The 114,175-nt window shown below is 70.7% G+C and carries 95 protein-coding genes, 3 rRNA genes, 2 pseudogenes and 2 riboswitches (2 of these 102 running past the window's edge); of the genes and pseudogenes, 57 read left to right on the top strand and 43 right to left on the bottom strand.

The window, feature by feature from the left end; translation table 11 throughout:
- Nucleotides 1-43, top strand: partial view of a hypothetical protein gene (locus tag STRVI_RS26575; protein WP_014058722.1) — the 3' end only. Its footprint begins 6,074 nt before the window's first position; the window shows 43 of its 6,117 coding nt (coding positions 6,075-6,117); its start codon lies off the left edge, out of view; its stop codon occupies nt 41-43.
- A 10-nt stretch (nt 44-53) separates the two neighbouring features.
- Here the strand turns inward: STRVI_RS26575 and STRVI_RS50985 are convergent, their stop codons facing one another.
- The 6 genes from STRVI_RS50985 to STRVI_RS26545 form a co-directional block, all read right to left on the bottom strand.
- Nucleotides 54-9,713: an Ig-like domain repeat protein gene (locus STRVI_RS50985; protein ID WP_014058721.1), complete on the bottom strand. Its 9,660-nt coding sequence runs from the start codon at nt 9,711-9,713 to the stop codon at nt 54-56.
- Between the two features lie 243 nt (nt 9,714-9,956).
- Nucleotides 9,957-11,423 (bottom strand): aldehyde dehydrogenase family protein, encoded by a 1,467-nt coding sequence (locus STRVI_RS26565; protein ID WP_014058720.1) that lies wholly within the window; start codon nt 11,421-11,423, stop codon nt 9,957-9,959.
- The gene (locus STRVI_RS26560; RefSeq protein ID WP_014058719.1) at nt 11,420-12,577 is read right to left on the bottom strand and encodes an aromatic ring-hydroxylating oxygenase subunit alpha; all 1,158 of its coding nucleotides are present in this window, start codon (nt 12,575-12,577) and stop codon (nt 11,420-11,422) included. The genes STRVI_RS26565 and STRVI_RS26560 overlap by 4 nt, the downstream gene beginning before the upstream one ends.
- 193 nt (nt 12,578-12,770) lie before the next feature.
- Nucleotides 12,771-15,269 (bottom strand): GcvT family protein, encoded by a 2,499-nt coding sequence (locus STRVI_RS26555; protein WP_014058717.1) that lies wholly within the window; start codon nt 15,267-15,269, stop codon nt 12,771-12,773.
- On the bottom strand, nt 15,266-16,351 hold the full coding sequence (locus STRVI_RS26550; protein ID WP_014058716.1) for an S-(hydroxymethyl)mycothiol dehydrogenase: 1,086 nt from the start codon (nt 16,349-16,351) through the stop codon (nt 15,266-15,268). Before STRVI_RS26550 ends, STRVI_RS26555 begins: the two co-directional genes overlap by 4 nt.
- 324 nt (nt 16,352-16,675) lie before the next feature.
- Nucleotides 16,676-17,473 carry an IclR family transcriptional regulator gene (locus tag STRVI_RS26545; protein ID WP_014058715.1) on the bottom strand — a complete coding sequence of 266 codons (798 nt, stop codon included), beginning with the start codon at nt 17,471-17,473 and terminating at the stop codon, nt 16,676-16,678.
- Between the two features lie 151 nt (nt 17,474-17,624).
- On the opposite strand from STRVI_RS26545, the gene STRVI_RS26540 reads away from it, so the two are divergent.
- Nucleotides 17,625-17,987 carry a bifunctional 3-phenylpropionate/cinnamic acid dioxygenase ferredoxin subunit gene (locus STRVI_RS26540; protein WP_014058714.1) on the top strand — a complete coding sequence of 121 codons (363 nt, stop codon included), beginning with the start codon at nt 17,625-17,627 and terminating at the stop codon, nt 17,985-17,987.
- Nucleotides 17,984-19,186, top strand: a complete 1,203-nt coding sequence (locus STRVI_RS26535) for an NAD(P)/FAD-dependent oxidoreductase (protein ID WP_014058713.1) — start codon at nt 17,984-17,986, stop codon at nt 19,184-19,186. Before STRVI_RS26540 ends, STRVI_RS26535 begins: the two co-directional genes overlap by 4 nt.
- On the opposite strand, the gene STRVI_RS26530 is transcribed toward STRVI_RS26535, so the two are convergent.
- The gene (locus STRVI_RS26530) at nt 19,134-19,553 is read right to left on the bottom strand and encodes a hypothetical protein (RefSeq protein WP_014058712.1); all 420 of its coding nucleotides are present in this window, start codon (nt 19,551-19,553) and stop codon (nt 19,134-19,136) included. The two genes, STRVI_RS26535 and STRVI_RS26530, sit on opposite strands and share 53 nt — an antisense overlap.
- A gap of 363 nt (nt 19,554-19,916) precedes the next feature.
- Here STRVI_RS26530 and STRVI_RS26525 point away from each other — a divergent pair, with 363 nt between their 5' ends.
- The 4 genes from STRVI_RS26525 to STRVI_RS26510 are packed head-to-tail and all read left to right on the top strand — an operon-like array spanning nt 19,917 to nt 24,021.
- Nucleotides 19,917-22,610 (top strand): nitrate- and nitrite sensing domain-containing protein, encoded by a 2,694-nt coding sequence (locus tag STRVI_RS26525; protein ID WP_014058711.1) that lies wholly within the window; start codon nt 19,917-19,919, stop codon nt 22,608-22,610.
- A complete protein-coding gene (locus tag STRVI_RS26520; protein ID WP_014058710.1) occupies nt 22,607-23,035 on the top strand; it encodes a roadblock/LC7 domain-containing protein in 429 nt (142 codons plus the stop codon). The genes STRVI_RS26525 and STRVI_RS26520 overlap by 4 nt, the downstream gene beginning before the upstream one ends.
- Nucleotides 23,036-23,051: 16 nt before the next feature.
- Nucleotides 23,052-23,447: a DUF742 domain-containing protein gene (locus STRVI_RS26515; protein ID WP_014058709.1), complete on the top strand. Its 396-nt coding sequence runs from the start codon at nt 23,052-23,054 to the stop codon at nt 23,445-23,447.
- Nucleotides 23,428-24,021 carry a GTP-binding protein gene (locus tag STRVI_RS26510; protein ID WP_014058708.1) on the top strand — a complete coding sequence of 198 codons (594 nt, stop codon included), beginning with the start codon at nt 23,428-23,430 and terminating at the stop codon, nt 24,019-24,021. Before STRVI_RS26515 ends, STRVI_RS26510 begins: the two co-directional genes overlap by 20 nt.
- A gap of 73 nt (nt 24,022-24,094) precedes the next feature.
- Here the strand turns inward: STRVI_RS26510 and glpK are convergent, their stop codons facing one another.
- The 4 genes from glpK to STRVI_RS26490 form a co-directional block, all read right to left on the bottom strand.
- Complete coding sequence (gene glpK / locus STRVI_RS26505) at nt 24,095-25,627, bottom strand: glycerol kinase GlpK (protein ID WP_014058707.1); 1,533 nt, start codon at nt 25,625-25,627, stop codon at nt 24,095-24,097.
- A gap of 14 nt (nt 25,628-25,641) precedes the next feature.
- Nucleotides 25,642-26,406: an MIP/aquaporin family protein gene (locus STRVI_RS26500; RefSeq protein WP_014058706.1), complete on the bottom strand. Its 765-nt coding sequence runs from the start codon at nt 26,404-26,406 to the stop codon at nt 25,642-25,644.
- 246 nt (nt 26,407-26,652) lie between these two features.
- Nucleotides 26,653-27,843, bottom strand: coding sequence for a lipid-transfer protein (locus STRVI_RS26495; RefSeq protein WP_014058705.1), 1,191 nt, complete (start codon nt 27,841-27,843; stop codon nt 26,653-26,655).
- A complete protein-coding gene (locus STRVI_RS26490; protein WP_014058704.1) occupies nt 27,840-28,289 on the bottom strand; it encodes a Zn-ribbon domain-containing OB-fold protein in 450 nt (149 codons plus the stop codon). Before STRVI_RS26490 ends, STRVI_RS26495 begins: the two co-directional genes overlap by 4 nt.
- Nucleotides 28,290-28,416: 127 nt before the next feature.
- On the opposite strand from STRVI_RS26490, the gene STRVI_RS26485 reads away from it, so the two are divergent.
- From STRVI_RS26485 to STRVI_RS26470, 4 genes are all read left to right on the top strand, one after another.
- Nucleotides 28,417-29,541: an ABC transporter ATP-binding protein gene (locus STRVI_RS26485; protein WP_014058703.1), complete on the top strand. Its 1,125-nt coding sequence runs from the start codon at nt 28,417-28,419 to the stop codon at nt 29,539-29,541.
- A gap of 91 nt (nt 29,542-29,632) precedes the next feature.
- Entirely contained in the window at nt 29,633-30,814 is a 1,182-nt protein-coding gene (locus tag STRVI_RS26480) for an ABC transporter substrate-binding protein (protein WP_014058702.1), read from the top strand.
- A gap of 1 nt (nt 30,815) precedes the next feature.
- Nucleotides 30,816-31,661 (top strand): ABC transporter permease, encoded by an 846-nt coding sequence (locus STRVI_RS26475; RefSeq protein WP_014058701.1) that lies wholly within the window; start codon nt 30,816-30,818, stop codon nt 31,659-31,661.
- 29 nt (nt 31,662-31,690) lie between these two features.
- Nucleotides 31,691-32,503: an ABC transporter permease gene (locus STRVI_RS26470; RefSeq protein WP_014058700.1), complete on the top strand. Its 813-nt coding sequence runs from the start codon at nt 31,691-31,693 to the stop codon at nt 32,501-32,503.
- A gap of 3 nt (nt 32,504-32,506) precedes the next feature.
- Here the strand turns inward: STRVI_RS26470 and STRVI_RS26465 are convergent, their stop codons facing one another.
- Nucleotides 32,507-33,307, bottom strand: a complete 801-nt coding sequence (locus STRVI_RS26465) for a M15 family metallopeptidase (protein ID WP_043239829.1) — start codon at nt 33,305-33,307, stop codon at nt 32,507-32,509.
- Between the two features lie 120 nt (nt 33,308-33,427).
- Here STRVI_RS26465 and STRVI_RS26460 point away from each other — a divergent pair, with 120 nt between their 5' ends.
- Nucleotides 33,428-33,673: a hypothetical protein gene (locus STRVI_RS26460; RefSeq protein WP_014058698.1), complete on the top strand. Its 246-nt coding sequence runs from the start codon at nt 33,428-33,430 to the stop codon at nt 33,671-33,673.
- Nucleotides 33,660-35,252 (top strand): serine hydrolase domain-containing protein, encoded by a 1,593-nt coding sequence (locus STRVI_RS26455; RefSeq protein ID WP_014058697.1) that lies wholly within the window; start codon nt 33,660-33,662, stop codon nt 35,250-35,252. The genes STRVI_RS26460 and STRVI_RS26455 overlap by 14 nt, the downstream gene beginning before the upstream one ends.
- 39 nt (nt 35,253-35,291) lie before the next feature.
- On the opposite strand, the gene STRVI_RS26450 is transcribed toward STRVI_RS26455, so the two are convergent.
- Complete coding sequence (locus STRVI_RS26450) at nt 35,292-37,730, bottom strand: glycoside hydrolase family 31 protein (RefSeq protein ID WP_014058696.1); 2,439 nt, start codon at nt 37,728-37,730, stop codon at nt 35,292-35,294.
- 209 nt (nt 37,731-37,939) lie between these two features.
- On the opposite strand from STRVI_RS26450, the gene STRVI_RS26445 reads away from it, so the two are divergent.
- The 3 genes from STRVI_RS26445 to STRVI_RS26435 all read left to right on the top strand — a co-directional run bounded on the left by STRVI_RS26445 (nt 37,940) and on the right by STRVI_RS26435 (nt 42,289).
- Nucleotides 37,940-39,961, top strand: coding sequence for an acetoacetate--CoA ligase (locus STRVI_RS26445; RefSeq protein WP_014058695.1), 2,022 nt, complete (start codon nt 37,940-37,942; stop codon nt 39,959-39,961).
- An 850-nt stretch (nt 39,962-40,811) separates the two neighbouring features.
- Nucleotides 40,812-40,979: a hypothetical protein gene (locus STRVI_RS52915; RefSeq protein ID WP_167543223.1), complete on the top strand. Its 168-nt coding sequence runs from the start codon at nt 40,812-40,814 to the stop codon at nt 40,977-40,979.
- Nucleotides 40,980-41,272: 293 nt separating this feature from the next.
- Nucleotides 41,273-42,289, top strand: coding sequence for a hypothetical protein (locus tag STRVI_RS26435; RefSeq protein WP_014058694.1), 1,017 nt, complete (start codon nt 41,273-41,275; stop codon nt 42,287-42,289).
- Nucleotides 42,290-42,363: 74 nt separating this feature from the next.
- Here STRVI_RS26435 and ptsP read toward each other — a convergent pair whose 3' ends face one another.
- Nucleotides 42,364-44,034, bottom strand: a complete 1,671-nt coding sequence (gene ptsP / locus STRVI_RS26430; protein WP_014058693.1) for a phosphoenolpyruvate--protein phosphotransferase — start codon at nt 44,032-44,034, stop codon at nt 42,364-42,366.
- A gap of 107 nt (nt 44,035-44,141) precedes the next feature.
- Nucleotides 44,142-44,588, bottom strand: a complete 447-nt coding sequence (locus STRVI_RS26425; RefSeq protein ID WP_014058692.1) for a PTS sugar transporter subunit IIA — start codon at nt 44,586-44,588, stop codon at nt 44,142-44,144.
- A 562-nt stretch (nt 44,589-45,150) separates the two neighbouring features.
- Between STRVI_RS26425 and STRVI_RS26420 the strand changes: the two genes are divergently transcribed.
- The 13 genes from STRVI_RS26420 to STRVI_RS54825 all read left to right on the top strand — a co-directional run bounded on the left by STRVI_RS26420 (nt 45,151) and on the right by STRVI_RS54825 (nt 61,881).
- A 16S ribosomal RNA gene (locus STRVI_RS26420) occupies nt 45,151-46,678 on the top strand.
- 288 nt (nt 46,679-46,966) lie between these two features.
- Nucleotides 46,967-50,085 (top strand): 23S ribosomal RNA (locus STRVI_RS26415).
- Between the two features lie 94 nt (nt 50,086-50,179).
- Nucleotides 50,180-50,296 (top strand): 5S ribosomal RNA (gene rrf / locus STRVI_RS26410).
- Together the 16S, 23S and 5S rRNA genes form the textbook arrangement of a ribosomal RNA operon.
- Nucleotides 50,297-50,443: 147 nt before the next feature.
- Complete coding sequence (locus STRVI_RS26405) at nt 50,444-51,052, top strand: CDP-alcohol phosphatidyltransferase family protein (RefSeq protein WP_014058691.1); 609 nt, start codon at nt 50,444-50,446, stop codon at nt 51,050-51,052.
- A 113-nt stretch (nt 51,053-51,165) separates the two neighbouring features.
- Nucleotides 51,166-53,661 carry a mannose-1-phosphate guanyltransferase gene (locus STRVI_RS26400; protein ID WP_014058690.1) on the top strand — a complete coding sequence of 832 codons (2,496 nt, stop codon included), beginning with the start codon at nt 51,166-51,168 and terminating at the stop codon, nt 53,659-53,661.
- A 117-nt stretch (nt 53,662-53,778) separates the two neighbouring features.
- A complete protein-coding gene (locus STRVI_RS26395) occupies nt 53,779-54,705 on the top strand; it encodes a DUF881 domain-containing protein (RefSeq protein WP_043236581.1) in 927 nt (308 codons plus the stop codon).
- The gene (locus tag STRVI_RS26390; RefSeq protein WP_014058688.1) at nt 54,702-55,034 is read left to right on the top strand and encodes a small basic family protein; all 333 of its coding nucleotides are present in this window, start codon (nt 54,702-54,704) and stop codon (nt 55,032-55,034) included. Before STRVI_RS26395 ends, STRVI_RS26390 begins: the two co-directional genes overlap by 4 nt.
- A gap of 458 nt (nt 55,035-55,492) precedes the next feature.
- Nucleotides 55,493-56,416, top strand: a complete 924-nt coding sequence (locus STRVI_RS26385; RefSeq protein ID WP_435532626.1) for a DUF881 domain-containing protein — start codon at nt 55,493-55,495, stop codon at nt 56,414-56,416.
- Nucleotides 56,417-56,546: 130 nt separating this feature from the next.
- Entirely contained in the window at nt 56,547-57,374 is an 828-nt protein-coding gene (locus STRVI_RS55640) for an FHA domain-containing protein (RefSeq protein ID WP_435532591.1), read from the top strand.
- 17 nt (nt 57,375-57,391) lie between these two features.
- Nucleotides 57,392-58,144, top strand: a complete 753-nt coding sequence (ftsR, locus tag STRVI_RS26375; RefSeq protein ID WP_014058685.1) for a transcriptional regulator FtsR — start codon at nt 57,392-57,394, stop codon at nt 58,142-58,144.
- Between the two features lie 52 nt (nt 58,145-58,196).
- The gene (locus tag STRVI_RS26370) at nt 58,197-58,670 is read left to right on the top strand and encodes a bifunctional nuclease family protein (protein WP_014058684.1); all 474 of its coding nucleotides are present in this window, start codon (nt 58,197-58,199) and stop codon (nt 58,668-58,670) included.
- Nucleotides 58,671-58,837: 167 nt separating this feature from the next.
- Nucleotides 58,838-59,464, top strand: a complete 627-nt coding sequence (locus tag STRVI_RS26365) for a MerR family transcriptional regulator (protein ID WP_014058683.1) — start codon at nt 58,838-58,840, stop codon at nt 59,462-59,464.
- 140 nt (nt 59,465-59,604) lie between these two features.
- Nucleotides 59,605-61,881 carry a DNA polymerase IV gene (locus STRVI_RS54825; RefSeq protein ID WP_014058682.1) on the top strand — a complete coding sequence of 759 codons (2,277 nt, stop codon included), beginning with the start codon at nt 59,605-59,607 and terminating at the stop codon, nt 61,879-61,881.
- Here STRVI_RS54825 and STRVI_RS26355 read toward each other — a convergent pair.
- Nucleotides 61,857-62,186 (bottom strand): PRC-barrel domain-containing protein, encoded by a 330-nt coding sequence (locus STRVI_RS26355; protein WP_216345389.1) that lies wholly within the window; start codon nt 62,184-62,186, stop codon nt 61,857-61,859. The genes STRVI_RS54825 and STRVI_RS26355 overlap by 25 nt on opposite strands.
- Before the next feature lie 112 nt (nt 62,187-62,298).
- Nucleotides 62,299-62,396, top strand: a riboswitch (glycine riboswitch).
- 1 nt (nt 62,397) lies between these two features.
- Nucleotides 62,398-62,522: riboswitch (glycine riboswitch) on the top strand.
- Between the two features lie 65 nt (nt 62,523-62,587).
- Here STRVI_RS26355 and gcvP point away from each other — a divergent pair.
- Nucleotides 62,588-65,503, top strand: coding sequence for an aminomethyl-transferring glycine dehydrogenase (gene gcvP / locus STRVI_RS26350; RefSeq protein ID WP_014058680.1), 2,916 nt, complete (start codon nt 62,588-62,590; stop codon nt 65,501-65,503).
- 126 nt (nt 65,504-65,629) lie between these two features.
- Here the strand turns inward: gcvP and STRVI_RS26345 are convergent, their stop codons facing one another.
- The gene (locus tag STRVI_RS26345) at nt 65,630-65,836 is read right to left on the bottom strand and encodes a DUF5999 family protein (RefSeq protein ID WP_043236576.1); all 207 of its coding nucleotides are present in this window, start codon (nt 65,834-65,836) and stop codon (nt 65,630-65,632) included.
- A 264-nt stretch (nt 65,837-66,100) separates the two neighbouring features.
- Nucleotides 66,101-66,688, bottom strand: coding sequence for a hypothetical protein (locus tag STRVI_RS26340; protein WP_014058678.1), 588 nt, complete (start codon nt 66,686-66,688; stop codon nt 66,101-66,103).
- Between the two features lie 446 nt (nt 66,689-67,134).
- Here STRVI_RS26340 and STRVI_RS26335 point away from each other — a divergent pair, with 446 nt between their 5' ends.
- Both STRVI_RS26335 and STRVI_RS26330 read left to right on the top strand, forming a co-directional pair.
- Entirely contained in the window at nt 67,135-68,637 is a 1,503-nt protein-coding gene (locus STRVI_RS26335; protein ID WP_014058677.1) for a hypothetical protein, read from the top strand.
- Between the two features lie 148 nt (nt 68,638-68,785).
- Nucleotides 68,786-69,526, top strand: a complete 741-nt coding sequence (locus tag STRVI_RS26330; protein ID WP_078505814.1) for a CPBP family intramembrane glutamic endopeptidase — start codon at nt 68,786-68,788, stop codon at nt 69,524-69,526.
- Nucleotides 69,527-69,553: 27 nt separating this feature from the next.
- Here the strand turns inward: STRVI_RS26330 and STRVI_RS26325 are convergent, their stop codons facing one another.
- Nucleotides 69,554-70,378, bottom strand: coding sequence for a PhzF family phenazine biosynthesis protein (locus STRVI_RS26325; RefSeq protein WP_014058675.1), 825 nt, complete (start codon nt 70,376-70,378; stop codon nt 69,554-69,556).
- A 242-nt stretch (nt 70,379-70,620) separates the two neighbouring features.
- Between STRVI_RS26325 and STRVI_RS26320 the strand changes: the two genes are divergently transcribed.
- A complete protein-coding gene (locus STRVI_RS26320) occupies nt 70,621-71,277 on the top strand; it encodes a PadR family transcriptional regulator (RefSeq protein WP_014058674.1) in 657 nt (218 codons plus the stop codon).
- 71 nt (nt 71,278-71,348) lie between these two features.
- Here STRVI_RS26320 and STRVI_RS26315 read toward each other — a convergent pair whose 3' ends face one another.
- Complete coding sequence (locus tag STRVI_RS26315) at nt 71,349-71,777, bottom strand: type II toxin-antitoxin system Rv0910 family toxin (RefSeq protein WP_014058673.1); 429 nt, start codon at nt 71,775-71,777, stop codon at nt 71,349-71,351.
- Between the two features lie 225 nt (nt 71,778-72,002).
- Here STRVI_RS26315 and STRVI_RS26310 point away from each other — a divergent pair, with 225 nt between their 5' ends.
- Both STRVI_RS26310 and STRVI_RS26305 read left to right on the top strand, forming a co-directional pair.
- Nucleotides 72,003-72,530 carry a Clp protease N-terminal domain-containing protein gene (locus STRVI_RS26310; RefSeq protein ID WP_014058672.1) on the top strand — a complete coding sequence of 176 codons (528 nt, stop codon included), beginning with the start codon at nt 72,003-72,005 and terminating at the stop codon, nt 72,528-72,530.
- A 31-nt stretch (nt 72,531-72,561) separates the two neighbouring features.
- Complete coding sequence (locus tag STRVI_RS26305) at nt 72,562-73,551, top strand: EamA family transporter (protein ID WP_014058671.1); 990 nt, start codon at nt 72,562-72,564, stop codon at nt 73,549-73,551.
- Nucleotides 73,552-73,629: 78 nt separating this feature from the next.
- Here STRVI_RS26305 and STRVI_RS26300 read toward each other — a convergent pair whose 3' ends face one another.
- Nucleotides 73,630-74,331: a pyridoxamine 5'-phosphate oxidase family protein gene (locus STRVI_RS26300; protein ID WP_014058670.1), complete on the bottom strand. Its 702-nt coding sequence runs from the start codon at nt 74,329-74,331 to the stop codon at nt 73,630-73,632.
- A gap of 27 nt (nt 74,332-74,358) precedes the next feature.
- On the opposite strand from STRVI_RS26300, the gene STRVI_RS26295 reads away from it, so the two are divergent.
- Nucleotides 74,359-75,696 carry an aminotransferase class I/II-fold pyridoxal phosphate-dependent enzyme gene (locus STRVI_RS26295; protein ID WP_014058669.1) on the top strand — a complete coding sequence of 446 codons (1,338 nt, stop codon included), beginning with the start codon at nt 74,359-74,361 and terminating at the stop codon, nt 75,694-75,696.
- Between the two features lie 137 nt (nt 75,697-75,833).
- Here STRVI_RS26295 and STRVI_RS26290 read toward each other — a convergent pair whose 3' ends face one another.
- Nucleotides 75,834-76,784 (bottom strand): DMT family transporter, encoded by a 951-nt coding sequence (locus STRVI_RS26290; protein WP_014058668.1) that lies wholly within the window; start codon nt 76,782-76,784, stop codon nt 75,834-75,836.
- A gap of 73 nt (nt 76,785-76,857) precedes the next feature.
- On the opposite strand from STRVI_RS26290, the gene STRVI_RS26285 reads away from it, so the two are divergent.
- A complete protein-coding gene (locus STRVI_RS26285; protein ID WP_014058667.1) occupies nt 76,858-77,766 on the top strand; it encodes a LysR family transcriptional regulator in 909 nt (302 codons plus the stop codon).
- Between the two features lie 49 nt (nt 77,767-77,815).
- On the opposite strand, the gene STRVI_RS26280 is transcribed toward STRVI_RS26285, so the two are convergent.
- The gene (locus tag STRVI_RS26280; protein ID WP_014058666.1) at nt 77,816-78,283 is read right to left on the bottom strand and encodes a pyridoxamine 5'-phosphate oxidase family protein; all 468 of its coding nucleotides are present in this window, start codon (nt 78,281-78,283) and stop codon (nt 77,816-77,818) included.
- 57 nt (nt 78,284-78,340) lie between these two features.
- On the opposite strand from STRVI_RS26280, the gene STRVI_RS26275 reads away from it, so the two are divergent.
- Nucleotides 78,341-79,045 carry a cysteine hydrolase family protein gene (locus tag STRVI_RS26275; RefSeq protein ID WP_014058665.1) on the top strand — a complete coding sequence of 235 codons (705 nt, stop codon included), beginning with the start codon at nt 78,341-78,343 and terminating at the stop codon, nt 79,043-79,045.
- Here STRVI_RS26275 and STRVI_RS26270 read toward each other — a convergent pair.
- Nucleotides 79,011-79,541, bottom strand: coding sequence for a Rieske (2Fe-2S) protein (locus STRVI_RS26270; RefSeq protein ID WP_014058664.1), 531 nt, complete (start codon nt 79,539-79,541; stop codon nt 79,011-79,013). The genes STRVI_RS26275 and STRVI_RS26270 overlap by 35 nt on opposite strands.
- Before the next feature lie 141 nt (nt 79,542-79,682).
- On the opposite strand from STRVI_RS26270, the gene STRVI_RS26265 reads away from it, so the two are divergent.
- Entirely contained in the window at nt 79,683-81,302 is a 1,620-nt protein-coding gene (locus STRVI_RS26265; protein WP_014058663.1) for an ATP-binding cassette domain-containing protein, read from the top strand.
- 57 nt (nt 81,303-81,359) lie between these two features.
- Here the strand turns inward: STRVI_RS26265 and STRVI_RS26260 are convergent, their stop codons facing one another.
- The 6 genes from STRVI_RS26260 to STRVI_RS26240 form a co-directional block, all read right to left on the bottom strand.
- Complete coding sequence (locus STRVI_RS26260; RefSeq protein ID WP_050993757.1) at nt 81,360-82,574, bottom strand: PP2C family protein-serine/threonine phosphatase; 1,215 nt, start codon at nt 82,572-82,574, stop codon at nt 81,360-81,362.
- Between the two features lie 45 nt (nt 82,575-82,619).
- Nucleotides 82,620-82,928, bottom strand: a complete 309-nt coding sequence (locus STRVI_RS53675) for a hypothetical protein (protein WP_208949170.1) — start codon at nt 82,926-82,928, stop codon at nt 82,620-82,622.
- 11 nt (nt 82,929-82,939) lie between these two features.
- The gene (locus STRVI_RS53670) at nt 82,940-83,188 is read right to left on the bottom strand and encodes a hypothetical protein (protein WP_014058660.1); all 249 of its coding nucleotides are present in this window, start codon (nt 83,186-83,188) and stop codon (nt 82,940-82,942) included.
- 22 nt (nt 83,189-83,210) lie between these two features.
- The gene (locus STRVI_RS26250; RefSeq protein WP_014058659.1) at nt 83,211-84,479 is read right to left on the bottom strand and encodes a YbfB/YjiJ family MFS transporter; all 1,269 of its coding nucleotides are present in this window, start codon (nt 84,477-84,479) and stop codon (nt 83,211-83,213) included.
- A gap of 88 nt (nt 84,480-84,567) precedes the next feature.
- On the bottom strand, nt 84,568-84,948 hold the full coding sequence (locus tag STRVI_RS26245) for a nuclear transport factor 2 family protein (RefSeq protein ID WP_014058658.1): 381 nt from the start codon (nt 84,946-84,948) through the stop codon (nt 84,568-84,570).
- Nucleotides 84,949-85,072: 124 nt separating this feature from the next.
- A complete protein-coding gene (locus STRVI_RS26240) occupies nt 85,073-85,786 on the bottom strand; it encodes an SDR family NAD(P)-dependent oxidoreductase (RefSeq protein ID WP_014058657.1) in 714 nt (237 codons plus the stop codon).
- A 292-nt stretch (nt 85,787-86,078) separates the two neighbouring features.
- Between STRVI_RS26240 and STRVI_RS26235 the strand changes: the two genes are divergently transcribed.
- Nucleotides 86,079-87,002, top strand: coding sequence for a LysR family transcriptional regulator (locus STRVI_RS26235; protein ID WP_043236573.1), 924 nt, complete (start codon nt 86,079-86,081; stop codon nt 87,000-87,002).
- A 139-nt stretch (nt 87,003-87,141) separates the two neighbouring features.
- Here the strand turns inward: STRVI_RS26235 and STRVI_RS26230 are convergent, their stop codons facing one another.
- The 4 genes from STRVI_RS26230 to STRVI_RS26215 all read right to left on the bottom strand — a co-directional run bounded on the left by STRVI_RS26230 (nt 87,142) and on the right by STRVI_RS26215 (nt 90,359).
- Entirely contained in the window at nt 87,142-87,924 is a 783-nt protein-coding gene (locus tag STRVI_RS26230) for a DUF899 family protein (protein ID WP_014058655.1), read from the bottom strand.
- A gap of 142 nt (nt 87,925-88,066) precedes the next feature.
- Nucleotides 88,067-88,615 (bottom strand): YciI family protein, encoded by a 549-nt coding sequence (locus tag STRVI_RS26225; RefSeq protein ID WP_014058654.1) that lies wholly within the window; start codon nt 88,613-88,615, stop codon nt 88,067-88,069.
- A 152-nt stretch (nt 88,616-88,767) separates the two neighbouring features.
- Nucleotides 88,768-89,943, bottom strand: coding sequence for an RNA polymerase sigma factor (locus STRVI_RS26220; RefSeq protein WP_014058653.1), 1,176 nt, complete (start codon nt 89,941-89,943; stop codon nt 88,768-88,770).
- Nucleotides 89,940-90,359 (bottom strand): YciI family protein, encoded by a 420-nt coding sequence (locus STRVI_RS26215; RefSeq protein ID WP_014058652.1) that lies wholly within the window; start codon nt 90,357-90,359, stop codon nt 89,940-89,942. The genes STRVI_RS26220 and STRVI_RS26215 overlap by 4 nt, the downstream gene beginning before the upstream one ends.
- A 150-nt stretch (nt 90,360-90,509) precedes the next feature.
- Between STRVI_RS26215 and STRVI_RS26210 the strand changes: the two genes are divergently transcribed.
- Nucleotides 90,510-90,809, top strand: a complete 300-nt coding sequence (locus STRVI_RS26210) for an Lrp/AsnC family transcriptional regulator (protein ID WP_251982739.1) — start codon at nt 90,510-90,512, stop codon at nt 90,807-90,809.
- A gap of 34 nt (nt 90,810-90,843) precedes the next feature.
- Here the strand turns inward: STRVI_RS26210 and STRVI_RS26205 are convergent, their stop codons facing one another.
- Nucleotides 90,844-93,243, bottom strand: a complete 2,400-nt coding sequence (locus STRVI_RS26205) for a SpoIIE family protein phosphatase (protein WP_014058651.1) — start codon at nt 93,241-93,243, stop codon at nt 90,844-90,846.
- A 309-nt stretch (nt 93,244-93,552) separates the two neighbouring features.
- Here STRVI_RS26205 and STRVI_RS26200 point away from each other — a divergent pair, with 309 nt between their 5' ends.
- The gene (locus tag STRVI_RS26200; RefSeq protein WP_014058650.1) at nt 93,553-94,686 is read left to right on the top strand and encodes an FAD-dependent oxidoreductase; all 1,134 of its coding nucleotides are present in this window, start codon (nt 93,553-93,555) and stop codon (nt 94,684-94,686) included.
- Between the two features lie 43 nt (nt 94,687-94,729).
- Here the strand turns inward: STRVI_RS26200 and STRVI_RS26195 are convergent, their stop codons facing one another.
- The 4 genes from STRVI_RS26195 to STRVI_RS26180 form a co-directional block, all read right to left on the bottom strand.
- Nucleotides 94,730-95,113: a VOC family protein gene (locus tag STRVI_RS26195; RefSeq protein WP_014058649.1), complete on the bottom strand. Its 384-nt coding sequence runs from the start codon at nt 95,111-95,113 to the stop codon at nt 94,730-94,732.
- Between the two features lie 87 nt (nt 95,114-95,200).
- A complete protein-coding gene (locus STRVI_RS26190) occupies nt 95,201-96,100 on the bottom strand; it encodes a geranyl diphosphate 2-C-methyltransferase (protein ID WP_014058648.1) in 900 nt (299 codons plus the stop codon).
- Between the two features lie 17 nt (nt 96,101-96,117).
- A complete protein-coding gene (locus STRVI_RS26185; protein WP_014058647.1) occupies nt 96,118-97,416 on the bottom strand; it encodes a family 2 encapsulin nanocompartment cargo protein terpene cyclase in 1,299 nt (432 codons plus the stop codon).
- A gap of 100 nt (nt 97,417-97,516) precedes the next feature.
- On the bottom strand, nt 97,517-98,929 hold the full coding sequence (locus tag STRVI_RS26180; RefSeq protein WP_014058646.1) for a family 2B encapsulin nanocompartment shell protein: 1,413 nt from the start codon (nt 98,927-98,929) through the stop codon (nt 97,517-97,519).
- Between the two features lie 536 nt (nt 98,930-99,465).
- Between STRVI_RS26180 and STRVI_RS26175 the strand changes: the two genes are divergently transcribed.
- The 9 genes from STRVI_RS26175 (at nt 99,466) to STRVI_RS26135 (ending at nt 107,576) form a co-directional block, all read left to right on the top strand.
- A complete protein-coding gene (locus tag STRVI_RS26175; RefSeq protein ID WP_251982939.1) occupies nt 99,466-99,912 on the top strand; it encodes an Lrp/AsnC family transcriptional regulator in 447 nt (148 codons plus the stop codon).
- 132 nt (nt 99,913-100,044) lie between these two features.
- Entirely contained in the window at nt 100,045-100,746 is a 702-nt protein-coding gene (locus STRVI_RS26170) for a hypothetical protein (RefSeq protein ID WP_014058644.1), read from the top strand.
- Between the two features lie 340 nt (nt 100,747-101,086).
- The gene (locus tag STRVI_RS52910) at nt 101,087-101,245 is read left to right on the top strand and encodes a hypothetical protein (protein WP_014058643.1); all 159 of its coding nucleotides are present in this window, start codon (nt 101,087-101,089) and stop codon (nt 101,243-101,245) included.
- A gap of 232 nt (nt 101,246-101,477) precedes the next feature.
- Entirely contained in the window at nt 101,478-102,773 is a 1,296-nt protein-coding gene (locus tag STRVI_RS26160; RefSeq protein WP_014058642.1) for a flavin-containing monooxygenase, read from the top strand.
- Between the two features lie 10 nt (nt 102,774-102,783).
- Entirely contained in the window at nt 102,784-103,263 is a 480-nt protein-coding gene (locus STRVI_RS26155) for a RidA family protein (protein ID WP_014058641.1), read from the top strand.
- Entirely contained in the window at nt 103,260-103,934 is a 675-nt protein-coding gene (locus STRVI_RS26150) for a DUF1028 domain-containing protein (RefSeq protein ID WP_014058640.1), read from the top strand. The genes STRVI_RS26155 and STRVI_RS26150 overlap by 4 nt, the downstream gene beginning before the upstream one ends.
- Nucleotides 103,934-105,118 (top strand): M20 family metallopeptidase, encoded by a 1,185-nt coding sequence (locus STRVI_RS26145; protein WP_014058639.1) that lies wholly within the window; start codon nt 103,934-103,936, stop codon nt 105,116-105,118. Before STRVI_RS26150 ends, STRVI_RS26145 begins: the two co-directional genes overlap by 1 nt.
- Before the next feature lie 99 nt (nt 105,119-105,217).
- On the top strand, nt 105,218-106,585 hold the full coding sequence (locus tag STRVI_RS26140; protein WP_014058638.1) for an MFS transporter: 1,368 nt from the start codon (nt 105,218-105,220) through the stop codon (nt 106,583-106,585).
- A gap of 64 nt (nt 106,586-106,649) precedes the next feature.
- On the top strand, nt 106,650-107,576 hold the full coding sequence (locus tag STRVI_RS26135; protein ID WP_014058637.1) for a LysR family transcriptional regulator: 927 nt from the start codon (nt 106,650-106,652) through the stop codon (nt 107,574-107,576).
- A 42-nt stretch (nt 107,577-107,618) separates the two neighbouring features.
- Here the strand turns inward: STRVI_RS26135 and STRVI_RS26130 are convergent, their stop codons facing one another.
- Complete coding sequence (locus STRVI_RS26130; protein WP_014058636.1) at nt 107,619-108,530, bottom strand: universal stress protein; 912 nt, start codon at nt 108,528-108,530, stop codon at nt 107,619-107,621.
- Between the two features lie 256 nt (nt 108,531-108,786).
- Nucleotides 108,787-109,130, bottom strand: a pseudogene (locus STRVI_RS26125) (ACT domain-containing protein).
- 71 nt (nt 109,131-109,201) lie between these two features.
- Between STRVI_RS26125 and STRVI_RS26120 the strand changes: the two are divergent.
- The 3 genes and pseudogenes from STRVI_RS26120 to STRVI_RS54820 form a co-directional block, all read left to right on the top strand.
- A complete protein-coding gene (locus STRVI_RS26120; protein WP_014058635.1) occupies nt 109,202-109,765 on the top strand; it encodes a dihydrofolate reductase family protein in 564 nt (187 codons plus the stop codon).
- A 105-nt stretch (nt 109,766-109,870) separates the two neighbouring features.
- A complete protein-coding gene (locus tag STRVI_RS26115; RefSeq protein WP_014058634.1) occupies nt 109,871-110,224 on the top strand; it encodes a VOC family protein in 354 nt (117 codons plus the stop codon).
- Between the two features lie 229 nt (nt 110,225-110,453).
- Nucleotides 110,454-110,666, top strand: a pseudogene (locus STRVI_RS54820) (DUF6355 family natural product biosynthesis protein); the annotation flags it as partial.
- A 210-nt stretch (nt 110,667-110,876) separates the two neighbouring features.
- Here STRVI_RS54820 and STRVI_RS26110 read toward each other — a convergent pair.
- Entirely contained in the window at nt 110,877-111,572 is a 696-nt protein-coding gene (locus STRVI_RS26110) for an alpha/beta hydrolase (protein WP_014058633.1), read from the bottom strand.
- A gap of 75 nt (nt 111,573-111,647) precedes the next feature.
- Between STRVI_RS26110 and STRVI_RS26105 the strand changes: the two genes are divergently transcribed.
- Entirely contained in the window at nt 111,648-112,298 is a 651-nt protein-coding gene (locus STRVI_RS26105; protein ID WP_014058632.1) for a TetR/AcrR family transcriptional regulator, read from the top strand.
- Between the two features lie 133 nt (nt 112,299-112,431).
- Here STRVI_RS26105 and STRVI_RS26100 read toward each other — a convergent pair whose 3' ends face one another.
- Nucleotides 112,432-112,827 carry a hypothetical protein gene (locus STRVI_RS26100; RefSeq protein ID WP_014058631.1) on the bottom strand — a complete coding sequence of 132 codons (396 nt, stop codon included), beginning with the start codon at nt 112,825-112,827 and terminating at the stop codon, nt 112,432-112,434.
- A gap of 254 nt (nt 112,828-113,081) precedes the next feature.
- On the opposite strand from STRVI_RS26100, the gene STRVI_RS26095 reads away from it, so the two are divergent.
- Together STRVI_RS26095 and STRVI_RS26090 are read left to right on the top strand one after the other, a co-directional pair.
- Nucleotides 113,082-114,074 carry a helix-turn-helix domain-containing protein gene (locus STRVI_RS26095; protein ID WP_014058630.1) on the top strand — a complete coding sequence of 331 codons (993 nt, stop codon included), beginning with the start codon at nt 113,082-113,084 and terminating at the stop codon, nt 114,072-114,074.
- 84 nt (nt 114,075-114,158) lie between these two features.
- A protein-coding gene (locus STRVI_RS26090; protein WP_043236567.1) for a DUF2089 domain-containing protein crosses the window boundary here: on the top strand, nt 114,159-114,175 show its start. The gene runs 349 nt beyond the window's last position; 17 of the gene's 366 nt are visible here — the first part of the coding sequence; the start codon lies at nt 114,159-114,161; its stop codon lies off the right edge, out of view.

The raw sequence follows: 114,175 nt of genomic DNA, 5'->3' as shown, positions 1-114,175 counted from the left end.
AGCGGGCGGGGATGCGCCCGTCGAGGCGGCGGACCGGCCGTGAGCCCCGCGGGCTACCCCTGACCGGTGACCACCGTCTGTGTGGTGGTCGCCGAGGAGGTCGCGTAGTTGACGTCGCCGTTGTAGTTGGCGGTGACGGTGTGCGTCCCCTTCTGCAGCGGGTTGAACGTCGCGGAGGCGGTGCCGTTCACCAGTGTCACCACTTGGGGGGTGCGCTCGGTGATGGCCAGGGTGACGGTCCCGGTGGGCGTCCCCGTGCCGGGGGCGACGGGGGACACGGTCGCGGTGACGGTCACCGGATCGCTCACCGTCGAGGGGTTCGGGGAGGAGACCACGGATGTCGTGGTGGCCGTCTTGTTGACAGTCTGGGTGTCGGTGCCGCTGGAGGTGGCGAAGTTGTCGTTCCCGTTGTAGGTGGCCGTGATGGTGAACGGGCTCCCGGTGGTGGTCGTGTAGGTGTGGGTGACGGTCGCGATACCGCTGAGCAGGATTCCCACGGCGGTGTTGGTGCCGTCACCGAAGGAGAAGGTGACGGCCCCGGCCGGGGTACCGGTCGCGGACGAGACCGTCGCCTTGATGGTCACCGGCTGACCCACCACCGAGGGGTCGGGGATCGATGTCACCGTGGTGGCGGTCGCGATCTTGGTGCCGATGGTCTGGGTGTCGGAGCCGCTGGAGGCGCTGAAGTTGGTATCCCCGTTGTAGGTGGCCGTGATGGGGAAGGGGCTGCCGGTCTTGGTGGTGTAGGTGTGGGTGACGGTCGCGACGCCGCCGGAGAGGGTCGCGGTGCTGTTGTTCGTACCGTCGCCGAACGAGAAGGTGACGGTGCCGGTCGGGGTTCCGACGCCCGGGGAGACGGATACCACGGTGGCGGTGAGGGTCACGGACTGCCCGGTCGCCGAGGGGTCCGGGGCGGAGACCACGGCCGTGGTGGTGGCCGCCCGGCCCACGGTCTGGGTGTCGGTGCCGGTGGACGTCGTGTAGTTGGCGTCCCCGTTGTAGGTGGCGGTGACCGTGAAGGGGCTGCCGGTCCGGGTGGTGTAGGCATGGCTGGTGGTGGCCGTGCCACCGGACAGGGGCGCGGTGACGGTCGGGGTGCCGTCGCCGAAGGAGAAGGTGACCGTCCCGGTCGGGATTCCGGCGCCGGGCAGAAGGGACGCCACCGTGGCGGTGAGCGTGACAGCCTGGCCCGTGACACTGGGGTCGGGCGAGGAGGCGACCGTCGTGGTGGTGGCCGCCCTGTTGACCGTCTGGGTGTCGGTGCCGGTGGACGTCGTATAGCCGGTGTCCCCGTTGTAGGTGGCGGTGACGGCATAGGGGCTGCCCGAGGTCCCCGCGTAGACGTGGGTCACGGTGGCCACACCCCCGGCGACCGGCACCGTGGCGGCCGGTGTGCCGTCGCCGTAGGTGAAGGTGACGGTGCCGGTCGGGGTTCCGGCGCCGGGCCCGACCGCGGTGACGGTGGCGGTGAGGGTCACGGTCTGGCCGGCGACGGTGGGGTCGGGCGAGGAGGTGACGGTCGTGGTGGTGGCCGCCCGGCCCACGGTCTGGGTGTCGGTGCCGGTGGAGGCGGTGTAGCCGGTGTCGCCGTTGTAGGTGGCGCTGACGGCGTAGGGACTGCCGACGGCGCTGGTGTACGCGTGGGTGGCGGTGGCCGTGCCACCGGACAGGGTCGCGATGATGGCCGGTGTGCCGTCGCCGGGGTTGAAGGTGACGGTGCCGGTGGGTGTCCCGGTGCCCGGGGCGAGCGCGGAGACCGTCGCGGTGAGGGTGACGGTCTGCCCGGTGACGCTGGGATCGGGGGAGGAGGTCACCGCCGTCGTGGTGGCCGCCCTGTTGACCATCTGGACATTGGTGCCGGTGGAGGCGGTGAAGTCGGCATCCCCGTTGTAGGTGGCCGTGACCGTGTACGGGCCGCCGGCGGCACCCGTGAAGGAGTGGTTGACGGACGCGAGGCCGTCGGAGAGCGGAGCGGTGACGGTCGGTGTGCCGTCGCCGAAGGAGAAGGTGACCGTCCCGGTCGGCACCCCCGCCCCCGGGATGATCGGCACCACCGTCGCCGTGAGGGTGACGGGCTGACCGCTGACCGTGGGGTTCGGCGAGGAGACCAGCGCCGTGGCGGTGGCCGCCTGGTGCACGGTCTGGGTGTCGGTGCCGGTGGACGAGGTGTAGCTGGTGTCACCGGCGTAGGTCGCGGTCACCGTGAAGCCGTCGGCGCTCGCATAGGCGTGGTTGATCGTGGCCACCCCGCCGGTCAGCGACGCCGACGCGACCGGAGAGCCGTCGCCGAAGTCGAAGATGACGGTGCCGGTGGGCACGCCCGCGCCCGGGGCGACGGGAGCCACGGCCGCCGTGAGGGCCACCGGTTGGCCGACCACGGAGGGATCCGGTGCGGAGGCCACCGCCGTGGTCGTCGCCGCCGGGGTGACCGTATGGGTGTCCGTGCCCGCGGAGGTGCTGAAGTTGACGTCCCCGCTGTAGCCGGCGGTGACCGTGTACGGGCTGCCCGCCGCGGTCGAGTAGGCGTGGACGACGGTCGCCACGCCGCCGGACAGCGACGCCGTGGCGGGCGCCGAGCCGTCGCCGAAGTCGAAGGTGACGGTGCCGGTGGGCACTCCGGCGCCGGGCGGGGTCGGTGCCACGGTCGCGGTGAAGGTCACCGGCAGGCCCGTCACCGAGGGGTCCGGGGAAGAGGTCACGGTGGTCGATGTGGTGGCGGCGCTCACCAGCACCGTATGTGTCCCGGTGGCGGTGGACGGGGCGAAGTCGGGGTCTCCGCTGTAGGCGGCGGTGACCGTGAAGGGGCTGCCGACCGAGGTGGCGTAGGCATGGGTGGCGGTCGCCAACCCGCCGGTGACCGGTGCGGTGACGGTCGGCGTGCCGTCGCCGAAGTCGAAGGTGACGGTGCCGGTGGGGGAGCCCGCCCCCGGAGCCACGGCCGAGACCCTGGCGGTGAGGGTGACCACTTCACCCGCCACGGACGGGTCCGGAGAGGTGACCACGGCGGTGGCGGTGTCCGCCTGACCGACCGTCTGGGTGTCCGTGCCGGTGGAGGCGGTGAAGTCCGCGTCGCCGCTGTAGGCGGCGGTGATGGTGCAGGGGCTTCCGGAGGTGCCGGTGTAGGTGTGGGTGATGCTCGCCGACCCCGCGGTGAGCGGTGCGGTGACCGGCGGGGTGCCGTCGCCGGGATCGAAGATGACGCTCCCGGTGGGGATTCCGCTTCCGGGCGCGGCCGGTGCGACGGTGGCGCCGATGGTCACCTGCTGACCCGGCACCGACGGGTCGGGGGCCGAGGTCACCGTGGTGTCGGTCGCGGCCGGGGCGACGCTCTGGGTGGCGGTGCCGCTGGACGCGGCGAAGTCGGCGTCGCCGCTGTAGTCCGCCGTGATGGTGTACGGACTGTTGAGGGCGGTGGGATAGCCATGGCTGATGGTGGCCGTCCCGCCGGTGACCGGTGCGGTGACGGTCGGCGTGCCGTCACCGAAGTCGAAGGTGACGGTCCCGGTGGGGGTTCCGGCCCCCGGGGCGATGGCCGAGAGGGTCGCGGTGACGGTCACCGGCTGGCCCGTGACCGACGGATTCGGTGACGAATCGACGGTCGTGGTCGACGACGCCTGCTCGACGAAGTGCGTTTCCGCGTCCACGGAGCCGATGAAGTGGTCGTCCCCGCCGTAGGCGGCGATGACCGTGTACGGGCCGCCCGCCGCGGTCGCGTACGTGTGCACGGCGGTCGCCACACCGTCCGACACCGGGACGTCGACCCGCGCGGTTCCGTCGCCGAAGTCGTAGGTCACCGTGCCCGTGGGCGAGCCCTCGCCCGGGGCGACCGGCACCACCCGCGCCTGGAACGTCACCGGCTGGCCCGTGAACGACGGCTCCGGCAGGCCGCTGACGGTGGTGGTGGTCGCGGCGAGGCCGACGTTCTGGGAGTCGGTGCGGCTGGAGGCGGTGAAGTCGGCGTCGCCGCTGTAGGTGGCCGTGATGGTGAACGGGCTGCCGGAGGCCTCGGTGTAGGCGTGGGTGACGGTCGCCACGCCTCCGGTCAGGGAGGCGGTGACGGGGGCCGTGCCGTCGCCGGGGTCGACGAGGACGGTGCCGGTGGGGGTTCCGGCTCCCGGGGCGACGGCGGAGACGGCCGCGGTGATGGTCACCGGCTCGCCCGTCACCGATGGATCGGGGGAGGACACCACATCGGTGTGGGTGTCGGCCGGGGCGACGGTGTGGGTGACGGTGCCGCTGGAGGCGGTGAAGTCGCCGTCGCTGCTGTAGTCCGCCGTGATGGTGTACGGGCTGCCCGAGGTGTCGGCCCAGGTGTGCGTGGCCGACGCCACCCCGGCCGTGGCCGGTGCGGTGACGATCGGTGTGCCGTCGCCGAAGTCGAAGGTGACGGTGCCGGTGGGGGTTCCGGCTCCCGGGGCGACGACCGAGAGGGTCGCGGTGACGGTCACCGGCTGGCCCGTCACCGACGGATCCGGTGTCGAGGTCACCGCCATCGCGGTCGGGGCCCGGCCGACGGAGTGGGCGACGGTGTCACCGGAGGCCGTGAAGTCGGGATCGCCGCCGTAGGCGGCGGTGACGGGGTACGGGCTGCCCGCCGCACTCGTATAGGCGTACACGGCCGTCGCCAGGCCGTTGACGACCGGGACCGCGGCCGGGGCGCTGCCGTCACCGAAGTCGAAGGTCACCGTTCCGGTCGGCGAGCCCCCGCCCGGTGCCACCGGCGCCACGGTCGCCGTGAAGGTGACCGGCCGGCCCACGACGGAGGGCTGCGGCGCGGAGCTCATCGTGGTGGTCGTCGCGGCCTGCAGGACCGTATGGGTCTCGGTGTTCACCGAGGACCTGAAGCCGTCGCTGCCGTCATACGTCGTGGTGATCGTGTACGGGCTGCCGAGGCTGCTCGGGTACGCGTGCGCGAGGATGGCGGCCCCTCCGGCCAGCGGCACGGTGACCGGTGCCGTGCCGTCGCCGAAGTCGAAGGTGACCGTGCCGGTCGGCACCCCGGCCCCCGGTGGCAGTGGTGCGACCGTCGCGGTGACCGTGATCTGCTCGCCCACCACCGACGGGTCGGGATCGGCGGTCACCGTGGTGGTGGTCGAGGCCGGCTGCACGGGGTGGACGTCGGTGCCGGTGGAGGAGGCGAAGCCGCCGTCGTCGTCGTACGTGGCGGTGATGGTGTACGGGCTGCCGGACGTCCCCGTGTAGGCATGGGTGACTGTCGCCACTCCGGCCACGCTGGTGGCGGTGACCGTCGGAGTGCCGTCGCCGAAGTCGAAGACGACCGTGCCGTCGGGTGTGCCCGACCCCGGGGCGAGGACCGTGACATTGGCGGTGACGGTCACCGGCTGGCCCGACTGGGACGGGTCCGGCGAGGAGAAGACGGCGGTGGAGGTGGCCGCCGGGGCCACGGTCCGGGTGCCGGTGTCCGTGGATCCGGTGAAGCTCGCGTCCCCGCTGTAGGTGGCGGTGACGTCGAACGGGCTGCCCGCGGTGGAGGGGTAGGCGTGGACGGCGATGGCCGTCCCGTCGGTCATGGGCGCCCTGACCGACGGGCTGCCGTCGCCGAAGTCGAACGTCACCGTGCCGGTCGGGGTACCCGCACCCGCCTGGCCCGGGGTGACGGTCGCGGTGAAGGTGACCGGCTGGCCAGTCACGGAGGGGTCCGGAGCGGAGCTCATCGCCGTGGACGACGAGGACGGGGTGACCGTCTGGGTGTCGAGCCCGGTCGACCCGGTGAAGTCGCCGTCGCCGCTGTATTCGGCGCTGATCGTGTAGGGGCTTCCCGCGGTGGAGGTGTAGACATGGCTGGTCGTCGCCGTGTCGCCGGTGAGCGGGACGGTGACGGCCGGGCTGTCGTCGCCGAAGTGGAACGTCACCGTCCCGGTGGCGGTGCCCGCGGCGGGCGGGAGGACCGCGACCGTCGCGGAGACGGTGACCGACTCGCCCGCGACGGACGGGTCCGGAGCGGAGCTCACCGTCGTCGAGGTGGCGGACACGCTCATCTCCACCTGGTGGACGGCGGTGCCGGTGGAGGCGGCGAAGTTGGCGTCCCCGCTGTAGGTGGCGGTGACCGTGTACGGGCTGCCCACGGTGGAGGTGAAGGCGTGTGACGTCGTGGCCACACCGCCCGCCACCTGCGCGGTGGCGGGCGCGCTGCCGTCGCCGAAGTCGAAGGTGATGGTGCCGGTCGGCGCGCCCGCGCCCGGCGGCACCGGCGCCACCCGCGCGATCAGCGTCACGCTCTGGCCCACCGCCGACGGACTCGGCGACGAGTTCACGACGGTGGTGGTCGAGGCCGGTGCGACGGCGTGCTCGAGGGTGTTCTCGGACGGGGCGAAGTCGGTGTCGCCGCCGTACTCGGCCGAGACGGTGTAGGGGCTGCCGGCCGTGCTGGTGTAGGCGTGGATGACCGACGCGGAGCCGGCCACCAGCTCGGCGGTGACCGGCGGGGTGCCGTCGCCGAAGTCGATGGTGACCGGCCCGGTCGGGGTGCCCGCGCCGGGCCCGGTGGGGGCCACGGTGACCGTGACCAGCTCGCCCGTGACGGTGGGGTCGGGCGTGGCGGTGATCGTGGTGCTGGTCGCGGCCGGGTCGACGGGGTGGAGGCCGGTGCCTACGGATGGCACGAAGTTGGCGTCGCCGTCGTAGCTGACGGTGACCGTGTACGGGCTGCCGGCCGCGGTGGTGTAGGCGTGATCGGTGGTCGCCGTACCGCCGGTGAGGGGGAGGACGACGGGCGCGGTGCCGTCGCCGAAGTCGAAGGCGACCGTGCCGGTCGGGGTGCCGGAGGCGGGTGGGGCGGCCGAGACGGTCGCGGTGAAGGTCACCGGCTCGCCGGTCACCGAGGGGGACGGCGAGTCGGTCACCACCGTGGTCGATACGGCCTGGACGACCTGATGGGTGCCCGCCGCCGAGGACGGTTGGAAGTTCTGGTCGCCGCTGTAGGTGGCGGCGACCGTGTACGGCGTCGCCGTCTCCGGGTTGGTGTGGACGACCGTGGCCGTGCCGCCGGTGACGGGCGCCGTGACGGGTGGGGTGTTGTCGCTGAACTCGAACGTCACCGTGCCCGTCGGCGAACCGGCCGCCGGAGTCCCGGGGGTGATCTTCGCGACGAACGTCGTCGCCTGGCCCACGGTGGAGGGGGCGGGCACCGAGGCGATGGCGGTGGCGGTGGCGGCCGGTTCGACGGTCTGGGTGTCGGTGCCGCTGGAGGCGGTGAAGTCGATGTCGCCGTTGTAGGTGGCGGTGGCCGTGTACGGGCTGCCGGCGGTGTCGGTGTAGGCGTAGGTGGCGGTGGCCGTGGCGCCGATGAGGGTCGCGGTGATGGGCGGGGTGCCGTCCCCGGGGGCGAAGGTGACCGTGCCGGTGGGGGCGCCCGCGCCGGGCGGAACGGCCGTGACCGTGGCGGTGAAGGTCACCGGATCGCCCACCGTCGAGGGGTCGGGCGCGGTGGTCACGGCCGTCGCGGTGGCGGCCGGCTGGACGGTCTGCGAGTCGGTGCCGAGAGACGTCCGGAAGTCCGCGTCCCCGCTGTAGGTGGCGGAGATGGGGTACGGACTGCCCGCGGCGGAGGTGTAGGTGTGCGTGGCCGTCGCCTGGCCCCCGGACACGGGCGCGGTGACGGGTGGGGTGCCGTCGCCGAAGTCGAGGGTGACGGTGCCCGTCGGTGTTCCCGCCCCCGGGGAGATCGCCGTGACCGTGGCGGTGACGGTGGCCGGCTCGCCCGCCGCCGAGGGGTCGGGGGCGGAGGCCACGGCGGTCGTGGTCGAGGCCTGCCCCACCGACTGACGGTCGGTCGCCGTGGAGGGCGAGAAGTTGCTGTCGCCGCTGTAGGCGGCGGTGATGCTGTACGGGCTGCCGGTGGCGCCGGTGTAGGTGTGGGTGGCGGTCACCGTGCCGCCGGTGAGGGGTGGCGTCACGGGTGGGGTGCCGTCGCCGAAGTCGAGGGTGACGGTGCCCGTCGGTGTTCCCGCTCCCGGGGAGATCGCCGTGACCGTGGCGGTGACGGTGACCGGCTCGCCCACCGCCGAGGGGTCCGGCGCGGAGGTCACGGAGGTGGCCGTCCCGGCCTGCTCGACGGTATGGCTGTCGGTTCCCACGGAGGAGGTGAAGTTCGTGTCGCCGTTGTAGGTGGCGGTGACCGCGTACGGGCTCCCGGCGACGTCCGGGTAGGCATGGGCCACCGTCGCCGCCCCGTTCGCCAGCGGGAGGGTGACGGTCTGGGTGCCGTCGCCGAAGTCGAACGTCACCGTCCCGGTCGGCGCACCGGCCCCCGGCGGCGCGGGGGCCACCTGGGCCACGAAGGTGACGGACTGTCCGGGCACGGACGGATCGGGGGTGGAGACCACCGTGGTGGTGGTCGCCGCCGCCTCGACGGTCTGGGTGTCCGTCCCGGCGGAGGGCGTGAAGTACGGATCGCCGCTGTACTCGGCGGTGACGGCGTACTGAGTGACCGACGGCGCGGCGTAGACATGGCTGACGGTGGCCGTGCCACCGGTGAGGGACACGTTCACACTCGGGCTGCCGTCGCCGAAGTCGACGGTGACGGTGCCGGTGGGGGTGCCCGCCGTGGGCGGGATGCCCGTCACCACGGCGGTGAGGGTCACCGGCTGGCCGACGATGGAGGGATCGGGCACGGAGGTGACCGCCGTCGTGGTCGACGCCGTGTAGGTGAAGCCGCCCGGCACCGTCACACTGCCCCCGGCGGTGGTGACGGTGATGTCGGCGGGGCCGGGGACGCCCGGGGGCGTCACCACGGCGAGCAGGGTGTCGGAGTACGACTCGAAGGACGCCGCGGGGACTCCGCCGATGGTGACGCCGGTGACAAAGGTGAGCCCGGTGCCCGTCAGGACGATGGTCTCGCCGCCCGCGACCGACCCGGTGGACGGGCTGACATCGGTGACGACCGGCACGGGCGCGTAGGTGTAGAGCAGCCGGTTGCTCACTCCGCCCACGCTGATGACGTACAGCGAGACGGTGCCGGGCCCCGAGGCCGGGGGAGCGGTCACGAGCAGATGCTGGTCGGAGACGGCCGTGGGGGAGGCGATGGCAGTGCCGAAACGCACCAGCCGCGCGGTGCTCAGATTGACGCCGGTGAGCTCGACGATATTGCCCCCGCCGATCGGGCCGGCGATGGGCAGGAGCCCGGTCAGGGTGGGCCAGGCGACGTAGTAGAAGTAGCCGATGGGGGCCGTACCGCCCGGAGTGGTGACCTTGACCGGGACCGCTCCGGTCCCCGAGGGGGTCACCGCGATGATGGTCTGGTCGTCGAGAACGGAGAAGGTCGCCGCCCGGCGGGAGCCGAAGAACACGGCGGTGGCGCCCGAGAAGTGGCTGCCGATGATGGTCACCAAGGTCCCGCCGCTGTAGGGGCCCTGGTCGGGAAAGATCCCGGAGAACTGGTTAAAGATTTCGAACGTGCCCAGGGAACGGGCGATTTCGATGCCGGGCCACTCACCCGGCCCCACCCCGGTAAGTGCCGGGGCGTCCGGGCCGCCGGGGAGGGTGTCCAGCAGGGTGCCGCGGTGGAAGGCCGCCAGCGCGTCGAGGCCGTCGAGCGCGGTGTGCACCACCAGGCGGTCGGGCATGCACCGCGCCGGGAGCGGGATCGGTGCGCTGAGCGTCGGGACGAGCCTGCGGGACTCAGGGTCGACCACGGCGATGCAGTTCTCACCGGGATCGGTGACAAGGATGAGTCCATGCGGGCGACAGGGCATGACGGCTCCGATCTGGCAAGGCGTCTTCCACTCCACCGGAAAGGATGGGCAGCCCACCGGAATCGGACGGATTCAGTAACCCATTCCGGTGGGGTGCGGGCAATGTCCTTGACCGGAGCTCACCCGAATGGCGCAGCGCGGCCCTCGCCGTGCCGCCGCCTCGCCGTGCCGCCGCCTCGTCGTGCCGCCGCCTCGTCGTGCAGCCGTCTCGCCGTGCCGCCCCGGGCCCGGGCGGATGCCCCGTCAGGCGAACCAGCCCTGCGGACGCGGCCGCGTATTGCGCCAGATGTGCTTGGCCTCCCGGTACTCCGCGAGCCCGCAGGGCCCCAACTCCCGTCCGCTCCCCGACTGTTTGAACCCGCCCCACTCCGCCTGCGGCAGATAGGGGTGGTAGTCGTTGATCCATACGGTGCCCAGCCGCAGCAGGGAGGCCACCCGCTGCGCCCGCCCCTCGTCGCCGGACCATACGGCCCCGGCGAGCCCGTACACGGTGTCGTTGGCCAGCCGTACCGCCTCGTCCTCGCCGACGAAACGTTCCACCGTGAGCACCGGCCCGAAGGACTCGTCGGCCAGTACCGACATACCGTTGTGGCAGCGGTCGAGGACGGTCGGCAGAAAGTAGTAGCCGTCGGCCAGGGCCGGATCGTCGGGGCGGCCGCCGCCGCAGCGCAGCCGGGCGCCCTCCGCGAGCCCCGTCGCCACATACGCCTCGACCTTGGCCCGGTGCGCGGCGGAGATCAGCGGGCCGGTCTGGGCCCGCTCGTCGAACGGCCCGCCCAGCCGGATCCCGCGGGCGCGGCGCACGACCTCCTCGACGAAGGCGTCGTGCACGGGGTCCTCCACCAACAGCCGGGCCCCGGCCGAGCAGACCTGCCCGGAGTGGAGGAAGACCGCGGTGAGCGCGTAGTCCACGGCGGTTTCGAAGTCCGCGTCGGCGAAGACGATATTGGGGTTCTTGCCGCCCAGTTCCAGCGAGGTCCGCTTGACCGTGCCCGAGGCGGCGGCCATGATCCGGCGCCCGGTGCGCAGGCCCCCGGTGAAGGACACCATGTCCACATCGGGGTTGTCGGTGAGCGGGGCCCCGGCCTCGGCGCCCGGGCCGAGCACCAGATTGGCCACCCCGCCCGGCAGCCCGGCCTCCGCCAGCAGCCGCATCAGGGCGATCGCCGTGCTGGGGGTCAGCTCACTGGGCTTCAGTACGAAGGTGTTGCCCGCGGCGAGCGCGGGGGCGACCTTCCACGAGGTCTGCAGCAGCGGATAGTTCCACGGGGTGATCAGCGCGCAGACCCCGACCGGTTCATAGACCACCCGGCTGACGGTGTGCTCGGTGCCGGTGTCCACGACCCGGTCCGCCTCGGTGCGCACGAGCTCTCCGTAGTAGCGGAAGCACGCCACCACACCGTCGATGTCCAGCTCGCTCTCGGCCAGTCGCTTCCCGGTGTCCAGCGATTCAGCCCGGGCGAGCCCGGCCTTGTCGCGCTCCACCAGACCGGCGACGCGCAGCAGCAGATCGCCGCGCGCCCCGACCGGGGTTCGGGGCCAGGGCCCCTGGTCGAACGCCTGCCGGGCGGCGGCCACCGCCTCGGCCGCGTCCTTGCCGCCGCCCTCGTCGACGACCGCCACCAGCGATCCGTCGGCGGGGCAGCGGATCTCACGGGTGCGTTCGTCGATCGCTTCGGTCCACTGGCCACCGATGAAGAGGTCCGTCACGGGCATTCCTCCGCGTCGGGGGTCGGGACATGGTCGGTCACCCATCGATGAAAGGCGCCGATGTGGTGTTCGCTGGGGACGAGTACCCCGCCGTCGCGGTAGGCGCGGGAGTCCATGGCGGGCTGGGTGCGCTCACAGGCGTCGAAGTCCTGGGCGTTGACCCGGTGGAACAGCTCCACCGACTTCGACAGATCCCGCTCGGACGCCACCACCTCGGGTGCGTAGAGCCAGTCGCATTCGACCAGTGTGCGATCGGGGGCGAGCGGAAACATCCGGTGCATGATCACGTGGTCGGGGACCAGGTTGAGGAAGACCTGCGGCCGTACCGTGATCGCGTAGTAGCGGCGGTCCTGTTCCTCGGCGATCCCTGCGATGCGGCGGAACCCTTCGCTGCCGTCCACCGTGAACCCCTGGGCCTCCTCGGCGAACTCGGCGCCGTGCCCGACGAAATACTGCGCCGCGAGGCCGTCGGCGAACTCCGGCAGCACCTCGGTGAGTTCGGGATGGATCGTCGCGCAGTGGTAGCACTCCATGAAGTTCTCGACGATCAGCTTCCAGTTGGCCCGGACGTCATAGGAGATCCGGCGGCCCAGCGCCAGCCCCGCCACGCCGTAGCGCTCCACGGATGCCGCGTCGCCGAGCCGGTCGGCCACCGCCCCGACGACCGTCTCCTCGAACGATGGTGGATCCTCGGCCAGGCAGACCCAGACATAGCCGAGCCATTCGCGAAGCCGCACCGGCACCAGTCCGCGCTCGACCCGGTCGATATCGGGCATCTTCTGAAGGTTGGGGGCGGCGGTGAGCCTGCCGTCCAGATCGTAGGTCCAGGCGTGGTACGGGCACTGCAGCGAGCGCCGCACCGTCCCGGACTCCTCGGTGCACAGCCGGGCGCCGCGGTGACGGCAGATGTTGAGGAACGCCCGCAGCTCACCCTGTCGGTTGCGGGTGATCAGCACGCTCTCCCGGCCGACCTGCACGGTGCGGAACGCACCCGGCCGGTCCACATCGGCCCCGCGCACCGCGCAGAACCACATGGCCTCGAACAGGTGCTCCTGCTCCCGCCGGAAGATCCCGGGAGCGGTGTACCAGTGGCCGGGGAGAGTGGCGAGCAGACTGGGGGTCGTGGCGGCGGGGGACTCGGGAGCCACAGTCATGGGGTTCTCCTCAGGCGGGCGCGGCGAACAGCCGTCGGGGGGCGAAGAGTTCGAGGGGGTGGGCGGCGGCACGGCCCATGCCGCCGGGGCCCGGGACGATCACAGCGTGAGTGGGGGCCATCAGGGGTCCTCCAAGCGGTCGATTCCCGCGCTCGCGGACGCTCGCGGCACGCGCTCTCGGCACGCGCTCGCGTCAGCGGCGGATACGCTCCATGCGCGGGTCGAAGAGGGGCTCGGCGGCGACGGTCGCGGGGACCTTCTCGCCGAAGTACTCGATGTGGACCGCGGTGCCCGGCACGGCGGCCGCGGCGGGCAGCCAGGCGTAGGCCACGGTCCGCCCGATGGTGTAGCCGTAGGACGCGCTGGTCACATAGCCGGCCGGGACGCCATCGGCGTACACCGGCTCCTTGCCCATGACGACCGCGGCCGGGTCGTCCAGAGTGAGACAGGTCAGCTTGCGCGCCGCCGTCCGCTCGCCGCGGCCCTTAAGCGCCGCACGCCCGATGAAGTCGCCCTTGTCCATCCGGACGGCGAAGCCGACTCCGGCCTCGTAGGGATCGTGCTCGGTGGTCATGTCATGGCCCCAGGCGCGATAGCCCTTCTCCAGCCGCAGGCTGTTGAAGGCCGAGCGCCCGGCGGCGATCACCCCGTGGCGCCGGCCCGCCTCCCACAGGGTGTCCCACAGCCGCAGCCCCATGTCGGCGGTGGTGTACAGCTCCCAGCCGAGCTCGCCGACGTAGGACAGCCGCATCGCGGTCACCGGGACATGGCCGATATACGTCTGCCGGGCCTTGAAGTAGCCGAACGCCTCATGCGAGAAGTCGTCGCGGGTCAGCGGCTGGACCAGATCCCGGGCCAGCGGGCCCCAGACGCCGATGCAGCAGGTGCCCGGCGTGATGTCGGCGATATGGACTCCCCCAGTCTTCGACCGGGAGGTGCCCCCTTCCGGCGCGTGGCGCAGCAGCCAGTCCAGGTCCAGTCCGCCGTTGGCGCCGACCTGGAAGTGGCGCTCCGACAGCCGGGCGACGGTGAGGTCGCTGCGGATGCCTCCGGCCTCGTCCAGCAGCAGGGTATAGGTGACCGCACCGGGCTTCTTCGCCAGTTGATTGGTCGTCATGCGCTGCAGGAAGTCCAGCGCACCGGGCCCGGTGACCGTCAGCCGCTTGAGCGGGGTCATGTCGTACAGCGCGACCCGCTCCCGGGTGACCCTGGCCTCGGCGGCGGCGATGGGCGACCAGTAGCGGGCCGACCAGGCGTCGCGCGGGGGCAGGTCGATCGACTCGGCGAGCGGGGCGTTCGCCTCGTACCAGTGCGGCCGCTCCCAGCCCGCGGCCTCCAGGAAGTACCCGCCCAGCTCCCGCTGCCGGACGTGGAAGGGGCTGACCCGCAGCGGACGGGGCTGCTCCATCGGCTGCAGCGGATGGATGACGTCATAGACCTCGACGAAGTTCCGGGCCCCGCGCTCGGCGACATAGGCGGGGGAGGCTTGCGCGTCCTCGAAGCGGTACAGATCGCATTCATGGACGTCCATGCCCGGCCGCCCGTCCGTCATCCACTCGGCCACGGCCCGGGCGACGCCCGCGGAGTGGGTCACCCACACCGCCTCGGCCAGCCAGAAGCCGCGCAGCTCGCGGGACTCGCCGATGACCGGCATACCGTCGGGGGTGAAGGAGAAGACGCCGTTGAAGCCCTCCTCGACCCGGCTCGCCGCGAGCGCGGGGAGCAGTCCGACGCTGTCCTGCCAGCTCGGGGCGAAGTCCTCGGCGGTGAACGGCAGCGAGGACGGCATCACCGGGGCCTCGTCGTACGCGGGCAGCCGCGCCGGGTCGACGGGGAGCGGGCGGTGGGCGTAGCTGCCGATGCCGATGCGGTCGGTGTGCTCGCGGAAGTAGAGGTCGCGGTCCTGGAAGCGCAGGATCGGCCGGCTCGCCTCCGTACGCGGGTCGTTGACCCCCGCGAGCTCGGGCAGCGGCCCGGTCCTGGCGTACTGGTGGGCCAGTGGCTGCAGAGGGACGGGGACCCCCGCCATCGCGCCGATCAGCGGGCCCCAGAACCCGGCGGCGGAGACCACGATGTCGGCGGGGAAGGTGCCCCGGTCGGTGACGACGGCGGTGACCCGGCCGTCCGCCCGCTCGATGCCGGTGACGGTGTGCCGGTCCAGGAAGCGGGCGCCGTGCGCGGTGGCCCGCTCCATCTGGGCGCGGGCGGCGAGCAGCGCCCGGGCCAGCCCGTCGTCCGGGGTGTGAAAACCGCCCAGGATCCGGTCCGGGTCCAGCAGCGGCCACAGTTCGGCGCATCGGGCCGGGCCGAGCAGTTCGCCCCGTACGCCCCAGGAGGCCGCCAGCCCGGCCTTGCGGTGCAGCTCGGCCCAGCGCTCCTCGCTGGTGGCGATCTCCAGACCGCCCACCGGGTTGAAGCAGGACAGCCCGTCGACCTCGAGGGAGGAGAACTTCTCGACGGTGTAGACGGCGAAGTCGGTCAGGGTCTTGGAGGGGCTGGTCCGGAAGACCAGGCCGGGGGCGTGCGAGGTCGAGCCGCCGGGGGCGAGCAGCGGGCCCTGCTCCACGACGGTGACATCCCGCCAGCCGCGGGCGGTCAGCTCATCGGCGAGGGAACAGCCGACGATCCCGGCACCGACGATGACGACGCGCTTGTCCGGGCCGTATGCCTGGGCGTGAATGTCGGTAGTCACAGGACCACCACCGACCGCAGCACCTCGCCGCGCTGCATCTTGGCGAACGCGGTCTCGACCTCGTCCAGCGTGATCGTCTCGCTGACGAACGCGTCCAGATCCAGCTTGCGGCTGAGGTGGAGGTCGACCAGGACCGGGAAGTCGCGGCTTGGCAGGCAGTCGCCGTACCAGGACGACTTGAGCGCACCGCCCCTCGAGAACAGATCGATCAGCGGCAGATCGATGCGCATCTCCGGATCCGGCACCCCGACCTGCACCAGCACCCCGGCCAGGTCGCGCATGTAGAAGCCCTGGGAGTAGGTCTCGGGTCGGCCCACCGCGTCGATGACCACATTGGCGCCGAAGCCCCCGGTCAGCTCGCGCACCGCCTCGACCGGGTCCGTACCACGCGAGTTGACGGTGTCGGTGGCGCCGAAGCGGGTGGCCGCGTCCAGCTTGGCGTCGTCGATGTCCACGGCGATCACCCGGCGCGCGCCGGACAGCGAGGCCCCGGCGATCGCGGCGTTGCCGACGCCGCCGCAGCCGATGACCGCGACCGTATCGCCGTTGGACACCCCGCCGGTGTGCACGGCCGCGCCGTAGCCGGCCATCACCCCACAGCCGATCAGGCCCGCCGCCTCGGGGCGGGCCGAGGGGTCGATCTTCACCGCCTGCCCCGCCGCGACCAGCGTCTTCTCGGCGAACGCGCCGATGCCCAGCGCCGGGTTGAGCGGGGTGCCGTCGGTCAGGGTCATCGGCTGGGCGGCATTGCGGCTGTCGAAGCAGTACCACGGGCGGCCCCGGCGGCAGGAGCGGCAGCCGCCGCACGGCGCCCGCCAGGCCAGGACCACATAGTCACCGGGTGCGAGTCCGGTGACGCCGGGGCCCACGGCCTCGACCATTCCGGCCGCCTCGTGCCCGAGCAGATACGGAAATTCGTCACCGATCGCGCCGTCCCGGTAGTGCAGGTCGGTGTGGCACACGCCGCACGCCTGGACTCCCACCAGCACCTCACCGGGGCCGGGTTCGGGCACGAGAACGGGCAGCACCTCCACGGGGGCGCCCTTTTTGACCGCGACGACGGCGCGGGCTTCTTGTGGCATGGCTCACTCCTCTGTTCTCCTGCGATCGCAGGGACCGGTGCACGGGAGCTGGCATGACTGCCTCGATGGAGGGTGAGGCCGAGGCCGTTTCAACGGTCGTCGGTTACCACCCAGTTGCGTATAGCGCGGCATGTTGCGCGATGAGAGACATCCTGAAAGTCGCCGCCCCGTGCGGTCAAGGGGTTCGCGAAAACCGCCTGTAAACCGGCGCTGACTGGGGGTTTCGCGTCGGTCACACGCTCCTCGGCGCCCCTGGCCACAGACGCGACGAGGGGGCCGGAGTCGTCCGGCCCCCTCGTCGGGTGGGTGGGGTGATGTGGCGGCTCAGCCGGGGAAGCCCATCCGCCGGGACAGCTCCTCGGCGGTCTTCACGGCGTACTCGGCCAGATCGGGCAGCCGGCTCTGCGCCATCCGGTATGCCGGGCCCGAGACGCCGATCGCCCCGATGAGCGCGCCGTCGTGGCCGCGCACCGGAGCCGCCACCGCGTTCAGCCCGATCTCCAACTCCTCGCATGAATAGGCGTAGCCGCGCTCGGCCGCCGTCTCGAGCTGCTGCCGCAGCTCGGCGGAGGTGGTGATGGTGTGCTCGGTGAACCGCGGCAGCTTTCGCGTCACCAGCCGCTCCCGGCGTTCGCCCGACAGATGTGCGAGCAGCACCTTGCCGCTCGCGGTCGCGTGCAGCGCGGTGCGCCGCCCCAGCCAGTTGAAGGCGGTCACCGCCGCGGCGCCGCGCGCCTGCATGATGTTGACCGCCGCGTCCCCGTCCAGGACGGCGATATTGGCCGTCTCACCGGTCTCGTCGGCCAGTGCCCGGCACACCGGGGCGCCCTCCTGCGAGATGTCCAGGCGGATGGCGGCGGCGCCGGCGAGTCTGAGCACCCCGGCGCCCAGGTAGTACTTCCCCCGGTCGCGTTCCTGCCCGACGAGTCCGCGGTTCTCCAGAACGCCGAGCAGCCGGAAGGCGGTCGACTTGTGGACCCCCAGCTCGTCGGCGATCTCGGTCACTCCGGCCTCGCCGAGCCTGGCAAGGATCTCCAGGACGCTCACCGCCCTGTCCACCGACTGCACTGCCCCGGAGGCCCCCCGCTTTTCCTCGGCCCGATCCTCGGTCGTGTTCGTCATGGTTCTGATCTCACCATCCGGTGGCTCTGCGTGGGGCCCCTCGGTCCGGGGAACTCTTGACGGCTGCCTTCCCGATCTGGATTCTGTTGCGCATCGCGCTTTTCAGTGCACTATCCACAACGCATGATACCGATCAACGTGAGGGGGGCCAATGATTCCCGTCTGCCGTATCGAGGACTTGCCGGAGGGTGAGTCGCTGCGTGTCGAGGCCGGCGACGCCACCGCGACGATCGCGGTGTTCCACACCGACGGAGCGTTCTACGCCATCGATGACACCTGCAGCCACCAGGACGCCTCCCTCTCCGAAGGGTGGCTGGAAGGCTGCTACGTCGAATGCCCGCTGCACGCCGCGCTGTTCGATCTGCGGTCCGGCGAGCCGACCTGTCTGCCCGCCCGCAAGCCCGTACGGACCCACGCTGTCACGGTCGTGGACGGAATGCTGTATGTCCACCCCGCGGTGCGCACCGTTACCGGCGAGCCCGTGCACGCGGCACCGGAAGAAGCCGTGGCATGACGACGCTCACCACGGTCACGGTGGTCGGGGCCTCGCTCGCGGGACTGCACGCGGCGCGGGGCCTGCGCTCCCTGGGATACGACGGGCGGCTGGTCGTCGTCGGGGAGGAGCGCCACCGCCCCTACGACCGCCCGCCGCTGTCCAAGGAGTTCCTGACCGGGGACGGCGACCCGGACGAGGGACCGGGCCGCCTCGCCCTGACCGATCCCGAGGAGGAGGCCGAACTCGACGCCGAATGGCTGCTCGGCGCCCGGGCCGAGGCACTGGACACCGCCGCCGGGGAGATCCGCCTCACCGGCGGCCGCACCCTGCGCACCGACGGCGTCGTCATCGCCACCGGGGCCACGCCCAGAACGCTGCCCCTTCCGCGGCTGGACGGGGTGCACACCCTGCGCACCCTCGACGACGCGACCCGGCTCCGCGCCGCGCTGCGCGCGGGTGCCGCACGGGTGGTGGTGATCGGCGCGGGCTTCATCGGCGCCGAAGTGGCCTCCTCCTGTGCCGCCCTCGGGCTCGATGTCACCGTCGTGGAGGCCGCGCCGCTGCCGCTGGTGCCCCAACTGGGCGAGGAGATGGCCCGGGTGTGCGCCGGGCTGCACGCGCGGGGCGGGGCCACCCTGCTGTGCGGCACCGGCGTCGAGGGCTTGCGCGGCAGCGGCCGGGTCACCGGTGTGGAGCTCACCGACGGGCGGGTGCTGCCCGCCGATGTGGTGGTCGTCGGCGTCGGGGTGCGTCCCGTCACCGGGTGGCTGGAAGGCTCCGGTCTGGCCCTGGACGACGGGGTGCGGTGCGATACGGGCTGTGTCACCGCGCTGCCCAATGTCGTGGCCGTCGGCGACGTGGCCCGGCTGGCCCAGCCGGGCACCGCGCGCACCGTCCGGGCCGAGCACTGGACCAGCGGAATGCTGCAGGGCGCCGTCGCCGCCCGCAATCTGCTCGCCGGGTCCACCGTCGAACCCTTCGAGGCGCTGCCCTACTTCTGGTCCGACCAGTACGGCGCCCGTATCCAGTACGCCGGGCGGCGCGCACCCGGTGACACCGTCCGGATCGCCGAGGGGGACCCGGCCGACGGCGGCGGCTTCCTCGCCGTCTACGAACGTGGCGGGATCTCCACCGCCGCCCTCGGCGTCGACCGGCCCCGGCCCTTTATGCGGCTGCGCCGCGAGCTGGCCCGCGCTCCGCAGCCGGCCGGGAGGTGACCGGCTCCGCCTCACCGGCCCGGCGGCGCTGCCGGCGCATCTCCCGGGCCGTGCTGCTGGGCCGGGACACCACTCCGTACCGCTGGCGCCAGACCTGCCGGGTCACCCATACGTCCAGCACGCCCCAGGTCGCCACCACCGTGCTCGCCACCGTGGCGAGCACGGTGGGGAAGGCGGACCATGAGCCCGCCAGGGTGCACAGGAGCGCGACCATCGTCTGAACCAGCGTCACGGCGATGATGATGACCGCCCGCACCGCCGCGGCGCGGACCGGATCGGGCAGCCGCCGCCTGCGCGCCGGCTCCTCGGTCCACAACGGCCGGGCCCCGAGTGCCGGGATGTCGCGATCCTTGTCCATCGCGTCCATGACGCTCCCACCCCTTTCCAAGGCTGCCCCGGTGCGGCCGAGTCAGATAGCGGGACTTGGGTTGTATGCCCCCCTAGTGTGCTCCTTTGGATCACGAATGGCACCGACCGGAGGTTCCCCGGGGGAGGGGAAAACCAGCCAACCGCGGCCGAATGGCCGCATGCGGTGCCCGGGAGAAGAGCCCCGAGCGCGGGGGGTAAGTCGGGGAATCGCCCGACAACTCCTGATCACGCAGTGTAAGGAGTTCCCTGCATCAAGTGGACATGCCTTCGATATGTCCAACTGGCAGTAGTAGGCTCGCGCCGCTCGTTGTCGGAACTCGGAACACCGCCCCCGGAATTCGGGGTTGACGTTAGGGAGGCCATGCGCTTTCGCGGTAAGTCCATCCGCAGGAAGATCGTGGCGCTGTTGCTGGTGCCGCTCGTGTCGCTGACGGCGATATGGGCCTTCGCCACGGTGATCACCGGTCGCGAGGCGATCCAACTGCTGGACGCGGCCGACATCATCGACAAGGCGGGCCGGCCGGCCGAGGACGCGGTGCACGCCGTCCAGAAGGAACGCCGGCAGACGCTCATCCTGCTGGCCGATCCGCGGCAGTCGGATGCCCTGCCCGTGCTCCACTCCCTGCAGCGCAAAACCGACCAGGCCGTCGACAAGCTACGGGCCGCCGAGTCGGACGGCACTGTGAACGGCAAGATGAACGACGACTCCGAGGAACAGCTCGACAACATCCTCAAGGCCGCCGACGGGCTGGACAGCCTGCGCCGCAAGGTCGAGGACGACGGCATTTCCTCGACCCAGGCATATGAGTATTACAACAAGCTCGTCGACCTCTGCTATACCTTCCGCAGCTCCCTCCACGCGGTGCCCGACACCGACCTCGACAAACAGGGCCGCGCGCTGGTCGCCATGATCCGCGCCCGGGAGGCGCTCTCCCGCGAGGACGCGCTGTATGTCTCGGCGCTGACGGCGCGCAAGATGACGATGGCGGACCTCCAGGCGATGTCCGACCTCATCGCCGAGCGCACCCTGCTCTACGAGATCAACCTGCCGATCCTCCCCGACTCCGAGCAGAAGGTCTTCGCCGACTACCGGCGCACCAACGCCGCTCCCGCCGCCCTCCGCGTGGCCGAGGGCAAGGTCCTCTCCTCGATGGACCCCGCCACGGCCATCAGGGCGCTGGACCAGGAGCACTGGGAGGCCGCGGCCCACCCGGTCCTCAGCGACTACGACCGGCTGGGCGACGAGGCCACCGACCGGCTCAAGAAGCGCATCGACCCGGTGGCCAGCAGCGTGTTGCTCAAGGCGGGGATCGCCGGCGTCCTCGGCCTGATCGCGCTCATCGTCTCCATCTTCGTCTCGTTCCGGATCGGCCGCAGCCTGGTCCGCGATCTGTCCCGGCTGCGCAGGGACGCCCAGGAGGTCTCCAGCGTCCGGCTGCCGAGCGTGATGCGCCGCCTCGGCGCGGGCGAGCAGATCGACGTGGAGACCGAGGCGCCCCGGCTGGACTACGGCCCCGATGAGATGGGCCAGGTGGGCCTGGCCCTCAACACCCTCCAGCGGGCCGCCGTCGAGGCCGCGGTCAAGCAGGCCGAGCTCCGCCAGGGCGTCTCCGAGGTCTTCGTCAATCTCGCCCGCCGCAGCCAGGTGCTGCTGCACCGTCAGCTCACCCTCCTCGACACCATGGAGCGGCGCACCGAGGACACCGACGAGCTCGCCGACCTTTTCCGCCTGGACCATATGACCACCCGTATGCGGCGGCACGCCGAGGGCCTGGTCATCCTCTCCGGGGCCGCCCCCTCCCGGCAGTGGCGCAAGCCGATCCAGTTGATGGACGTCGTGCGCGCCGCCGTCGCCGAGGTGGAGGACTACGAGCGGATCGAGATCCGCCGGCTGCCCCGGATCGCGGCCGTCGGCCCGGCCGTCGGCGACCTCACCCACCTGATCGCCGAACTCCTGGAGAACGCGACCGTCTTCTCGCCGCCGCACACCGCCGTCCAGGTGCACGGCGAACGGGTCGCCAAGGGCTTCACCCTGGAGATCCACGACCGGGGCCTCGGCATGACGCCGGACGCGCTGCTGGAGGCCAACCTCCGGCTCGCCGAGACCCCCGAGTTCCAGCTCTCCGACACCGACCGGCTCGGACTGTTCGTGGTCAGCCGGCTCGCCCAGCGGCAGGGGGCGCGGGTCTCGCTGCAGCCCTCCCCGTACGGCGGCACCACGGCCATCGTGCTCATCCCCGCCAACCTGCTCACCGACGAGGGCGGGCGGGGGGAGACCGACGACCGCGACAGCGACGACCGGGACACCGGTGGTCGCTTCGCCGAGACAGCGCGGCGGGGCGTGGGCGACGTCCGGCTCGGGCCCGTGGATGAGGCCGCGCGGGCCTCGCAGCTCGCGTCCCTGGTCTCATCCCTCGCACATGAGGGTCAGGAGGGCGCCGACGAGGACGAGGAAGTGGGCGGGATCTTCCGGGCCCGCGGCCTGAAGGCGCGTCAGTCCGCACGCACCGGGCCCGCCCCGTCCACCGTGGAGCAGCATCAGCAGACTCCGGACGGCCCGGACCCGGCACCGGGCGGCGGCCCCGCGCCGCTGCCCCGCCGTGTCCCGCCGGTACTGGTCGCCGACCACGGCCGACCGGTCGAGGGCACGTCCGGCGGACGGCAGACCCGTTCGCAGGGCCCGGGACAGCCGTCCTGGGCCGACCGCTCCGAACGCCAGGGCCAGGACCAGGCCCAGGGCCAGAGCCCGCGGCGTACGGGGCCGGAGCGCAAAGGCCCGGAGCAGAGCCCGGTGCCCACCCAGCGGGCGGCCTCCGGCCTCCCCAAGCGGGTACGGCAGGCCAGCCTGGCCCCGCAGTTGAAGAACGACCCCGCACCCCCGGACGAGGCGGACCGGACCGCTGCCGAGATCGATCCCGAGCGCGAAGCCGAGCAGGCGAGGGCCACCATGGCCTCGCTCCAACGGGGTTGGCAGCGCGGTCGGCGGCAGTCGGCCACCGGATCCGGCGGTGCGGACGTAAGCCCTGGAACGACACATGAGGGGGACGGTCGATGACCGCATCGAACGCCGCAGCATCCAACGGCTCGCCGAACGGATCGGGCGAACTCAACTGGCTGCTCGATGAACTGGTCGGCAGAGTGGGCAGCATCCGCAAGGCGCTGGTGCTCTCCGGGGACGGGCTCGCCACCGGCGGCTCACGCGATCTGTCCCGGGAGGACGGTGAGCATCTGGCCGCCGTGGCCTCCGGCTTCCACAGCCTGGCCAAGGGCGTCGGCCGCCACTTCGACGTCGGCCGGGTCCGTCAGACCATCGTCGAACTCGACGACGCCTTCCTGTTCGTCACCGCGGCGGGCGACGGTAGCTGTCTTGCCGTCCTCGCCGACGCCGACTCCGATGTGGGCCAGGTAGCATACGAGATGACGCTGCTGGTCAAGCGGGTCGGCGTGCATCTGGGCTCGGCTCCGCGCTCCAGCGGGTGATGGAGGCCGGGGGAAGATGAGCGGAGACCCGGAAGGCGTCGCCCGGTGGTTCGACGACGCGGCGGGACCGGTGGTCAGACCTTATGCGATGACGCGGGGACGAACCCGCAGCGCCGCGGAGGAGAAGCTGGATCTGATCGCGGTCGTCGTCGCCGACAGCGCGAACCACCGGACCGTCGCCGACCAGATGTTGTCCCCGGAGCACATCGACATCGTCGAGCTGAGCCGGGACAGTCCGCAGTCCGTCGCCGAACTGGCGGCGGAGCTCGACCTTCCGATCGGCGTGATCCGTGTGCTCATCGGCGATCTGCTCCACGCCGCACTCGTCCGAGTGTCGCGGCCCGTACCTCCGGCGGAACTGCCGGACGAGAGGATTCTGCGCGAGGTGATCAATGGGCTACGGGCACTCTGACCTGGTCCGCCCGCATATCGTCGAACCGGTCACGCTGAAGATACTGGTGGCGGGCGGCTTCGGGGTGGGCAAGACGACCCTGGTGGGGGCGGTCAGCGAGATCAGGCCGCTGCGCACCGAGGAACTGCTCACCGAGGCGGGCCGCCCGGTCGACGACATCGCGGGGGTGGAGTCCAAGACGACCACCACCGTCGCCATGGACTTCGGGCGCATCACGCTCCGCGAGGACCTGGTGCTGTATCTCTTCGGCACACCGGGACAGGACCGCTTCTGGTTCCTGTGGGACGAGCTGGCCAACGGCGCGCTGGGCGCGGTGGTGCTGGCCGACACCCGCCGTCTCGAGGACTGCTTCGCCGCCATCGACTACTTCGAGCGGCGGGACATCGCCTTCACCGTGGCGGTCAACTGCTTCCAGGACGCCGACCGCTATCCGGAGGACTCGGTGCGCGACGCGCTGGACCTCGACCCGGGCATCCCGGTCGTCCTGTGCGACGCCCGGGAGCGCGAGTCGGTCAAGCATGTGCTGATCTCGGTCGTCGAGCACGCGATGCTGGCCACCGCACCCCGGGCCTGACCGCGCGGCACGGCCCGTACCCCGCCGTCCGGGGTACGGGCCGCCGTTCGCGAGCGATGGCACCGTACGCGGCTCAGGAGCCCTCGGCCCGCTGCTCTTCCTTGTGCCACCCGAAGCTGCGCTCCACCGCCATGCGCCAGTTGCCGTACTCGCGCGTCCTCTCCTCCTCGGACATCCCCGGGGTCCACTCGGTGTCCCGCTTCCAGTGGGCCCGCAGCTCGTCGAGGTCCTGCCAGGCGCCGGTGGCCAGCCCCGCCGCGTACGCCGCGCCCAGGCAGGTGGTCTCGGCGACCACCGGGCGGATCACCGGGACGCCCAGCACATCGGCCTGATGCTGCATCAGCAGACTGTTGGCCGTCATTCCGCCGTCGACCTTGAGCGAGCTGATCCGCACCCCGGAGTCCTGGTACATCGCGTCGACCACCTCGCGCGTCTGCCAGCTGGTCGCCTCCAGGACGGCACGGGCCAGATGCCCCTTGGTGACATAGCGGGTGAGGCCGGTGATCACGCCACGGGCGTCCGAGCGCCAGTACGGGGCGAACAGACCCGAGAAGGCCGGGACGATGTAGGCCCCGCCGTTGTCGTCCACGCTCGCGGCGAGCGGCTCGATCTCGTCGGCGGAGCGGATGATGCCGAGCTGATCGCGGAACCACTGCACCAGCGCGCCGGTGATCGCGATCGATCCCTCCAGGCAGTAGACGGGCCGCTCACCGCCGAGTTGGTAGCCCATCGTGGTCAGCAGCCCGCTCTTGGACGGCACCGGGCGGTCACCGGTGTTCAACAGCAGGAAGCTGCCGGTGCCATACGTGTTCTTGGCCTCGCCGACGCCGTAGCAGGTCTGGCCGAAGACGGCGGCCTGCTGATCGCCGAGCGCGGAGGCCACCGGCACACCGGCCAGTTGCCCGACCGCCGCGCCGTACACCTCGGCGGAGGAGCGGATCTCCGGGAGCATCGCCTCGGGCAGGCCCATGGCGGCCAGGATCGAGGTGTCCCACTGGAGGGTCCGCAGATCCATCAGCAGTGTGCGTCCGGCGTTGGTCACATCGGTGACGTGCACTCCGCCGTCGGTGCCGCCGGTGAGGTTCCAGATCAGCCAGGAGTCGATGGTGCCGAAGGCGATCTCGCCCAGCTCGGCACGGTGGCGCAGCCCGGGGACGTGTTCCAGCAGCCAGGCGGCCTTGGGCCCGGAGAAGTAGCTGGCGAGCGGCAGTCCGGTGGTGTCCCGGAAACGGTCCTGTCCCACCTCGCCGCCGAGTTCGTCGCACAGGCCGGAGGTGCGGGTGTCCTGCCAGACGATCGCGTTGTGCACCGGCTTGCCGGTGCGGCGGTCCCACAGGACCGTCGTCTCGCGCTGGTTGGTGATGCCCAGCGCGGTGAGCTGGTCGGCCCGCAGCCCCGCCTTGGCCCGCGCACCGGCCACCACGGCCTGCACCTTGGCCCAGATCTCGGTGGCGTCGTGCTCGACCCAGCCGGGTTTGGGAAAGATCTGACGGTGCTCGCGCTGGTCGACGGCGACGATGGCGCCGTCGTGGTCGAAGATGATGCAGCGGCTGGAGGTGGTGCCCTGGTCGATCGCGGCGACGTAGGTGTCCGTCGGCTGCGGCATGGCGTCTCCTTCGGTCAGAAGGCTGCGTTGAAGACGAGACCCGCCAGCACGGCCCCGATCAGCGGGCCCACCACCGGCACCCAGGCATAACCCCAGTCCGAGGTCCCCTTGTTGGGGATGGGCAGCAGGGCGTGGGCGAGGCGTGGCCCGAGGTCGCGCGCCGGGTTGATGGCGTAGCCGGTGGGCCCGCCCAGGGAGAGGCCGATGCCGACCACCAGGAACGCGACGAGCAGGACGGAGATGCCCGAGCCGAGGACCACGGTGCCGCCGCCGTCGGCGACCGGGCCGATCCCGATGCCGTCGACCTTGCCGAACGCGAGCAGCGGCAGCACCAGCGCGGCCGTCGCGATGATCTCGGTGACGAGGTTGGCCACCGGATTCCGGATCTCCGGAACGGTGGCGAAGACCCCGAGCGTGGGCAGGGCGTTCTTCTCGTCCGCGTTGGCGGCGAACTGCGCGTAGTACAGCGCCCAGGCCAGCACCGCGCCGATCACGGCGCCGATGAGCTGCCCGAGGATGTAGAGCGGCACCTTGTCCCAGTCGCCGGTGTCCACGGCGACGCCCACGGTCACCGCCGGATTCAGATGAGCTCCGGACAGCGGGGCGGCGGTGTACGCACCGGCCATGACGCCGAAGCCCCAGCCAAAGGCGATGACGATCCACCCCGAGTCCTTGGCCTTGGAGTGGTTCAGCGTGACGGCGGCGCACACGCCCGCCCCGAAGAGAATCAGTATCGCGGTGCCGATGACCTCACCGGTGAAGATGTCCCCATTGCTCATGTCGGCTCCTAGGACCTCGCCCGGGGCGGGTGGCCCCGGTCCTCCGTGCTGGGTCGTTTCGAGCGTGCGGGTGCATCGGAATCGCCCATGGGGGGTGAACGTCAAGAGAGCCTGCGCGCGGCGACGCCGACTGACACCGCAGCAGTGTTCACCGGTGGTCAGGGGGCGTCAAGGTGATGGACGGCAACGGTGTTCGTGACAACCGTAAGGACGTCGGCCTGGCACCGCCGCACGCTCGGGCACCTCTCAGCGGACCGCGACGACCGACGAGCCGTGCCCGAACAGCCCCTGGTTCACGGTGATTCCGGCGCTCGCCGCCGCCACCTGCCGCTCGCCCGCCTGGCCCCGCAACTGCTGGGTCAGCTCGCATACTTGCGCGATGGCCTGCGCCGGAACCGCCTCCCCGAAGGACGCCAGCCCCCCGCTCGGATTGACCGGGATCCGCCCGCCCAGTGCCGTCGCCCCCTCGCGCAGCAGCTTCGCGCCCTCCCCGGGACCGCACAGCCCGAGGTCCTCGTACCACTCCAGCTCCAGGGCGGTGGACAGGTCGTACACCTCGGCCAGCGACAGATCCTCCGGCCCCAGCCCCGCCTCCTCGTACGCCGCCCGGGCGATGGAGGGCCGGAACAAATCGGAGGCGGGGGAGCCCGGCGGGGCCGAGTCGGTGGCGATGTCCGGCAGATCCAGCGCGGTGCGCGGATGGCTGGGCGAGATCGACGAGACCGCACGGATCCGCACCGGGCGGCTCATCCCGAGCCGTCGCGCCGTCTCCATGCTGCCGAGCACCAGCGCCGCCGCCCCGTCGGAGGTCGCGCAGATGTCCAGCAGCCGCAGCGGATCGGCGACCACCGGGGACGCGGCGACCTCCTCGGCGGTGACGGGGGAGCGGTAGCGGGCGTACGGATTGGCGGCGCCGGCGGCCGCGTTCTTCACCTTCACCCGCGCGAAGTCCTCCGCCGTATCGCCGTACATCGCCATCCGGCGGCGGGCCCAGAGCGCGAAATAGGCGGGGTTGGTGGCGCCCAGCACCCGGAAGCGCAGCCAGTCCGGATCGTCCGGCCGCTCACCGCCCGCCGGGGCGAAGAAGCCCTTCGGCGCCGCGTCGGAGCCCACCACCAAAACCGTGTCCGCCATGCCGGACAGGATCTGGGCGCGGGCGGTGTCGATGGCCCGCGCGCCGGACGCACAGGCCGCGTACACGCTGGTGACCCGGGCGCCCTGCCAGCCCAGCGCCCGGGCGAAGGTCGCGCCCGCGACCTGCCCGGGATAGCCGCAGCGCACGGTGTTGGCACCCACCACGGACTGGATCGCGGACCACTCGAGCCCGGCGTCCGCGAGCGCGGCCCGCGCCGCCTTCGTGCCGTACTCCACGAAGCTGCGGCCCCACTTCCCCCACGGGTGCATCCCGGCGCCGAGCACCGCCACCTCACCGGTCATGACGCCTCCCCGGAGACGGGCCGCCAGTGCCAGGTGGTCAGGGTGCGCCCGCCCTCCTCGCCCAGCACCCCGGGCACCACCTCGACCTCCATCCCGACGGCCAGATCGGCCACGGTCACCCCGGGGGCGCCCTGCCCCAGCACCACCATCCGCTCGGCGGCCAGTTCCACGGCGATCAGTGTGTACGGCCGCCATTCGCCCTCGGGGCCGGACGGGTAGGGGGCGGGCGGCCGGTAGCGGCCGTCGGTGTAGGACCACACCCGGCCGCGCCGGGACAGCGGCACCTCCGCCAGCTCGGTGCCCGCGCAGCCCGGGGCGCGGCAGAAGACGTCCTCCCGCGGGAAATACACCGCCCCGCAGCCCCGGCAACACGTTCCCAGCAGCCGGAACTCCCCGCCCTCGGAGCTGAACCACCCGTCGACCACGGGCACACGCGTGGGGGACACGGCCCCTCCCGATACCTGGTAACTGACGATGTGTCAGAAGTGTGGCAGGGGGACCGCAGCGCGCGTAACCCCGGTACAGTGACCGCGATCACGGTCCTGATCAGCCGAAGGGCGAGGGGAACGGTCGGTGGCGGAGACGCAGACGCAGACGCAGGCCCGGGCCACGACGCGGACCGGCACGGCCGTCCGGCTCGAGGCCGTCACCAAGGACTTCGGGACGGTGCGCGCGGTGGACGCCGTCGACCTGACCGTCCATGAGGGCGAGTTCTTCACCCTGCTCGGCCCCTCCGGCTCGGGGAAGACCACTCTGCTGCGCCTGGTCGCGGGGTTCGAACAGCCCACCGGCGGCCGTATCGAACTCGCCGGAGACGACGTCACCGCGACCCCGCCCAACCGCCGCGATGTGCACACCGTCTTCCAGGACTACGCGCTCTTCCCGCAGATGAGCGTCGAGCAGAACGTGGCCTACGCCCTGACCGTGCGCGGCGTCCGCAAGGCCGAGCGGCTCGCCCGCGCCCGCGAGGCGCTGACCACCGTACGGCTGGACGGCTTCGCCTCCCGCCGCTCCGCCGAGCTCTCCGGCGGCCAGCGCCAGCGCGTGGCCCTCGCCCGCGCCCTCGTCGACCGGCCCGCCGTGCTGCTGCTCGACGAACCGCTCGGCGCGCTCGACCTGGCGCTCCGGCAGGAGATGCAGACCGAGCTGAAGGAGCTGCAGCGCACCACCGGCATCACCTTCCTCCTGGTCACCCATGACCAGGACGAGGCGCTGACCATGAGCGACCGCATCGCCGTGGTCCGCGACGGCCGCATCGAACAGACCGGTCCGCCGGTCGAGGTGTACGAACGCCCCGCCACCGCCTTCGTCGCGGGCTTCGTCGGCACCACCAATCTGCTGCGCGGCGAGGCCGCGGTCCGCGTGGTGGGCCGCCCCGGTACCTACTCCATCCGGCCCGAGCGGATCCTGCTCACCGACCCCGCCGAACCCTCCGCCCGGCAGTCCGCCGCAGCGTCCCCCCAGCCGTCCGCCGAAGCCTGCGCCGCAGCGTCCGCCGACGGCCGGCGGACCGTCACGGGGCGCATCACCGATATCGTGCACGCCGGGGCGCACACCCGCTTCACCATCGTGCTTCCGCACGGCGACCGGCTCACCGTGCTCCGCCAGAACCTCACCGGACTCCCCGATTCCGCCCGCCCGGACGGCGAGATCGGGCTCTCCTGGGACGAACGGGACGCCTTCCCCGTACCGAGTTGACCTTGTCATTGCCGACGGCCCCCTGGCGGGGGCATACCGCCCGCCCGATACTGGCCGAGCCTCAAGTGCCAAGCGGGACGAGGAGGACCAGATGCGGAAACGGAAGATGTCTGCGTGGAGGTCCGCGGCCGCCATCTGCGCGCTGCTGCTGACCGCCGCCGGATGCGGTTCCGGAAACGACGACGACAAGGGCGGCCACGCACCCGACAAGCTCGGTAAGGGCGAAGGCAAGGTCAACATCATCGCCTGGGCCGGCTACGCCGAGGACGGCTCCAGCGACCCCAAGGTCGACTGGGTCCACCCGTTCGAGAAGAAGACCGGCTGCCAGGTGAACACCAAGACGGCCGGCACCTCCGACGAGATGGTCTCGCTGATGAAGACCGGGCAGTACGACACGGTCTCCGCCTCCGGCGACGCCACTCTCCGCCTCATCGCCTCCGGCGACGCGGCCCCCGTCAACACCAAGCTGGTCCCGAACTACAAGGACATCTTCCCGGCCCTCAAACAGCAGCCGTTCAACTCCAAGGACGGCCGGATGTACGGCATTCCGCACGGCCGGGGCGCCAACCTCCTCATGTACCGCACCGACAAGGTCACCTCCGCGCCCGACTCCTGGCGCGCCGTCTTCGACGACGCCGCGCGGTACGACGGCCATGTCACCGCCTACGACTCGCCCATCTACATCGCCGACGCCGCGCTCTATCTGATGCGCGCCAAGCCCTCGCTCGGCATCAAGAACCCCTACGCGCTCGATCAGAAGCAACTCGACGCCGCCGTCGCCCTGCTGAAGAAGCAGCACCAGGCGGTGGGGGAGTACTGGAGCGACTACCAGAAGGAGATCACCGCCTTCAAGGGCGGCGACAGCGTCATCGGCACCACCTGGCAGGTCATCGCCAACCTCACCAAGGCCGAGAAGGCCCCGGTCAAGGCGGTGCTCCCGAAGGAGGGCGCCACCGGCTGGTCCGACACCTGGATGGTCTCCGCCAAGGCCGAGCACCCCAACTGCGCCTACAAGTGGCTCGACTGGATCGTCTCGCCCAAGGTCAACGCCCAGGTCGCCGAGTACTTCGGCGAGGCTCCGTCCAACCGTAAGGCGTGCGCCGAGACCGCCGCCCCCGACCACTGCGCGATCTTCCACGCGGAGGACGAGAAGTACTTCCAGCGCGTCCACTTCTGGACCACGCCCATCAAACAGTGCCTTGACGGCCGTAAGGACGCCGACTGCACCGACTACGCCCAGTGGACCAGGGCCTGGACGGAGGTCAAGGGCTGAGATGCCCGCCGCGCCCACCCCAGGCTCGCGGCTGCGGCTGACCGCGCTCCTCGCCCCGCCCCTGCTCTGGCTGACCCTGGCCTATCTGGGCTCGCTCGCCATCCTGCTGCTGTCGGCCTTCTGGGCCACCGACTCCTTCACCTCCGATGTCGTCCACACCTGGAACACCGACAACTTCCATGAGCTGCTGACCACCCCCGTCTACCGCACCATCGCCCTGCGCACCCTGTCCATCGCGGCCGCCGTCACCGTCGTCGACGCGCTCCTCGCCCTGCCCATGGCCTTCTTCATGGCGCGGGTGGCGGGCCGACGCTGGCGGCGGCCGCTGCTGGTCGCCGTCCTCACCCCGCTGTGGGCCGGCTATCTGGTCAAGGCGTACGCCTGGCGAGTCATGCTCGGCGAGAACGGCGTGGTGGGCGCCGCCCTTGCCCCGTTCGGGCTGCACGGGCCCGGCTACGGCACCACCGCCGTCGTCATCGTGCTCGCCTACCTCTGGCTGCCCTACATGATCCTGCCGGTGTACGCGGCCCTCGAACGGCTCCCCGAGCGGATGCTGGAAGCCTCCGCCGACCTCGGCGCCGGCGCCTGGCGCACCCTGCGCTCCGTCGTCCTGCCCGCCGTACGCCCCGCCGTGCTCGCCGGATCGGTCTTCACCTTCTCGCTCAGCCTGGGCGATTACCTCACCGTGCAGATCGTCGGCGGCAAGACCCAGTTGCTGGGCAACGTCATCGCCTCGCAGGTCACGCTGGACCTGCCGATGGCCGCCGCGCTCTCCGCCGTACCCGTGGTCCTCATCGTCTGCTATCTGGCCGCCGTACGCCGCGCGGGTGCCCTCGACTCGCTTTAGTCGCTCCAGTCGCTCCAGGAGGTGGACCCATGCGCATCTCGCGCACCGCCCGCGTGGCCCTCGGCTGTCTCACCGCGGCCGGCCTCGCGATCGTCTACGTCCCGCTGCTGCTGGTACTGCTCAACTCCGTCAACACCGACCGCTCCTTCGGCTGGCCGCCCAGCGGCCTCACCGGCCGCTGGTGGCGGGCCGCCCTGCACAGCGAGGGCGCCCGCCAGGCCCTGCTCACCTCGCTCAAGGCCGGTTTCGCCGCCACCGCGATCGCCCTGGTGCTCGGCACCCTGGCCGCGTACGCCGTCCACCGCCACCGCTTCTTCGGACGGCGGACCGTGTCCTTCCTGCTCGTCCTGCCGATCGCACTGCCCGGCATCGTCAGCGGCATCGCCCTCAACGCCGCCTTCCGCACCGTCCTCGACCCGATCGGCATCGGCTTCGGCCTGTTCACGGTGGTTGTCGGGCACGCCACCTTCTGCGTCGTCATCGTCTTCAACAACATCGGCGCCCGGCTGCGCCGTATCGCGCCCTCCCTGGCCGAGGCGTCCGCGGACCTCGGGGCGCGCCCCTGGCAGACCTTCCGGTACGTCACCTTCCCCGCCATGCGCTCGGCGCTCTTCGCGGGCGGGCTGCTGGCCTTCGCGCTCTCCTTCGACGAGATCGTCGTCACGACGTTCACCGCCGGGCCCGGTACCCGCACCCTGCCCATCTGGATCTACGAGAACCTGGCCCGCCCCCACCAGGCCCCCGTCGTCAACGTCGTCGCCGCGCTCCTCATCCTGGCGTCCGTGGTACCCGTGTACATCGCCCAGCGGCTGTCCTCGGACACCGCGGGGGGACGGCTGTGAGGCTCAGCCGGTCAGCGAGCGCCGCGAGACCGGAAAGTCGAAGTAGGTGTCCGGGAACAGCTCCGGCTTGTATGTGTAGTGCCACCACTCCTCGGCCAGATTGACGAAACCGAGCTTCTCCAACGTCCCCTTGAGCAGCAGCCGGTTGGCCCGCTGCGCGCCCTTGATCCGCGGATCGAGCGTGTGCGAGAGCGTGTCGAAACAGTCGTATCCGGTCCCCATGTCCACCGAGTTGTCCGGGAAGCGGTCCTTCTTGGCCGCGTAGCACGGCATCAGCTTCTCGCCCGGCACATAGGGCCGGGTGGGCAGCGCGGGCAGCCGCACGATCGTCAGATCCATGGTGCTGCCCCGGCTGTGCCCCGACTTCTCCGCGATATAGCCGTCCTCGAACAGCCGGGTCTTGTCGACCTCCGGATAGAACTCGCCCTTCATCCGCTGATCGCTCAGGTCCTTGGCCCACTCGACGAAGTCGTTCACCGCACGCTGCGGCCGATAGCAGTCGTACACCTTCAACGTATAGCCACGCCGCAGGAGTTGCCGCTGCGCCCGGTGCAGTCCCTCGGCGGCCGGGCGGGTCAGGAGGCACATCGGCCGGCGGTAGCCATCCACCGGATCGCCGGTGAAGTTGTGCGGCGTGAAGTAGCGGATCTCCTGCAGGATCGTCGGATCGACGTCACCGAGGGCCACAAACTCCTTAGGAGCCTTTGGCTCCGGCTTCCCCTGCGCCGGAGCGGACGGAGCGACGGCCAGCAGAGCGGCAACGGGCAGAGCGAGCGCACGCAGCGCGACGGCGAGTCTTGGCATGCCCATCACTTATCCCGCCCTCCAGAGCCGGAAACAAGCCACCGCCCGCAACTCCCCGCCCTGTCACAGGCATGAGCAACTCGGGTTGACTAACCTCATTAGTCAACTACAGTTGCTTGCATGCCCGCCGCCAAGAATCCCCTGCCTCAAGAGCCCGCTGACAGCCTGGCGGCTGTTGTGGCGTTGCGGCGTCTTGCCGATCAACTGGAGGACGCCGCCGTCGAGCAGGCCATGCGAGCGGGCTGGAGCTGGCCGCAGGTCTCCGAGGCACTCGGTGTCACCCGCCAAGCCGTTCACAAGAAGCACGCCAAGCGGCTGATCGCCGCCGGAGTCAGGCTGAGGAGGCGCGGCGATGAGCGCGTTTGACAAGTACCTGCACGCGGTCATCGTGCGGGCGACGCACGAAGTCCACGAGGACGGGTCGGCGACGATCGACGCGCACCATCTCCTGTTGTCGCTCGCCGCAGATCAGGGGTCCACCGCACAGCGGGTCCTGGCCTCGGCCGGGTTCGATCACGCTGCTGTCCGCGAGGCACTGGACCGAGAGTTCGAGCACAGCCTGAGCATGATTGGTGTGTCTCCGGGCGCCTATGACCTCCCCAGGCCGAGTCACGTTCCCCGGCAGCCCAAGTTGGGGGCGTCCGCCAGACTCGCACTGGAGCGGAGCTTCGCCTCCGCCCGCAAGAAGGATCTGGGGTCAGCGCATCTGCTGCTCGGGATCCTGCAGGCTCACATCGGTACCGTGCCGCGCGCTCTCGCCTTGGCCGGTATCGACCAGGCCGAACTGGCGGACCGCGTACGGCAGACGCTCAGCGCCCGACCGGACGCCGAATCAGCCAAGGCCGCCGGCGCCCTATCCGAGTCCGCGCCGGACTCAAGAGCCGAGGGCTACGAGGCGATTCAGCGATTACTTCAGCAAGCCGTGACTCAAGGCGGCCTTCCCGGCATTCTTGCTGAGGTCCACGACGGCGACCGGCAGTGGTTCGCGACCGCGGGAGTGGCCGACACCCGAACCGGCCGCGAGCGCTCACAGCAGGACCGGTTCCGTATCGGCAGCATCAGCAAGACGTTCGTGGCCACCGTCGTGCTGCAGTTGGCGGCCGAAGGCAGGCTGAGCCTGGATGACACCGCCGAACAGTGGCTGCCCAGCGTGGTCCACGGTCACCACCACGACGGCTCCGGCGTGAACATCCGGATGCTGCTCAACCACACCAGCGGGATCTTCAACTACACCGATGATCAGGAAGCGCTGAACCGTTCCGAGACACACACCCCCGAGTCACTGGTGCGGATCGCCGTAGCCCATCCGCCCACCTTCACACCGAGTTCGGGCTGGGCGTACTCCAACACCAACTACGTCCTCGCAGGCATGATCGTCGAACGGGCCACCGGCCGCGCGCTTGCCGAGGAGATCACAGAACGGATCTCCCGCCCACTCGGCCTGACGGGCACCTACCTGCCGCACGGCAGCGACCCGACGATCCACGGGCCACACTCCCGGCACTACACAAAGCTGTTCCAGACCGACCCCGGCGCGCCGGTCCACGACGCGACCGAGCTCGATCCATCCATGTTCTGGGCAGCCGGCGGCATGATCTCCACCGCCGGGGACCTCAACCGGTTCTTCGGCGCCCTGCTGGGGGGCCGGATACTGCCACCGGACCAGCAACACGACATGTTCACCACCGTGCCCACCCGCGACTGGATCTCCGACGCCGCCTACGGCCTCGGCGTTTCCTCAGTGCGACTGCCCTGCGGGGAAACGGTCTGGGGCATGGGGGGTGCGCTCTTCGGATCGTGGTCCTACAGCTATGGCGCTCGCGGTGGCGCACAGATGGTCACTGCCAACGTCAACGGCGACTGGGCCAATGGCGGTTGGGACGACCCCATCGGTATCTTCACCGATCTGCTCCAGGCGAAGTTCTGCGGCCGGAGCGGTACCTGAACACCGGCCGCAGCAAGGCGACCCGCGACGCGGGCCCCCTCAACTCGTGCGACGCGGCGGCTTGCTCTCCTCCAGCGGTGCCTCGCCCCGTATCCGCACCGGATATCCCACCTCGCCACCGCCCTCCCGCTCTACCGTCAGCGCACCGTCCCGCAGCCGGGTGGCGAACCGCAGCAGTTCCGGCTTCTCCCAGCCGTCGCCCGTCTCCACGGCCAGCGTGCCCGCCCCCGAGCCCTTACGGCCCTGGCACGGTGTCCATACCTCCAGCTCCACCCCGCCGTCCGGCCCCGTCACCGGAACCACCGAACCGGCCCGGGCCAGTACCGGGATGCCCGACAGCGGGGCGTCCAGCACCACCTTGCCCGGGCCGTCGTACGCCCGGCCGGTCACCGTGTCGTACCAGCGGCCGCGCGGCAGTCGCACCGGCCGCCGGCGGGTGCCCTCCTCCAGGACCGGCGCCACCAGCAGCGCGTCGCCCAGCAGAAAGGCGTCCTCGCAGTCGCGCAGCGCGCGGTCCTTGGGCGTCCGCCACCATACGGGGCGGACATACGGGGCGCCGGTGCGGGCAGCCAGCTGCGCCAGTGTCGTGAAGTAGGGCATGAGCCGCTGCCGTTCGCGCAGCGCCGCCGCCGCGTGCTCCAGCACCTCCGAGCCGAACTCCCACGGCTCCCGCCGCCCCGCCGAGATCGCCGAATGAGTGCGGAACAGCGGCAGATACGCGCCCAGTTGGAACCAGCGCAGATACAGCTCCGGGGACGGAAAGCCGGTGAAGCCGCCGATGTCGGGCCCCGAATACGGCACCCCGGACAGGCCGAGCCCGATCACCAGCGACAGCGAGGCCCGCAGCCCCGCCCAGCCCGTGGCCACATCGCCGGACCAGCTCCCCCCGTACCGCTGCAGCCCCGCCCACCCCGAGCGCGAGAAGAGAAACGGCCGTTCGTCGGGGCGCAGTTCGCACAGCCCCTCGTAGCCGGCCCGCGCCATCGCCAGCGCGTAGACGTTGTGCGCCTCGCGGTGGTCGCCGCCCCGGCCCTCCAGGGCGTGCCGGGCCGAGCGCGGCAGGGTGGTCTCCCCGAAGGCGGCGAACGACACCGGCTCGTTCATGTCGTGCCACACCCCGGAGAAGCCCTGCGCCAGCCGCTCCGCGTACAGCCCGCCCCACCACTTGCGCACCCGCGGATCGGTGAAGTCGGGGAACACCGATTCGCCCGGCCACACCACTCCGCGCACCTCATGGCCCCGGGTGTCGCGCACGAAGACGTTCTCCGCCGCCCCGCTCGCGTACACCGCGTCGCCCGGCTCCGCCTTCACCGCGGGGTCGACGATCGACACCAGCCGCACCCCGTCCTCGAGCAGCTCGGCGGCGAGCCCCGGCAGATCGGGAAAGTGCGCCCCGTCCACCGTGAACACCCGGTGGTCGGCGTAGTGGTCGATGTCCAGATGCAGCGCGGACAGCGGCAGATCCCGCTCCCGGTAGCCCGCCACCACCCGCCGGACCTCCGCCGCGTCGCCGAACCCCCAGCGCGCGTGGTGATGGCCGAGGGCCCACTGCGGCGGGACGGCCGGGGCGCCCGTCAGCGCCGCCCAGCCGTGCAGCACCCGCGCCGGGGTGCCCACGATCACCCAGTAGCGCAGCGGGCCGCCGTCCATCCGCGTCCGGCAACTGCCGGGCCGGTCGTGGCCCGAGCCGGCGCCCTCCTCGCCCTCCCGCAGGGTGACCGAGCCGTCCCAGGAGTTGTCGTGGAACACCAGATGGGTGCCCGCGTCGGCCACCACCAGTTGCACCGGCATGGTCAGATACAGCGGATCGTCCCCCGGCTCGAAGCTGCCGCCCGGATCGGTGTTCCACAGCCGGTACACCCCGTCCCGCAGCCGCGGCCCCGACGCCCGTCCGCCGAGCCCGAAGAACCGTGCGTCCGCCGCCACTTCGGACCGCTGCATCCAGCGCGCGCCCTCCCCGCCCACCCCCGCTCCCGGCTCCGCGGGCCCGGGCGCCCCGGCCGGTTCCCACCAGCGCGGCGGCAGATCCCGCCGCAGCACCACCCCGCCCGGGGTGCGCACCTCCACCCTGCCGGTCCGCGACACCATCACCGTGACCCGCTCGGAGACCACCCGCCAGCCGCCGCCGGTGTCCGGCTCCAGCTCCGCCCGCTCGTCCGCCTCCGGACAGGGCCCGTCCAGCGCGTACGACGGCTCCGGCTCGGCCCCGTCCCAGCCGCAGAACACCGCGCCACCCGTGGTCACCCGCACCCGCAGCGAGGACCTGGCGAACCGCACCACCCCGCCCCCCGGCTCCGGATCGGCCCCCTCCACCTCACCCGGCACCCGGGCCAGCTCGGTGCCCCGGCGGGGCAGCCCCACCGCGTCGGAACGCCGACGCCGCCAGGCCGAGCGCAGTGACCGCAGCCCCTGCGCCGTGCAGATCACCTTCACCGACCGCACCAGCTTTTCCGACCGCACCAGGTCACGCGCATCCATACTGATCAGCCTGCCATTGCCGACGCCCGGCAGAGATATGGTTCAACTGCCGTTCACCTGTGGTCCTCCCACATGATCCCGCCCTGTGATGTGGAGTGGCGCCCCTGGTGTGGGAGTCGATCACATGGCATCGTCCTGACCGGACGCATACGAGGCGGATGCACCACCCACGGACACATCCGACGCGGACAGCCCGGGAGCCGACACCCATGACCACCGCAGCGCACTCCGACCATCGGCCACAGCCCCTGTGGCAGCCCGGCGCGGACCGGATCGACCGGTCCCGGCTGACCGCCTTCCACGCCTGGGCGGCCGAGCGTCACGGCGCGCCCGCGCCCACCGAGGACGACCCGGCCGCGAGCTACGCCGCGCTGCACCGCTGGTCGGTGGGGGAGCTGGAGACCTTCTGGCAGGCGGTCGCCGAATGGTTCGAGGTGCGCTTCACCACCCCGTACGAACGGGTGCTCGCCGACGCCACCATGCCCGGCGCCCGCTGGTTCCCCGGCGCCACCCTCAACTACGCCGAGCACGCCCTGCGCGCCGCCGAGGACCCCGCCCGCGCCGACGAGCCCGCACTGCTCCACGTCGACGAGACCAATGACCCGCGCCCGGTGAGCTGGGCCGAACTGCGCGGCCAGGTCGGCGCCGTCGCCGCCGAGCTGCGCCGCCTCGGCGTCCGCCCCGGCGACCGGGTCAGCGGCTATGTCCCCAACATCCCCCAGGCCACCGTCGCGCTCCTGGCCACCGCCGCCGTCGGCGCCGTATGGACCTCCTGCGCCCCCGACTTCGGCGCCCGCAGCGTCCTGGACCGCTTCCAGCAGGTCGAACCGGTGGTGCTCTTCACCATCGACGGCTACCGCTACGGCGGAAAGACCCACGACCGCACCAAGACCGTGGCCGAGCTCCGCGCCGAGCTGCCCACCCTGCGCGCCGTCGTCCACATCCCGCTGCTGGGCACCCCCGCCCCCGAGGGCGCGCTCGTCTGGGACGACGTCGTCCGCGAGCCGGCGGAGCCGGTCTTCGAGCCGCTGCCCTTCGACCACCCCCTGTGGGTGCTCTACTCCTCCGGCACCACCGGCCTGCCCAAGGCGATCGTCCAGTCCCAGGGCGGCATCCTGCTCGAACACCTCAAGCAACTCGGCCTCCACTGCGACCTCGGCCCCGGCGACCGCTTCTTCTGGTACACCTCCACCGGCTGGATGATGTGGAACTTCCTGGTGTCCGGGCTGCTGGTCGGCGCCACCGTGGTCCTCTACGACGGCAGCCCCGGCCATCCGGACACCGCCGCCCAGTGGCGCGTCGCCGAGCGCACCGGGACCACGCTCTACGGCACCTCCGCCGCGTACGTCATGGCCTGCCGCAAGGCCGATGTCCACCCGGGCCGCGACTTCGACCTCTCCCGCATCAAATGCGTCGCCACCACCGGCTCCCCACTGCCGCCCGACGGCTTCCGGTGGATCCACGACGAGGTGGCCGAGGACATGTGGATCGCCTCCGTCAGCGGCGGCACCGATGTGTGCAGCTGCTTCGCGGGCGCCGTGCCCACCCTCCCCGTCTACATCGGCGAACTGCAGGCCCCCGGCCTCGGCACCGACCTCCAGGCCTGGGACCCACAGGGCGAACCGGTGGTCGACGAGGTCGGCGAGCTCATCGTCGCCCGCCCCATGCCGTCGATGCCGGTCCGCTTCTGGAACGACCCCGACGGCAGCCGCTACCGCGACAGCTACTTCGAGATGTTCCCCGGCGCGTGGCGCCACGGCGACTGGATCACCCTGACCTCGCGCGGCACCGTGGTCATCCACGGCCGCTCGGACTCCACCCTCAACCGGCAGGGCGTCCGAATGGGCTCCGCCGACATCTACGAGGCGGTCGAACGGCTCCCGGAGATCCGCGAATCCCTCGTCATCGGCGTCGAACAACCCGACGGCGGCTACTGGATGCCACTCTTCGTCCACCTCGTCCCCGGCGCCACGCTGGACGAGGAACTCCTGAGCCGCATCAAGACCACCATCCGCACCCAGCTCTCCCCACGCCACGTCCCGGACGAGATCATCGAGGTCCCCGGCGTCCCGCACACCCTGACCGGCAAACGCATCGAGGTCCCGGTCAAGCGCCTCCTCCAGGGCACCTCCCTGGACAAGGCGGTCAACCCGGGCTCGGTGGACGACGTGGAGCTCCTGCGGTACTACGAACGCCTGGCGGAGGAGAAGCGCGGCTCGGCTGGAGCTTGAGAGGAAGGTCGCCCGGGGCGGACCCGCACCCCAGCTCCCCCGGACCCTCAGCCCCCTCCGGACCCTCAGCCCCCTCCGGACCCTCAGCCCCCTTCGGGCCCTGCGAACCCTCCGGACCCTCAGCCCCCTCCGAACCCTCTCCCGACCCCAACTCCCCATCCCCCTCCGGACCTCACCCCTCCATCCCCCTCCGGACCCCAGCGTCCCAGCTCGTCCGGCCCCCCAGCCCCTCCGGCGTTTGAGGAGCGGGGTCCAGGGGCGGAGCCCCGGCGGGGGTCCGGGGGCGGAGCCCCCGAAACGGGGTCTGGGGCGCAGCCCCAGCGGGGCCCGGGGCAGCGCCCCGGTTCGGGAAGGGGCGGGGTGGGGAAAACCCCCGCCTACGCCCCATACGTGGCCTGCGCCTCCCCCAACACCCCCACCAAATCCCCCGCCAACACCCCCGCATCCCCTTCCCCCAGCCCCGCCGTCGTGATCCGCACCCCCGCCCCGGCACCCAGCCGAAACCTCGCACCGGCCGCCACCCACCACCCCCGCGTCCGCAACCCGTTCACGACCGCCGCCTCGTCCCGCACCGGCACCCACACATTCATCCCGCTCGCCCCATGCGCGGCGCCCCCCCCGAGCCGACAGTTCGGCCAGCAAGGCCTCACGCCGCCGCGCGGAGGCGGACCGCGCCGCGGCCACCAGGCCCTGGGTCTCCGGGTCGGTCATCAGCCGGGTCACCGTCTCCTGCAGCACATGGCTGACCCAGCCCGAGGTCAGCACCATCCGGCCGTCATGCCGCGCCAGCCTCGTACGGTCGCAGGCGAGCGCACCCCACCGCAGGTCCGTTCCCAGGTGCTTGGAGACCGTGCGCACCTGCGCCCAGCGCGCCAGGCCGCCCGTGGCGAGGCTGTGCAGCGGCACTCCCGCGATGTCCGCGGCGTGGTCGTCCTCGATCACCAGCACTTCGGACGGCGCCGCGCCCAGCACCTCCAGCAGCGCCTCCCGGCGTCCCGCCGAGAACCAGCCGCCGTAAGGGTTCTGCGCACGCGGGCTGCAGACCAGCGCACGCGCCCCGGACCGCAGCGCCGCCCGCAGCACGTCCGGCCGGATCCCCTCGTCGTCCACAGGCCGTCCAGCGCAGCGCGGGGCCACTCGCGGTGACGGCGGTGATCGCGGCGGGCCCTCTCGGCTGGCTCGGCCTCGGCGCCGGGCTCGCCGCGATGTGCGGCGCCCAGCACCACCTGGTACGGGACCGCGGTGCCGGAGCGTTGTCAGTGGCCCCGGTTACGGTGAGTGAGTACTGAACATCCGCGCTGAGGGGGAGTCATGGCGCACACCGGACAGCGGAGCGAGGACTGGAGCCGCCCCGGCAGGCACCGGGGCAAGCACGGAAAGCCGAAGCCACGTCCGAAGACAGCGAAGCCGAAGACAACGAAGCCGAAGACAGCGAAGGCGAATACGAGGACGCGGCACCGGACGAGGAGCCAGACCGCCCGCCGCGCCCTGCGCAGAGAGGTGCCCAGCACGGTGGCCCTGCTCGCCGACGAGCGGGACTTCGCGGCCATGCGGCACTACGCATCGTTCGCCTTCGACGACCACGGTGTGTATCTACGGCAGATGGAAGGGCTGCTGAAGGCGCTCGCGGCCAAGGGCGTCCACACCACCGTCGCCCTCTTCGACCCCGTCGCCTACGAGGAGTTCTGCGCGGACACCCGGCTCGACCCGGACACCCCTGCGAGCCGCACTCGCTATACGGCGGAGCTGGCCGCCGCGGGCGGCACCGTCGTCTATGAGGGCCAGCCGATCGACCGCCTGGTCCCACGGCTCATCGGCGTCGCTGACGAGCAGGCCACCTGGGAGTACGCCACGGCGCTGCTCTCCCGCGCCGGCCACCGCGGGGAGTGCCGCGACGAGACCACCGCCCGCGCCGCGTTCGACCGCGCCGGGGCCGCGTTGCGCAAGGTCGTCGAGGCGGCCGGGCCAGGCGTCCACCATCTGGTCTGCAGCGTCCCGGCGGACGGCACCTCGCTGGTCGCCGTGCTGCACGCCGACGCCCGGGAAGCGGGCCCGCCGAAGCTGCCCGAGCCCTCGGGGCTGGTCTTCCGCACCGTCCTGGCCTGCGGCTTCGCCCTGCGCAGCCCCGGCGGCCTGGTGCTGCGCACCATCGTGGCGGACACCCCCGAGACGGTCCGCGGCTGGGCGCTGCACGATGGCTGGCTGCGTCCCCTGAGCGAGGCGGAGGTGTTCACCGCGTACTGCACCGACGCCGAGACCGGTGAACCCATCCCCCCGGAGCACGGCGTCGAATACCGGGCGGGAATCCCGCTCGGCAGCCCGGAATGACCGAAGGCGTCCCGCCGCACGGCGGGACGCCTTCACCCAAAAGCTCACCGGCTCACGGTCACGAGCTCACCGGCTCATTCGCCGGACAGCACCGCCTGCGCCGCCCGGCGGGCATCCTCGGCGGTGTCCGCCGCGCGCGCCGCGGAGGCGGCCCGCTCGCACTGCGCGAGCGTGTGCTTGGCCAGCGTCGCGCGCACATACGGAATGGAGGCCGCACCCATGGAGAGGCTGGTGACCCCCAGACCGGCCAGCACACACGCCAGCAGCGGATCGGAGGCGGCCTCACCGCAGACACCACAGCTCTTGCCCTCGGCCTGCGCGGCCTCCGCCGACGCCGCCACCAGGTCGAGCAGCGCGGGCTGCCACGGGTCCTGCAGCCGCGAGACCGCGCCCACCTGACGGTCGGCCGCGAAGGTGTACTGCGCCAGGTCGTTGGTGCCCAGCGACAGGAACTCGACCTCCTGAAGGATCGAGCGCGCCCGCAGCGCGGCGGACGGAATCTCCACCATCGCGCCGAACTTGGCCCGCAGCCCCGCCGCACGGCACGCGTCCGCGAACGCCTTGGCGTCCAGCCGGTCGGCCACCATCGGGGCCATGACCTCGAGATAGACCGGCAGCCCCTCCGACGCCTTGGCCAGCGCCGTGAGCTGCGTCCGCAGCACCTCGGGGTGGTCGAGCAGGGTACGCAGACCGCGGACACCCAGCGCCGGGTTGGGCTCATCGGCCGGGGTGAGGAAGTCCAGCGGCTTGTCCGCGCCCGCGTCCAGGACCCGCACCACCACCCGGCCCTCGGGGAACGCCTCCAGCACCTGGCGGTACGCCTCGACCTGCTTCTCCTCCGACGGCGCCTGGGTGCTGTCGTCGAGGAAGAGGAACTCGGTGCGGAACAGCCCCACACCCTCGGCGCCCGCCTCGACCGCCGCCGGCACATCGGCCGGTCCGCCGACGTTCGCCAGCAGCGGCACCTTGTGCCCGTCCGACGTCGCACCCGGACCGGAGGAGGCGGCCAGCGCGGCCCGGCGCTCCTCGGCGGCCCGCGTCAGCTCGGCCCGCTTCTCCTCGCTCGGGGACACGAAGATCTCACCCGTGCTGCCGTCCACGGCGATCAGGGTTCCCTCGACCAGATCCCCGGCACCGGGCAGCGCGACCACGGCCGGCACCCCCAGGGCACGGGCGAGGATCGCGCTGTGGCTCGTCGGCCCGCCCTCCTCGGTCACGAACCCCAGCACCAGCGTCGGGTCGAGCAGCGCGGTGTCGGCGGGAGCGAGGTCCCGCGCGATCAGCACATACGGCTCATCACTGTCCGGCACACCCGGCATCGGCACACCCAGCAGCCGCGCCACGATCCGGTTCCGCACATCATCGAGGTCGGCCACCCGGCCCGCCAGATAGTCCCCGGCCCCCGCGAGCAGCGCCCGGTAGGCGGCGAAGGCGTCGTACACCGCGCGCTCGGCGGTGCTGCCCACGGCGATACGCCGCTCGACATCGGCCATCAGCTCCGGGTCCTGCGCCATCATGGCCTGCGCCTCGAGCACGGCCTGGGCCTCGCCGCCCGCCAGATTGCCGCGCGCGACCAGATCGGCCGCCACGGCCTCCACGGCCTGGCGCGCCCGCCCCTGCTCACGTGGCGCCTCATCGGCCGGAATCTGCCTCGTCGGCGGCTCCAGGACCGCCGTCCCCATATGGCGTACCTCGCCGATGGCCACCCCGTGGCTCACGCCGACGCCTCGCAGCGTTGTCTCCATGTCACCCGTCCCCGGTCGATACGGCGGAACCCCGCCATGGTGGATGTCGTACCAGCAGTGCGCGCCGCCCGGCCCCGGTCCCACCGGCCGCCGAGCGTACGCGCGGCTCACCAGTTGAAGAGCGTGTCGCCCGGCTTCACGTCGACGTCTTCCTTGATGTCGGACAGGGCATCGGCCGTGGCCTCGAGCGCCACGATCGGACAGATCGGCGATTTGCCCGCGGCCACGGCGGTGGCCGGATCCCAGCGCACGATCGCGTCGCCCCGCTTGACGGTGTCCCCCTTGTTGATGAGCACCTCGAAGCCCTCACCGTTCAATTGCACGGTGTCGATGCCGAGGTGGGTGAGGACACCGTGCCCCTCCCCGTCCACGACGACGAACGCGTGCGGGTGCAGAGAGACGACGATGCCGTCGACCGGAGCCACGGCCACAACGGGCTCGAGTACCGGGTCGATCGCCGTGCCCGGACCGACCATGGCGCCGGAGAACACCGGATCGGGAACCGCTTCGAGTCCGATCACGCGGCCGGTGACCGGTGAGGTCACGCTGGTCATGGGGGCCTCCCGGGGGTGAAGAATCATCACGCGCCGTCACTGTCTGTCCCGGACGGCGCACTGCCCAGAAGAGTAAGTCATAGGAACTTCGGATTCCGCACACGTGGCGCTGGCAGAGTGGACGCTCGGGCCTGGAATCGATTTGCCATGGCCGCGCGAGGCGCTGTACTGTCGTACCCCTGCCCACCGGATGAAGCACTGCGGTCATCTGCGTGTACATCCAGGTTCAGGGCGGCGCCATCAGCTACTTGATCCAAATCTCGGATCCGCTTTCGCATGCCTTGCGAAAGACACCGGTTCGGAGAGCAGGAAATGGTCTGATAGCGTGTGAAACACCGAAGGGAAGCGCCCGGAGAGACCGGTGAAACGGTTTCAAAGGAAGCGTCCGTTCCTTGAGAACTCAACAGCGTGCCAAAAGTCAACGCCAGATATGTTGATACCCCGTCCATCTCGGACGAGGTTCCTTTGGAAAAATACACAGCGAGGACGCTGTGGGCGGACTGGATTATTCCTCCGGTCTGCTCCGCTCTCGTGACTGTGTGACCGGGATATCCCGGAAGCATTCACGGAGAGTTTGATCCTGGCTCAGGACGAACGCTGGCGGCGTGCTTAACACATGCAAGTCGAACGATGAACCGGTTTCGGCCGGGGATTAGTGGCGAACGGGTGAGTAACACGTGGGCAATCTGCCCTGCACTCTGGGACAAGCCCTGGAAACGGGGTCTAATACCGGATATGACACGCTCCCGCATGGGATGCGTGTGGAAAGCTCCGGCGGTGCAGGATGAGCCCGCGGCCTATCAGCTTGTTGGTGGGGTGATGGCCTACCAAGGCGACGACGGGTAGCCGGCCTGAGAGGGCGACCGGCCACACTGGGACTGAGACACGGCCCAGACTCCTACGGGAGGCAGCAGTGGGGAATATTGCACAATGGGCGAAAGCCTGATGCAGCGACGCCGCGTGAGGGATGACGGCCTTCGGGTTGTAAACCTCTTTCAGCAGGGAAGAAGCGAGAGTGACGGTACCTGCAGAAGAAGCGCCGGCTAACTACGTGCCAGCAGCCGCGGTAATACGTAGGGCGCAAGCGTTGTCCGGAATTATTGGGCGTAAAGAGCTCGTAGGCGGCTTGTCACGTCGGATGTGAAAGCCCGGGGCTTAACTCCGGGTCTGCATTCGATACGGGCAGGCTAGAGTTCGGTAGGGGAGATCGGAATTCCTGGTGTAGCGGTGAAATGCGCAGATATCAGGAGGAACACCGGTGGCGAAGGCGGATCTCTGGGCCGATACTGACGCTGAGGAGCGAAAGCGTGGGGAGCGAACAGGATTAGATACCCTGGTAGTCCACGCCGTAAACGTTGGGAACTAGGTGTGGGCGACATTCCACGTCGTCCGCGCCGCAGCTAACGCATTAAGTTCCCCGCCTGGGGAGTACGGCCGCAAGGCTAAAACTCAAAGGAATTGACGGGGGCCCGCACAAGCGGCGGAGCATGTGGCTTAATTCGACGCAACGCGAAGAACCTTACCAAGGCTTGACATACACCGGAAACCTCTGGAGACAGGGGCCCCCTTGTGGTCGGTGTACAGGTGGTGCATGGCTGTCGTCAGCTCGTGTCGTGAGATGTTGGGTTAAGTCCCGCAACGAGCGCAACCCTTGTTCTGTGTTGCCAGCATGCCTTTCGGGGTGATGGGGACTCACAGGAGACTGCCGGGGTCAACTCGGAGGAAGGTGGGGACGACGTCAAGTCATCATGCCCCTTATGTCTTGGGCTGCACACGTGCTACAATGGCCGGTACAATGAGCTGCGAAGCCGTGAGGTGGAGCGAATCTCAAAAAGCCGGTCTCAGTTCGGATTGGGGTCTGCAACTCGACCCCATGAAGTCGGAGTCGCTAGTAATCGCAGATCAGCATTGCTGCGGTGAATACGTTCCCGGGCCTTGTACACACCGCCCGTCACGTCACGAAAGTCGGTAACACCCGAAGCCGGTGGCCCAACCCTTGTGGGGGGGAGCCGTCGAAGGTGGGACTGGCGATTGGGACGAAGTCGTAACAAGGTAGCCGTACCGGAAGGTGCGGCTGGATCACCTCCTTTCTAAGGAGCACATAGCCGACTGCGAGCGCATGTCTCGCACGGTTTGCTCATGGGTGGAACGTTGACTATTCGGCACGGTCCTTCATGTGAAGACCGCTAGTACTGCCCTCCGGGGCGTGGAACGCGGATCGGATCAGAGGACGGTGCCGGGCACGCTGTTGGGTGTCTGAGGGTACGGGCAAATTTTTGCTTGTTCCTTCGGCCGGTCCCGGTGAACCACATCAATGGGTGTGGGTGACGGGGTACGGGTCGTTGTTTGAGAACTGCACAGTGGACGCGAGCATCTGTGGCCAAGTTTTTAAGGGCGCACGGTGGATGCCTTGGTACCAGGAACCGATGAAGGACGTGGGAGGCCGCGATAGGCCCCGGGGAGCTGTCAACCGAGCTTTGATCCGGGGGTGTCCGAATGGGGAAACCCGGCAGTCGTCATGGGCTGTCACCCATACCTGAACACATAGGGTATGTGGAGGGAACGCGGGGAAGTGAAACATCTCAGTACCCGCAGGAAGAGAAAACAACCGTGATTCCGGGAGTAGTGGCGAGCGAAACCGGATGAGGCTAAACCGTATGTGTGTGATACCCGGCAGGGGTTGCGCATGCGGGGTTGTGGGAATGAGCTTCAGTCGTCTGCCGGCGACTGGGCGAGTTAGAAACCATTGCGATAGGCGAAGGACATGCGAAAGGTCCGGCTTAGAGGGTAAGACCCCCGTAGCTGAAATTGTGATGGCTTGCTTGCTCATCTCCCAAGTAGCACGGGGCCCGAGAAATCCCGTGTGAATCTGGCGGGACCACCCGCTAAGCCTAAATATTCCCTGGTGACCGATAGCGGATAGTACCGTGAGGGAATGGTGAAAAGTACCGCGGGAGCGGAGTGAAATAGTACCTGAAACCGTGTGCCTACAAGCCGTGGGAGCGTCGCGCAGGGATTCGTCTCTGCGTCGTGACTGCGTGCCTTTTGAAGAATGAGCCTGCGAGTTTGCGGTGTGTTGCGAGGTTAACCCGTGTGGGGAAGCCGTAGCGAAAGCGAGTCCGAATAGGGCGACATAGTAGCGCGCTCAAGACCCGAAGCGGAGTGATCTAGCCATGGGCAGGTTGAAGCGGAGGTAAGACTTCGTGGAGGACCGAACCCACCAGGGTTGAAAACCTGGGGGATGACCTGTGGTTAGGGGTGAAAGGCCAATCAAACTCCGTGATAGCTGGTTCTCCCCGAAATGCATTTAGGTGCAGCGTCGTGTGTTTCTTGCCGGAGGTAGAGCACTGGATAGGCGATGGGCCCTACCGGGTTACTGACCTTAGCCAAACTCCGAATGCCGGTAAGTGAGAGCGCGGCAGTGAGACTGTGGGGGATAAGCTCCATGGTCGAGAGGGAAACAGCCCAGAGCATCGACTAAGGCCCCTAAGCGTACGCTAAGTGGGAAAGGATGTGGAGTCGCAGAGACAACCAGGAGGTTGGCTTAGAAGCAGCCATCCTTGAAAGAGTGCGTAATAGCTCACTGGTCAAGTGATTCCGCGCCGACAATGTAGCGGGGCTCAAGCGTACCGCCGAAGTCGTGTCATTGCAGCATTACCCCCAACGGGGGCTGTGATGGGTAGGGGAGCGTCGTGTGCCGGGTGAAGCAGCCGTGTAAGCGAGTTGTGGATGGTTCACGAGTGAGAATGCAGGCATGAGTAGCGATACACACGTGGGAAACGTGTGCGCCGATTGACTAAGGGTTCCTGGGTCAAGCTGATCTGCCCAGGGTAAGTCGGGACCTAAGGCGAGGCCGACAGGCGTAGTCGATGGACAACCGGTTGATATTCCGGTACCCGCTTTGAAGCGTCAACGTCGAACCAGGCGATGCTAAGTCCGTGAAGCCGCCCTGGAGCCTTCGGGCAAAGGGGAGTGGTGGAGCCGACGGTCCAGACCTGTAGTAGGTGAGTGATGGGGTGACGCAGGAAGGTAGTCCAGCCCGGGCGGTGGTTGTCCCGGGGTAAGGGTGTAGCCCGAGGGGTAGGTAAATCCGTCCCTCATGTGGGTGAGACCTGATGCCGAGCCGATTGTGGTGAAGTGGATGATCCTATGCTGTCGAGAAAAGCCTCTAGCGAGTTTCATGGCGGCCCGTACCCTAAACCGACTCAGGTGGTCAGGTAGAGAATACCGAGGCGTTCGGGTGAACTATGGTTAAGGAACTCGGCAAAATGCCCCCGTAACTTCGGGAGAAGGGGGGCCATTGTTGGTGATCACCCTTGCGGTGTGAGCCGGTGGTGGCCGCAGAGACCAGCGAGAAGCGACTGTTTACTAAAAACACAGGTCCGTGCGAAGCCGTAAGGCGATGTATACGGACTGACGCCTGCCCGGTGCTGGAACGTTAAGGGGACCGGTTAGTCACATTTCGGTGTGGCGAAGCTGAGAACTTAAGCGCCAGTAAACGGCGGTGGTAACTATAACCATCCTAAGGTAGCGAAATTCCTTGTCGGGTAAGTTCCGACCTGCACGAATGGCGTAACGACTTCTCGACTGTCTCAACCATAGGCCCGGTGAAATTGCACTACGAGTAAAGATGCTCGTTTCGCGCAGCAGGACGGAAAGACCCCGGGACCTTTACTATAGCTTGATATTGGTGTTCGGTTCGGCTTGTGTAGGATAGGTGGGAGACTGTGAACTCTGGACGCCAGTTCAGGGGGAGTCATTGTTGAAATACCACTCTGGTCGTGCTGGATGTCTAACCTGGGTCCGTGATCCGGATCAGGGACAGTGTCTGGTGGGTAGTTTAACTGGGGCGGTTGCCTCCTAAAGGGTAACGGAGGCGCCCAAAGGTTCCCTCAGCCTGGTTGGCAATCAGGTGTTGAGTGTAAGTGCACAAGGGAGCTTGACTGTGAGACCGACGGGTCGAGCAGGGACGAAAGTCGGGACTAGTGATCCGGCGGTGGCTTGTGGAAGCGCCGTCGCTCAACGGATAAAAGGTACCCCGGGGATAACAGGCTGATCTTCCCCAAGAGTCCATATCGACGGGATGGTTTGGCACCTCGATGTCGGCTCGTCGCATCCTGGGGCTGGAGTCGGTCCCAAGGGTTGGGCTGTTCGCCCATTAAAGCGGTACGCGAGCTGGGTTTAGAACGTCGTGAGACAGTTCGGTCCCTATCCGCTGTGCGCGTAGGAGTCTTGAGAAGGGCTGTCCCTAGTACGAGAGGACCGGGACGGACGAACCTCTGGTGTGCCAGTTGTCCTGCCAAGGGCATGGCTGGTTGGCTACGTTCGGGAGGGATAACCGCTGAAAGCATCTAAGCGGGAAGCCTGCTTCGAGATGAGGACTCCCACCCACTTGATGGGTTAAGGCTCCCAGTAGACGACTGGGTTGATAGGCCAGATATGGAAGCCGGGTAACCGGTGGAGTTGACTGGTACTAATAGGCCGAGGGCTTGTCCTCAGGTGCTCGCGTCCACTGTGTTGGTTCTGAAGCAACGAACCGTATTGAACCCCCCTCTTGTTTGGGGTGTGGTTCCGGTTCAGCTTTATAGTGTTTCGGTGGTCATAGCGTTAGGGAAACGCCCGGTTACATTTCGAACCCGGAAGCTAAGCCTTTCAGCGCCGATGGTACTGCAGGGGGGACCCTGTGGGAGAGTAGGACACCGCCGAACAATTCTTCAAAAAGACCCCGATGGGAATCTACTTCCCTCGGGGTCTTTTTTATGTCCATGTCCAGTACGCCCCGGTGCGGGACCCATGCGGGCCTACCGGTAGAGTCATGGGGCATCATCGGCCTGTTTCTCACGGGAGGCTCCCGGGTGGAGGTACAGGAGACACGAGTTCAGACGGACCGTGTGCTCACCATCCCGAACATCCTCAGCGCTGCGCGCCTCGTCGGCGTGCCGCTTTTCCTGTGGTTGATCCTCCGGCCCGAGTTCGGCGGGCCCAACAGCGACGGCTGGGCACTGCTGGTGCTGGCGTTCAGCGGTGTCAGCGACTATCTCGACGGGAAGCTGGCCCGCCGCTGGAACCAGATCAGCAGCCTCGGCCGGCTTCTCGACCCGGCCGCCGACCGGCTCTACATACTGTCGACGCTTGTCGGTCTCACCTGGCGCGAGATCCTGCCCCTCTGGCTGACCGCGGTCCTTCTCGCACGAGAGCTGGTCCTGCTGGTGATGGTGGGCATCCTCAGGCGCCACGGCTATCCGCCGCCCCAGGTGAACTTCCTCGGCAAGGCGGCGACCTTCAACCTGATGTATGCCTTCCCCTTGCTCCTTCTGAGTGAGGGAAGTGGCTGGCTTCACACGACCGCCGCAATTTTCGGATGGGCGTTCGCCGGATGGGGTACAACACTCTATTGGTGGGCAGGAGTCCTCTACGTGGTTCAGGTCCGCCGACTTGTCAGGGCGGACACCGCGGCCGACTGAGCTCGCCGTAGCGGCGTCGATAGCGGCCGAGGCCCATAGCGCGGTAAGTGTAAGGGCCATCGGGCGTGCACGGTCGGCATGACCGTCGTCTCTTCAAGGAGGACGCTTCCGACATGAAGGCCGTCGTGATGGCAGGGGGCGAGGGAACTCGTCTGCGCCCGATGACCTCGACCATGCCCAAACCGCTGCTGCCCGTGGCCAACCGGCCGATCATGGAGCATGTGCTGCGGCTGCTCAAGCGGCATGGGCTCAGCGAGACCGTGGTGACAGTCCAGTTCCTCGCATCCCTGGTCAAGAACTACTTCGGTGACGGCGAGGAGCTCGGTATGGAGCTCACGTACGCGAATGAGGAGAAGCCACTCGGCACCGCCGGCAGCGTCAAGAACGCGGAGGAAGCGCTCAAGGACGACACCTTCCTTGTGATCTCGGGTGATGCCCTGACGGATTTCGACCTTACGGATCTGATCAATTTCCATAAGGAAAACAAAGCCCTTGTCACCGTCTGCCTGACGCGCGTCCCCAATCCCCTCGAGTTCGGCATCACCATCGTCGACGAGGCCGGAAAGGTCGAGCGCTTCCTGGAGAAGCCCACCTGGGGCCAGGTCTTCTCCGACACCGTCAACACCGGCATCTATGTCATGGAGCCGGAGGTCTTCGACTATGTCGAGCCCGATGTTCCGGTGGACTGGTCCGGAGATGTCTTCCCCCAGTTGATGAAGGAAGGCAAGCCCATCTTCGGGTATGTCGCCGAGGGCTATTGGGAGGACGTGGGCACCCATGAGAGCTATGTGAAGGCCCAGGCCGACGTTCTCGAGGGCAAGGTCGACGTCGAACTCGACGGATTCGAGATCTCACCCGGCGTATGGGTCGCCGAAGGAGCGGATGTGGATCCGGAGGCCGTGCTCCGCGGTCCGCTCTATATCGGCGACTACGCCAAGGTGGAGGCCGGTACCGAGATCCGTGAGCACACCGTCGTCGGCTCCAATGTCGTGGTGAAGAGCGGCGCCTTTCTTCACAAGGCGGTGGTGCACGACAACGTGTATGTCGGCCAGCAGAGCAATCTGCGCGGCTGTGTCATCGGCAAGAACACCGACATCATGCGCGCCGCCCGTATCGAGGACGGGGCCGTCATCGGCGATGAGTGCCTGATCGGCGAGGAGTCGATCGTCCAGGGCAATGTCCGGGTCTATCCGTTCAAGACCATCGAGGCGGGCGCGTTCGTCAACACCTCGGTGATCTGGGAGTCCCGAGGGCAGGCCCATCTGTTCGGCGCCCGCGGCGTCTCCGGCATCCTCAATGTGGAGATCACCCCGGAGCTCGCCGTGCGGCTCGCCGGAGCGTATGCGACGACCCTCAAGAAGGGCTCCACGGTCACCACGGCGCGTGACCACTCCAGGGGCGCGCGGGCGCTCAAACGGGCGATGATCTCCGCCCTGCAGACCAGCGCCATCGACGTACGGGACCTGGAGAACGTACCGCTGCCGGTGGCCCGGCAGCAGACCGCGCGTGGCAGTGCAGGCGGCTTCATGATCCGGACCTCGCCCGGGGTGCCGGACTCGGTGGACATCATGTTCTTCGACGAGCGGGGCGCCGATCTGTCCGCGGCCGGTCAGCGGAAGCTGGACCGGGTGTACGCCCGCCAGGAGTACCGCCGGGCCTTCCCGGGCGAGATCGGTGACCTCAGCTTCCCGTCGAGCGTCTTCGACTCGTACACGGGCTCGCTGCTGCGCGCCGTGGACATCAGCGGCATCGCCGAAGCCGGTCTCAAGGTCGTCGTGGACGCCGCCAACGGAAGCGCCGGGCTGGTGCTCCCGAGCCTGCTGGGACGGCTCGGGGTGGACGCGCTGACCATCAACCCCGGCCTGAACGAGGCGCGTCCGACGGAGACCGCCGACGCCCGCCGGTCGGGGCTGGCGCGGCTCGGCGAGATCGTGGCCTCGGCGCGTGCCGCGTTCGGAGTGCGGTTCGACCCGGTCGGTGAGCGGTTCTCACTCGTCGACGAGCGGGGCCGCATCGTCGAGGACGACCGGACGCTGCTGGTGATGCTGGACCTGGTGGCCGCGGAGCGGCGCAGCGGGCGGGTGGCGCTTCCGGTGACCACGACCCGTATCGCCGAGCAGGTGGCGGCGTATCACGGCACGCAGGTGGAGTGGACGACCACCGCGGCGGACGATCTGACCCGGGTCGCCCGGTCGGAGACCACCATCTTCGGCGGTGACGGGCGCGGCGGATTCATCATCCCCGAGTTCAGCAGCGTCTTCGACGGTACGGCCGCCTTCGTCCGGCTGATCGGGCTGGTGGCGCGCACTCAGTTGACGCTGAGTCAGATCGATGCGCGGATCCCGCGGGCGCATGTCCAGCGGCGCGATCTGGCCACCCCCTGGGCGGTCAAGGGCCTGGTCATGCGGCATGTGGTGGAGGCCGCGGGCGACCGCAGCGTGGACACCACCGACGGGGTGCGGGTCGTGGAGGCCGACGGGCGGTGGGTCATGGTGCTGCCCGACCCGGCCGAGGCGGTCACCCATCTGTGGGCGGAGGGCCCGGACGACGCGTCCGCGCAGGCCCTGCTGGACGAGTGGTCGAGCGTCGTGGACAGCGCGGGGCGCTGATCCCGAGGCCGTCTCCGCACGTCTGAGCGCGTGGGGGCCGCCGCCCCGAGGTCCCCGATCCGGCACGCCGGAGGGGCCATTCGGTGGCGGCGGCCCCCACGTGCGACGATGTGCGGCATGTCGCAGCCGCCCCCCGTTCGGAGCACAGCATCGCCGCGCCCTCGCCCGCGCCTCGACGCGTCCATGTCGCTGCTGACCAATGTGATGGACCACAGCCTCGACGACGGTTACGCCGAGGCCGCAGCGCGGCGCGGTGAGACCGGTCGCTCGGGCCTGCCGCGCACCATGCGGGCCAAACTGGGGCTGGCTCTCGGTCTTGTCCTGGTCGCGGTGGTCATCACCGTCGGCGCCGCCGAGGCGCGGATATCGGCGCCCACGCTGGCCAAGGAGCGGGGAGAACTGATCGACCGTATCGAGACGGGGAACTCGAACGCGGACGAGCTCGCCAAGAGCGTGGACAAGCTCCGTGGCGAAGTCGGGGAGAAGCAGCGGCAGGCACTGGAGAAGCACGGCGGAGCCAAGGCCGATCTGGTGGCGCTGCTCTCGGGGGCCAACGAGGTGACGGGCCGCGGGGTGAAGCTGGTGGTCGACGACGCCAAGGGCGCGGCCGGCGGCGGCGGGGGACCACGGGAGAGCGCCGACTTCTCCGATACCGGCCGGGTGCGCGACCACGACATGCAGCGCGTCGTCAACGGCCTGTGGGAGTCGGGCGCGGAGGCCATCTCGATCAACGGACAGCGGCTGACGGCGCTCTCGGCGATCAGGGCGGCGGGAGACGCCATACTGGTCGACAACAAGCCGCTGGCGCCGCCGTATACGGTGCTCGCGGTGGGGGACGGGCAGCGGCTGAGCACCGCCTTCCAGAACAGCGCGGACGGCCAGTATCTGCATGTGCTGCAGCAGAACTATGACATCCGCACGAGCATTTCCGCCCAGGACTCGCTGCGGCTTCCGGCCGCGCCGAGCCTGATCGTACGCACCGCGGAACCGATAGCCGGTGGCTCCGGCAAGGGTGACGCCGACACAGGGAAGGGCACATCGTGATCGCCGTATTGGGGCTCATCGTGGGAGTCGTGGTCGGGCTTGTGGTCCGACCCGTGGTGCCGACGGTGGTCGAGCCCTATCTGCCGATCGCCGTCGTGGCAGCACTCGACGCGGTCTTCGGGGGCTTCCGGGCGATGCTGGACGGGATCTTCGACGACAAGGTCTTCGTCGTATCGTTCCTGTCCAATGTGGTGGTGGCCGCACTGATCGTCTTCCTCGGTGACAAGCTGGGCGTCGGTGCCCAGCTGTCGACGGGAGTCGTGGTCGTGCTCGGTATCCGGATCTTCTCCAACGCGGCCGCGATCCGCCGCCATGTCTTCCGGGCGTGAGGCCGATGACGACCGACGACACCCCTGAGAAGCCCGAGCGGCCAGAGTCGGCCGAAAACCGACGGTCGGCCGAAACGCCGCGACTGGTCGAGAGGGACGCGAAGCCCGAGAGGCCCGAGCAGGCGGCGAAGGCCGAAAAGGCCGAACCGGGGGCTGAGCAGCCGCGGCGGTCGCCCGAGCCGCCGCGACGGCCGGAGACGGCCGAGGGGGCCGCGCCCTCCGGGGAGCCGCGCGAGCGGGCGCGGCCGGAGCGGCCGTCCGCGGCCGAAACGCCGCGGTCGGGCACCCCGTCGCCCGCCCGGAAGCCCGAGCACCGTGACGTACGGCAGCAGCCGGGCAGGCCGCCCACGCCCCCTCGGGGTGAGCCGGGCAGGCCCCCCGCGCCTCCGCGAGGTGAGCCGGGCAGAGCTGCCGGGCCCCCGCCGGGCGGGCTCAAGGACGTCGCTCTCAGGACGCCCCTGCCCAAGGCGGTTCTGCCCGAGGCCCTGCCGCCGCAGGCCCAGGGCCGGCCCGTCAAGGCGGGCGACACGCCCACGCCGCCCGCCGAGGGCACCAGGCCCCCCGGTGGGCCCGGAAGTGGCCCCGGAGAGCGTGTGGGGCCCGCCCCCGGCCCCGGAGCCGGGCAAGGCGGCCCTGGGGCTGGGCAGAGGCCGGAAGAGGCCCAGACCGGCCGCCAGCGGCTGCTGAAGGGCGTATGGCCGCCGCGGCTGACCCGTGCGCAGCTCATCGTCGCCCTGCTGCTCTTCGGCCTCGGCCTGGGCCTCGCCATCCAGGTGCGCTCGACCAACGAGAACAGCGTGCTGCGCGGCGCCCGGCAGGAGGACCTGGTCCGGATCCTCGACGAGCTGGACTCCCGCACCCAGCGGCTCCAGGACGAGAAGCGCAGACTGGAGAACCAGCGCACCGAGCTGGAGAACAGCTCCGACCAGGCCGAGGAGGCCCGCAAGCAGACGCTCCAGAAGGAGCAGCAGCTGGGCGTGCTCGCGGGTACGGTGGCAGCACAGGGTCCCGGCATCACGATCACGATCGACGACTCCCGGGGCTCCGTGGAGTCGGACATGCTGCTCGACACGGTGCAGGAGCTGCGCGCGGCGGGCGCCGAGGCGATCCAGATCGGCAAGGTGCGGGTGGTCGCCGGCACCTACTTCGCGGACAGCGGTGGCGCGATCCAGATCGATGGACAGAAAGTGACGCAACCGTATGTTGTGAAGGTGATCGGCAAGCCGGAGGATCTGGAGCCGGCGCTGAACATTCCCGGCGGGGTGGTGCAGAGCCTGGAGAAGGAGCAGGCCACTGTGTCCGTGCGGCGGGAGAAGAAGATCGTTGTGGATGCCTTGCGATCGGCGAAGCGGCCTGACTACGCTCGGTCGTCATCACGGTGAGGCGGTTCGAAATGAGGGTCTCTCGGGGAGACCATGTGGACGCGGGGGGTCAACGCACCAGAAGATCCGCGCGTGATGGAAACTGTCTGGTGGTCACGGACGTTGTGAGGATGTCCGGACCGTCTGGTGTGTGCATCGAGGGTTTGTCCTGCCCCACGGGCGGGTCTGTTTCAGTCAAGGGGAATCGCCCGTGAAGTTGTTCGGGAAGTTGTTCGGCAAGAGTGCCCGCCAGGATGGCGGCAGCAGCACCGCTCGCCACCGCGCCTCGCGTGCCGCGGAGGAGAGCGGAGGGGGGACCGAGGAGCGCCCGCTGTTCCGGGACCAGGTCGGCGCGCAGGGCGCGTCTGTCGACCCCTCCGCGACCGGCCCCATAGGTTTCCAGGAGCCATCGGCCGCTCACAGTGGTGGAGGGTTCGGCTTGCCTGTCTGTCAGCGGTGCGGCCACCGGAACGCGGAGGCCAGCCGGTTCTGTTCCAATTGCGGCGCCCCGCTGCGGGGCGGCGCGCCCTCCGAGCGTGCCTCGGAGACCACCTCCACCATTTCGATCTCGGGTCTCGAGGCGTACGACTCCGAGGTGACCGGGCAGACGCCGCTGCCGTCGCTCAGCCCGGAGGCGCAAGCCGCCGTCGAGGCGCTGCCGATGGGATCGGCGCTGCTGGTGGTCCGCCGCGGGCCGAACTCGGGCAGCCGCTTCCTGCTGGACAGTGATGTCACCACGGCGGGCCGTCACCCGCAGAGCGACATCTTCCTGGACGATGTGACGGTCTCCCGCCGCCATGTGGAGTTCCGGCGCGGCCAGGACGGCAGCTTCACCGTCTCGGACGTCGGCAGCCTCAACGGGACGTATCTCAATCGGGAGCAGATCGACGCGCCGGTGGTGCTGACCAGTGGCGACGAGGTGCAGATCGGTAAGTACCGGCTGGTCTTCTACCCGAGCCAGCGGGGCGTCGGCATCTGACCCGTCAGGGGAGGTCCATGCTTCAGACACCGTCGGGCGGTGCCGGTACCGGCACCGCCCCCACGGGCAGCCGGTCGATGAGCATCGGCACCGTGCTGAATCTGTTGCGGGACGAGTTCCCCGAGGTCACTATCTCCAAGATCCGCTTCTTGGAGTCGGAAGGTCTGGTCGAGCCGCGCCGGACGCCGTCCGGCTATCGCAAATTCAGCCGGCGGGATGTGGAGCGGCTCGGCCATATCCTCCGGATGCAGCGTGACCACTACCTGCCGCTCAAGGTCATCCGGGAGCATCTGGACGCCCTGGAGCGGGGCGAGCCGTTGCAGCTTCCTGCCGTTTCGCAGGGAGCGCGGCAGCCCGGTGTGCTCGACGGCGGTATCGGGGCGGTCGCGGACGGCCCCGCGGTCGCCCGGCTGGGCCGTGTCGAGCTGCTGGCAACAGCCGAGGTCAGCGAGGCGCAGCTGGCCGAATGGGAGTCGTACGGGCTGCTCGCGCCGAGCGCGGACGGCGGGTACGACATCGAGGCGGTGACCGTCGCCCGGCTCATCGCCGAACTCGGTCGTTTCGGCCTGGAACCACGTCATCTGCGAATCATGAAAGCCTCCGCCGAGCGCGAGGCCGGAATGGTCGAGCAGGTGGTCGCTCCGTTGCGGTTGCATAGAAACCCGCAGACCAGAGCGCATGCGGAGGCCAGTGTGCGAGAGCTCGCCACGCTCTCCGTAGAGCTGCACGCGGCCCTGGTGCGGTCGGCTCTGAGGGTCCAGGAGCGGTGACCGATCGGGCCCCGACTATCCAAACCGGCCGGGCACGTCCTAGGGTTGCTGTGTGAACGAGCTCGACGTCGTGGGTGTCCGGGTGGAAATGCCCTCCAACCAACCGATCGTGCTCCTGCGTGAAGTGGGAGGCGACCGGTACCTCCCCATCTGGATCGGACCAGGTGAGGCGACCGCGATCGCCTTCGCTCAGCAGGGCATGGCTCCGGCGCGCCCGCTGACCCATGACCTTTTCAAAGACGTACTCGAAGCGGTCGGCCAGCAGCTCACGGAGGTCCGGATCACGGATCTGCGCGAGGGGGTCTTCTACGCGGAGCTGGTCTTCGCCAGCGGCGTGGAGGTCAGTGCCCGGCCGTCCGACGCCATAGCGCTCGCGCTGCGCACCGGTACGCCGATCTACGGCAGCGACGGCGTGCTGGACGACGCCGGTATCGCGATCCCGGACGAGCAGGAGGACGAGGTGGAGAAGTTCCGCGAGTTCCTCGACCAGATCTCGCCCGAGGACTTCGGAACCAGCAGCCAGTGAACGGTATGCCGGTCCTCGCTCGCGCATTCGAGTAGCCTTTCCCAGACGAGGGACACGGGAAACCACCCTTAGGGTGATTATCACTCGGCGTGCCGAGTGTGGCGATCGTTGACGCACCCCGGGTGACTGCCTACCTTCAAGATGGCAGGTCGAGGACGGAGGTCGGCGTGAGAAGCACCGGCGACGGCACGGCAGCCGGCGGTCCGTATACGCTCCAGGGGAGCGCACCGGCCGATCCGGCGTTGAAGGCTCGGGTCGCGGCACAGGCAGCACCGCCGCGTGAGCCCGCCGCGGGGGATACGGAGCGGGTCGGGTACCGCGGACCGACCGCATGCGCGGCCGCGGGCATCACCTACCGCCAGCTCGACTACTGGGCCCGCACCGGGCTGGTGGAGCCGAGCGTCCGGCCCGCGTACGGCTCGGGCAGCCAGCGGCTCTACAGCTTCCGGGACGTGGTCGTCCTCAAGATCGTGAAGCGGCTGCTGGACACCGGCGTATCGCTGCAGAACATCCGGGCGGCGGTGATCCATCTGCGCGCCCGGGAGCTCGACGACCTGGCCCAGATGACGCTGATGAGCGATGGCGCGACCGTCTACGAGTGCACCTCGCCCGATGAGGTCGTGGACCTCCTCCAAGGCGGTCAGGGCGTCTTCGGGATCGCCGTGGGCGTCGTCTGGCGGGATGTCGAGAGCGCGCTGTCCCAGCTCCACGGCGAGCGGGTGGACACCGGGGAGACGCTGCTCCGGCACAACCCCACCGATGAGCTCGCGGCGCGTCGCAACCGGGCCGGTTGAGCGCTCGCCCTTTTGTCAGGCGTCTTTCGTGAGGCGCCTTTCGTGAGGCGCCGCCCCGGACGCGAGCGGAGCGGCGCCCCCGGCCCGCCTTCGGACCGTCGTGCCGCCCATTGTCAGTGGTGTGCGGCAGCATCGTAGGTGTGAGGGGTGCGCCGACGATTCTCCATCTGGACATGGATGCCTTCTACGCCTCGGCGGAGCAGGCATCCAAGCCCAGCCTGCGCGGTAAGCCGGTGATCGTGGGGGGTCTGGGGCCGCGTGGCGTGGTCGCCACGGCCTCCTACGAGGCCCGGGTGTTCGGGGTGCACTCGGCCATGGCGATGGCCCAGGCCCGCCGCCTGTGTCCGAACGCGGCGTTCCTCATCCCCCGCTTCACCCTCTACCGCGCCGTGAGCGACGTGGTCATGACCCTGCTGCACACGCTCTCGCCCCTGGTGGAGCCGCTCAGTCTGGACGAGGCGTTCGTCGATCTGGAGGCGGGCGGCACCGAGCCCACCGCGGGGGCGGCGCGCGCCGTGGGGGAGCGGCTGCGGACCGACATCAGGGCGGTCACCGGGCTGACCGGGTCGGTGGGGCTCGCCGGATCCAAGATGCTCGCCAAGATCGCTTCGGAGCAGGCCAAGCCCGACGGCCTGCTGGTCATCGACCCGGGGACGGAGCGCGAGTTGCTCGGCCCCATGTCGGTGCGGACGCTCCCCGGCGTCGGCCCCGCCACGGCGGAGACGCTGCGCCGGGCCGGGATCCACACCGTGGCCGAGACGCGGGAGGCGGGCGAGGCCGAGCTGGTGCGGCTGCTGGGCCGGGCCCACGGCGCGTCGCTGTTCCTGATGGCCGAGGGCCGGGACGAGCGGCCCGTCGTCGCCGAGCGGGACGCCAAGTCCATCTCGGTGGAGGACACCTTCGACGTCGACCTCACCGACCGCGTCCGGGTGCAGTTGGAGATCGCGCGGCTCGCCGACCGCTGTGTGCGGCGGCTGCGCGAGGCGGGCCGCTCGGGGCGGACGGTCGTGATCAAGGTGCGGCGGTACGACTTCTCCACGCTGACCCGTTCGGAGACCCTGCGCGGGCCGACCGACGATCCGGGGGTGGTGCGGGAGGCCGCCGCGCGGCTGATCGACGGGGTGGAAACCACGGCGGGTGTGCGGCTGCTGGGGGTCGGGGTCAGCGGTCTGGCGGACTACACCCAGGAGGACCTCTTCGCGCAGGCCGCACAGGCGGCCCAGGCCGCCCAAGTGGCCCATGAGGCCCTGGGGGACGCTCGGCGCGTGCCGGGCCCCGAGAGGCCGGAGTCTGTGGGGGAGGGCGCGGGAGAGGCTCCTGAGGACGCTGGGAGGCCGCGGCGCTGGCTGCCGGGCTCCGATGTGCGGCACGCCGAGTACGGGGCGGGCTGGGTGCAGGGGAGCGGGGTGGGCCGGGTGACCGTGCGCTTCGAGGAACCGTGGTCGCGGCCGGGGCGAGTGCGGACGTTCACCGTGGACGACCCGGCACTGGAGCCGACCGAACCGCTGCCCCTGCTGCGCCCGGACGCGGATGCGGCTCCGGGCCTGGACGCGGCCCCGGAGGACGCCGCGAGCCCGAACGCGGACGTGGCTCCGGACGTGGCCCCGGGCCCGGAGGAGGTCGTGAACCCGGACCCCGACGCGAACCCGGCCGCGGGGGAGGGCGCAGGCTCGGTCCAGGAGGACGGCGCGAGCCCATGCTCGGACGTGGCCGGGGAGCCGGTCACGAACTCGGATCTGGGTCTGGACCTCGGTCCGGGGAAGGTCTCGGAGGATGGCGCGAGCCTGTGCCTGGACGTGGCCTCGGAGGCGGTCGCGAACCCGGACCTGAGCCCGGAGAAGGTCCTTGAGGATGCCGCGGGTCCGCGCCCCGATGTGGTTCGGGGGGCGGTCACGGACCTGGGCGTGGAACCGGCCGCGGGGGAGGTCCCGGGCTCGGTCCTTGAGGATGCCGCGGGTCCGGGCGCCGATGTGGCCCCGGAGGCGGTTTCGGACCTGGCCCCGGGCGGTGCTACGGGCCGGGAGGGGACCACGGGCATGAACCCGGGGGAGCCCATAGCCCCGGACCCAGAGCAGATCGGCGGCCCGGATGACCTGGCCGCGGGACCAGGCGGCCTGGCCGCGGGCCGGGATGGGCCGGCGCCGGGACCGGGCGGCGGACCCGAGCCGGGGAGGGCTCTGGGCCACGAGCAGGGCCAGTCCTCAGGCCACATGCAGGGCCACGCCCCGGGCCATGAGCAGGCCCCGGGCCATGAGCAGCTCCCGGGCCACGGCGAGGCCCCGGGCCATGAGCAGGCCCCGGGCCACGAGCAGCTCCCGGGCCACGGCGAGGCCCCGGGCCATATGCAGGCCCCGGCTCCAGGCCACCAGCAGGGGCGGCCCCAGGGCCAAGGTCAGCCGGTGACGTCCAGTCCGTAGTGGTGGTAGAGCTGCAACTCCTGCTCGGGGGAGAGGTGGCGGCCGACTCCGAAGTCCGGGGCGTCCTTGATCAGCGCCCGGTCGTACGGCACCCGCAGGGTGTCGCCGACGACCTCGCTCGGTTCGAGCGGTACGAAGACGTCCCGGCTGAACAGCCCGGTGCGTACCGCTGCCCATTCGGGCTCGCCGGTCGCGTCGTCGAGATAGACCTCGTCCACGGTGCCGATCTTGGAGCCCTCGCGGTCGAATGCCTTGCGGCCGATCAGGGTCCGCGGGTCGATATCGGTCTGCACGCTCTCTCCCACAGGTGGCAAGTGGCCATTGATACCTACAAAAAGCCACATCGCCGCGCTCGGCCACTCGAACGCCGGCGACCGTCCCCCACGGTAGAACCGCTGGTACGCTGACTGTGGCTGTAAACCCCGTGCGGGAGAGTCCTCCGCCGACGCTGTCGGAGGCGCCGAAGGAGCAAACCCTCCCCGGAATCTCTCAGGCACACGTACCGTGCGGGTGAGGTCACTCTGGAAAGCAGGGCGGGCCACGGGCGAGCAGAGCTCCGGAACCCCTCCTCACCGACGGTGAAAACCGGTCAGGCGCTATGTGGACCGGTGAAGCTCTCAGGTTGAGATGACAGAGGGGGAGGCCGTCCGGGCACCCGCGCCGCGGTGCCCCTCGCCGGTCGTTACAGACCAGGAGGCCCCCGCAGATGACCGCCAATCGCATCGCACTCTCCGACTTGGAACGCGGTACTCCGTTCGAGCAGCGCCATATCGGCCCCGACGGCGAGGCGCAGGCCAAGATGCTCGCCCACGTCGGCTTCGGCTCGCTGGACGAGCTCACCGAGGCCGCCGTACCGGAGGTCATAAAGAGCACCGAGGCGCTGCATGTCCTGCCCCCGGCCCGCAGCGAGCCGGAGGTCATCGCCGAGCTGCGCGGGCTCGCCGACCGCAACCAGGTGCTGCCGTCGATGATCGGCCTCGGCTACTACGGCACCCACACCCCGCCGGTGATCCTGCGCAATGTGCTGGAGAACCCCGCCTGGTACACCGCGTACACGCCCTACCAGCCGGAGATCTCCCAGGGCCGGCTCGAGGCCCTGCTCAACTTCCAGACGGTCGTCGCCGATCTGACCGGGCTGCCCACGGCCGGTTCCTCGCTGCTGGACGAGGCCACCGCGGCCGCCGAGGCGATGGCGCTGTCGCGGCGCGTCGGCAAGGTCAAGGAGGGCGTCTTCCTGGTGGACGCCGACTGTCTGCCGCAGACCGTCGCGGTCCTGCGGACCCGCGCCGAGCCGACCGGTGTCGAGGTCGTCGTCGCCGATCTGGCCGAGGGCATTCCGGACGAGATCGCCGAGCGCGGGGTCTTCGGTGTGCTGCTGCAGTACCCGGGCGCCTCCGGCGTGGTGCGCGATCCGCGCCCGGTCATCGAGCGCGCCCATGAGCTGGGCGCCGTCGTCACCGTCGCCGCCGATCTGCTCGCGCTCACCCTGCTCACCTCACCCGGTGAGCTGGGCGCGGACATCGCGGTGGGCAACAGCCAGCGATTCGGCGTCCCGATGGGCTTCGGCGGACCGCACGCCGGCTTCATGGCGGTGCGCGACGCCTACGCCCGCAACCTTCCCGGCCGGCTGGTCGGGGTCTCCGTGGACGCCGACGGCGACAAGGCGTACCGGCTGGCGCTGCAGACCCGTGAGCAGCACATCCGCCGGGAGAAGGCCACCAGCAACATCTGCACCGCCCAGGTGCTGCTGGCCGTGATGGCCGGCATGTACGCCGTCTACCACGGCCCGGACGGGCTCGCCGCGATCGCCCGCCGCACCCACCGCTACGCCTCCGTGCTCGCCGAGGGGCTGCGGGCCGGCGGTGTCGAGGTGGTGCACGGCGCGTTCTTCGACACCCTCACCGCGCGGGTGCCGGGCCGGGCCGCCGAGGTCGTCGCCGCGGGCCGGGAGGCCGGGGTCAACCTTCGGCTGACCGACGCCGACCACGTCGGCATCGCCTGCGACGAGACCACCGCCCGTGCGCAGCTTGCCGCCGTGTGGTCCGCCTTCGGGGTGGACGGCGGAAGCGGCGACGCCGCCAGGATCCCCGGCGTCGACGAGCTGGACGCCGCGGCGCCGGACGCGCTGCCCGCGGCCCTGCTGCGCCACGACGGCTATCTGGCCCACCCGGTCTTCCACCAGCACCGCTCCGAGACCGCGATGCTGCGCTATCTGCGGCGGCTGGCCGACCGGGACTACGCCCTGGACCGGGGCATGATCCCGCTCGGCTCCTGCACCATGAAGCTCAACGCGACCACCGAGATGGAGCCGGTCACCTGGCCCGAGTTCGGTGCGCTGCACCCCTTCGCACCGGCCGAGCAGGCCCAGGGCTATCTGACCCTGATCCGTGAGCTGGAGGAGCGGCTGGCCGAGGTCACCGGCTACGACAAGGTCTCCCTGCAGCCGAACGCCGGATCCCAGGGCGAGCTCGCCGGGCTGCTCGCGGTGCGCGCCTACCACCGGGCCAACGGGGACACCCGGCGCACCGTCTGTCTGATCCCGTCCTCCGCGCACGGCACCAACGCCGCCAGCGCTGTGATGGCCGGCATGAAGGTCGTCGTGGTCAAGACCGGTGAGGACGGCGAGATCGACACCGGCGACCTGCGCGCCAAGATCGAGAAGCACGGCGCCGAACTGGCCGTGCTGATGGTCACCTACCCCTCCACCCACGGTGTGTTCGAGGGGCACATCACCGAGGTCTGCGCGGCCGTGCACGACGCGGGCGGCCAGGTCTACGTGGACGGCGCCAACCTCAACGCGCTGGTCGGGCTCGCCGAGCCGGGCCGGTTCGGCGGCGATGTCTCGCATCTGAACCTGCACAAGACCTTCTGCATCCCGCACGGCGGCGGCGGCCCCGGTGTCGGCCCGGTCGCGGTGCGCGAGCACCTGGCGCCCTACCTCCCCAACCATCCGCTGCAGCCCGCCGCAGGCCCGGCCACCGGCGTCGGCCCGGTCTCGGCCGCGCCGTGGGGCTCGGCGGGGATCCTGCCGATCTCCTGGGCGTACATCCGGCTGATGGGCGCCGAGGGGCTGCGCCGCGCGACCCAGGTCGCGGTGCTCGGCGCCAACTATGTCGCCAAGCGTCTGGAGCCGCACTACCCGGTGCTCTACACCGGTCCCGGCGGTCTGGTGGCCCATGAGTGCATCGTGGATCTGCGGCCGCTGACGAAGGCCACCGGCGTGACGGTCGACGATGTGGCCAAGCGCTTGATCGACTACGGCTTCCACGCGCCGACGATGTCGTTCCCCGTCGCGGGGACGCTGATGATCGAGCCGACCGAGAGCGAGGATCTGGCGGAGCTGGACCGGTTCTGCCAGGCGATGATCGCCATTCGGGCCGAGATCGAGAAGGTCGGCTCCGGCGAGTGGGCCAAGGAGGACAACCCGCTGCGGAACGCCCCGCATACGGCGGCGTCGCTGACCGGGGAGTGGGACCGCCCGTACTCCCGGGAGGAAGCGGTCTTCCCGGCCGGGGTCTCGGCGGCCGACAAGTACTGGCCGCCGGTGCGGCGGATCGACGGGGCCTACGGGGACCGTAACCTCGTCTGCTCCTGCCCGCCGCTGGAGTCCTACGAGGGCTGAGGGTTTTCCCCTCGATAAGCGCGGCAAACGCGTCAATGGGGCCGGTGCGGCGGATGCGCCGGGCCGGCCCCTGCGGGTACGTGCCGTCTACGGCGGGTCAGACCGTGATGACGGCGTGGGCGGCCGTCAGGCCGCGGTGACGATGTGCTCGGAACCCCGCGGCCGGCACGGTGCGATGACGCGCCCGTCCGGCAGCAGCTCACCGGTGTCCTCGAAGAGCAGGACGCCGTTGCACAGCAGGCTCCATCCCTGCTCCGGGTGGTGCGCCACCAGATGGGCGGCCTCCCGGTCGGCGGAGTCGGCTGACGGGCAGGGTGGTTGATGCTGGCACATGACAGGGTTCTTTCGCTGCGGAGTGGTGAATGTCCTGCGGCTCGCTGCGGCGTTCATGGCCGCCCCCCGTGGTTTGAGTCGGTCGATTGCTCCAGTGTTGCCCTACGGCCTGGAATCCGCAGGGATTTAGCGGTACCGGTCTCGCTAGATAATGACGCATCACCCGTCCGGACGGTTCATCGCCGCAGGACTGTTACGAGGATGCTGCGGAGCGCCCCGTGACCCGGCGGTCACGGGGCGCTCCCAATCTGATGGAGGCCCAGGTCAGGCGGGTGAGCCAAGCAAGGGAGCCCGGGTGAGCCGGTGGGTGAGAACCGGTAGCAGATCGGTTGCGCGATGCGCCCGGTGGGGCGCGATCCCCGGCGGGGCCGGGGCGAGCGGCACCAACAGGTCGCCCGCGCCGAGGCCGCCTTCGGCGCCGTCCGCCGTCAGGTCGCCGTGCAGCCAGAGCGTGACCATGTAGAGCTCGGGGATGGACAGCAGCCGCGGCTGGTACGCCGAGGGCAGCGACTCGGCCTGGCTCAGGGCGAGTTCGGCCGAGCTGACATAGGGACCCTCGGAGAAGTGTGAGAAGGCCCAGCCGTCGGCGGTGAGCATCGCCTCGGCGGCGGCCACCGTACGGTCCCCGTCGCGGATCAGGAAGCGCCAGCCGGTGAGCCGGGTGCTTGGCGGGCCGTCGGCGGTGGTGATGTCGTCCAGGACATGGACGGGGAGCGGGAGTTCGGGTTCGAAGGGGCCGGTGAGCGTGGAGAGTACCGGAGTGCGGGCCTCGCGGACGGCGGTGGGGGAGTCAAGGGCCGTGAGGACGCTGCGCAGGGCGGGCGCGGGGGCCTGGGGCACATGCAGCGGCATGGTGGGTCGCCTCTCGCTTGGAGACACGGTGAAGCGATAGCGGGCCGGGTTTGGGCGGCGCTGTCGGTGGAACACGGGTCAGAGGGGAACCGGAACAGACCGTTCGGGCCTTATCTCTCTGCCTCGTTAGCCGAGTTTATACGACAAGTGTTCCCGTTGTGTTTCATCTAGCCGCTGCCCGCATTGCCCACAAGACGTTATCCAGACCGTGCGAAGGCGGGGATTTTCCCCGATTCTGTGCTAGATGAACGGATATGACCTGGCATTTTGGGGCCGGCGCGGTAGGCTGGAACTCGCCGGTCCAATTTTCCGGCGCAATAAGCAGTTCCAGAGAGCCTACTGGCTGGGTGGGGATCGCGGGGCGTTATCGATCACATTGGTGGGCATCATCGAGCGTGGTGTGCAGACGGCTGGCACCGATGATCCACTCGAGGAGGGACGCTTCGATGGGGGACAAGCTCATAGCCGGTGAGTTCGACCCGTCCGGCCGGCGACGGCAGCGCGTCCGGTTGCGGCAGTGCCTCGACGGGCTGGGCCGGCTCCTGGCCGACAAGCGATTCGACCGCCCGAAGAATCTGATGGGGCTGGAGATCGAGCTGAATCTCGCCGGGGCCGACGGACTGCCGAGGATGATGAACGCGGAGGTTCTGGAGCGCATCGGGAGTCATGATTTCCAGACCGAACTCGGACAGTGCAACCTTGAAGTAAACATCGTGCCCCACCGATTGCGCGGACGCGTTCTCGATCAGCTCTCGGAAGAGCTCCGAACCGGTTTGTCATATGCCGATCGCAAGGCGCGGGAAGTGTCCTCCGAGATCGTGATGATCGGAATTCTGCCGACCCTCGCCGCGGACGATCTGGGATCCACGAGCCTCTCCTATGACGACCGTTACAAACTCCTCAACGAGCAGATGCTGGCCGCCCGCGGCGAGGATTTCCTCATCGACATCGAGGGCCGTGAGCGGTTCACCTACGCCAGCGCCTCCATCGCCCCCGAGGCGGCCTGCACTTCCGTCCAGCTCCATCTTCAGGTCACCCCGGGGCGCTTCGCGGACGCGTGGAACGCGGCGCAGGCGGTGGCCGCCGTGCAGATCGCCGTGGGTGCCAACTCCCCCTTCGTCTTCGGCCATGAGGCATGGCGCGAATCCCGGCCGCCACTGTTCCTGCAGGCCACCGATGTGCGCCCGCCGGAGATCGCCGCCCAGGGGGCGCGCCCGCGCACCTGGTTCGGCGAGCGCTGGATCGATTCCGCCTACGAGCTGTTCGAGGAGAACCTGCGCTATTTTCCGCCGCTGCTCTCCACCGGCGAGGACGAGGACCCGCTGCGGGTGCTGGACCAGGGCGGGGTGCCCGAGCTCCAGGAACTGGCGCTGCACAACGGCACGATCTACCGTTGGAACCGGCCCGTCTACGACGTCGTAGACGGTGTGCCGCATCTGCGCGTGGAGAACCGCGTGCTCCCGGCGGGGCCCACCGTCACCGATGTCATCGCGAACGCGGCCTTCTACTACGGACTGGTCAGGGCGCTCGCCGAGGAGTCCCGCCCGGTGTGGACCCGGCTGCCGTTCGCGGCCGCCGCCGCCAACTTCGACGCGGCCTGCCGGCACGGCATCGACGCGGTCCTGCAGTGGCCCAAATCCGGCCGCTCGGCCTCCCTGGCCCGCACCTCCGCCGTACGGCTGGTCCGCGAGGAGCTGCTGCCGCTCGCCGCCTCCGGCCTCGACTCCTGGGGCGTGGAGCCCGCCGACCGCGACCGCTACCTCGGCGTGATCGAGGAGCGCTGCAAGCTGCGGGTCAACGGCGCCTCCTGGCAGACGGCCACCTACCACCGCGCGCTGGCCGGCGGGCTGGACCGGGACGCCGCACTCGCGGCCATGACCCGCCGCTACTGCGCCCTGATGCGGACCGACGCACCGGTGCACACCTGGCCCACCGATCTCTCCGGGTGACGCCCACACCGTCGACCATGACACCGTATTGTCCGGTGAGCGGGGCGGGTGCACCCGATGAGGCGGACAAGCGGAAGTGGGGACAGGAGTGCGGTCACAGGCGCGGGGCGCGGAGCTGCCCGTGGTCGAGGACGGGCTCTCGCGGCGGATGCTGCGCAATGAGACGCTGCTCGTGCTGGCGCTGTCCCTCGGCGCGAGCGGGCTGTCCGCACTGATCAGCTTTATCGGCTCGGTGACCAAACCGGGCGGGCTCAAGGACCAGGCGGCCCATCTCAACTCCTCCGCCGCGCCGGGGCGGCCCTGGCTGGATCTCGCCTGGCAGCTCTTCGGCATCTCGACCGCGCTGGTGCCGGTCGTGCTCGTGGCCCATCTGCTGCTGCGCGAGGGCGCCGGGCTGCGGGTGATCGGTTTCGACCGCGACCGCCCGCGGTTCGACCTGGCGTGGGGAGCCGCGGTCGCGGCCGCGATCGGCGGCACGGGGCTGCTGCTGTATCTGGGGGCGCGGGCCGCCGGGGGCAATCTGACGGTGGTGCCCGAGTCGCTGCCCGAGGTGTGGTGGAAGATCCCCGTACTGATCGCCTCCGCCGTGCAGAACGCGGTGCTGGAGGAGGTGATCGTGGTCGGCTATCTGCTGCGCAGGCTCGGGCAGTTGGGCTGGACCCCGATGGCCGCCCTGCTGGCCAGCTCGGTGCTGCGCGGTTCGTACCACCTCTACCAGGGGATCGGCGGCTTCTTCGGCAACCTGGCGATGGGCGTGATCTTCGTGCTGCTCTACCGCCGCTGGGGGCGGGTCGGGCCGCTGGTCGCCGCGCATGCGCTGATCGACATCGTGGCCTTCGTCGGATACGCCCTGCTGGCGGGCCGGGTGGACTGGCTGCCCACGGCCTGACCCGCCGTCCGCGGTGACCGATGGGTCTCAGGCCAGCAACTCGCCGTCGATGACGGTGACGGCGCCGCCCGTCAGCAGCGTACGGTCGCCGCGCAGCACGGTGCGGACCAAGCCGGAGCGCGCGGACACCTGCAGCCCGGTCAGCTCGTCGCGGCCGAACCGGGCCGACCAGTAGGGCGCGAGCGCGGTGTGGGCGCTGCCGGTGACCGGGTCCTCGTCGATGCCGACGGCCGGGGCGAACATCCGCGAGACGAAGTCGTAGCCGCGCGTGGGGTCCTCGGCGGCCGCGGTCACGATGACGCCCCGGTGGCTGATCCGCTTGAGCGCGGCGAGGTCGGGGGCCAGGGCGCGCACGGTCTTCTCGTCGGCCAGCTCGATCAGCAGATCGTCGATATGCGGGCCCGCGTGATGGGCGGACACGATCTCGGCGCCGAGCGCTCCGGCGACCTCGGCCGTCTGCTGGGGGACCGGCAGCGCGGTCAGTGCGGCCGTGGGGAAGTCCAGCGTGATCGAGCCGCCGTCGTCGGCCGTTGCCGACAGGACCCCGCTGAGGGTGGCGAAGCGGACCGTGCCGGTCGCGGCCCCTGTGGTCTTCAGGACATGGGTGGTGGCGAGCGTGGCATGGCCGCACATGGGCGCCTCGGTGACCGGGGTGAACCAGCGCAGCGCCCAGTCCGCCTCCGCGGCCTCGGGGAGTGGGTGGGCGAAGGCGGTCTCGGCGAGATTGACCTCGGAGGCGACCCGCTGCAGCCAGCCGTCGTCCGGGAAGGTGTCGGTGTCGAGGATGACGACCCCGGCCGGGTTGCCGGCGAAGGGGCGCTCGGTGAACGCGTCGACGATACGTATCCGCATACCGCCGACCGTAGGCGGCGGGCGGCGGGGCGGCCATGGCCAATCCCCCGGGCGTGGCACCTCCCGGGGGAGCGGGGTGGGGCCGGTGGTGCGGGCCGGGACCCGTGGTGCGGGGAGGGGCGGTCGGGGTCGGCGGAGGAGGGTGCGGGGCGGTGTCGGCGAGCCAAAGGGGTTGGCATCCGATCGGTTCCGATATATCGTTGAAGTGTCGTGATGGATCGACGATAGAAAGGAGCGTCACGATGCGTTCCCAAGGACATGGACGTGAACACTGCGGACCCGGCCACCGCGGCCGGGGTGAAGGTGAGGGGCGGCGCGCGGCGTTCGGCCCGTTCGGCCCCGGTTTCGAAGGCCCGCCCTTCGGTGGGCCCCCGTTCGGCGGCCGTGGCCGCGGCGGACCCGGCGGCCGCGGGCCGCGTGGGCGGGCGCGGCGCGGCGATGTGCGCGCCTCGATCCTGGCCCTGCTGAAGGACCGCCCGATGCACGGCTACGAGATGATCCAGGAGATCGCCGAGCGCAGCGGGGGAGCCTGGCGGCCCAGCCCCGGCTCGGTGTACCCCACGCTTCAGCTCCTCGAGGACGAGGGGCTGATCGGCAGCGAGAGCGAGGGCGGCAAGAAGCTGTTCGCGCTCACCGACACCGGCCGCACCGAGGCCGAGGCGGGGCCCGCGGCCCCGTGGGAGGAGGCCGGTCGCGGTATCGACTGGGAGGCCATGCACGAGGTCCGCCAGGCGGGCTTCGGGCTGATGGAGGCGTTCTCCCAGGTCTGGCGCACCGGCAGCGCGGAGCAGCGGCAGAAGGCTGTCTCCGTCATCAATGAGTCGCGCAAGCGGCTGTATCTCATCCTCGCCGAGCAGGACGAGGAGAAGGGCGGCACCGAGCGGGGCGGCGAGAGCTGACCCCGATCGGACGGGGGAACGGCCGCACGGGGGTGGCGGGGCGGGACGCGGGACCAGGCGCCTGTCCGGCGCTAGACGACCAGCGCGCTGAGCTTGCGCAGCGACTCATTGAGCGCGCTGGTCGCCGAGTCCTTCAGCTTCCCGGCCATCAAGGAAACCGCCGCCCCCGTGAACTCCCCGTCCACGCGCACCGTCGTGGCATCGCCGTCCGGTGTGAGCGAATAGCGCATGGCGAGATTCACGCCCATCGGGCCCTTGCCCCGGGTGGCCAGCAGCCGGGCGGGTTCGCACTCCTCGACGGTCCAGGTCACCTCGGCCGGAAAGCCCATCAGTTTCATGTTCTCCTCATAGGTCGCCGCCACTTCCAGCGTGGCCGGGCCGCCCCGCGGAAAGCTGGTGTGGGTGGCGTTCCAGTCGCCGTAGGTGGAGAAGTCCGTCAGCCGGGCCCAGACCTTCTCGGCCGGTGCCTCGATGCGTATCTGCGCGCTGACCTCGGCCATGGGGGAGTCCCTTCGGCGGGTTCCTGCGGTGTGTGGTGCGACGGTGCCGGGCAACGTAGCCCCGGGGTCCGGAACATTCAATACTGACGGGTCGTCAGTTCTGGTGTTGCCCCTTCCCCTCCTCCCCGAGGATGAGAACCGGTCATCCGCGCACAACCATGGTGGGATGCGCACATGCTTCCCGGCGAGGATGCTCCGGCCTCGAGGGGCTGATGGGGTGAGAGTGTGCGAAATCGTACCCTTTCCGCCGGCCCCGACGACGCCGGATGCGAGGACCGGGTCAGCGAAGTGGTGGCCGCCGTGATCGCGGGGGCTCGCCGGCGCGCCGTACGCGATGGTGACGCGCAGCTCGACACCGCCCATCTGCTGCACGGCCTTCTGGAGTCCGACCCGGAGGTACGGGAGGTGTTTCCCGGCGGACCGCCCCAGGTGATACGGCTGCTGGGGTATCTGGTGCAGCGCGTCATCGGCTACGGGCTCCGGTGGAGCGGCACCGCCGAGGTCTCGGGGGCGGCGCCCTCGGCGGGGAGCGGGATGGCCGGATGGTCGCCCGCCGCGACGGCCGCCCTCGATGCGGCGGTCCGCCGCGCCGCCTCCCGTGGCGGGTCCCGCGCCGGTGGCCTCGATCTCCTCGCCGCGTTCGTCCGCGACCAGGAGTGTCGTGCCATGGAGGTGCTGCGGCGCGCGGGTGTCTGTGTCGAACCGCTGGTCACCGCCCTGGCCGTGGAGACCTGCCAGCAGTCAACGGGATGACGGTACTGACGTGAGCTGACATGATGGCCCGGTGCAGGTATCCGGAGGCCACTCACAGCAAAGGAAGGTCGGCCTGGGGCTCGCCCTGGTGTCGGCGCTCACGTTCGGCGGCTCGGGCGTCGCCGCCAAACCGCTGATCGAGGCGGGGCTCGCGCCGCTCGAGGTCACCTGGCTGCGGGTGACCGGCGCGGCCCTGGTCCTGCTGCCCCTGGCGTGGCGCCATCGCGGGCTGCTGACCCGCCGCCCCGCCCTGCTGGTGGGGTTCGGTCTGCTGGCCGTCGCGGGGGTGCAGGCGTGCTACTTCGCGGCGCTCTCCCGGATCCCCGTCGGTGTCGCGCTGCTCGTCGAATACCTGGCGCCCGCGCTGGTGCTGGGGTGGGTGCGGTTCGTCCAGCGCCGACCGGTGAGCCGCGCCGCGGCGATCGGCGTCGTCCTGGCCGTCGGCGGGCTCGCGTGTGTGGTGGAGGTCTGGTCCGGGCTGAGCTTCAACCCCTTCGGACTGCTGCTCGCCTTCGGTGCGGCCTTCTGCCAGGTGGGCTACTTCGTCCTCTCCGACCACGGCAGCGACGGCCAGGACCCGGCGGATCCGCTCGGCGTCATCGCCTACGGACTGCTGATCGGAGCCGTGGCGCTGACCGTGGTCGGCCGCCCCTGGGGAATGGACTGGACGGTCCTCACCGGCGGCGCCGACCTGGCGGGCGCCCGTGTTCCCGCTCTGGTGCTGCTCGCCTGGATCGTGCTGGTGGCGACGGTGATCGCGTATCTCACCGGGGTGCTGTCGGTGCGCCGGCTCTCACCGCAGGTGGCCGGGGTGCTCGCCTGTCTGGAGGCGGTCATCGCGACCGTTCTGGCGTGGGTGCTGCTGGATGAGCACCTGGGCGTGGCGCAGGTCGTCGGCGGTGTGGTGGTGCTGACGGGCGCCCTGATCGCCCAGACCTCCACCCCGAAGGCCGCCGCCGCCGAGCCGGTGGCGGCCTCGGCGCCGGTGGAGGGGGAGCGGGAGTACACGGCGGGAGGCTGACTGCCCCCCGCCCCCGGTGTGCGACGACCCGGCGTGCGGCGGGGCGTCCCTGGTCCGAGCCGGGGCGGGGGTCCCTGGTCAGAGCCGGGTGAGGTAGCCGGGCACCGGCGTGTCGGGCGCGAGGTCGTCGGCGGCGACCGGCGCGCCGTACGCGCGGGCGACGGGCACCACGCCGCTCCAGTGGGGGAGTCCCAGATCCTCGGCGTCGTCGTTGGGCCCGCCGGTGCGGATCTTCGCGGAGACCTCTTCGAGGTCGAGGCTGAGCACGGCGGTGGCGGCCAGCTCCTTGGCGTTGCCGGGCCGGGAGTCGGCGGCACGGCCCGGCACCACATGGTCCACCAGGGTGTCCAGGGCCGCGGTGCGCTCGGCCGGATCGGTCACCGGGCGGGCGATGCCGTGCACCACCACCGAGCGGTAGTTGATGGAGTGGTGGAACGCTGCGCGGGCCAGGACCAGCCCGTCGAGATGGGTGACGGTGAGACACACCGGCAGCCCCGGCTCCTCGCCGCCCGGCGCGCCCGCCATGCGCAGGGGGCGCGCGCCCGTCGAGCCGTGGAGGTACAGCCGCTCCCCGACCCGGCCGTAGAGGGTCGGCAGGACGACGGGGGCGCCATCGCGTATGAAGCCCAGATGGCAGACGTAGCCCTCGTCGAGGATCGCGTGCACCACCTCCCGGTCGTACGACGCGCGCTCGCGGGAGCGGGTGGGCACGGTGCGGTCGGTCGGTGTGTAGGCGTTGTCGGGCGCGTTGGTCGCGGCGGTGGCGTCCGGGGCGGGCATTTGCGTCCTCCATTGCATTAGTGCAAAATGGCGTTTGTGCTAGGAGAATATCCGATCGTCGGCCGAGGCGCAGCCGAGATCGCGGCCAGTGTGGAGCGCGCGGTCGGCGCCGGTGAGCTGCCGCCGGGCCAACTGCTGCCGCCTCTAAGGGAGTTGGCGCAGCGGCTGGGCGTGAATCCGAATACGGTCGCGGCCGCCTATCGCGTGCTGCGCGAACGGGGCGTGATCGAGACGGCGGGGCGCCGGGGGAGCCGGGTGCGCTCCCGCCCCTCCAGCACGCCCCGCGAGTGGATCGGGGTCGACGCCGGCGGCGCGCGCGACCTGTCGAGCGGCAACCCCGACCCCGCGCTGCTGCCCCAGCTCGGCCCGCCGCTCGCGGCGGCCGCGGCCCGCGCGGCGGAGCGCCCCACGCTGTACGGCGCGCCGGACGTCGTGCCCGAGGTCGCCGCGCTCGCCCGGGCCGCCCTCGACGCGGACGGGGTGCCGGCCGGGCCGGTCGCCGTCACCTCGGGCGCGCTCGACGCGATCGAGCGAGTACTGGCCGCGCATCTGCGCCCCGGTGACCCGGTCGCGGTCGAGGACCCCGGCTGGGGCAGTCTGCTCGACCTGATCCCGGCGCTCGGACTGCGCGCCGTCCCGGTCGGGGTCGACGACGACGGACCGCTGCCCGAGCGGGTGGAGCAGGCGCTGGCCCAGGGGGCGCGGGCGCTGGTGGTCACCGACCGGGCGCAGAACCCGACCGGCGCGGTGGTGAGCGCGACACGCGCCCGCGAGCTGCGAACCGTGCTCGCCGCCCACCCTTCCGTGCTGCTGATCGAGGACGACCACGGGCACGGCATCGTGGACCTCCCGCTGCGCCCCCTGGCCGGGGGTACGGACCACTGGGCGCTGGTCCGCTCCACCGCCAAGGCGTACGGCCCCGATCTGCGGCTCGCCGTGCTCACCGGCGACCCCGTCACCCTGGACCGGGTGCGCGGCCGCCAGCGGCTGGGGCCGGGCTGGGTCAGCCATCTGCTGCAGGACGCGGTCGGTGGGCTGTGGCGGACGGGCGCGGTCGACGTGGCGGCGGTGGCGGCGTCGTACGACACGCGGCGCGCCGCGCTGGTGCGGGCGTTGCGGGAGCGGGGGATCGCCGCGCACGGGCGGAGCGGGATGAATGTGTGGGTGCCGGTCCCGGACGAGACCGGTGCGGTCGCCCGGCTGCTGGCGTCGGGCTGGGCCGTCGCCCCGGGGGCGCGCTTCCGCGTGGCCTCGCCACCTGGGGTCCGGCTGACGGTCTCGCCGCTGGCCGCCGACGAGATCGAGACGGTCGCCGCCGCGGTGGCCGCGGCGGCGGGGGCGACGGTCTCGGGACGGCTGGACTAGTGTCCGTGATTCCGTACGCCGACCACGGAGGGCACGGGCTCAACGCCAACCGGCACATGCGTCCGCGACCTGCCGCCGGCGCACGACGAGCTGATGTGGCGGAAGGCACTCGATCGGCTAACGGGGCAGCGGGGCGGCTATCGCGCGGTGGAGCGCCGTTGGGTCAGGGCCGCGCCGATGAGGACGACTGCCGCGCCCACCGGTGTGTTCCAGGTGAGGTGTTCCCCGAGGATCGCCACGCCCGCGGTGGTGGCGATCACCGGGACGAAGTAGGTGACCATCATCGCCGTCGTCGGGCCGACCTCGTCGACGAGCCCGTACTGGACCAGGAACGCCACCCCGGTGCCCAGCGCGCCCAGAGCGAGCACGGAGAGCAGGGGCAGGAGGGGGAAGGAGGTGGGCGTCGTCGCGAACACCGGCGCGACGAGGGCGAGTTGCACCGTGCCGAGCAGCAGCTGACCGCCGGACATCGACAGATGGGAGTGGCCCGTATCGCTCAGCGTGTGCCGGACGTACTGCCAGCCGACCGCGTAGCTGGCCGAGGCGATCAGCGCCAGCACCGTGCCCAGCGGGTCCTGGCCGGAGAAGCCCTGCCAGGCGCCCAGCACGATCAACACGCCGATGAAGCCGAGCCCGAGACCCGCGACACGCTGACGGCTCGGCCGGTCGTCGGAGACCACGACCACCGCGAGCAGCATCCCCCACAGCGGCGAGGCGGCGTTGCAGATCCCGGCCAGGGTCGAGGGGATGGTCAGTTCGGCGTAGGCGAACAGCGAGAACGGCAGCGCGTTGAGGAAGAACGCGGCCACCGCCAGATGGCCCCAGACCCGCGCCCCGCGCGGCAGCCGCTCCCGCTTCACCACCAGCGTCACGAGCAGTACGGCGGTACCGAACAGCATCCGCCCGAGCGTGACGTACAAGGGGGCGAACGCCTCATTGCCCACCTTGATGAGGAGAAAGCTGAAACCCCAGATCAGGGACAGCACGCCGAAGCGGATCCGCCAGTCGAGGAGCGGTCGGCGGGCGGGGGAGGAGGAGGTCTCCGCCGTGGTGGCGGCAGGGGGCGCCGAGGCGGTCGCTGAGGTCATGCCTTTACGATGTGGGCTACAACCTCTTAGGACAAGCGAGATTTCGTTCGCGGTATCGCGTAGGATTCCTTATATGTTGAACCTGGATCGCCTACGGACCTTGCACGCCGTGGCCCGCCACGGCTCCGTGAGCGGCGCCGCCGAGGGGCTGCATGTCACCACCTCCGCCGTCTCCCAGCAACTCGCCAAGCTGGAGCGGGAGACCGGTCAGCAGCTGCTCGCCAAGAACGGGCGCGGGATCCGCCTCACCGACGCCGGACGGCTGCTCTCCGACCATGCGGCGCGCATCCTCTCCCAGGTGGAGCTGGCCCAGGCGGATCTGGAGGCGCAGCGTGGCCATGCCGTCGGCGAGCTGCTGCTGGGCGCGTTCCCGACCGCCGTCCGCGGTCTCTTCCCGGACGCGCTGGGCCGGTTGCGCACCGAGCATCCGCAGCTCAACGTGCGGCTGCAGGAGATGGAGCCCGATGAGTCGGTGCCCTCGGTGGTGCGCGGCGACATCGATCTGGCCGTGGTCCTGGACTGGTACAACAAGCCCCTGCCGATGCCCGGCGGGCTGGTGAAGGCCGCCCTGCTGGACGACCCGGTGGATGTGGCGATGCCCGCGGACCACCCCCTCGCCGACCGTCACGCGGTCGAGCCGGAGGACTTCGTGGACGACGAGTGGGTCTCCTGGCCCAGGGGCGGGTTCTGCTACGACTGGCTGATGGTGACCCTGCGCGGCAAGGGCATCGAGCCGAGGATCCGGCACACCGCGCATGAGCACCACACCCAGCTCTCGCTGATCGCCGCCGGGCTGGGCATCGCGGTGGTGCCCCGGCTGGGCCGCGGCCCGGTGCCCGAGGGGGTGCGGATGGTGCCCGTCAGCCAGCCCACGATGCGGCGGCACATCTACGCGATCTGGCGCGCGGACGCCGATCGCCGGCCCTCGATCCGCGCGGCGGTCGAGGTGCTGCGGTCCGTCGGCGAGAAGATCACCGACTGACCGGCGACTGACCGGCGAGCCCGGCCCGGGCCCCGCTCCCGGGGCGGGGTCAGCCCTGCGGCATCTTGCGGAAGTCCCAGGAGCGGATCGCCTCGGGGTCCAGGCGCAGCCAGGCGTGGCGCCCGTCGCGCGGCATGGCGTCCAGGCCGAAGTACTTCGCCGCGAACATCCGCTCCGGCGTGTCGAGTTCGGGGCACGACACGCCGGTGCGCGGCGCCTCGCCGATCAGGACCGCCTCGCCGGAGAGCTCCACCCCGCGCAGTTCGCCGTAGTCGTGCCCGTCGTCGACCACCACCGCGATCCGCGGATCGCGGCGCACCTCGGCCCAGCGGCGGCTGCGGGTCAGGGAGTACAGCCACAGGGCGGCGCCGTCCCAGCAGAACCACAGCGGGCTGACATGCGGCCGCCCATCCGCGGCCACGGTCGCCACCCGGCAGGTGCGCTGTTCGGCGAGGAAGGCGTCCAGCTCGTCCTGGGCCATCATGATGCGGCGTCCCCGCCGCTGGGTGACGGTCATCCGACCCCGTACCTCCCGGTAACTGGATATGCGGCACAGGATGATGGCTCTTCCTTGATGACGCAAGGGGCGCTACTCTCCCGCGCCGTGACCCCGAGCCCCCGCGAAGACCTGGTGGAACTGCTCCGGCCGGAAGGCTGCGCCCTGCTGACCGTCGAATGTCAGCGCGGCGTGGTGGGACCGGACAGCGCGCTGCCCGAACTGGCCGCCGTCGCCCAGGAGTCCGGTGCGCTCGGGCGTGTCGCCCAGTTGGTGGCCGCCGCCCACGACACGGGCGTCCAGGTGCTGCACGCGGTGGCCGAGCGGCGCGCCGACGGACGCGGCGCGAACCGCAACGCCCCGCTGTTCCGGGCCGTCGAGCGGCTGCCGGTCCGGCAGCTCACCGGAAGCGCGGCGGTGGAGATCGCCGCACCGGTTCCGGTGGCCGCCGAGGACCTGGTCGTACGGCGGCTGCACGGCCTCTCGCCGATCGCCGGGACCGAGGTGGACGCGCTGCTGCGCAATCTGGGCTGCCGCACGCTGGTCATCACCGGCGTGTCGGCCAATGTGGCGATCCCGGCCGCCGTCTTCGACGCCGTCAACCTCGGCTATACGGCCGTGGTGCCCGAGGACGCGATCGCCGGGGTGCCCGCCTCGTACACCCCGGCGATGGTCCGCCACACCCTCACCCTGGTGGCCGCAGTCACCACGGCCGACGAGGTGGTCGCCTGCTGGCGGAGGACGGCCCTCACGCCATCCAGATCGAGCTTCCCTGCACCTTGATCTGCGCGCCCGGCAGCGGCCTCTGCGCCGGTCCGCCCTTCACACTGCCGTCGGTGATGTCGAACTTGCTCTGATGGCACGGGCAGTTGATGGTGCCGCCGGTCACATCGCCGACCGAGCAGCCCTGGTGCGTACAGATCGACGAGAACGCCTTGAACTCACCCGCCTTGGGCTGGGTCACCACGACCTTGTGGTCCTTGAAGACCATCCCGCCGCCCTCGGGGATCTGGGAGGCCTTGGCCAGTTCCATGCCGTCCCCGCCGGCCGACTGGCCGCCCTCCGCGCTCCGCGAGGGCTGCGAACCCCCGGACGGCTGCGAACCTCCGGACGGCTGCGAACCCCCGGCGTCCTGGGCGCTGCCCGCGCTGCCGCTGTCCGAATCGCCGCTGTCGTCCTTGCCGCATGCGGCAAGCGTGGCGGCCAGCCCGGCCACTCCCGCCGCGGTGACGACGGCGCGGCGGGTGGTGCCCTGCCCGTTGATTGCCGACTGCGTCATGGTGGGGCCTCCTGATCAGGGGACGTTTCTCTGCCATACGGATGGCGGGGTCCCCGCGTTCAGCCACCTGCGGGCATCCTCGGGCCCGGTCCGGGAAAACGCTTTGCCGACAGGGCGGCCGGGCCGTGAGAATGCCGGACCATGGGACATCTGGAGGCCGCGCACCTCGCCTATTTCCTGCCCGACGGACGGCTGCTGCTCGGCGATGTGTCGTTCCGCGTCGCGGAGGGCACGGTGGCCGCCCTGGTCGGGCCCAACGGGGCGGGCAAGACCACGCTGCTGCGGCTGGTCTCCGGCGAGATGGAGCCGCACGGCGGCACGGTCACGGTCAGCGGCTCGCTCGGGGTGATGCCGCAGTTCATCGGCTCCGTACGCGATAAGCGGACAGTGCGCGACCTGCTGGTGTCGGTCGCCCAGCCCCGGGTCCGCGAGGCCGCCCGCGCGGTCGACGAGGCCGAGCTGGCGATCATGGAGCGGGACGACGAGGCCGCCCAGATGGCCTACGCCCAGAGCCTGAGCGACTGGGCCGAGGCGCGTGGCTACGAGGCCGAGACGGTATGGGACATGTGCACCACGGCGGCGCTCGGAGTGCCGTACGAACGGGCGCAGTGGCGCCAGGTGCGCACCCTCAGCGGGGGCGAGCAGAAGCGGCTGGTGCTGGAGGCGCTGCTGCGCGGGCCCGACGATGTGCTGCTGCTGGACGAGCCGGACAACTATCTCGACGTGCCGGGCAAGCAGTGGCTGGAGGAGCGGCTGCGCGAGACCCGTAAGACCGTGCTGTTCATCAGCCACGACCGGGAACTGCTGGCCCGCGCGGCCGACCGGATCGTCAGCGTCGAGCCGAGCCCGGCGGGCAGCGATGTGTGGGTGCACGGCGGCGGTTTCGCCACTTACCACGACGCCCGCGAGGAGCGGTTCGAGCGCTTCGAGGAGCTCCGGCGGCGCTGGGACGAGAAACATGCCCAGCTCAAACGGCTGGTGCTGGACATGCAGCGGTACGCCGCCCGCAGCGACGAGATGGCCTCCCGCTACCAGGCCGCCAAGACCCGGCTGCGGAAGTTCGAGGAGGCCGGGCCGCCACCGGAGCCCCCGCGCAAACAGGACATCACCATGCGGCTGGCGGGGGGACGCACCGGGGTGCGGGCGCTGACCTGCCGGGCGCTGGAGCTGGAGGGGCTGATGCGCCCCTTCGACCTGGAGGTCTTCTACGGCGAGCGGGTGGCCGTGCTGGGCTCCAACGGCTCGGGCAAGTCCCACTTCCTGCGGCTCCTGGCGGGCCAGAGCGTCGATCACCGGGGGGAGTGGAAGCTGGGCGCGCGGGTCGTGCCCGGTCACTTCGCCCAGACCCACGCCCATCCCGAGCTCCTCGGGCGCACGCTGGTCGACATCCTGTGGACCGAGCACGCCCGGGACCGGGGACGCGCGATGAGCGCCCTACGGCGCTATGAGCTCGACCGCCAGGGCGACCAGACCTTCGACCGGCTCTCGGGCGGTCAGCAGGCCCGGTTCCAGATCCTGCTGCTCGAACTGGCCGGGACGACCGCGCTGCTGCTGGACGAGCCCACGGACAACCTGGACCTGGAGTCGGCCGAAGCGCTGCAGGACGGGCTCGGGGCCTATGACGGGACGGTGCTGGCGGTCACCCATGACCGCTGGTTCGCGCGGTCCTTCGACCGCTTCCTGGTCTTCGGTTCGGACGGTGTCGTCCGCGAGACGGCGGAGCCGGTCTGGGACGAGCGCCGCGTCGACCGGGTCCGCTAGCGGGGCGGCGTTCCGCCGGGTCCGCTGGATCTGCCGGATCTCCTGGAACGCCGCGGATCAACGGTGGGCGCCGTTGACCGGCACGATCTTCTTGAGCTGCTGGACCGGGTGGAGGGCGGGCGAGCGCTGGATGACCACCATGGCGGCGTCATCGCCCAGCCGCCCGCCGACATGGTTGAGCAGATCGCGGCGGAGGTGGTGCAGCAGCCCTTCGGGACCGGACCACCTCCACTGCCCGACCCGTTGGGCCAGCGGATAGAAGGATCCGTCGGGGGCGCGGGCCTCGATCACCCCGTCCGTGTAGAGCAGCAGCGTGTCGCCGTCCTCGAAGGCGAAGGTGTCGGGCGTGCCGGAGGAGCTCGAACCGTTCGGGAGTCCGCACAGGCCCAGCGGCGGGGCGGGCTGGGACGCGGACAGGGTGGTCACCTCGCCCCGCTCGTGCAGCAGCAGGGGCGGCGGATGCCCGCAGTTGGTCATGTGCGCCACCGTGTCGTCGTCGGGGATGTCGACCAGCAGGGCGGTGATGAAGTGCTCGCTGAGCTCCGCCTCCGCAGCGGCCCGCTCGGCGGCACCGCCGCGCTCGCCGTGCGCGATGGTGGTGTGCTCGGCCAGATGCCGGCAGACACTGCGCTCCAGGACATCGGCGAGCTCCAGCAGGCCGGGGCTGAAATGGGCGGCCTCCCGGAAGGCGCCCATCAGCACCGACGCGTCGCTGATGGAGGTCAGCCCCTTGCCCCGGACATCCCCGATGATCATCCGGGTGGAGTCCTTGACCCGGGTCGCCGCGTACAGATCCCCGCCGATCTGCGCCTCGTCCTCGGCCGCCATGTACAGCGAGGCGACCCGCAGCGGGCCCAGCCGGTGCGGCAACGGCCGCAGGACGACCCGCTGCGTGGCCTCGGACACCGACCGCACCCGGGCCAGCTCACGGTGGCGCCGCCGCTGCTCCTGGGCGTAGGCCACGATGAGCAGCGAGATCACCGCGACGGCCGCGATCTGCACCTGGTGGTTGACGGTGAAGCCACCGCGCAGCGCCGCGATGACCACCTGGGCGGCCACCGCCAGCGCGCCGATCAGCGCGGTGACCCGGGGTCCGGCGAACGACGGGGTGAGGGCCGGGGCGACCACCAGCAGGGGGCCCAGGTGGACCTGGGTCGGGGTCAGGAGGTCCACACAGGTGATCAGCAGAATCAGCCCGACGGGAATCGCCACCAAGGCGTGTCCCCATTGCCATGGCCTCATCAGATCCGTCAGCCGCCGACGAAACCCCATGTCTTCCACTGTGCACCCGCCGATCCCTCTCCCGAGGGATGGCCGTCAGGCCGTGCTCTCCAGGTGCATCGCCCGCAGCTCGCCCGTCGCGGCCGGAAGATCGCACCATTCGGGAGAGGTGAGGGCATCGTCCCAGTGGGCGTACACCTGGCCGGATCGAGTCCAGGCCAGGAGATCGACGATCTGCGTGAAGGTCGACGGAGCGTACGGCGGGATCAGACCCTCGTCCTCGTCGTCGAGGTATCTCGTCGTACGCAGCTTCCGCCCCGCCAGCAGGCGCAGCCACGCCGCCGCCGCGTTGGCCGACTGCGACACGACATGTAGCTCCGGGTCCTGGTCCTCGGAATAGCGCACACCCACTTCGGTCAGTTGCTCATGGACCGCGTCGACGTCGGTCGGCTCGCCTGCGGCGGCCTTGGGATTCCCCGCACCGCGTCCGGGGTCGAGAGCACGGGCTCATCGCTCAGCTCCTCGTCCTCGTGCTCAACCCGGTCGAGCAGGGCAGCGATCAGGCCGTAAAGGCAGGCCACCTGCTCATGCCGGTCCAGACATCGAGATGGCTCGGCCCGGCGGGCCGGTGCCGCCCGGATCCGGATGAGGGGCGTGACGCCCACGGCGGCGGGCCTCGCGTGGAGGTCAGTCCGCCTGGGCCCTCGCGGTGTCGACGGCCGTGGCCGGTCCGCCCGGTACGGGTTCCGAGCGTGCGACCGGGGGGTCGGGTGTGGGCATGTGATGGGGGAAGCCGATCCGGAGGAGGGCTGCCGCGACGGCGGACGCCAGGACGACGACGGCCGCGAGGATCAGGGCCTGGTGGTACCCGTGGCGCAGCAGAGGGGTGGCGACCAGCGGGCCGAGGATCTGGCCCACCGAGTACCCGGCCGTCAGCAGGGCGACCGCGCGCGGGAAGCGCAGATGCGCGCCGGTCGCGAGCGCGAGCGTGGTCACGCCGATGAACGTGGCGCCGAAGAGCACCGCGGAGATCAGCGCCGGGGCGACTCCACCGATCAGCGCGGGCAGGGCGATGCCGACGGACTGGACGGCCAGGGCGGTCAGCAGGAGGCCCGGGCGGGACCAGCGCCGGCCCAGCCCCGCCCACAGCGCGGAGGACGGGATGGCCGCCAGGCCGACCAGCACCCAGGCACCACTGCCGATCCAGCCGGGAGAACTCTGCTCGATCGCGGCCACCAGGAAGGTGCCCGCGATGATGTAGCCGATGCCCTCCAGCGTGTAGGACGCGAAGAGCGCGGTGAACCACCGATGGGTGCGCGGGCCGGTCGCCCGCCGCTCCGCTCCGGGCGTGGCGGACACCGACGGGGGCGCGGGTTCCGGCCGCAGGAACCACGCGGGAAGGGCGAGCAGCGCGGTCAGCCCGGCGGAGGCCCACCACGTGGCCTGCCAGTCGGCGATGCTGCGCAGGGCGAGGACGAGCAGGCCGGACAGGGCGATACCGGCCCCGACTCCTCCGAAGGCCCACCCGGGCAAATGGGCGGGGTGGTCGCGCAGATGGCTGAGCAGGGAGCCGGCGGCGATGACGAAGATCAGCGCACTGGCCACGCCCGCACACAGCCGCAGCAGCAGCCATACACCGGGGGAGTGGGTCAATGGCATCGCGGCCAGGGACACCGCCAGCACCACCAGGCAACTCCGCAGCACGGCCGGGGAGCGCACCAGCCGAGGCAGGAAGGTTCCGGCGAGCGCGCCGAGCAGATAGCCGGCGTAGTTGGCGGTGGCGAGATTCGCCCCCGTCGCGGCGGACAGCCCGACCTGAGCGTGCATCAGGGGAAGAATCGGGGTGTAGACGAAACGGCCCACACCCATGCCCGCCCCCAGCGCGGCGGCGGCCTGTACGACATGGGCCCAGGGTGAGTGGCGTACGCCTCGGGAGTCGGTGACGTGCTGCTGCATGGCCTCAGACTGCGCCCGCCACCAGGGAGAATGCCAGGATCGGCTTCCTCCCTGCTGGTAGGCCCAGCCTCTTACGGGCACCGCCGCCTCAGTGATCGGTGACGATGCGGGAGACGTGGTACTGACGGATCCGCCAACGGCCGCCCTCGCGCTGAAGGACCAACGACAGATGCACCGCGGCCTCCCAGCCCGTCGGATCCCGGAAGGTGACGTCGGCGAAGCCACCGGCCACGTGTTCGCCGATCCGGTAGCCGTGGACATTCCCCAGATGGGCCCTGCGGTAGTCCGGAACGGCCGCGTAGTAGCTGCGCACCGCGTCCCGGCCGGAGATCGTCTCGGGCCCGAACCCCTGGAAGAGGGCGTCGGGCGTGAACAGGTCGGCCATCGCGTCCGTCTGGTGGCCGTCGAAAGCGGCCTGCCAGCGGCTCAGCACCTCGTGCAGGGGGTCGTTCAGGACGTCAGTACTCATGGTGTCAGCTCCGACAGGGGGTGAGGCGTCGCCCGCCTGCCTGAGAGCCGACGCCTGAGGATCACGGTTTGGGGAAGGGTGTGCCCGGGCGGCGGGTGCGGCGCCCGGGCGGTGTGTCCGGGGGTCAGTGGCCGGCGCTCTGGCCGCCGTCGACATGGAGGATCTCGCCGGTCACGAAGGGGGCGTTCTCCAGGTAGGTGACGGCGTCGACGATGTCGCCGATCTCTCCCATCCGGCCGACCGGGTGGAGCGCGGCGAGGGTGTCGTGGTAGTCCGCCGGGTGCATCGGTGTCTTGATGATGCCGAGCGACACGGCGTTGCTGCGCACCCCGCGGGTCGCGTATTCGATGGCCAGGGCCTTGGTCGCCGACTGGAGTCCGCCCTTGGTCAGGGAGGCCAGGACGGAGGCGACCGCCGAGTTGGCGTGGTCGACCAGGCTGGTGGTGATCTGGACGACGTGCCCGCCGCCCTGACGGAGCATCTGCTCGACCGCGAGCTGGGTGATGCGGAAGAAGCCGCTCAGGTTGATGCCGGTGACCGTGTCGTAGTCCTGCCGCGTGTACTCCGTGAATGGCTTGGCGACGAAGATGCCGGCGTTGTTGACCAGCGTGTCGATGCGGCCGAAGCGCTCTGTCGCGGCGCCGGCCACCCGCTCGGCGGTGGCGGGGTCGGCGATGTCGCCCTGGACGGTGAGGAGCTGCGGCTCCGTTGAGGGAGCGATCCCGCGCGAGGTCGCGACGACGGCGTAGCCGAGCTTCCGGTAGGCCTCGACCAGGCCCGCGCCGATGCCCTGGGACGCGCCGGTGATGATGGCGACCTTCTGGTCAGGAGTGCTCATGGTGACTGTCTCCAGTGGGGGTTGTCCGGACCGGTGTTCATGACCGGCTCCCCATGAACGTAGACGACCGGTCGACAAAATACCAAGAGGGGCAAGAGCCTCCCACCCGCCCCGGCACCGCTGTGACCTGCGGTGGGAGGCAGCGCCTACCAGAAGGGAGGAAGCCGGTCGCACGGATGCCCCCGATACGAGACCGCCCCGACCGTGCGTCGAGGCCACTGAGCGGGCGTGGACGGATGGGGGGGCGAGGCCGCCGAGGGCGGGACCGGCCGGGGCCCCGGCCGCAGGTAGCATTGCGGGCGTGGAGCTGCGCCAGTTGCGGTATTTCGTCGCTGTGGCCGAGGAGCTGAACTTCGGCCGGGCCGCGGAGCGGCTCCTGATCGCCGGCCCCTCGCTGTCCCAGCAGATCAAGTCGCTGGAACGGGATCTCGGCGTCCGGCTCTTCGACCGCGACCGCCGTTCGGTGGCCCTCACTCCGGCCGGAGCGGCCCTGCTCCCGCACACCCGGGCCCTGCTCGAACGTGCCGACGATCTCCGCAACCGCGCCGCCAGGATCGCGGGCTCGGAACCGGTCCGGCTCGGCTACGTCAACTGGCTGCCCCCGGAACTGACCGCCCGCGTCGCGTCCGTGGCGCGCCTGCACATCGACGCATGGGTCGCGCCCTCCCACGCCCAGGCCGCCCGCGTCGCGGACGGCGGCCTCGACCTCGCGGTGTGCTGGATCCGCACCGACGACCTGGAAAAGCTCGGACTCAGCGCCAGACTGATCGGCGCGGAGCGGCTCTACGCCGTCTCGGCCGGGCAGGACACCGGCGAGGTCCGCGCCCAGGACACCGACGTTCTGCTGGACGACGACACCACCACCTGGCTGTCCTGGAACGACTACGCGAGGCGATTGGCCGAGGAGGCCGGCGTCCCCGCGGTGCGCATCACGGACGGCGGCATCACCGGTCCCGTGTTCTTCGATCATGTGCGTCGGAGCAGGCGGCCCATCCTCAACTCGCCCAAGGGTCAGACCACTTCACTGCCGCCCGATCTGGCCGCACGCCCCGTGGCCGGGCCGAAGGTCTACTGGACCTGGTCTCTCGTCTGGCGCCGGGACGAACTCCGCCCGGCCGTACTGAGCACCGTGGACGCCCTGACGGAAGGCGCCCGCGACTTCGGCATCCACGCGCCGGACGCATGGCTCCCTGACGGGGATCCGTACAAGCGGTAGACCCGGTCGGATCCTGGTGGGAGTGGCAAGCCTGGACGGCCCCTCTCCCACCAGGAGTCCTTCACCTTCCGGGCGAACCGCCCACCGACCGGGCGCGCGGGCGCCGCACGCCCTTGCCGACGCCGTCGGCGAAGGCGTGTCAGCAGTGGTGGCCGTTTCGGCCGAGGGTCTCCACGGGGGCCGCGCCGGGGCGGGTCCACTGCGGCACGGGGCGACTGGTCGGGCCCCAGGTGGCGTTCCCGTCCGCGTCCGTGCGCCAGGACCAGCACGGGCCGCGCCCCTCGGGCCAGCCCTCGGGGTCGTCCTCCCACGCCTCGCGGCGGCCGTAGGGCGTCATGTCGAGCAGGCCGAGGGACCCGTTGACCCGCTCGTTGCCACGGCCCGTCGTGGAGTAGGTGAGGAACACGCGGTCGCCGTCGCGCAGGAAGGAGGTGAGGTACCCCATGTCCCCGCCGACCGGCGCGGCCACCTCGCGCACCGAATACCAGGGCTGGGTGTATCCCATGAACTCGACGTAGGGGGCCACCTCGTCCCACCGGCCCGTGGTCAGGATGGCGAACGAGACGCCGCAGGCGTTGAGGTAGGCGGCGTCCTGCAGGTGCCAGGCCGTGGTGGTGCAGCCCTCGCACTGCCCCTGGTGCGGCGCGCCGTCGTGCCACATGTGCTGGTAGACCACGAGCTCGTCGCGGCCCTGGAACAGGTCCAGGAACGGGACCGGGCCGTCCGGTCCGACGACCTCGACCGTCCCGTCGAACTCCACCATCGGCAGCCGGCGGCGGGCCCCGGCGATGGCGTCGCCCTCGCGGGTGTGGGCCTTCTCGCGGACCAGCAGCTCGTCACGGGCGGCCTGCCAGGTGGCCAGGTCGACGATGGGCGGGCGGCCGGGCAGCGCGGTGGTCGGGTCGTCCGGGGCGGTCGTCATGGTGTCCTCCGTGGTGTCTCGTGCCGGGCGGCGTCGTACGGCCTCCTACGACGGTCACCAGAACAGACTCGCGTCCCGGCCGGAACTCATCGCGGCAGCGGGCGCACTCGGCCGAGCCCGTACCGGCCGGCCACGTCGGGCATCACCGCCGCCCGCCGAACTCCCAGTCATGGACCTCGATGGCGGCATACCGGTCCCGGGTCAGGACGGCGCGTGCCGTGTCCGGGTCCGGGGCCCGCAGCAGCACCGCCGTACCCAGCCAGCCGGTGCCGTCGTCGGACAGCAGCGGCCCGTACGCGATCAGCTCGTCCCGGCCCGGCGGGACGACGAGGTCGGCGGCTTCCCCCGAGCCGAGGCCGAGCACCAGGTACCGATGGCCACCGGTCCGGCCGCCGGGGAAATCCCACATCGTGCGCCCCAGCACATTGCGCCACCGTCGCAGCAGCACGTCCCGGTACGCGCCGGCCTGGTAGTTCGGCTCGTCGAAGGCGAACGCACGGGCGGCGGCGGGATCCGGCAGGCCGAGGATGTGCACGCTGCCGGTGGGCGTATCGCCGTCGTCGGCGAAGGTCGGGCCGCGAGCGATCATCTCCGCCGCGTACCGGTCCATGTACGACCAGTGCTCTTCCGACAGTTCCTTGCGCAAGGTGAGGGAGCCGGGCCGATCGCGGTGATAGCAGAAGAACTCCATGCCACCGACCCTCCCCGACATACGGCGGCGCCTCAACGGAATTTGGCGCCGATGACGGCACGCTCCGCACGCGGCAGCGCCCCGTGGGACGGTGGCACTCCGTCGGACGGTGGCCGCGCCCAGTGCCGCGGGAAGCGTCCGGGCGCGGCTCGTCAGCCACGCCGAAGGGCGTTGAGCCGGGCGGCCTGGCGGGTCAGGTGGTCGCGCTCGGCGAGGTTGGATGCCTGGTGGGCCGCCTCGGCGTACAGCCGTGCCGCCGTCGCCAGGTCGCCGTCCCGCTCGTGGAGGTACGCCGCCACCGCGGTGTGGCGGGGCATGGGGTGCCCCCTGCTCGAAGTGGTCGCGGACGAGTCGTTCAGCTCCGCGAGCGCGGCCAAACCGGCGCGCGGGCCGTCGGCCTCGCCGACGGCCACCGCGCGGTTGAGCCGGACGACCGGGCTGTCGGTCAGGCGCACGAGTTCGTCGTACCACTCCGGGATCTGCACCCAGTCGGTCTCCTCGACGGTGGGCGCGTCGGCGTGGAGTGCCGCGATGGCGGCCTGGGTCTGGAATTCGCCCAGTCGGTCGCGGGCGAGGGCCGCCTGAAGGATCTCGATGCCCTCCGCGATCGACGCGGTGTCCCACCGGCCGCGGTCCTGCTCGGCGAGCGGCACCAGGCTGCCGTCCGGCGCGGTCCGGGTGGCGCGCCGGGCGTGGTGGAGCAGCATGAGGGCGAGCAGCCCCGCCACTTCGGGGTGGTCGATCCGGGCCGCGAGCTGCCGGGTGAGCCGGATGGCCTCGGCGGAGAGGTCGACGTCGCCGGAGTAGCCCTCGTTGAAGACCAGGTAGAGGACGCGCAGCACGGTGGCGACGTCGCCGGGCTGGTCGAATCGCACGTCGGAGACGGTGCGTTTGGCCCGGCTGATGCGCTGCGCCATGGTCGCCTCGGGCACCAGGTACGCCTGGGCGATCTGGCGGGTGGTCAGCCCGCCCACGGCGCGCAGGGTGAGCGCGACCGCGGACGACGGCGTCAGCGACGGGTGGGCGCACAGGAAATAGAGCTGGAGCGTGTCGTCCACGGCAGGCGCGGGCCCGGGCGCCGGCTCCTCGTCGACGCGGTCCTCACGCCGGCGGCGGGCGGCATCCGAGCGGGTGGCGTCGAGGAACTTGCGCCAGGCCACGGTGACCAGCCAGCCCTTCGCATCCCGCGGAGGGTCGGCCGGCCAGCCGCGGACCGCCTCGACCAGTGCGTCCTGTACGGCGTCCTCGGCCGCCGCGAAGTCGGCTCCGCGGCGGACGAGGACGGCGAGCACGCTCGGCGTGAGGCTCCGGATCAGGGCCTCGTTCATCGATGAGGGCACTCCGTGACGGTGGGCTGCTCGGTCAGGAACGGGCGGAGCTCGAGCCACTCGTGGATCGGCTTGCCGCCCGCCCCGGGGGCGGCCGACAGCTCCCCGGCCAGCTCGACGGCGCGCTCGTAGCTGTCGACGTCGATCACCATCCAGCCCGCGATGAGGTCCTTGGTCTCGGCGAACGGGCCGTCGGTGACCGGCGGGCGCCCCTCACCGTCGTACCGCACCCATGTCCCCTCGGGGGCGAGTGCCTGGCCGCCGACGAACTCGCCGGTCCCCTCCAGCCGCGCCGCGAAGTCGTTCATGTACCGCAGATGCGCCGAGACCTCCTCCGGCGCCCACTGGTCCATGGGCACGTCGTTGACCGCGGCCGGAGCGCCACGATAGTGCTTGAGCAGCAAGTACTTGGCCATGGTGTTTCTCCTCGGTGCTGATGCGACCCATTGTGGTCGCCCTCACCTCGGGGACGGAGCCGGTCGCGGGTTCTCGACATCGCCGCGAGAAATTTTTTCGGCGCTCGTGCACGCGGACTGAGCGGTGCCCGCTCCCGGGGCCGGGTTGGCGTGTGCCGGTCCGCGTCAGTTGACGACATCCCGACGGCGATCAAGGACATCGGACGCACACTCGCGCGGGAACCCGAAATAGCCTTCGCCGCGGCCGTCTCCGGGCCCTACAACCTCCATGCCGTCGCGCACTGCCGCGACCTCGACGAACTGTTCGAATCCACCTCGGACCGCATCGGGTCGCTCTCCGGTCTCCAGAGCATGGAGGTCTCTCCTCTGCTTCAGCAGGTCAAGCAGGCCGGCACGCTCGTGTCCGGCGACCGTCTCGTCCCACCGCACAGCACTCGAGCGCGACGCTGAAGGCGCGGGCCCGGCGAGCCGGGCGATGGCTGCGTCAGCCGACGACCGATTGCGGGTGGAGCAGCAGCAGGGCGATGTCATCGCTGTGGGGATCGGTGTGCGGGTCGTGGTGGATGAGGGTGTCGGCGAGGGTGTCCATGGGCTGGCCGCGGGCCTGTGTGAGCTGGTCGGCGAGGTGCGTGGTCGCGTCGTCGAGATCGACGTCGGGACGCTCGACGAGGCCGTCGGTGTAGAGGGCCAGCACGGCGCCGGGCGGCAGTTGGATCTCGGTGGCCGGGTAGTCGGCGCCGGGATCGATGCCCAGCAGCAGGCCGGGTGGCAGGTGGAGGACCTCGGTGTGTCCGTCGGGGTGGCGCAGGAGCGGGGGCGGGTGGCCGGCCGTGGCCAGGTGGGCAACGTGGCGTGCCAGGTCGATGTGGGCGTACAGGCAACTGGTGAACAAGCCGGGGTCGAGGTCGGTGAGCAGGCGGTTGGTGCGGGCGAGGACTTCCCCGGGATGTGCCCCGGCGGTGGCGTGGACGGCGGTGCGGACCTGTCCCATGAGGGCGGCGGCGTTCACGCTGTGGCCTTGGACGTCGCCGATGGCCGCGGCGACGGTGGTGGCGTCGCAGCGGATGAGGTCGTAGAAGTCGCCGCCGATGTCCATGCCGCGAGCCGTGGGCAGATAGCGGGCCGCCACCTCCAGTCCGGGCACCGTCGGGAGAGCGGCGGGGAGCAGACCGCTCTGCAGACCGTGGGCAAGCTGATGTTCGGCGTCGTAGAGCCGGGCGCGGTCGAGGGCCTGGGTGATCAGTCCGGCGAGAGAGGTCAGGACGGCGCGTTCGTCAGGGGTGAAGTCGTGGGGCCGGTCGTAGGAGACCACGCAGCAGCCGACCGGGCGACCGGAGGCCAGCAGCGGCAGGAACGCCCAGGCCGCCCTCTTGGTCAGCCGCGGGATGCCGGGAGCGAGCTGATTCATCTCGTGCGGGGACGCGAAGAACAGGGGTGCTCCCGTGGTCACGGCGCGCACGGTGGGGGCCGTGTCGTCCCGGAACGCAGGGATGTCGAGGCGGTTGATGACCTCGGATGGGTATCCACGGTGGCCGACGACACGCAGCCGGTCCCCCTCCGCCACGGACAGGACGAAGCCCTGGGCGCCGAAGGCGGGCAGGATCAGGTCGGCGGTCAGCTCGACCACGTCCTGAACGCTGACGGCTTCGGTGAGCGCGCCCGCCAGGTGCATCAGGTCGTACAGCCTGCCGGACCGGGTCGGTGTGGCGATGTCCGCCCCGCGCCCCGGGTGGTCGATCGGGGCGGTGTCGTCGGTGGGGGAGACGCGCACACTGACACCGGAGGCATCCGGGCAGAGCTGGAAGGACAGCCACCGGTCCGGCGGGCGCAGAGCGGTGAAGGACGTGGGCCGGCGGCCGAGCACCGCGGCCCGGTAGCGGTCGTCGAAGACAGGGTCGTCCAGCCACGGCAGCGCCTCCCACAGCGGTGCGCCGAGCAGATCCGGGACGCTCCCGCCGACCAGATCGGCGGCGGTGGCGTTGATGAAAGTGATCCGGCCCGCCACATCGAGCGCGCAACAGCCCTCCGGGAGACGGTCGGCGAAGTCCACCGCGGCCTGTGCCTGGACCGGCCCGGCGGTCCAGACCCGCGGCGGGGGCGCCACGTGCGGCTCTTCGGGTGTTATCGGGTGCCCGTCCGCGGCGGCATGCCGCAGGAACGCCCCCAGCCGGTCGCAGGTGGAGCCGATCACGGCGCGCTCATGGGCGCTCGGGTGCGGCCGGCGCGGACCGGGCCACAACAGCACCAGTCCGCCCCAAGCAGTGGTGCCGGATGTGATCGGTGCGGCGGCAAGCGCCACCGGGTAGGGCCATACCAGTGCTGCCCTCGGGTAGCGGCGCGCCAGCTCCGCCTGGCTGGCGAGCCACACCAGGCGCCGCTCACGCACCGCGTCCGCCACCGGACCCGAAGCCGGAAGCCGCAACCGTTCCCAGAGCTCGGCGACCTTCGGCGGCATCCCGGTCATCATGGCCAGCCGCAGCACCTGCCCGCCGGGCGGCAGCAGATACACCAGGCCCGTGGACGCGCCTGCTTCCTTTACCGCCGTGCACAGGAACGCATCCAGCAGCTCCATACCGGAGCCGGCGGCAGGCGTGGCATCGTCCCGCGTCCCCTGCCCCTCCTCCGCGACGTGCCGCACACGCCCGAAGCGGCGCCTGGCCGCCTCGGCGCTGATCCCCAGGGCGGCACCGATCCGCGCCCAGCCGGCCCCGGCCTGCCGATCGGCCAGCACCGCATACCGCACCAACCGCTCGGCCAGCCCGGGCACCTCCGCCACCGCGGCACAGCGGCAGCCCACCGCGGCTTCCCGCGCCGGGGACAGCTCACCCGCCTGCTGCGCTGCCGCCTGAACCCGGTCCAGCAGATCCGCGCCCGCGAGCACCATCGCCTGTCGCGACTCGGCCGCGGCCGGCCATCGACACCGCGCCCGCCAGGCCGCCTGCCGGTGTGCCGGACTGCAATACCGCCGGTTGTGGCCGGCCTGATTCGGTAGCGGCGCATCGCACCAACCGCACCGAGCATCACCCATATGCACACATTACGCCCGCCAGGGGTGACGGCGGCGTCGGTACGCACATGCTCTTTGCCGGTGGCTGTCGGTCGCGTTGTCGGTGGCGTGTCGGCGGGGTCTGGAACTTTTCAGGAGATCCTGCCGGATGCCCATCCGGCAGGCGTGCGACAGCAAGGAACCAGCATGACCACTGACGTCACGATCATCGGTGCCGGACTCGGCGGCCTGACGCTCGCCCGCGTGCTGCACCTCCACGGCATCCCGGCCACGGTCTACGAGGCGGAGATCTCTCCGACGGCGCGTGCGCAGGGCGGGATGCTCGACATCCACGAGGACAGCGGACAGCCCGCATTGCGGGCGGTCGGCCTGATGAACGAGTTCCGTAGCCTCATCCTGGAGGGCCGCCAGGCGATACGGGTTCTCGACCTGGACGGGACCGTCCTGTTCGACCATGACGACGACGGCACTCGTGGCAACCCCGAGGTACTGCGCGGCGAGCTGCGGCAGATGCTCCTCGACTCGCTCCCGGCCGGCACCGTCCGATGGGGCCACAAGGTCAGCGGTACCCGTGCCCTCGGCGAGGGCCGCCACGAGGTGACCTTCGCGGACGGCACCACCGTCACCACCGGCCTGCTGGTCGGCGCCGACGGCGCGTGGTCCCGAGTCCGGCCACTGCTCTCCAGCGCGGCACCCGAGTACATCGGCATGTCGTACGTCGAGACCTACCTGTTCGACGCCGACACCCGGCATCCGGCCAGCGCGAAAGCGGTCGGCAGCGGGTCGCTGTTCGCGCTCGCGCCGGGCAGGGCATTCCTGGCTCACCGGGAGCGGGCCGGCACCCTGCACGCCTACATGATGCTCGCCCGGCCGCAGGACTGGTTCGCGGATATCGACTTCACCGATTCCGCCGCGGCCACCGCACGGATCGCAAAGGAGTTCGACGGCTGGGCGCCGGAACTCACCGCGCTGATCGCCGACGGTGACACCGCACCGGTCCTGCGGCCCCTCTACGCCCTGCCCATCGAGCACCGGTGGGAGCGGCAGCCGGGGGTGACCCTGCTCGGCGACGCCGCCCACCTCTCGCTCCCGAACGGCGAGGGCGCCAACCTGGCCATGTACGACGGCGCCCAACTGGGCAAGGCCCTCGCCGCGCACCCCGAGGACGTCGAGGCCGCGCTCACCGAGTACGAGCAGGCCATGTTCCCCCGCAGCGCCGCGGCCGCCACCGAAGGAATCCAGGTCCACGAGATGTTCTACGGAGCGGGCGCACCCCACAGCCTGATCAACATGCTCACCGGGCACGGGCAGACCCCGTGAGACACCGGCCGAGGGCACCCAGGGTGGCCGCATCGGCCCCTGGTCAGGGGTGTTGGAGCCGGGCGTGCAGGAGGCAGAACACGTTGCCTTCCGGGTCGGCCAGGACGTGCCAGTTCTCGGTGCCGGTCCGGCCGACGTCGGCGGGCCTGGCGCCGAGAGCGAGCAGCCGCTCCAGCTCGGCGTCCTGGTCGCGGTCGGTGGCGTTGACGTCGATGTGCAGGGGGAGCTTCCCGGTCCGCGGGTCGCTGCTGGGGCTGAGGACGAGGGTGGGCTGCAGACCGCCGAAACCGGTGTCGGGCGGCCCGATCTCGATGCTTCCGTCGTCCTCCCGGTCGAGCTCGACGTAGCCGAGGACCTCGCTCCAGAACGTGGCGAGCCGCTCGGCGTCGGCGCAATCGAGGACCAGTTCACTGATGCGGCACGCCATGCCCGTCAGTGTACGTAGCCAACCCGAGAGCCGGCCGGCAGCACGTCGCCCCGCCACATGGCGACGGGGCGATGTGTCAGGAGGTGGTCAGACGCGGTCGGCCGCGATCAGGAGGTACTGGAAGGAGCCGTCCTTGTAGGAGTTGATGAACGCCTCCTCAATGCCGGTGACCAGTGAGGACGTGGCCCGGAGCTCCCAGTACGGCAGGGTCGCGGCGGTGAGGTCGATGACGGCCTGCGGTACGAGGCGGTTGTCGGCCATGGCGCGCAGATACTCCCGGCGGGAGTGGATGTTGCACTCGAAGTGCGCGTTGATCTGGGAGACCCACTTCGAGGGCTGGCCGTAACGGGGGTTCCAGCAGCCGGTGATGGTCACGTAGCGACCGCCGGCCGCGAGGATGCGGGAGTGCTCGGCGAAAAGGTCGTGCAGGTCGACGTACATGCTCGACTCGTTGTTCCACGAGGCCGCGATCTGCCCGGTCCCGAAGGGCGTACCGAGCATGTTGCAGACGCGGGCGTGGACGTGGTCCTCGATGCCGAGCTCGCGGGCACGCTGGTTGGCGAAGTCCGCCTGCTTGGCCGACAGGGTGACGCCCTCGACCTTGCACCCGAAGCGCTGGTGGGCCATGACCATCGAGCCGCCACGGCCGCAGCCGGCGTCCACGAGCGTGTCGTCGCGCTCCATGGGGCCGAGGTGGTCCAGGAGGAGTTCGGCCTGCGCCGATTCCAGGCGGTGGAGTTCGGCGATCAGCTTCTTCTCGGATGCGCCGTCGTCGGCGTCGCCGAGGGCGGTGCGATCGACGGAGCCGATGCCGTAGTGATGGTGGTAAAGGCCGTCGACATCGCCGAGACGCAGGTTCACCGGCCTGGCCTCGCCGTCCCAGTAGCGGGCGATGTCCCCCTGGTAGGGCGTCACCGGGGCGGGGATGAACACGGAGGCGGCGCTGGTGGAGAGGGCGGCGTCGGTGGTGAGGTCGGTGCTGGTCACAGATAAGTCCATTCTTCTTACCAGAAGTCGGGCAGGCTGTAGCGATAGGTGTTGGTCTGGTGCCAGTAGTGGTTGCCGTCGACCCACGCGGCCACGCCCCGCAGAAAGCGCTGCACGCTCGGGACGGGGCAGGCGGCGGCCAGGGCCGCGGCCGCGGCTTCGAAGTCGTGCATGAGGTCGTTGTGGACGTCGACCGACTTCAGATAGGCCTCGCGGTCGGAGATGCCCGCACGTTCGGCGATCACCACGGGCAGGTTCAGGTGATGCCCGGGGGAGGCGAGTTCCTTGGTGTAGGAGTACAGGTCGTTCACGATGGTGGTGGCGTTCCCGGCGAGCGCGATGACGCGCTGCATGGCGGGCGTGGCGTGCAGGTCCGCCGGCAGCTCGTAGCCGCCGACGGTGTCCGTAATGGTGGGGCAGGGGCGGAAGTTGTTGAACTGGCGCATCGCCAGGTATTCCCACACCTCGGGCACGTGGTGCGTCTGGGCCCAGGCGGCCTCCGCGAGGTACCCCATGTGCAGACGGGCCATGTCGTGCCGGTACCGGTCCGCCTGGGAGGCGCCGGCCGCTTGGACGAAGTACTCCATGGCGGAGCGGTACGCGCGCCGGGGCGCGTCCGAATGGAGCGACTCCGCCCACCGCGGCTGGTACTCCTTCGTCGTGTGCAAGGGGTCGAGGGCGGTGTGCGCCAGCAGCAGCCGTCCGCCGAGGCCGATGGGCGATCCTCCGTGGTCCTCGCAGTAGCAGTCGTCCACCGCGTTCTCGGCGACCATCAGGCGCGTGGCGAGCATCAGATGGTCGACGGTGGGAGCGTCCGGATGGCAGGCGACCATATAGCGGCCCACGGAGAAGCCGTCGAACTGGTCTTCCCAGTCCTCCGGGTACAGATCGACCTCGTCCAGCGCCCAGGTCTTGATCCTGCGGCTGACCTCCGCCACCCGCACCGGGTCGGGCTCCGGCACCGGATGGTGGTAGAGGCCCGGAACCGGCGTGCCTTCCGCCGGAGCCGTGGGCGGCTCCACCTGCTCCACCGGCGCCGACGCGCCCTCACACCGGGCCAGGTGCAGGCCCACCGTGCCCAGGCCACTGGGGCCACGCAGGATCCGACCCAGGTCGGCGCCCGCTGTCCGCGCCCCGGTGGCAGGGGCGTCGGCGGGAGGCGGGGCGGGCAAGGACGGCGCGAGAGATCTGCCGCCACCGAAGGCGGCCCTGATGTCGCGGGCGCGGGCGGCGGCCTCAGCGAGGACAAACGCCCCGGAGGGGGAACCAGCCCCGGGCGGGCTCGGCTGCGGAGGGGAAGGTTCAGACGCGGGCATCCATAGCTCCTCGATGGGGTGGGTGGCTGTCCCGGATCACGGGCATGCTCGGGCGGCTCGGAGCGTCGGGCTCTCGTGGCCGCCGGGCAGGGCAGGACCTCTAGTCGCGGCTGCGGGCGATCTGCACGTTCTCCAACACACCGAGCGCATCCGGCACCAGGATGGCGGCGGAGTAGTACGTGGTGACGAGGTAGGAGATGATCGCCCTGTCGTCGATGCCCATGAAGCGCACCGACAGACCCGGTTCGTACTCCTCCGGCAGACCGGTATGGCGCAGACCGATGACGCCCTGGTTGTCCTCGCCGGTGCGCATGACGAGGACCGAGCTGGTGTTCTCCTTCGTGATGGGGATCTTGTTGCAGGGCAGGATCGGGACGCCGCGCCAGGCCGGGACCTGCTGCCCGCCCAGGTCTACGTGGGTCGGGTAGAGCCCGCGGGAGTTGAACTCCCGTCCGATCGCCGCGATCGTCCTGGGGTGCGCGAGGAAGAACGCGGAGCCGCGGCGGCGGCACAGCAGCTCGTCGAGGTCGTCCGGGGTGGGCGGGCCCGAGTGGGGCTGGATGCGCTGCTTGAAGTCGGCGTTGTGGAGCAGACCGAACTCCCGGTTGTTGATCAGCTCGTGCTCCTGGCGCTCACGCAGCGCCTCGATGGTGAGCCTGAGCTGCTCCTCGGTCTGGTCCATCGGCTCGTTGTAGAGGTCGGCGACCCGCGTGTGGATCCGCAGAATGGTCTGTGCGACGGAGAGTTCGTACTCGCGCGGCTTCAGTTCGTAGTCGACGAACGTGCCGGGCAGCGCGGGTTCGCCGGTGTGACCGGCCGCCATGGCGATCTCGGCCTCGCCGCGATGGTTCTGCGCATGGCCGCGCAGGGAACTGAACTCCCGGATGTGCGCCTGGAGGCTCGGCGCCGCGGACAGCACCGCGGCGAAGTCGGCGCGGGACAGGGTGAGCAGGGTGCCGGAGGTCTCGGCGGTGGCGGTGTAGTCCCACCGGGCCTCCGCGTTCAGCAGAGCGCCCTCACCAAAGCGGTCGCCATCGGCCAGTACGGCGACCGCGGTCTCGTCGCCGTACGGACCGACGGAGGTCCGGCTGACGCGGCCGTGGGCGATCAGGTGGAACTCCCCGGCGGGCCTGCCGCGCTCCACCAGCGTTTCGCCCGCGCGGAAGTCGCGCTGGACGCAGCGGTCGGCGATGGCGGTCAGCACCTCCACGTCCTCGAAGCCACGCAGCAAGGCCAGTTCGCCGAGTTCGCGGGGGATCACCCGGACGTCGGCACCGTCCTGGACGAACTCGACGCGCCCGTCGCCGACGGTGTAGCTCAGCCTGCGGTTCACCCGGTAGGTGCCGCCCTTGACCTCCACCCAGGGGAGTGACCGCAGCAGCCAGCGGGAGGTGATCCCCTGCATCTGCGGGGCGGACTTGGTCGTGGTGGCGAGGTTGCGGGCGGCCGCCGTGCCCAGGCTGGACTGCCGAGGTGGCTCCAGAGGCGCTTCCGAGCTGGTACCCACAGTCATCGGGCGAGCTCTCCTTCGTGAGGGCGATGGCTGGCGTGCGTGCGCGTCACCGGCAAAGAGGAAAGAAAGGGGCAAACATCCGGGAATCCGTCCAGACCCGGGGAACAGTAGCGGCCGGTGCACCCACTCGGCCTCGGAGAGCCGCTGGCATTAACTCGATAAGATGATCGTGCCCCGCCTGGGGTTTGCCCCGGTGGCCGACGGTATTCGGACGCGGTCACGGCACGTGGGCGTCGAGGCGGGCGTGAGCGTCGGCACGGGATGCGCCGCCATCGTGCGGGATCCTGCCCGCTTTCTCTCCCCGCCCCGGTAATCGGTCCACCCTGTCGTGGCTGGCTGTTTTCCACCGGGCGGGCAGCCGCTGGGATGAAGCTTCCCTGGACATGCGGGACGCCCGAAAACCGGTGCGGCGGTGCGCAGGCAAGACTGACCGCCCGCCCTACGTAAGCGTGGCCACGAACGGCCCGGGCCGGGCGATCCCCTCGCGGAGTTCGTCTGCCGACGCCGCGTACGAGAGGCGGACGTGGCTGTCCGCCGTGTGGACGCCGAAATCCCTGCCCGGAGTGAGGGCGGACGGCCGCCTGACGATCACCGAGCTGGCCGCCCGCGTGGGGCTGAGCGTTTCGCCCTGCCACCGTCGCTTGCGGGACCTCGAACGCGAGGGCGCCATCCGCGGCTACCGCGCCGTCGTCGACCCGACCGCCGTCGGCCTGGACTTCGAGGCCGTGGTCTTCGCCACCCTGCGCTGGGAGGACGCCGACACCGTCACCACCTTCGAGGAGGCCGTGGCCGCCATCCCGCACGTCATCCAGGCCCAGCGGCTCTTCGGCGAACCCGACTACCTGCTGCGCGTCGCCACCACCGACCTGTCCGCCTACCAGCAGCTCTACGACCAGCGGCTGGCCAAACTCCCGGGCGTCCAGCGCCTGAACTCCACCCTCGTCATGAAGAACGTCGTCCACGACCGCCCCCTGCCCCAGTAGCCGCTTGTCCCCGAAGCCCGTTGCCAGGACAGGACAGGACAGGACAGGACAGGACGCGGCAGGACAGGGTCACAGCACACCAACTGGCCCTAAAATGTGTTGGCTTGGGGCCAACGGGGGAGGGTGACGAGCGTGGAGTTGGCACCGAAGCTAGTTGTGATCGCCGCCTTGCTCTGCTGGTTGATCTACGCCCTGTTCGTATGGATCCGCGGAATCGTGCATCGGCGGCGGCTGCCGGAGCCGTCGGTCACCCCGGGCCAGTTGGAGACGTATCAGGGGCAGGCATTCCGCGAGATCTGCCGGCGGGCGGCGAACCCGGGTCGGCGCGTGATGATGACCGACTACTTCGCCCAGCGAGGATGGAATCGGGCGGACGCCATGCGCATCCTGGCCGAGCCGCTCAAGCACAAGCTGATCGATGTGGAGGGTTGGCGGTTCGGCAGTTACAGCGTGACGCACAAGGGCTGGACCGAGTACGAGGGCAAGTTCATCTGGACGGGAGGCGAAGGGGTGAACATCTCCACTGGACCGGGCGGCTTCGTCGTGGCGAACGTCAACAGCCATCATTCGGTGGTCCACGGCGGCTATGGCAACCGGGCGAACGCGCCTGACATCCCCCATCAGCAACTGATCGACGCCCTGCGTGCGGACGCGGACACCGCGACGTCCGATGAGGCGGTAAGGGCGCGGGAGTACGCCGACGACCTGGCCGCGGCGGTCGACGCGCAGGATGCCGACAGGACGGCTCGCATCCTCGGAAGGATCAACGCCCTCCTGTCCACCGCCACGGCTGCCTTCACCCTGGCCCGCGGACTCCTGCCACCCGGCGCGTAGCGCAACGGTTCTGGACCAGCGTCGAGGTGTTCCCGCCGTCGGCCGCGCCGCCTGCCGGCAGCAGTTCCGCCAGGGCCGTCCGCTCATGCCGCACCGAGCGCCCCGTGCGGCTGGTGGTGAGGAGAACGGCGGCGCGCAGGGCCGAGGCATGGGCGGAGGCCGTCGCGGCGCTGACGCCGATACGGCGGGCCGGCCCCGTGGTCGTACGGGCTTCGTCCAAGGAGCGCAGCAGGGCGAGCCGGGTGCGCCGGAGGACTCCCGCGAGGCGCTCGTCCGGCGCGTCGCTCCCATCCGGGAGTAGCGGCAGCTCCCGGCCCGCCGGCTAGGCGAACGGCACCGGATGGTCCGGCAGGTCCTGGATGAGCGGGCCGCTGTGCTGCCCAGGGGCCGCGCCTACACCACGGCGCAGCTCAACCTGCGCATGGTGCGCCCGGTCTTCGCCCCCACGCGCGCGATCCTCACACCCTCGAACAGGAGCCCGGAGCACAGCGCCTCCTGAACCGCCCCGGGCCCGTCGGCGCGCGCGAGGAAGTGCTGGCCAAGTACCGCGCCCATCTGCTCGGCCGACCGGCACCACTCGCAGGTGTCCAAATCTGAAAATCAGATCGCCTACAGCGGAAACATCTGTTGGACAGCACTACGGCCATGCCCAAGGATCCCTCGTGCGGTAGCACCCACAGCACAGTCGACGCGACACCGGGATGCGCTACCGCCTGAGTGGAGGCTGAAAGTTGAGTGAAGAGACTGAGGTAGTCGTCGTCGGCGCGGGCCAGGCGGGCGTGGCGATGAGCGAGCACCTGGGAGCCCACGGTGTGCCGCATATCGTCCTGGAGCGGCACCGTATCGCCGAGCGGTGGCGCTCGGAGCGGTGGGATTCACTGGTGGCGAACGGGCCCGCGTGGCACGACCGGTTCCCGGGGCTGGAGTTCTCCGATGTCGACCCCGACGTCCACCCCGATGCCTTCGCCTCGAAGGAGCAGATCGCCGACTACTTCGTCACCTACGCCGAGAAGATAGGCGCCCCGATCCGGTGCGGTGTCGAGGTGACCTCGGTACGGAAGCGGACCGGACGGCCCGGCTTCCGAGTCGAGACCTCGCGGGGCCCCATCGACGCGCGCTTCGTCGTGGCCGCGACCGGGCCGTTCCAGCGGCCCGTGATCCCGCCCATCGTCCCGGACGGCGCCGTCCCCGTGCAGCTCCACTCCAGCGGGTACCGTAATCCGGAGCGGCTCCCCGAGGGCGCGGTGCTCGTGGTCGGGGCCGGCTCCTCGGGGGTCCAGATCGCCGATGAGCTGCGCCGGTCCGGCCGCCGGGTCTTCCTCTCCGTCGGTCCGCACGACCGTCCCGCCCGCCAGTACCGCGGACGTGACTTCTGCTGGTGGCTCGGTGTGCTCGGGCGGTGGGACGCGGAGACGCCTCCGCAGGGTGCCGAACACGTCACCATCGCGGTGAGCGGCGCCCGCGGCGGCCACACCGTGGACTTCCGTGCCCTGGCCGCCGACGGCGTCGAGCTCGTCGGCCTGACCGCGTCCTACGACGACGGTGTGCTGCGCTTCGCGCCGGATCTCGCCACGAACGTCGCGCTCGGCGACGCGAAGTACCTCGAACTCCTCCGGGCGGCCGACGCGTATGTCGAGCGCAATGGGCTCGACCTCCCCGAGGAGCCGCAGGCCCACGACCTCGGGCCGGACCCGGAAGGCATGGCCGACCCCCGGCTGGAACTCGACCTGGCCGCGGCCGGTGTCACCTCGATCGTCTGGGCGACGGGCTTTGCCACCGACTACGGCTGGCTCGAGGTCGACGCGTTCGACGAGCACGGCCGGCCCGACCAGCGGCGCGGTGTGTCCTCCGAGCCCGGCGTGTACTTCCTGGGCCTGCCCTGGCTGTCCCGCCGCGGATCGAGCTTCATCTGGGGCGTCTGGCACGACGCCGGATACGTCGCCGATCACATCACGACCCAGCGGGGCTATCTCGCGTACGGCACCACCGACCGGCCCGGCGCCGCGCCGGCGGCCTGGAAGAACTGAGGAGCAGAGGATGACCTCCACGAGCGAAGGCCGCCGGGCGAACGCCGTCAAGGCACCGGTCGTTGCCGGCGGGCACACCCGGATCCGTCCGTTCAACGCCCGCGACACCTATCCCGAGCAGAACCTCGACAACGACCTCTGCCAGGCGGTAGTCGCCGGCGACACCGTGTACGTCCGGGGCCAGATCGGCCAGGACCTCGACACCAGCGAGTCCGTGGGCATCGGCGACGCCGAGGCGCAGGCCGAACAGGCCATGGCGAACATCAAGATGCTGCTCGAAGAGGCGGGCAGCCGGATGGAGCACCTGGTCAAGCTGACCATCTATCTGATCGACCCGCGCTACCGCGAGGCGGTGTACCGCACCGTGGGCCGCTGGACCAAGGGCGTCCACCCCATCTCCACCGGCCTGGTGGTGTCGGCCCTGGCCCGTCCGGAGTGGCTGTGCGAGATCGACGCCGTCGCCGTGATCCCCGAGGAGGCGCGGGCATGACATTCTCCCTGGTGGTCCGCGACGGCGAGCGGTTCGCCATCGCGGTCAGCTCGTCGAGTCCGGCGGTCGCCGCCCGGGTCGCCCATCTGCGGCCCGGGGTCGGCGCGGCGGCGTCCCAGAACGTCACCGATCCCACGCTCGGCACCAGCCTGCTGGCGGAACTGGCCGACCACGGTGACGCGGAACGCGCCCTGGCCGGTGTCACCGGCGCGGCGCGGAACGCGAAGTCCATCGCCCACCGCCAGTTGACCGTGCTGGGCCGCTCGGGGCCCGGCTTCGTCTACAGCGGCGCGCACACCCTGGGCAAGCACGCCTCGGCCACCGCCGAGGGCGCGGTGGCGGCCGGCAACATGCTGCGCGGCGAGCACATCCCCGGCGTTCTCCTCGACGCGTACTCCGCCGCCCCGGGGGAGCTGGAGGAGCGGCTGGTCACCGCCCTGAAGGCCGCGGTCGAGGCCGGTGGCGAGGAGGGGCCGGTGCACTCCGCGGGCCTCGCGGTCGTCGCGGACGTGGACTGGCGGGTGACCGACCTGCGGGTGGACTGGGCCGACGACCCCGTCGACCGGCTCGCCGAACTCCTCGCCGTCTGGCTGCCGCAGCGGGACGACTACGTGTGCCGTGGACTCGACCCCGCCTCCGCCCCCTCCTACGGCGTCCCGGGCGACCGGTGATGGGGACGATGGGGACCACGGGGACGCCGGGGACGTTGGGCACGTTCAAAGAGGCCGCCCGGCGCGAGGTCGACCGGCACGCCGAAGAGCTGATCCGGCTGTCCGAGCGGCTGCACGCCGACCCGGAGACGGCCTGGGAGGAACACCGGGCGGCGGCCGCCGTACCCGAGCCGCTGGACCGCGCCGGATTCGACATCACCACGTCCTACCTGGGCCTGGAGACCGCCTTCCACGCCCGGTTCGGCAGCGGGCCGGTCCGGATCGCGCTGTGCGCCGAGTACGACGCGCTGCCCGGCCTCGGCCACGCGTGCGGGCACAACCTCATCGCGGCGAGCTCGGTCGGCGCCGCGCTCGGCCTCGCCGCCGTCGCCGACGACGCCGGGCTCACCGTCGAGGTCTACGGCACCCCGGCGGAGGAGGGCGGCGGCGGCAAGATCGAGATGCTCGACCGGGGCGCCTTCGCCGGGGTGGACCTGGCGATGATGGTGCACCCGGCGCCGGTCGACGTAGCCGAGGCCCGTCCGTTCGCGGTCAGCCACTCCAAGATCTCCTACACCGGTAGATCCGCACACGCCGCGGCCTACCCCGAGGCCGGGATCAACGCGGCCGACGCCTTCACCGTGGCCCAGGTCGCGACCGGGCTGCTCCGCCAGCAACTGCCCACCTCCGCCCGGGTGCATGGCGTGGTGACCCACGCCGGGGACGCCCCGAACGCCATCCCGGACCGGGCCACCGGCCGCTGGTACGTCAGGGCGGAGACCCTCGCCGAACTGGCCGAGCTGGAACCACGGGTCATGCGTGCCTTCGAGGCGGGTGCCCTCGCCACCGGGTGCGAGCTGGAGATCGAGCCGGAGAGCAAGCCGTACGCGGAGTTCCGCACGGACGAGACCGCTCTTGCCCACTACCGCGCGAACGCCCTCGCCCTGGGACGGGAGTTCGCGCCGCCGGGACAGGCCGCCCGGATGAACCGCGCCTCCACCGACATGGGCAACGTCTCGCAGACGGTGCCCGCCATCCACCCGTACATCGGTATCGGCTCGCTGCCCGCCACCAACCACCAGCACGAGTTCGCCGCGTACTGCGTGGGCGCAAACGCCCAACGGGCCCTGCTCGACGGGGCGGTGGCGCTGGCCTGGACCGGTGTGGACCGGAGCCTGAGCCGATACGCGAGCGCGGACTCCTGACCGAGGCGGCCCCCGCACAGGCTCCTGACCGAGGCGGCCCCCGCACACGGCACCCGCACAGCTCCGGCTTCTTCCACCCCATCCCTAAAGGAGGCGCGCATGCCCACCACTCACACCGACGTCACCACGGCCGAGGTCGAGGTGGCCACCGACGTCGTCGCACTGCGCAGAAGCGTTGCCGCGGGAGCCGTCGGCGTGTTCGTCCACTGGTTCGACTGGGCCGCCTACGCCTATCTCGCCGGCACCGTCGCGACCGTGTTCTTCCCGGACGAGAACAGCACCACCGGACTGCTCGCGGTGTTCGGCGTGTTCGCCGTGTCCTTCGGCATCCGGCCCATCGGCGCCCTGGTGTTCGGACCGCTCGGCGACCGGATCGGCCGCAAGCGCACGCTGTCGCTGGTCATCTTCATGATGTCCGGCGCGACCCTGACGATCGGTCTGCTGCCCGGCTACGCGGCGATCGGGGTCGCCGCCCCGGTGCTCCTGGTGATCCTGCGCCTGATCCAGGGATTCGCGGCGGGCGGCGAGTTCGGCAGCGCGGCGAGCTTCCTCGCCGAGAGCGCCCCCCGGCGCCGTCGCGGATTCGGGGTGAGCTGGCTGGAGGTCGGCTCCCTGCTGGGCTTCCTCGCCGGTTCGTTCGTCTATCTGCTGCTGTCGACGGGGCTCGACGAGGACCAGCTCACTGCCTGGGGCTGGCGCGTCCCCTTCCTCATCTCCGCGCCGCTCGGCGTCATCGGCTTCATCATCCGCAACAAGATCGAGGACACCCCCGAGTACCGGACGCTCGAAGCCAACGACACCGTGCCGTGCACCCCCGTACGGGAGTTGCTCCGCCGCCACAAGCGGCATCTGTTCCAGGCCGCGGGTCTGATGGCCGCCATGCACGTGCCCTTCTACCTGGTGCTGACGTACCTGGTCACCTACGAGACCGACCACCTGGGACACTCGGCCGGCAGCGCCGCCCTGCTGTCCACGGCGATCTCACTGCTGGGGCTGGTGCTGGTCCCGGTGTTCGGGCTGCTGTCCGACCGCGTGGGACGCAAACCGGTCTTCGTCGGGGCCACCGCGGGCCTCCTGGTCCTCTCCACTCCAGCGTTCCTCCTCATGCGGACCGGGCTCGCCGGGACCTGGATCGCCGGTTTGCTGCTCGGCGTGATCCTCGCCGCGATCCTCGGCACCTACGCGGTGTGGTCGGCGGAGATCTTCCCCACCCGCATCCGCCAGAGCGGCCTGTCCATCGCCTACAACCTCACCGCCGCCCTGTTCGCCGGCACGGTGCCGTACCTGATGACCGTGCTCATCTCGGCGACCGGCAGCACCCTGCTGCCCGGCCCCTACCTGATGGTGTTCGCCGTCGGCGGTCTCATCGCCGCCCTGTCCCTCAAGGAGACCGCCGGTTCCGCCCTGCTGCGCCCCGAGGACGTCTCGGACGCGCCCGCGGAGGTCCACCAGGCACCGCCCGCATAGGGTCCGGCCGCCGCATAGGGTCGGCATCGGCACGGACACCGATCACCAGGCGCGAGGGTCACGCATGACGTCACCGGTGGGTTTCACCCTCCTCCAGCTCCGCTACTTCCTCGTCGCCGCCGAGCGCGGTTCGATGACGGAGGCGTCGGGGGCGCTCCACATCGCACAGTCCGCCGTGTCCGCGGCCATCCACAACCTGGAGCGCGACCTGCGGGTGCAGTTGTTCATCCGCCGCAGGGGCCGGGGACTGACCCTGACGCCCGCGGGGGAGAGGCTTCAGCAGCAGGCGCGGGAGCTGCTGGCCCGTGCGCGCGAGATCGAGCGGGAGGCCCGGGGAGACGGCGAGACGATCTCCGGGCCGGTGGCCGTCGGCTGCTTCGTGACGCTGGCCCCGTACTATCTGCCGCCCCTGTTCAGCGAATGCACCGACCGCTACCCGGGCATCGAGATCGACGTGGTGGAGGGAGAGACGGACCAGCTCGTCCAGGCCCTGGGCGCGGGGCGCATCGACTTCGCCCTCACCTACGACCTCGGGCTGACGGCCGAGATGGACCTGCGCAGCGAGACGATCGCGCGGGCCCCGGCCTATGTCATCGTCGCGGCCGACCACCCGCTGGCCCGGCAGGGCTCCGTGGAGCTGGCCGAACTCTCCGCGGAACCCCTCGTCCTGCTCGACCTGCCCCACAGCCGTGACTACTTCCGCTCGCTGGTCGCCGCCACCGGCACCGCGCCCGATGTCCGCTACCGCACCCGGAGCTATGAAACCGTACGTTCCCTGGTGGCCCGGGGGCTCGGATACTCCGTGCTGAACCAGCGGCCGGCGACCGGCCAGACCTACGGCGGCGGCGAGATCGCCGAACTGGAGCTGCGGGACGGAAGCCCCCCGCTCGAAGTCCAGATTGCCTCGGTGAAGGGCATGACCCAGACCGCCCGCGCCCGGGCGGTGATGGAGTTGCTGCGGGAGATCGCGCCCCGCCCCGCCGGGGCCTGAGGAACACGGAACCGGACCGGGCCTCTGGGGCCGGGTCGGTGGTCAGGCGCTCGGGACGGTGATGACCGGACAGCGTGCGTGCTGCGTCACGCCCTGGCTGACGGAGCCCAGCAGCAGGCCGGTGAAACCGCCGTGTCCGCGTGTGCCCACGACCAGGCCGAGGGCGTGTTCGGAGGCCTCGGTCAGGACCTGCACCGGGTGGCCCGGCACGACCTCCTGGCGCAGTTCCACCTCCGGATGGTCGGCGGTACGCCCGGCGACGGTCTCCGACAGCAGCCGACGGCACTCCTGGACGGCGGCCTCCTCGTCCGGGGTTCCGAACCGTGGAGGTTGCCACACGTAGAGGGCGCGCAGGGCCGAGCCGTGCAAGGCGGCCTCGTCGAAGGCGAAGTCGACGGCGGCCGCGGAATGACGGCTGCCGTCGACCCCGACCACGAAATGCCGCTGCCGCTCGGGGACGTGCTCCGGCTCGGGGGCGTGTTCCGTCTCGGGGACCTGCTCCGGTTCCGGCACGACCACCACGGGGCAGGGCGCGTGGGCGATGAGCGGCAGGGCGACGGCGGCGGAGGTGAAGACCTCCTGAAGAGCGCTCAGACGCCAGGACCCGACCACCACCACCGTGGCGTTCCGCGCCTGCTCACGCAGCACCCACGCCGGATGCCCCTCGGCCAGCAGCCCGGATACCCGCACCTGCGGATGCCGGGACTCGACGAAGGCCACCGCCTCCTTCAGCATGCGATCCCCCGACGTGTGCAGCGACTCGTTCCACTCCTCCCAGGACGGCCGCCCGCCCGTCGGCCGGTACCCGGGGGTCGGCACGTTCTGCGCGAGGACCAGCAGCAGCGGCAGGCGGCGCCGGTCCGCCTCGTCGGCGGCCCAGCCGAGTGCCGCGCGTCTGCCCGGATCGGGGTCAAGGCCGACCACGATCGGTTCATCTCCGTGTGCGTGCGCCATCGCCGACCTCCTATGGCTCCTCCGACCGGCACATCGCGCCGGAGCGTCCCCCGGCGTCCACGCCCCTCGGCCGCACGGCCTCGGCCCGGGTCGCGGCCGTTGCTTCCAGTGGGCTCAACCAGTCATGGCCTGTCACCTCGCGAAAATGACGGCAGTCGGCCACTTCCATGCTGCGCGCACCCACGCCACCCTGCGAATCGGAGAATCGGACACCGAACGCTCGCAGCGGGGCCGGCTGTGGCCGCCGCGCGGCAGCTCAGGCGGAGCGCCGCGCCAGACCCTCCAGGACGGCCACCGCCCGATCGGCGTGCTCGTACGGGACGAACAGGTGGTCGTGGTGGAACGCGGCGACGACGTTGCAGCTCAGCCGGCGTCGGCGAGCTCCCGGGAGGCCGCGGCAGTCAGCCCGACCGCCTCGAGCGCGGAATGGATACGCAAAGTGATCCAGCCGGCCACATAGTCGTATGCCAGCCCGGCCGCACCCGCCTCTTCACGAGGGATTACCAGGGTCAAGCCCTCATCCTCGGCGACTGTGACCACAGGGGTGACGCCGGAGGGGATACCACCCTCGGCCGGCTGCCCCGGCTCGGCCCAGGGGATCCCGCGAGTCGCGATGAGTCCTGCGGCGTTCGGCGGTCGTACTGTCGAACCCGTATCGAGGAGGACTTCTGATGCGCAGCGTGACCTATTCGATGGCCGTCTCACTTGACGGCTACATCGTCGGGCCGGACGGCGGCTTCGACTGGACGGCGCCCAGCGAGGACGTCTTTCGTTTCTCCATCGACGAGATCCGCGAGGTCGGCGTCCACCTGATGGGACGCCGACTGTACGAGACGATGCTGTACTGGGAGACCGCCGACCAGGATCCATCGCTCGACGACGACATGCTCGAGTGGGCCGCGCTCTGGAAGCCGCTCCCCAAGGTGGTGTTCTCCACCACGCTGTCGGCGGTGCAGGGCCATGCCCGCCTGGTCTCCGGCGGCCTGGCGGAGGAGATCGAGCGGTTGCGAGCCGAGCCGGGGGAGGGCGATATCGCGATCGGCGGCGCGGCTCTCGCCGCCGAGGCGGCCGCGTTGGGGCTGATCGACGAGTACCGGGCCAGGGTCTGCCCGGTGCTGGTCGGCGGTGGCATTCCGTTCTTTCCCCAGCGCGAGCGCCGGGTGGATCTCGAACTCGTGGAGACCCGCACCTTCAGCTCGAGAGTCGTCTACCTCCGCTACCGGGTGGCTCGCTAGCCGGTTCGTCCGCCGAATCTGGAAATGATCGTCGCTGAGCAGACGTCAGTGGGCCCTCTTCATGCGTGCCTGTTTTCGAAGCCCTGGCAGGTCTAGGCTTGGCTGATGACCTTGGAATGGCGAAATGTAATCGTTCACTCCGCAGATCCGATGGCCCTGGGGCAGTGGTGGGCCGAGGCTCTTGATTGGGTTGTGGTCCACTCCTCTGATGTGGAGTTCGCGATCCGCCCGGAGCCGGATCGCGTGCCGGGCTTGGAGTTCGTCCTGCTTGATGAGCCCAAGAAGGCCAAGAGCCGACTGCATCTCGACTTCGTGCCTGATGACCAGGACGCCGAGGTGGCTCGCCTCGAGGCTCATGGCGCACAGCGTGTCGATATTGGTCAGGGTGACCAGTCGTGGGTTGTCATGGCAGACCCCGAAGGCAATGAGTTCTGTGTCCTCGGCCGGCGGCGTGAGTAAGTAACTGAGCGTCGGCTCCGTCAGCGTGCCGGCGGAGCCGACGCTCAGGTGCCCGTGCGGCGATCGCAGCGCCCGAAGGCCGTGGGAATGAATGAGAGTCCGCTCCCACCGGGGCTCCGCGTATGGCGTGTTGGGTTCAGTCGGTGATGAACCAATCGTTCTTGAGGTACGGAGAAGGCGGCGGAGGCCCCGACCGCTTCGGCCGCCATCTCGATCTTGTCGGGCGTGACTGACAGCAGCCCAGCCCGCCGCTGCGGCAGCCGACCCGTGCGGCTTCTTCGCACGGACCGGAACCGCCTACTACAACCACCGCGCCGGGGACACCGGCACCTGGGTCGAGATCCGGATCGACATCCCCAACTGGCCCGACGACTACCGGTGTGTGGGCCCCGGCACGACCAAGCTCGGATCCACGCTGTCGATCCGCAACGCCTGGTGCAACGGCCGGCGTTGCCCCGTCGGCGGGGACTGGCCCAGCGCCTCACGGTCGGTACGAACACGAGGCAGCCCCGCCTCCCCTGGGTTGGGGGACGGGGCTGCTCGACGTCCTGCCCGTTGTAGGCCGGGCAGGCAGTCGACAGCAGTTCTTCCTCGGCACGCACGACGTCCTTCTGACCCTCGGAGCGCCGGCCCGGTTCGTCCGCGGCTGCCGTCACAGGCTCAGCAGCAGGTCCCGGACCGCTTCAGGCTGGGACAGGAACGGGTGGTGGCCGGCCTCGAGTTCGACGACGCTGTCGGCCCGGCGGGCGAACTCCCGCTGCAGCCGCGGCGGGGTGCCCCGGTCCTGGGCGCAGACGAGGTACGTCGAGGGCAACTGCTGCCATGCGGCCGCCCCGACCGGCTGCCCGGTCACCCGCACGCTCTGCCGGGCGAGGTGGGCCGCCGCCTGCGCCCGGATCTCCGGGTCGCAGTCCTGCAGGAACGTGTCCACGAGCAGTTCGGGGCGGACTCCGAACGTGCCGGCGTCGGGGTCGACGTCGAGGAACGGGGCGGGGCCGCCGTCCCCGAAATCCGACAGGCTCTGCCCCACCTCGGGCAGGTAGCTGGAGACCAGCAGCAGGTGGCGCACCGCCCCGACTCCCGCGGCGGCTTCCGCGGTGACGATGCCCCCGTAGCTGTGGCCGACCACGACGGTCGGCTCGTCGCCGGCCTGCAGCACCTGCCGCACCGCGGCGACATCCTCCGGCAGCCCCGGACCGCCGACACCGCCGGGCAGGCCCGCCTCGCCGCAGCTCGGCAGCGCCGGTGCCACGCTCGACACCCCCCGCTCCTGCAGCAGCTCGGCGGTGCGGTGCCACCACCACGACCCGTCCCGCACGCACGCCCCATGCACGAACACCACTCTCATCGCCATCTCCACGTCGGCCTCGACTGCCCCCTGCCGAATATAGACGTAGTAGCCGTTACGTGAAAAAGTAGAACCGTGGGTAGACGACCGCAACCGCAGATCAAGGAGAGGCTGCTCGACGCCTGCGCCGATCACGCCCTCGCGCACGGCCTCCCCGACCGGCTCGAGCCGCTGGCCACCGCCACCGGCACCTCAGCCCGCATGCTGATCTATCACTTCGGCACCCGCGACGCCCTGCTGCGGGCCGTTCTCGGGCGTGCGCGGCAACGTCAGCTCGACACATTCGGCGACCTGCTGCGGGCGCGACCCGACGAGCCGTACACGGCCACCCTGAACCGCGCCTGGATCTCCATCACCGGCCCGGACGGGCAGCCCTACCTGCGGATGTTCGGTCAGCTGCGCGAGAGCGCGGAGCAGCAGTTGTGGCCCAACTTCCGGCGCACCGCGACGACCGACTGGCTCGGGCCGCTCGAGGACGGCCTGCGCAGCATCGGCCGGCCGGATCTCGCGACGCTCGTTCTCGCCGTCATCCGTGGTCTCCTCATGGACCTCGACGCCACCGGCGACACCACCCGCACCGATCGGGCCTTCCGCGACTTCCGCGCCTTCCTCGACTTCCTCGAAGCAGTCGAGCACCCGTCCAGCGGCCACCGCTCAACCGCTGGCCGTTCCCAGGAACACGTCAGCGGCGATAGGACCAGCACCGACACGGCGTCGGGCACATAGCGCTGCGTCGCCCACCTGTCTCCGAAGGCCAAGACGGGCTTTGCGCGGAAGCCGACCCCTGCCGCCGACGATCACCCGCAGGAACGCCCGGGCCTCCTCCGACTGCGGTGTGGTCTCCGGGCATACCGTGGCGTCAGCTTCCCCAGGTGCGGTACCAGGATGCCTTCGAGCAGCCCTTGACGGTGTCGCAGACTTCGAAGTAGATGTACGCGGGCTTGCCGTTGATCGACTCGTAGAGGTTGTGGGAGACCGTCTGGTGCCCGTCCACGACGTGTCCGACCCTCTTCCATGAGTCGTTCACGCCCTTGTAGTTGTAGGCGACCCACGTCGCGCTCGCATCGTGGACGTTGTCCCAGATCTCGAACTGGTCTCCGTGCGGGTGGAATACCACCCCCGCCGAGTTGCCCGACGTCCGGGCCCAGTTCTGGTTGGGGTAGCCGGCGGCGCCGGCGGCCGGAGCGAGCGCGAGGGCGCTGCCGAGCAGGGTCGCGGAGAGAGCGGTAGTGATGAGGTGCTTCCGGGTGTTCACGGGTCCCCCTGTCAGTCTGTGCACTAGCCATGTCTGGTGACGGCGCGCGGTAGGCGGCCGGTCGGGCGTGCGGCTTCAGCGTGCCGTCACCGTGAGGCCCCTGTCCTGAGCAGTCAGCGCATTCGACTTGGCGTGCAGCGCACTTCCTTTACTTCTGCGCCGCGGCGAAGCTGGTATGCGCTGCGGAAATCCCGCGGCTCGAGGCGCGCTCTATCCAACGCATCCGCAGCAAGCGGAACATGCCGGGGAACGTCATGCTGACCACTGTGCTGAACACCGCCCACCTGCCACCCGCCGACCGAGAGATGGCCTGGGCGGAGACGACGGGGCAGGCCCTGATGGCCACCCGCATCAGCTTCCTGGAGCCCGACCGGATCGAAGCCCGGATCCAGACCATGCCCCTTGGGCCGGTTCAGCTGACGGTGATGTCCTACACACCGCTGTCATCCCGGCGCACGCCCCGGCTCATACGGCAGTCCGATCCGGAGATGTACCAGATCGCGCTGACCATCGCGGGACAGCAGAGCATCGAACAGGCCCGGATGTACGCGTCGATTGGTCCCGGTGACCTGCTTCTGTACGACAGCTCGCGGCCGTTCACCGCCATTGCGGGCCCGAATCCCCCAGGAGCCCGGGCGATGCTGTTGCAGTTCCCCCGGCGCCTCCTGCCACTGCCGGAGAAGGCCGTGGCTCCGCTGTGTGGAACGGTGCTTCCCGGACGAGCGGGTGTCGGGCGGCTCCTGTGCCAGATGCTGACCGGCCTCGCCGATACGCACGCCGATCTCACCTCCGCTGACAGCACCCGGCTGGGCACCACCGCGGTCGATCTCGCGGCGGCCCTGCTCGCTCACCACACCGACCGGCAGACCCTGATTCCAGCCGGGTCACGGCAGCGTGCACTGTTCGAGCAGATCAGTTCCTACATCACCACCCACCTGCACGATCCCGGCCTCACGCCAGGCGCCATAGCCGCGACACACTTCATTTCCACGCGCTACCTGCACCGCATCTTCCAACAGCACGGTGCCACGGTCGGCGACGTCATCCGGCAGCAGCGCCTCGCCCGCTGCCGACGGGACCTGGCCGACCCTTCCCAGCACAGCGTCCCCATCGCCGCCATCGCCATGCGCTGGGGATACCCCAGGCCATCCGACTTCACCCGCGCCTTCCGCGCCGCTAGCGGCATGACTCCGAGCGAGTACCGCTCCGCCGGCGGCGAAGCCGAATCATCAAGATCGACATCGTAAAACTTAATTTATTCGGATTGACTCCTTAAAAATTTCAAGGTAGACATGAAGTGTGAAGAGGTCGCCGAGAGTAAGGAGTCGAGGATGGACTGGCAGGACCT

Source organism: Streptomyces violaceusniger Tu 4113 (assembly GCF_000147815.2).
GTDB classification, from domain to species: Bacteria; Actinomycetota; Actinomycetes; order Streptomycetales; family Streptomycetaceae; genus Streptomyces; species Streptomyces violaceusniger_A.
This window is presented reverse-complemented; position numbering and strand designations above follow the sequence as displayed.

Excerpts from the sequence above, each read along its gene's own strand:
- STRVI_RS50985 (WP_014058721.1), bottom strand. The coding sequence starts at position 9,713 with ATGCCCTGTCGCCCGCATGGACTCATCCTTGTCACCGATCCCGGTGAG.
- STRVI_RS26560 (WP_014058719.1), bottom strand. The coding sequence starts at position 12,577 with ATGACTGTGGCTCCCGAGTCCCCCGCCGCCACGACCCCCAGTCTGCTC.
- STRVI_RS26550 (WP_014058716.1), bottom strand. The coding sequence starts at position 16,351 with ATGCCACAAGAAGCCCGCGCCGTCGTCGCGGTCAAAAAGGGCGCCCCC.
- STRVI_RS26545 (WP_014058715.1), bottom strand. The coding sequence starts at position 17,473 with ATGACGAACACGACCGAGGATCGGGCCGAGGAAAAGCGGGGGGCCTCC.
- STRVI_RS26540 (WP_014058714.1), top strand. The coding sequence starts at position 17,625 with ATGATTCCCGTCTGCCGTATCGAGGACTTGCCGGAGGGTGAGTCGCTG.
- STRVI_RS26535 (WP_014058713.1), top strand. The coding sequence starts at position 17,984 with ATGACGACGCTCACCACGGTCACGGTGGTCGGGGCCTCGCTCGCGGGA.
- STRVI_RS26530 (WP_014058712.1), bottom strand. The coding sequence starts at position 19,553 with ATGGACGCGATGGACAAGGATCGCGACATCCCGGCACTCGGGGCCCGG.
- STRVI_RS26525 (WP_014058711.1), top strand. The coding sequence starts at position 19,917 with ATGCGCTTTCGCGGTAAGTCCATCCGCAGGAAGATCGTGGCGCTGTTG.
- STRVI_RS26520 (WP_014058710.1), top strand. The coding sequence starts at position 22,607 with ATGACCGCATCGAACGCCGCAGCATCCAACGGCTCGCCGAACGGATCG.
- STRVI_RS26515 (WP_014058709.1), top strand. The coding sequence starts at position 23,052 with ATGAGCGGAGACCCGGAAGGCGTCGCCCGGTGGTTCGACGACGCGGCG.
- STRVI_RS26510 (WP_014058708.1), top strand. The coding sequence starts at position 23,428 with ATGGGCTACGGGCACTCTGACCTGGTCCGCCCGCATATCGTCGAACCG.
- glpK (WP_014058707.1), bottom strand. The coding sequence starts at position 25,627 with ATGCCGCAGCCGACGGACACCTACGTCGCCGCGATCGACCAGGGCACC.
- STRVI_RS26500 (WP_014058706.1), bottom strand. The coding sequence starts at position 26,406 with ATGAGCAATGGGGACATCTTCACCGGTGAGGTCATCGGCACCGCGATA.
- STRVI_RS26495 (WP_014058705.1), bottom strand. The coding sequence starts at position 27,843 with ATGACCGGTGAGGTGGCGGTGCTCGGCGCCGGGATGCACCCGTGGGGG.
- STRVI_RS26480 (WP_014058702.1), top strand. The coding sequence starts at position 29,633 with ATGCGGAAACGGAAGATGTCTGCGTGGAGGTCCGCGGCCGCCATCTGC.
- STRVI_RS26475 (WP_014058701.1), top strand. The coding sequence starts at position 30,816 with ATGCCCGCCGCGCCCACCCCAGGCTCGCGGCTGCGGCTGACCGCGCTC.
- STRVI_RS26470 (WP_014058700.1), top strand. The coding sequence starts at position 31,691 with ATGCGCATCTCGCGCACCGCCCGCGTGGCCCTCGGCTGTCTCACCGCG.
- STRVI_RS26465 (WP_043239829.1), bottom strand. The coding sequence starts at position 33,307 with ATGCCAAGACTCGCCGTCGCGCTGCGTGCGCTCGCTCTGCCCGTTGCC.
- STRVI_RS26460 (WP_014058698.1), top strand. The coding sequence starts at position 33,428 with ATGCCCGCCGCCAAGAATCCCCTGCCTCAAGAGCCCGCTGACAGCCTG.
- STRVI_RS26455 (WP_014058697.1), top strand. The coding sequence starts at position 33,660 with ATGAGCGCGTTTGACAAGTACCTGCACGCGGTCATCGTGCGGGCGACG.
- STRVI_RS26450 (WP_014058696.1), bottom strand. The coding sequence starts at position 37,730 with ATGGATGCGCGTGACCTGGTGCGGTCGGAAAAGCTGGTGCGGTCGGTG.
- STRVI_RS26445 (WP_014058695.1), top strand. The coding sequence starts at position 37,940 with ATGACCACCGCAGCGCACTCCGACCATCGGCCACAGCCCCTGTGGCAG.
- STRVI_RS26435 (WP_014058694.1), top strand. The coding sequence starts at position 41,273 with ATGGCGCACACCGGACAGCGGAGCGAGGACTGGAGCCGCCCCGGCAGG.
- ptsP (WP_014058693.1), bottom strand. The coding sequence starts at position 44,034 with ATGGAGACAACGCTGCGAGGCGTCGGCGTGAGCCACGGGGTGGCCATC.
- STRVI_RS26425 (WP_014058692.1), bottom strand. The coding sequence starts at position 44,588 with ATGACCAGCGTGACCTCACCGGTCACCGGCCGCGTGATCGGACTCGAA.
- STRVI_RS26400 (WP_014058690.1), top strand. The coding sequence starts at position 51,166 with ATGAAGGCCGTCGTGATGGCAGGGGGCGAGGGAACTCGTCTGCGCCCG.
- STRVI_RS26395 (WP_043236581.1), top strand. The coding sequence starts at position 53,779 with ATGTCGCAGCCGCCCCCCGTTCGGAGCACAGCATCGCCGCGCCCTCGC.
- ftsR (WP_014058685.1), top strand. The coding sequence starts at position 57,392 with ATGCTTCAGACACCGTCGGGCGGTGCCGGTACCGGCACCGCCCCCACG.
- gcvP (WP_014058680.1), top strand. The coding sequence starts at position 62,588 with ATGACCGCCAATCGCATCGCACTCTCCGACTTGGAACGCGGTACTCCG.
- STRVI_RS26345 (WP_043236576.1), bottom strand. The coding sequence starts at position 65,836 with ATGTGCCAGCATCAACCACCCTGCCCGTCAGCCGACTCCGCCGACCGG.
- STRVI_RS26340 (WP_014058678.1), bottom strand. The coding sequence starts at position 66,688 with ATGCCGCTGCATGTGCCCCAGGCCCCCGCGCCCGCCCTGCGCAGCGTC.
- STRVI_RS26335 (WP_014058677.1), top strand. The coding sequence starts at position 67,135 with ATGGGGGACAAGCTCATAGCCGGTGAGTTCGACCCGTCCGGCCGGCGA.
- STRVI_RS26330 (WP_078505814.1), top strand. The coding sequence starts at position 68,786 with ATGCTGCGCAATGAGACGCTGCTCGTGCTGGCGCTGTCCCTCGGCGCG.
- STRVI_RS26325 (WP_014058675.1), bottom strand. The coding sequence starts at position 70,378 with ATGCGGATACGTATCGTCGACGCGTTCACCGAGCGCCCCTTCGCCGGC.
- STRVI_RS26320 (WP_014058674.1), top strand. The coding sequence starts at position 70,621 with ATGCGTTCCCAAGGACATGGACGTGAACACTGCGGACCCGGCCACCGC.
- STRVI_RS26315 (WP_014058673.1), bottom strand. The coding sequence starts at position 71,777 with ATGGCCGAGGTCAGCGCGCAGATACGCATCGAGGCACCGGCCGAGAAG.
- STRVI_RS26300 (WP_014058670.1), bottom strand. The coding sequence starts at position 74,331 with ATGCCCGCCCCGGACGCCACCGCCGCGACCAACGCGCCCGACAACGCC.
- STRVI_RS26295 (WP_014058669.1), top strand. The coding sequence starts at position 74,359 with ATGGCGTTTGTGCTAGGAGAATATCCGATCGTCGGCCGAGGCGCAGCC.
- STRVI_RS26290 (WP_014058668.1), bottom strand. The coding sequence starts at position 76,784 with ATGACCTCAGCGACCGCCTCGGCGCCCCCTGCCGCCACCACGGCGGAG.
- STRVI_RS26285 (WP_014058667.1), top strand. The coding sequence starts at position 76,858 with ATGTTGAACCTGGATCGCCTACGGACCTTGCACGCCGTGGCCCGCCAC.
- STRVI_RS26280 (WP_014058666.1), bottom strand. The coding sequence starts at position 78,283 with ATGACCGTCACCCAGCGGCGGGGACGCCGCATCATGATGGCCCAGGAC.
- STRVI_RS26275 (WP_014058665.1), top strand. The coding sequence starts at position 78,341 with ATGACGCAAGGGGCGCTACTCTCCCGCGCCGTGACCCCGAGCCCCCGC.
- STRVI_RS26270 (WP_014058664.1), bottom strand. The coding sequence starts at position 79,541 with ATGACGCAGTCGGCAATCAACGGGCAGGGCACCACCCGCCGCGCCGTC.
- STRVI_RS26265 (WP_014058663.1), top strand. The coding sequence starts at position 79,683 with ATGGGACATCTGGAGGCCGCGCACCTCGCCTATTTCCTGCCCGACGGA.
- STRVI_RS26260 (WP_050993757.1), bottom strand. The coding sequence starts at position 82,574 with ATGGGGTTTCGTCGGCGGCTGACGGATCTGATGAGGCCATGGCAATGG.
- STRVI_RS26250 (WP_014058659.1), bottom strand. The coding sequence starts at position 84,479 with ATGCAGCAGCACGTCACCGACTCCCGAGGCGTACGCCACTCACCCTGG.
- STRVI_RS26245 (WP_014058658.1), bottom strand. The coding sequence starts at position 84,948 with ATGAGTACTGACGTCCTGAACGACCCCCTGCACGAGGTGCTGAGCCGC.
- STRVI_RS26240 (WP_014058657.1), bottom strand. The coding sequence starts at position 85,786 with ATGAGCACTCCTGACCAGAAGGTCGCCATCATCACCGGCGCGTCCCAG.
- STRVI_RS26230 (WP_014058655.1), bottom strand. The coding sequence starts at position 87,924 with ATGACGACCGCCCCGGACGACCCGACCACCGCGCTGCCCGGCCGCCCG.
- STRVI_RS26225 (WP_014058654.1), bottom strand. The coding sequence starts at position 88,615 with ATGGAGTTCTTCTGCTATCACCGCGATCGGCCCGGCTCCCTCACCTTG.
- STRVI_RS26220 (WP_014058653.1), bottom strand. The coding sequence starts at position 89,943 with ATGAACGAGGCCCTGATCCGGAGCCTCACGCCGAGCGTGCTCGCCGTC.
- STRVI_RS26215 (WP_014058652.1), bottom strand. The coding sequence starts at position 90,359 with ATGGCCAAGTACTTGCTGCTCAAGCACTATCGTGGCGCTCCGGCCGCG.
- STRVI_RS26205 (WP_014058651.1), bottom strand. The coding sequence starts at position 93,243 with ATGGTGCTCGCGGGCGCGGATCTGCTGGACCGGGTTCAGGCGGCAGCG.
- STRVI_RS26200 (WP_014058650.1), top strand. The coding sequence starts at position 93,553 with ATGACCACTGACGTCACGATCATCGGTGCCGGACTCGGCGGCCTGACG.
- STRVI_RS26195 (WP_014058649.1), bottom strand. The coding sequence starts at position 95,113 with ATGGCGTGCCGCATCAGTGAACTGGTCCTCGATTGCGCCGACGCCGAG.
- STRVI_RS26185 (WP_014058647.1), bottom strand. The coding sequence starts at position 97,416 with ATGCCCGCGTCTGAACCTTCCCCTCCGCAGCCGAGCCCGCCCGGGGCT.
- STRVI_RS26180 (WP_014058646.1), bottom strand. The coding sequence starts at position 98,929 with ATGACTGTGGGTACCAGCTCGGAAGCGCCTCTGGAGCCACCTCGGCAG.
- STRVI_RS52910 (WP_014058643.1), top strand. The coding sequence starts at position 101,087 with ATGGTCCGGCAGGTCCTGGATGAGCGGGCCGCTGTGCTGCCCAGGGGC.
- STRVI_RS26155 (WP_014058641.1), top strand. The coding sequence starts at position 102,784 with ATGACCTCCACGAGCGAAGGCCGCCGGGCGAACGCCGTCAAGGCACCG.
- STRVI_RS26150 (WP_014058640.1), top strand. The coding sequence starts at position 103,260 with ATGACATTCTCCCTGGTGGTCCGCGACGGCGAGCGGTTCGCCATCGCG.
- STRVI_RS26145 (WP_014058639.1), top strand. The coding sequence starts at position 103,934 with ATGGGGACGATGGGGACCACGGGGACGCCGGGGACGTTGGGCACGTTC.
- STRVI_RS26140 (WP_014058638.1), top strand. The coding sequence starts at position 105,218 with ATGCCCACCACTCACACCGACGTCACCACGGCCGAGGTCGAGGTGGCC.
- STRVI_RS26135 (WP_014058637.1), top strand. The coding sequence starts at position 106,650 with ATGACGTCACCGGTGGGTTTCACCCTCCTCCAGCTCCGCTACTTCCTC.
- STRVI_RS26130 (WP_014058636.1), bottom strand. The coding sequence starts at position 108,530 with ATGGCGCACGCACACGGAGATGAACCGATCGTGGTCGGCCTTGACCCC.
- STRVI_RS26120 (WP_014058635.1), top strand. The coding sequence starts at position 109,202 with ATGCGCAGCGTGACCTATTCGATGGCCGTCTCACTTGACGGCTACATC.
- STRVI_RS26115 (WP_014058634.1), top strand. The coding sequence starts at position 109,871 with ATGACCTTGGAATGGCGAAATGTAATCGTTCACTCCGCAGATCCGATG.
- STRVI_RS26110 (WP_014058633.1), bottom strand. The coding sequence starts at position 111,572 with ATGAGAGTGGTGTTCGTGCATGGGGCGTGCGTGCGGGACGGGTCGTGG.
- STRVI_RS26095 (WP_014058630.1), top strand. The coding sequence starts at position 113,082 with ATGCTGACCACTGTGCTGAACACCGCCCACCTGCCACCCGCCGACCGA.